This is a genomic window from Variovorax sp. GW823-FHT02B07, from assembly GCF_058797695.1.
Genome location: NZ_JBXAJX010000001.1, coordinates 110,200 through 218,805, shown reverse-complemented (window position 1 = coordinate 218,805; position 108,606 = coordinate 110,200). Strand labels below are relative to the sequence as shown.

The 108,606-nt window shown below is 68.7% G+C and carries 114 protein-coding genes and 1 pseudogene (2 of these 115 cut by a window edge); 55 read left to right on the top strand and 60 right to left on the bottom strand.

The genetic code is table 11. From position 1 onward, the window contains the following. From AC1RGU_RS01125 to AC1RGU_RS01105, 5 genes are all read left to right on the top strand, one after another. On the top strand, positions 1-302 hold the end of the coding sequence (locus AC1RGU_RS01125) for an ABC transporter substrate-binding protein (RefSeq protein WP_062469113.1). Its footprint begins 526 nt before the window's first position; the window shows 302 of its 828 coding nt (coding positions 527-828); the start codon falls outside the window, past its left edge; its stop codon occupies positions 300-302. Between the two features lie 121 nt (positions 303-423). After that, complete coding sequence (locus tag AC1RGU_RS01120; protein ID WP_492694171.1) at positions 424-1,119, top strand: amino acid ABC transporter permease; 696 nt, start codon at positions 424-426, stop codon at positions 1,117-1,119. 13 nt (positions 1,120-1,132) lie between these two features. After that, positions 1,133-1,843, top strand: a complete 711-nt coding sequence (locus AC1RGU_RS01115) for an amino acid ABC transporter permease (RefSeq protein ID WP_492694169.1) — start codon at positions 1,133-1,135, stop codon at positions 1,841-1,843. Further along, a complete protein-coding gene (locus AC1RGU_RS01110; RefSeq protein WP_492694167.1) occupies positions 1,840-2,583 on the top strand; it encodes an amino acid ABC transporter ATP-binding protein in 744 nt (247 codons plus the stop codon). The genes AC1RGU_RS01115 and AC1RGU_RS01110 overlap by 4 nt, the downstream gene beginning before the upstream one ends. Then, positions 2,580-3,581, top strand: a complete 1,002-nt coding sequence (locus tag AC1RGU_RS01105) for an isopenicillin N synthase family dioxygenase (RefSeq protein ID WP_492694165.1) — start codon at positions 2,580-2,582, stop codon at positions 3,579-3,581. Before AC1RGU_RS01110 ends, AC1RGU_RS01105 begins: the two co-directional genes overlap by 4 nt. 23 nt (positions 3,582-3,604) lie before the next feature. On the opposite strand, the gene AC1RGU_RS01100 is transcribed toward AC1RGU_RS01105, so the two are convergent. Then, complete coding sequence (locus tag AC1RGU_RS01100) at positions 3,605-4,273, bottom strand: HAD family hydrolase (RefSeq protein WP_492694163.1); 669 nt, start codon at positions 4,271-4,273, stop codon at positions 3,605-3,607. Positions 4,274-4,899: 626 nt separating this feature from the next. Between AC1RGU_RS01100 and AC1RGU_RS01095 the strand changes: the two genes are divergently transcribed. Continuing rightward, positions 4,900-5,151, top strand: coding sequence for a hypothetical protein (locus tag AC1RGU_RS01095; RefSeq protein WP_492694161.1), 252 nt, complete (start codon positions 4,900-4,902; stop codon positions 5,149-5,151). 22 nt (positions 5,152-5,173) lie between these two features. Here the strand turns inward: AC1RGU_RS01095 and AC1RGU_RS01090 are convergent, their stop codons facing one another. Further along, on the bottom strand, positions 5,174-5,491 hold the full coding sequence (locus tag AC1RGU_RS01090; protein ID WP_492694159.1) for a hypothetical protein: 318 nt from the start codon (positions 5,489-5,491) through the stop codon (positions 5,174-5,176). A 488-nt stretch (positions 5,492-5,979) separates the two neighbouring features. On the opposite strand from AC1RGU_RS01090, the gene AC1RGU_RS01085 reads away from it, so the two are divergent. Together AC1RGU_RS01085 and AC1RGU_RS01080 are read left to right on the top strand one after the other, a co-directional pair. Then, positions 5,980-6,753: a hypothetical protein gene (locus AC1RGU_RS01085; protein ID WP_492694157.1), complete on the top strand. Its 774-nt coding sequence runs from the start codon at positions 5,980-5,982 to the stop codon at positions 6,751-6,753. A 4-nt stretch (positions 6,754-6,757) separates the two neighbouring features. Further along, complete coding sequence (locus tag AC1RGU_RS01080; RefSeq protein WP_492694155.1) at positions 6,758-7,384, top strand: hypothetical protein; 627 nt, start codon at positions 6,758-6,760, stop codon at positions 7,382-7,384. 185 nt (positions 7,385-7,569) lie between these two features. Here the strand turns inward: AC1RGU_RS01080 and AC1RGU_RS01075 are convergent, their stop codons facing one another. Continuing rightward, entirely contained in the window at positions 7,570-8,910 is a 1,341-nt protein-coding gene (locus AC1RGU_RS01075; protein WP_095743978.1) for an MFS transporter, read from the bottom strand. Positions 8,911-9,100: 190 nt separating this feature from the next. On the opposite strand from AC1RGU_RS01075, the gene cyoA reads away from it, so the two are divergent. The 8 genes from cyoA to trhA all read left to right on the top strand — a co-directional run bounded on the left by cyoA (position 9,101) and on the right by trhA (position 16,720). After that, a complete protein-coding gene (gene cyoA, locus AC1RGU_RS01070) occupies positions 9,101-10,126 on the top strand; it encodes a ubiquinol oxidase subunit II (RefSeq protein ID WP_062469097.1) in 1,026 nt (341 codons plus the stop codon). 1 nt (position 10,127) lies between these two features. Next, positions 10,128-12,134: a cytochrome o ubiquinol oxidase subunit I gene (cyoB, locus tag AC1RGU_RS01065; protein WP_492694153.1), complete on the top strand. Its 2,007-nt coding sequence runs from the start codon at positions 10,128-10,130 to the stop codon at positions 12,132-12,134. Continuing rightward, a complete protein-coding gene (gene cyoC, locus AC1RGU_RS01060) occupies positions 12,127-12,768 on the top strand; it encodes a cytochrome o ubiquinol oxidase subunit III (protein WP_492694151.1) in 642 nt (213 codons plus the stop codon). The genes cyoB and cyoC overlap by 8 nt, the downstream gene beginning before the upstream one ends. Further along, positions 12,765-13,187, top strand: coding sequence for a cytochrome o ubiquinol oxidase subunit IV (gene cyoD / locus AC1RGU_RS01055; RefSeq protein WP_062469089.1), 423 nt, complete (start codon positions 12,765-12,767; stop codon positions 13,185-13,187). The genes cyoC and cyoD overlap by 4 nt, the downstream gene beginning before the upstream one ends. Then, positions 13,187-14,011: an SURF1 family protein gene (locus AC1RGU_RS01050; protein WP_492694149.1), complete on the top strand. Its 825-nt coding sequence runs from the start codon at positions 13,187-13,189 to the stop codon at positions 14,009-14,011. The genes cyoD and AC1RGU_RS01050 overlap by 1 nt, the downstream gene beginning before the upstream one ends. Beyond that, entirely contained in the window at positions 13,995-15,389 is a 1,395-nt protein-coding gene (locus AC1RGU_RS01045) for an ATP-binding protein (RefSeq protein WP_492685820.1), read from the top strand. The genes AC1RGU_RS01050 and AC1RGU_RS01045 overlap by 17 nt, the downstream gene beginning before the upstream one ends. Continuing rightward, the gene (locus AC1RGU_RS01040) at positions 15,386-15,949 is read left to right on the top strand and encodes a response regulator transcription factor (RefSeq protein ID WP_159274905.1); all 564 of its coding nucleotides are present in this window, start codon (positions 15,386-15,388) and stop codon (positions 15,947-15,949) included. The genes AC1RGU_RS01045 and AC1RGU_RS01040 overlap by 4 nt, the downstream gene beginning before the upstream one ends. A 63-nt stretch (positions 15,950-16,012) precedes the next feature. After that, positions 16,013-16,720 (top strand): PAQR family membrane homeostasis protein TrhA, encoded by a 708-nt coding sequence (gene trhA / locus AC1RGU_RS01035; protein WP_082817912.1) that lies wholly within the window; start codon positions 16,013-16,015, stop codon positions 16,718-16,720. A 10-nt stretch (positions 16,721-16,730) separates the two neighbouring features. Here trhA and AC1RGU_RS01030 read toward each other — a convergent pair whose 3' ends face one another. The 4 genes from AC1RGU_RS01030 to AC1RGU_RS01015 are packed head-to-tail and all read right to left on the bottom strand — an operon-like array spanning position 16,731 to position 19,253. Next, positions 16,731-16,955, bottom strand: coding sequence for a SlyX family protein (locus AC1RGU_RS01030; protein WP_062469081.1), 225 nt, complete (start codon positions 16,953-16,955; stop codon positions 16,731-16,733). Between the two features lie 49 nt (positions 16,956-17,004). Beyond that, positions 17,005-17,898, bottom strand: a complete 894-nt coding sequence (locus AC1RGU_RS01025; RefSeq protein ID WP_492694146.1) for an SDR family NAD(P)-dependent oxidoreductase — start codon at positions 17,896-17,898, stop codon at positions 17,005-17,007. Positions 17,899-17,957: 59 nt separating this feature from the next. Further along, the gene (locus AC1RGU_RS01020; protein ID WP_492694144.1) at positions 17,958-18,458 is read right to left on the bottom strand and encodes a DUF1097 domain-containing protein; all 501 of its coding nucleotides are present in this window, start codon (positions 18,456-18,458) and stop codon (positions 17,958-17,960) included. Between the two features lie 36 nt (positions 18,459-18,494). Beyond that, positions 18,495-19,253, bottom strand: a complete 759-nt coding sequence (locus AC1RGU_RS01015) for an SDR family oxidoreductase (RefSeq protein ID WP_492694142.1) — start codon at positions 19,251-19,253, stop codon at positions 18,495-18,497. Between the two features lie 125 nt (positions 19,254-19,378). Between AC1RGU_RS01015 and AC1RGU_RS01010 the strand changes: the two genes are divergently transcribed. Then, entirely contained in the window at positions 19,379-20,278 is a 900-nt protein-coding gene (locus AC1RGU_RS01010) for a LysR family transcriptional regulator (protein WP_492694140.1), read from the top strand. A 19-nt stretch (positions 20,279-20,297) separates the two neighbouring features. Here the strand turns inward: AC1RGU_RS01010 and AC1RGU_RS01005 are convergent, their stop codons facing one another. Further along, a complete protein-coding gene (locus AC1RGU_RS01005) occupies positions 20,298-21,824 on the bottom strand; it encodes an MFS transporter (RefSeq protein ID WP_492694138.1) in 1,527 nt (508 codons plus the stop codon). A gap of 125 nt (positions 21,825-21,949) precedes the next feature. Between AC1RGU_RS01005 and AC1RGU_RS01000 the strand changes: the two genes are divergently transcribed. After that, complete coding sequence (locus tag AC1RGU_RS01000) at positions 21,950-22,870, top strand: LysR family transcriptional regulator (RefSeq protein WP_492694136.1); 921 nt, start codon at positions 21,950-21,952, stop codon at positions 22,868-22,870. A gap of 21 nt (positions 22,871-22,891) precedes the next feature. Here the strand turns inward: AC1RGU_RS01000 and AC1RGU_RS00995 are convergent, their stop codons facing one another. The 3 genes from AC1RGU_RS00995 to selD all read right to left on the bottom strand — a co-directional run bounded on the left by AC1RGU_RS00995 (position 22,892) and on the right by selD (position 28,236). Continuing rightward, a complete protein-coding gene (locus AC1RGU_RS00995) occupies positions 22,892-24,376 on the bottom strand; it encodes an AAA family ATPase (protein ID WP_492694134.1) in 1,485 nt (494 codons plus the stop codon). A gap of 106 nt (positions 24,377-24,482) precedes the next feature. Further along, entirely contained in the window at positions 24,483-26,999 is a 2,517-nt protein-coding gene (locus tag AC1RGU_RS00990) for an ABC transporter permease (RefSeq protein ID WP_492694132.1), read from the bottom strand. Positions 27,000-27,156: 157 nt separating this feature from the next. Further along, a complete protein-coding gene (selD, locus tag AC1RGU_RS00985; RefSeq protein ID WP_062469051.1) occupies positions 27,157-28,236 on the bottom strand; it encodes a selenide, water dikinase SelD in 1,080 nt (359 codons plus the stop codon). A 111-nt stretch (positions 28,237-28,347) separates the two neighbouring features. Between selD and AC1RGU_RS00980 the strand changes: the two genes are divergently transcribed. Genes AC1RGU_RS00980 through mnmH form a run of 5 tightly spaced genes read left to right on the top strand, consistent with a single transcriptional unit; the run spans position 28,348 to position 32,773 of the window. After that, on the top strand, positions 28,348-29,211 hold the full coding sequence (locus tag AC1RGU_RS00980; RefSeq protein ID WP_492694130.1) for a putative selenate ABC transporter substrate-binding protein: 864 nt from the start codon (positions 28,348-28,350) through the stop codon (positions 29,209-29,211). A 13-nt stretch (positions 29,212-29,224) separates the two neighbouring features. Continuing rightward, positions 29,225-30,043: a phosphonate ABC transporter ATP-binding protein gene (locus AC1RGU_RS00975; RefSeq protein ID WP_492685807.1), complete on the top strand. Its 819-nt coding sequence runs from the start codon at positions 29,225-29,227 to the stop codon at positions 30,041-30,043. Continuing rightward, complete coding sequence (locus tag AC1RGU_RS00970; RefSeq protein WP_492694128.1) at positions 30,040-30,876, top strand: PhnE/PtxC family ABC transporter permease; 837 nt, start codon at positions 30,040-30,042, stop codon at positions 30,874-30,876. The genes AC1RGU_RS00975 and AC1RGU_RS00970 overlap by 4 nt, the downstream gene beginning before the upstream one ends. Further along, a complete protein-coding gene (gene phnE / locus AC1RGU_RS00965) occupies positions 30,873-31,670 on the top strand; it encodes a phosphonate ABC transporter, permease protein PhnE (RefSeq protein ID WP_492694126.1) in 798 nt (265 codons plus the stop codon). Before AC1RGU_RS00970 ends, phnE begins: the two co-directional genes overlap by 4 nt. A 35-nt stretch (positions 31,671-31,705) precedes the next feature. Continuing rightward, positions 31,706-32,773: a tRNA 2-selenouridine(34) synthase MnmH gene (mnmH, locus tag AC1RGU_RS00960; protein ID WP_492694124.1), complete on the top strand. Its 1,068-nt coding sequence runs from the start codon at positions 31,706-31,708 to the stop codon at positions 32,771-32,773. Here mnmH and fdhD read toward each other — a convergent pair. From fdhD to modB, 7 genes are all read right to left on the bottom strand, one after another. After that, entirely contained in the window at positions 32,710-33,615 is a 906-nt protein-coding gene (gene fdhD, locus AC1RGU_RS00955; RefSeq protein WP_492694122.1) for a formate dehydrogenase accessory sulfurtransferase FdhD, read from the bottom strand. The two genes, mnmH and fdhD, sit on opposite strands and share 64 nt — an antisense overlap. A gap of 19 nt (positions 33,616-33,634) precedes the next feature. Continuing rightward, positions 33,635-33,925, bottom strand: a complete 291-nt coding sequence (locus AC1RGU_RS00950) for a hypothetical protein (protein WP_139700239.1) — start codon at positions 33,923-33,925, stop codon at positions 33,635-33,637. Then, positions 33,922-36,264 (bottom strand): FdhF/YdeP family oxidoreductase, encoded by a 2,343-nt coding sequence (locus AC1RGU_RS00945; protein WP_492694120.1) that lies wholly within the window; start codon positions 36,262-36,264, stop codon positions 33,922-33,924. The genes AC1RGU_RS00950 and AC1RGU_RS00945 overlap by 4 nt, the downstream gene beginning before the upstream one ends. Before the next feature lie 78 nt (positions 36,265-36,342). Then, positions 36,343-36,519: a hypothetical protein gene (locus AC1RGU_RS00940; protein WP_492694118.1), complete on the bottom strand. Its 177-nt coding sequence runs from the start codon at positions 36,517-36,519 to the stop codon at positions 36,343-36,345. Positions 36,520-36,553: 34 nt separating this feature from the next. Further along, entirely contained in the window at positions 36,554-37,342 is a 789-nt protein-coding gene (locus tag AC1RGU_RS00935; RefSeq protein ID WP_369644450.1) for an ABC transporter ATP-binding protein, read from the bottom strand. Further along, entirely contained in the window at positions 37,339-38,088 is a 750-nt protein-coding gene (gene modA, locus AC1RGU_RS00930) for a molybdate ABC transporter substrate-binding protein (protein ID WP_492694116.1), read from the bottom strand. The genes AC1RGU_RS00935 and modA overlap by 4 nt, the downstream gene beginning before the upstream one ends. 28 nt (positions 38,089-38,116) lie before the next feature. Further along, positions 38,117-38,806, bottom strand: a complete 690-nt coding sequence (modB, locus tag AC1RGU_RS00925) for a molybdate ABC transporter permease subunit (protein ID WP_062479002.1) — start codon at positions 38,804-38,806, stop codon at positions 38,117-38,119. A gap of 115 nt (positions 38,807-38,921) precedes the next feature. Between modB and AC1RGU_RS00920 the strand changes: the two genes are divergently transcribed. Together AC1RGU_RS00920 and AC1RGU_RS00915 are read left to right on the top strand one after the other, a co-directional pair. Next, the gene (locus AC1RGU_RS00920) at positions 38,922-39,161 is read left to right on the top strand and encodes a hypothetical protein (protein ID WP_062478998.1); all 240 of its coding nucleotides are present in this window, start codon (positions 38,922-38,924) and stop codon (positions 39,159-39,161) included. Continuing rightward, the gene (locus tag AC1RGU_RS00915) at positions 39,158-39,838 is read left to right on the top strand and encodes a nitroreductase family protein (protein ID WP_492694114.1); all 681 of its coding nucleotides are present in this window, start codon (positions 39,158-39,160) and stop codon (positions 39,836-39,838) included. The genes AC1RGU_RS00920 and AC1RGU_RS00915 overlap by 4 nt, the downstream gene beginning before the upstream one ends. Here the strand turns inward: AC1RGU_RS00915 and tsaA are convergent. From tsaA to apbC, 4 genes are all read right to left on the bottom strand, one after another. Continuing rightward, the gene (gene tsaA / locus AC1RGU_RS00910; RefSeq protein WP_492694112.1) at positions 39,799-40,296 is read right to left on the bottom strand and encodes a tRNA (N6-threonylcarbamoyladenosine(37)-N6)-methyltransferase TrmO; all 498 of its coding nucleotides are present in this window, start codon (positions 40,294-40,296) and stop codon (positions 39,799-39,801) included. The genes AC1RGU_RS00915 and tsaA overlap by 40 nt on opposite strands. Further along, positions 40,293-40,640 (bottom strand): winged helix-turn-helix domain-containing protein, encoded by a 348-nt coding sequence (locus AC1RGU_RS00905; RefSeq protein WP_062478989.1) that lies wholly within the window; start codon positions 40,638-40,640, stop codon positions 40,293-40,295. The genes tsaA and AC1RGU_RS00905 overlap by 4 nt, the downstream gene beginning before the upstream one ends. Before the next feature lie 52 nt (positions 40,641-40,692). Next, a complete protein-coding gene (locus AC1RGU_RS00900) occupies positions 40,693-41,643 on the bottom strand; it encodes a LysR family transcriptional regulator (RefSeq protein WP_492694110.1) in 951 nt (316 codons plus the stop codon). A 73-nt stretch (positions 41,644-41,716) separates the two neighbouring features. Continuing rightward, positions 41,717-42,808 carry an iron-sulfur cluster carrier protein ApbC gene (apbC, locus tag AC1RGU_RS00895; RefSeq protein WP_062478984.1) on the bottom strand — a complete coding sequence of 364 codons (1,092 nt, stop codon included), beginning with the start codon at positions 42,806-42,808 and terminating at the stop codon, positions 41,717-41,719. 107 nt (positions 42,809-42,915) lie between these two features. Here apbC and AC1RGU_RS00890 point away from each other — a divergent pair, with 107 nt between their 5' ends. Beyond that, positions 42,916-44,121, top strand: a complete 1,206-nt coding sequence (locus AC1RGU_RS00890; protein WP_492694108.1) for a patatin-like phospholipase family protein — start codon at positions 42,916-42,918, stop codon at positions 44,119-44,121. Between the two features lie 31 nt (positions 44,122-44,152). Here the strand turns inward: AC1RGU_RS00890 and AC1RGU_RS00885 are convergent, their stop codons facing one another. The 3 genes and pseudogenes from AC1RGU_RS00885 to AC1RGU_RS00875 form a co-directional block, all read right to left on the bottom strand. Further along, positions 44,153-45,412 (bottom strand): M20 family metallo-hydrolase, encoded by a 1,260-nt coding sequence (locus AC1RGU_RS00885; protein WP_492696431.1) that lies wholly within the window; start codon positions 45,410-45,412, stop codon positions 44,153-44,155. Beyond that, a pseudogene (locus AC1RGU_RS00880) lies at positions 45,398-46,597 on the bottom strand (diaminopropionate ammonia-lyase); the annotation flags it as partial. The pseudogene AC1RGU_RS00880 and the gene AC1RGU_RS00885, both read right to left, overlap by 15 nt. Positions 46,598-46,625: 28 nt before the next feature. Continuing rightward, on the bottom strand, positions 46,626-47,807 hold the full coding sequence (locus AC1RGU_RS00875; RefSeq protein ID WP_492694106.1) for a M20 aminoacylase family protein: 1,182 nt from the start codon (positions 47,805-47,807) through the stop codon (positions 46,626-46,628). Positions 47,808-47,895: 88 nt separating this feature from the next. Between AC1RGU_RS00875 and AC1RGU_RS00870 the strand changes: the two genes are divergently transcribed. Then, positions 47,896-48,369 (top strand): Lrp/AsnC family transcriptional regulator, encoded by a 474-nt coding sequence (locus AC1RGU_RS00870; protein WP_095743953.1) that lies wholly within the window; start codon positions 47,896-47,898, stop codon positions 48,367-48,369. A gap of 6 nt (positions 48,370-48,375) precedes the next feature. On the opposite strand, the gene AC1RGU_RS00865 is transcribed toward AC1RGU_RS00870, so the two are convergent. The 4 genes from AC1RGU_RS00865 to AC1RGU_RS00850 form a co-directional block, all read right to left on the bottom strand. After that, positions 48,376-48,831, bottom strand: a complete 456-nt coding sequence (locus tag AC1RGU_RS00865) for a hypothetical protein (RefSeq protein ID WP_492694104.1) — start codon at positions 48,829-48,831, stop codon at positions 48,376-48,378. 85 nt (positions 48,832-48,916) lie between these two features. Continuing rightward, positions 48,917-49,618, bottom strand: coding sequence for a YceH family protein (locus AC1RGU_RS00860; RefSeq protein ID WP_095949333.1), 702 nt, complete (start codon positions 49,616-49,618; stop codon positions 48,917-48,919). Between the two features lie 41 nt (positions 49,619-49,659). Further along, entirely contained in the window at positions 49,660-50,385 is a 726-nt protein-coding gene (locus AC1RGU_RS00855; RefSeq protein ID WP_492694102.1) for a phosphodiester glycosidase family protein, read from the bottom strand. 28 nt (positions 50,386-50,413) lie between these two features. Next, positions 50,414-51,445 carry an isocitrate/isopropylmalate dehydrogenase family protein gene (locus AC1RGU_RS00850; RefSeq protein WP_062478955.1) on the bottom strand — a complete coding sequence of 344 codons (1,032 nt, stop codon included), beginning with the start codon at positions 51,443-51,445 and terminating at the stop codon, positions 50,414-50,416. Positions 51,446-51,671: 226 nt separating this feature from the next. On the opposite strand from AC1RGU_RS00850, the gene metG reads away from it, so the two are divergent. Beyond that, a complete protein-coding gene (gene metG / locus AC1RGU_RS00845; protein WP_492694100.1) occupies positions 51,672-53,768 on the top strand; it encodes a methionine--tRNA ligase in 2,097 nt (698 codons plus the stop codon). A gap of 12 nt (positions 53,769-53,780) precedes the next feature. Here metG and AC1RGU_RS00840 read toward each other — a convergent pair whose 3' ends face one another. Further along, the gene (locus AC1RGU_RS00840; RefSeq protein ID WP_062478945.1) at positions 53,781-54,452 is read right to left on the bottom strand and encodes a GntR family transcriptional regulator; all 672 of its coding nucleotides are present in this window, start codon (positions 54,450-54,452) and stop codon (positions 53,781-53,783) included. A gap of 58 nt (positions 54,453-54,510) precedes the next feature. On the opposite strand from AC1RGU_RS00840, the gene AC1RGU_RS00835 reads away from it, so the two are divergent. From AC1RGU_RS00835 to AC1RGU_RS00820, 4 genes are read left to right on the top strand one after another with little or no spacing between them, the layout of a single operon-like run. Beyond that, positions 54,511-55,266: an enoyl-CoA hydratase/isomerase family protein gene (locus tag AC1RGU_RS00835; RefSeq protein WP_390346097.1), complete on the top strand. Its 756-nt coding sequence runs from the start codon at positions 54,511-54,513 to the stop codon at positions 55,264-55,266. Positions 55,267-55,308: 42 nt separating this feature from the next. Continuing rightward, positions 55,309-56,283, top strand: a complete 975-nt coding sequence (locus AC1RGU_RS00830) for a Bug family tripartite tricarboxylate transporter substrate binding protein (protein WP_062478940.1) — start codon at positions 55,309-55,311, stop codon at positions 56,281-56,283. Then, the gene (locus AC1RGU_RS00825) at positions 56,280-57,479 is read left to right on the top strand and encodes a CaiB/BaiF CoA transferase family protein (RefSeq protein ID WP_492694098.1); all 1,200 of its coding nucleotides are present in this window, start codon (positions 56,280-56,282) and stop codon (positions 57,477-57,479) included. The genes AC1RGU_RS00830 and AC1RGU_RS00825 overlap by 4 nt, the downstream gene beginning before the upstream one ends. Further along, positions 57,466-57,690 (top strand): hypothetical protein, encoded by a 225-nt coding sequence (locus tag AC1RGU_RS00820; protein ID WP_354343033.1) that lies wholly within the window; start codon positions 57,466-57,468, stop codon positions 57,688-57,690. Before AC1RGU_RS00825 ends, AC1RGU_RS00820 begins: the two co-directional genes overlap by 14 nt. Before the next feature lie 7 nt (positions 57,691-57,697). Here AC1RGU_RS00820 and AC1RGU_RS00815 read toward each other — a convergent pair whose 3' ends face one another. Next, positions 57,698-59,410: a hydrogenase maturation protein gene (locus AC1RGU_RS00815; RefSeq protein WP_492694096.1), complete on the bottom strand. Its 1,713-nt coding sequence runs from the start codon at positions 59,408-59,410 to the stop codon at positions 57,698-57,700. Positions 59,411-59,544: 134 nt separating this feature from the next. Between AC1RGU_RS00815 and AC1RGU_RS00810 the strand changes: the two genes are divergently transcribed. Then, positions 59,545-61,218 carry a SulP family inorganic anion transporter gene (locus AC1RGU_RS00810; RefSeq protein ID WP_492694095.1) on the top strand — a complete coding sequence of 558 codons (1,674 nt, stop codon included), beginning with the start codon at positions 59,545-59,547 and terminating at the stop codon, positions 61,216-61,218. Positions 61,219-61,228: 10 nt separating this feature from the next. On the opposite strand, the gene AC1RGU_RS00805 is transcribed toward AC1RGU_RS00810, so the two are convergent. Continuing rightward, positions 61,229-61,987, bottom strand: coding sequence for a helix-turn-helix transcriptional regulator (locus AC1RGU_RS00805; protein ID WP_492694094.1), 759 nt, complete (start codon positions 61,985-61,987; stop codon positions 61,229-61,231). A 141-nt stretch (positions 61,988-62,128) separates the two neighbouring features. On the opposite strand from AC1RGU_RS00805, the gene AC1RGU_RS00800 reads away from it, so the two are divergent. After that, positions 62,129-63,565, top strand: a complete 1,437-nt coding sequence (locus tag AC1RGU_RS00800) for an amidase (RefSeq protein WP_492694092.1) — start codon at positions 62,129-62,131, stop codon at positions 63,563-63,565. An 8-nt stretch (positions 63,566-63,573) separates the two neighbouring features. Here AC1RGU_RS00800 and AC1RGU_RS00795 read toward each other — a convergent pair whose 3' ends face one another. Next, the gene (locus tag AC1RGU_RS00795) at positions 63,574-64,077 is read right to left on the bottom strand and encodes a hypothetical protein (RefSeq protein WP_062477116.1); all 504 of its coding nucleotides are present in this window, start codon (positions 64,075-64,077) and stop codon (positions 63,574-63,576) included. Between the two features lie 39 nt (positions 64,078-64,116). Between AC1RGU_RS00795 and AC1RGU_RS00790 the strand changes: the two genes are divergently transcribed. The 7 genes from AC1RGU_RS00790 (at position 64,117) to AC1RGU_RS00760 (ending at position 69,710) form a co-directional block, all read left to right on the top strand. Then, positions 64,117-64,323 carry a DUF3460 family protein gene (locus tag AC1RGU_RS00790; protein ID WP_062477114.1) on the top strand — a complete coding sequence of 69 codons (207 nt, stop codon included), beginning with the start codon at positions 64,117-64,119 and terminating at the stop codon, positions 64,321-64,323. Positions 64,324-64,391: 68 nt separating this feature from the next. Beyond that, a complete protein-coding gene (locus tag AC1RGU_RS00785; protein ID WP_056578351.1) occupies positions 64,392-65,228 on the top strand; it encodes a segregation and condensation protein A in 837 nt (278 codons plus the stop codon). Between the two features lie 20 nt (positions 65,229-65,248). Next, a complete protein-coding gene (gene nadB, locus AC1RGU_RS00780; RefSeq protein ID WP_492694090.1) occupies positions 65,249-66,832 on the top strand; it encodes an L-aspartate oxidase in 1,584 nt (527 codons plus the stop codon). Between the two features lie 72 nt (positions 66,833-66,904). After that, on the top strand, positions 66,905-67,810 hold the full coding sequence (gene panB / locus AC1RGU_RS00775) for a 3-methyl-2-oxobutanoate hydroxymethyltransferase (protein WP_159278152.1): 906 nt from the start codon (positions 66,905-66,907) through the stop codon (positions 67,808-67,810). A gap of 19 nt (positions 67,811-67,829) precedes the next feature. Then, positions 67,830-68,672, top strand: a complete 843-nt coding sequence (gene panC / locus AC1RGU_RS00770) for a pantoate--beta-alanine ligase (RefSeq protein WP_492694088.1) — start codon at positions 67,830-67,832, stop codon at positions 68,670-68,672. Continuing rightward, complete coding sequence (queE, locus tag AC1RGU_RS00765; RefSeq protein ID WP_492694086.1) at positions 68,669-69,307, top strand: 7-carboxy-7-deazaguanine synthase; 639 nt, start codon at positions 68,669-68,671, stop codon at positions 69,305-69,307. The genes panC and queE overlap by 4 nt, the downstream gene beginning before the upstream one ends. 40 nt (positions 69,308-69,347) lie before the next feature. Next, positions 69,348-69,710: a 6-carboxytetrahydropterin synthase gene (locus AC1RGU_RS00760; protein ID WP_492694084.1), complete on the top strand. Its 363-nt coding sequence runs from the start codon at positions 69,348-69,350 to the stop codon at positions 69,708-69,710. Between the two features lie 7 nt (positions 69,711-69,717). Here the strand turns inward: AC1RGU_RS00760 and nadA are convergent, their stop codons facing one another. From nadA to AC1RGU_RS00730, 6 genes are all read right to left on the bottom strand, one after another. Next, positions 69,718-70,833 carry a quinolinate synthase NadA gene (gene nadA, locus AC1RGU_RS00755; protein WP_492694083.1) on the bottom strand — a complete coding sequence of 372 codons (1,116 nt, stop codon included), beginning with the start codon at positions 70,831-70,833 and terminating at the stop codon, positions 69,718-69,720. A 6-nt stretch (positions 70,834-70,839) separates the two neighbouring features. Next, a complete protein-coding gene (nadC, locus tag AC1RGU_RS00750) occupies positions 70,840-71,718 on the bottom strand; it encodes a carboxylating nicotinate-nucleotide diphosphorylase (RefSeq protein WP_487847817.1) in 879 nt (292 codons plus the stop codon). Positions 71,719-71,739: 21 nt separating this feature from the next. Beyond that, entirely contained in the window at positions 71,740-72,777 is a 1,038-nt protein-coding gene (locus AC1RGU_RS00745) for an NAD(P)H-dependent glycerol-3-phosphate dehydrogenase (protein WP_492694081.1), read from the bottom strand. A gap of 28 nt (positions 72,778-72,805) precedes the next feature. Beyond that, positions 72,806-73,270 carry a protein-export chaperone SecB gene (gene secB, locus AC1RGU_RS00740; protein WP_056578332.1) on the bottom strand — a complete coding sequence of 155 codons (465 nt, stop codon included), beginning with the start codon at positions 73,268-73,270 and terminating at the stop codon, positions 72,806-72,808. Positions 73,271-73,398: 128 nt separating this feature from the next. Continuing rightward, a complete protein-coding gene (gene grxC / locus AC1RGU_RS00735) occupies positions 73,399-73,659 on the bottom strand; it encodes a glutaredoxin 3 (RefSeq protein WP_062477087.1) in 261 nt (86 codons plus the stop codon). 20 nt (positions 73,660-73,679) lie between these two features. Beyond that, a complete protein-coding gene (locus AC1RGU_RS00730; protein ID WP_370681259.1) occupies positions 73,680-74,063 on the bottom strand; it encodes a rhodanese-like domain-containing protein in 384 nt (127 codons plus the stop codon). 105 nt (positions 74,064-74,168) lie between these two features. Here AC1RGU_RS00730 and gpmA point away from each other — a divergent pair, with 105 nt between their 5' ends. The 3 genes from gpmA (at position 74,169) to AC1RGU_RS00715 (ending at position 77,325) form a co-directional block, all read left to right on the top strand. After that, positions 74,169-74,912, top strand: coding sequence for a 2,3-diphosphoglycerate-dependent phosphoglycerate mutase (gpmA, locus tag AC1RGU_RS00725; RefSeq protein WP_013543140.1), 744 nt, complete (start codon positions 74,169-74,171; stop codon positions 74,910-74,912). A gap of 123 nt (positions 74,913-75,035) precedes the next feature. Beyond that, complete coding sequence (locus AC1RGU_RS00720) at positions 75,036-76,478, top strand: S41 family peptidase (protein ID WP_062477129.1); 1,443 nt, start codon at positions 75,036-75,038, stop codon at positions 76,476-76,478. 82 nt (positions 76,479-76,560) lie between these two features. Continuing rightward, positions 76,561-77,325 carry a HesA/MoeB/ThiF family protein gene (locus AC1RGU_RS00715; protein WP_492694079.1) on the top strand — a complete coding sequence of 255 codons (765 nt, stop codon included), beginning with the start codon at positions 76,561-76,563 and terminating at the stop codon, positions 77,323-77,325. Positions 77,326-77,353: 28 nt separating this feature from the next. Here AC1RGU_RS00715 and AC1RGU_RS00710 read toward each other — a convergent pair whose 3' ends face one another. Continuing rightward, entirely contained in the window at positions 77,354-79,375 is a 2,022-nt protein-coding gene (locus AC1RGU_RS00710; protein ID WP_492694077.1) for an AsmA family protein, read from the bottom strand. Between the two features lie 257 nt (positions 79,376-79,632). On the opposite strand from AC1RGU_RS00710, the gene AC1RGU_RS00705 reads away from it, so the two are divergent. Further along, positions 79,633-80,037, top strand: coding sequence for a response regulator (locus AC1RGU_RS00705; RefSeq protein ID WP_095743933.1), 405 nt, complete (start codon positions 79,633-79,635; stop codon positions 80,035-80,037). Positions 80,038-80,044: 7 nt separating this feature from the next. Here the strand turns inward: AC1RGU_RS00705 and AC1RGU_RS00700 are convergent, their stop codons facing one another. Beyond that, on the bottom strand, positions 80,045-80,677 hold the full coding sequence (locus AC1RGU_RS00700; protein ID WP_007837167.1) for a response regulator: 633 nt from the start codon (positions 80,675-80,677) through the stop codon (positions 80,045-80,047). Positions 80,678-80,807: 130 nt separating this feature from the next. Between AC1RGU_RS00700 and AC1RGU_RS00695 the strand changes: the two genes are divergently transcribed. The 5 genes from AC1RGU_RS00695 to AC1RGU_RS00675 all read left to right on the top strand — a co-directional run bounded on the left by AC1RGU_RS00695 (position 80,808) and on the right by AC1RGU_RS00675 (position 83,908). Then, on the top strand, positions 80,808-82,178 hold the full coding sequence (locus AC1RGU_RS00695) for a CHASE3 domain-containing protein (RefSeq protein ID WP_070063585.1): 1,371 nt from the start codon (positions 80,808-80,810) through the stop codon (positions 82,176-82,178). 204 nt (positions 82,179-82,382) lie between these two features. Then, entirely contained in the window at positions 82,383-82,547 is a 165-nt protein-coding gene (locus AC1RGU_RS00690) for a DUF1328 domain-containing protein (RefSeq protein ID WP_070063586.1), read from the top strand. A gap of 54 nt (positions 82,548-82,601) precedes the next feature. Continuing rightward, positions 82,602-82,976, top strand: coding sequence for a hypothetical protein (locus tag AC1RGU_RS00685; RefSeq protein ID WP_062477074.1), 375 nt, complete (start codon positions 82,602-82,604; stop codon positions 82,974-82,976). A 145-nt stretch (positions 82,977-83,121) separates the two neighbouring features. Next, positions 83,122-83,409 (top strand): hypothetical protein, encoded by a 288-nt coding sequence (locus AC1RGU_RS00680; RefSeq protein WP_492694075.1) that lies wholly within the window; start codon positions 83,122-83,124, stop codon positions 83,407-83,409. Beyond that, complete coding sequence (locus AC1RGU_RS00675) at positions 83,396-83,908, top strand: hypothetical protein (RefSeq protein WP_492694073.1); 513 nt, start codon at positions 83,396-83,398, stop codon at positions 83,906-83,908. The genes AC1RGU_RS00680 and AC1RGU_RS00675 overlap by 14 nt, the downstream gene beginning before the upstream one ends. An 80-nt stretch (positions 83,909-83,988) precedes the next feature. Here AC1RGU_RS00675 and AC1RGU_RS00670 read toward each other — a convergent pair whose 3' ends face one another. The 16 genes from AC1RGU_RS00670 to AC1RGU_RS00595 form a co-directional block, all read right to left on the bottom strand. Continuing rightward, on the bottom strand, positions 83,989-84,483 hold the full coding sequence (locus AC1RGU_RS00670) for a BON domain-containing protein (RefSeq protein ID WP_062477068.1): 495 nt from the start codon (positions 84,481-84,483) through the stop codon (positions 83,989-83,991). Between the two features lie 136 nt (positions 84,484-84,619). Beyond that, positions 84,620-85,477, bottom strand: a complete 858-nt coding sequence (locus AC1RGU_RS00665; RefSeq protein ID WP_492694071.1) for a DUF429 domain-containing protein — start codon at positions 85,475-85,477, stop codon at positions 84,620-84,622. A gap of 13 nt (positions 85,478-85,490) precedes the next feature. After that, positions 85,491-86,372 (bottom strand): EamA family transporter, encoded by an 882-nt coding sequence (locus AC1RGU_RS00660; RefSeq protein ID WP_492694069.1) that lies wholly within the window; start codon positions 86,370-86,372, stop codon positions 85,491-85,493. A 16-nt stretch (positions 86,373-86,388) separates the two neighbouring features. Then, positions 86,389-86,811 (bottom strand): BLUF domain-containing protein, encoded by a 423-nt coding sequence (locus AC1RGU_RS00655; RefSeq protein WP_062477059.1) that lies wholly within the window; start codon positions 86,809-86,811, stop codon positions 86,389-86,391. Positions 86,812-86,814: 3 nt separating this feature from the next. Continuing rightward, positions 86,815-87,546, bottom strand: coding sequence for a GTP cyclohydrolase I (gene folE / locus AC1RGU_RS00650; protein WP_062477056.1), 732 nt, complete (start codon positions 87,544-87,546; stop codon positions 86,815-86,817). Between the two features lie 73 nt (positions 87,547-87,619). Continuing rightward, complete coding sequence (locus AC1RGU_RS00645; protein ID WP_487847824.1) at positions 87,620-88,393, bottom strand: endonuclease/exonuclease/phosphatase family protein; 774 nt, start codon at positions 88,391-88,393, stop codon at positions 87,620-87,622. Beyond that, entirely contained in the window at positions 88,390-88,866 is a 477-nt protein-coding gene (nudB, locus tag AC1RGU_RS00640) for a dihydroneopterin triphosphate diphosphatase (protein WP_095743927.1), read from the bottom strand. Before nudB ends, AC1RGU_RS00645 begins: the two co-directional genes overlap by 4 nt. Before the next feature lie 7 nt (positions 88,867-88,873). Beyond that, positions 88,874-90,679 carry an aspartate--tRNA ligase gene (gene aspS, locus AC1RGU_RS00635; RefSeq protein ID WP_492694067.1) on the bottom strand — a complete coding sequence of 602 codons (1,806 nt, stop codon included), beginning with the start codon at positions 90,677-90,679 and terminating at the stop codon, positions 88,874-88,876. Positions 90,680-90,716: 37 nt separating this feature from the next. After that, on the bottom strand, positions 90,717-91,349 hold the full coding sequence (locus AC1RGU_RS00630; RefSeq protein WP_062477045.1) for a DUF502 domain-containing protein: 633 nt from the start codon (positions 91,347-91,349) through the stop codon (positions 90,717-90,719). Positions 91,350-91,363: 14 nt separating this feature from the next. Next, complete coding sequence (locus tag AC1RGU_RS00625) at positions 91,364-91,705, bottom strand: FmdB family zinc ribbon protein (protein WP_062477042.1); 342 nt, start codon at positions 91,703-91,705, stop codon at positions 91,364-91,366. A gap of 105 nt (positions 91,706-91,810) precedes the next feature. Beyond that, a complete protein-coding gene (locus tag AC1RGU_RS00620; protein WP_062477039.1) occupies positions 91,811-93,259 on the bottom strand; it encodes a high affinity choline transporter 1 in 1,449 nt (482 codons plus the stop codon). 19 nt (positions 93,260-93,278) lie between these two features. Continuing rightward, a complete protein-coding gene (gene ubiB, locus AC1RGU_RS00615) occupies positions 93,279-94,844 on the bottom strand; it encodes a ubiquinone biosynthesis regulatory protein kinase UbiB (RefSeq protein ID WP_062477035.1) in 1,566 nt (521 codons plus the stop codon). Beyond that, complete coding sequence (locus tag AC1RGU_RS00610; protein WP_062477123.1) at positions 94,841-95,398, bottom strand: ubiquinone biosynthesis accessory factor UbiJ; 558 nt, start codon at positions 95,396-95,398, stop codon at positions 94,841-94,843. The genes ubiB and AC1RGU_RS00610 overlap by 4 nt, the downstream gene beginning before the upstream one ends. Before the next feature lie 57 nt (positions 95,399-95,455). After that, on the bottom strand, positions 95,456-96,460 hold the full coding sequence (locus AC1RGU_RS00605) for a Tim44 domain-containing protein (RefSeq protein ID WP_062477032.1): 1,005 nt from the start codon (positions 96,458-96,460) through the stop codon (positions 95,456-95,458). A gap of 41 nt (positions 96,461-96,501) precedes the next feature. After that, positions 96,502-97,233, bottom strand: a complete 732-nt coding sequence (gene ubiE / locus AC1RGU_RS00600) for a bifunctional demethylmenaquinone methyltransferase/2-methoxy-6-polyprenyl-1,4-benzoquinol methylase UbiE (RefSeq protein WP_056578284.1) — start codon at positions 97,231-97,233, stop codon at positions 96,502-96,504. Positions 97,234-97,404: 171 nt separating this feature from the next. Beyond that, positions 97,405-97,818, bottom strand: coding sequence for a gamma-butyrobetaine hydroxylase family protein (locus AC1RGU_RS00595; RefSeq protein ID WP_062477026.1), 414 nt, complete (start codon positions 97,816-97,818; stop codon positions 97,405-97,407). A gap of 106 nt (positions 97,819-97,924) precedes the next feature. Between AC1RGU_RS00595 and AC1RGU_RS00590 the strand changes: the two genes are divergently transcribed. Then, positions 97,925-98,710 (top strand): hypothetical protein, encoded by a 786-nt coding sequence (locus AC1RGU_RS00590; RefSeq protein ID WP_492694064.1) that lies wholly within the window; start codon positions 97,925-97,927, stop codon positions 98,708-98,710. 15 nt (positions 98,711-98,725) lie between these two features. Here AC1RGU_RS00590 and AC1RGU_RS00585 read toward each other — a convergent pair whose 3' ends face one another. From AC1RGU_RS00585 to serA, 3 genes are all read right to left on the bottom strand, one after another. Further along, positions 98,726-99,163 carry an HIT family protein gene (locus AC1RGU_RS00585; RefSeq protein ID WP_492694062.1) on the bottom strand — a complete coding sequence of 146 codons (438 nt, stop codon included), beginning with the start codon at positions 99,161-99,163 and terminating at the stop codon, positions 98,726-98,728. Next, entirely contained in the window at positions 99,160-103,038 is a 3,879-nt protein-coding gene (locus AC1RGU_RS00580) for a DUF3683 domain-containing protein (protein WP_492694060.1), read from the bottom strand. Before AC1RGU_RS00580 ends, AC1RGU_RS00585 begins: the two co-directional genes overlap by 4 nt. Before the next feature lie 140 nt (positions 103,039-103,178). After that, on the bottom strand, positions 103,179-104,411 hold the full coding sequence (serA, locus tag AC1RGU_RS00575) for a phosphoglycerate dehydrogenase (protein WP_070063599.1): 1,233 nt from the start codon (positions 104,409-104,411) through the stop codon (positions 103,179-103,181). Positions 104,412-104,638: 227 nt separating this feature from the next. Here serA and ugpB point away from each other — a divergent pair, with 227 nt between their 5' ends. From ugpB to ugpC, 4 genes are all read left to right on the top strand, one after another. Continuing rightward, entirely contained in the window at positions 104,639-105,949 is a 1,311-nt protein-coding gene (ugpB, locus tag AC1RGU_RS00570) for a sn-glycerol-3-phosphate ABC transporter substrate-binding protein UgpB (protein ID WP_492694058.1), read from the top strand. A gap of 98 nt (positions 105,950-106,047) precedes the next feature. Beyond that, positions 106,048-106,929, top strand: a complete 882-nt coding sequence (gene ugpA, locus AC1RGU_RS00565; RefSeq protein ID WP_159274956.1) for a sn-glycerol-3-phosphate ABC transporter permease UgpA — start codon at positions 106,048-106,050, stop codon at positions 106,927-106,929. Positions 106,930-106,968: 39 nt separating this feature from the next. Beyond that, complete coding sequence (gene ugpE / locus AC1RGU_RS00560) at positions 106,969-107,820, top strand: sn-glycerol-3-phosphate ABC transporter permease UgpE (RefSeq protein ID WP_062474482.1); 852 nt, start codon at positions 106,969-106,971, stop codon at positions 107,818-107,820. Positions 107,821-107,823: 3 nt separating this feature from the next. Continuing rightward, positions 107,824-108,606, top strand: the 5' portion of a protein-coding gene (ugpC, locus tag AC1RGU_RS00555) for a sn-glycerol-3-phosphate ABC transporter ATP-binding protein UgpC (protein WP_062474484.1). The gene runs 225 nt beyond the window's last position; the window shows 783 of its 1,008 coding nt (coding positions 1-783); the start codon lies at positions 107,824-107,826; its stop codon lies off the right edge, out of view.

Sequence of the window (108,606 nt, the reverse complement as noted above, 5' to 3'; positions counted from 1 at the left end):
CGCTGCAGCAGGGCAAGGGCGTGGGCTACGTGGACGACGAGGCCGCGCTGCTGCGCAGCTACGCCAAGCTGGGCCCGCAGAAGGCGCAGTACGTGGTGCTCAAGCAGAACCTGAGCACCGAGTCGCTGGCCATCGGCATCAAGAAGGGCGAGAGCGGCCTGAAGACGGTGGTGGACGACACGCTGCGCGAGCTCGAGAAATCGGGCGAGGCGCAGAAGATCTTCCTGAAGTGGTACGGCCCGAACACGGCATCGGGCTTCCAGACCCGCGACTTCAAGCTCGAGACCGACAAGATCGACTGAGCCCGCGCGCTCGGCACACCAGGGGCGGGCCGCCATGCGACCCGCCCTTCGCTTTTGAGCGGCACGGCGCGCATGCGTACCATGTGCGCCCCGGCGCCTTTCGCCGTGCCTCCCGTTTCCCATGCCCCTGTTCGACTATTCGCTGCTGCTCACCGGCCAGTACCACGACATGCTGGTCGCGGGCCTGTGGCTGTCGCTGCAGCTGCTCGCGGTCTCGCTCGTCTTCGCGCTGCTGCTGGCGCTGGTGGTGGCGCTGCTGCGGCTCTCGCCGCTGGCGCCGCTGCGCTGGCTCGGCTTTGCGTACGTGGAATCGATCCGCAACATCCCGCTGCTGGCCCACATGCTGTTCTGGTATTTCGGCGCGCCCGAGCTGCTGCCCGAAGGTATCAAGACCTGGCTCTATGAAGGCCACATCGAGGCCTACAGCGCGATCGTGGCGCTGTCGCTGTACACGGCGGCCTTCATGGCCGAGGACATCCGCAGCGGCATCCGCTCGATCCCGGCCGTGCAGTTCGAGGCCGGCCGCGCACTGGGCTTCAGCTTCCTGGCCACCATGCGCCGCGTGGTGCTGCCGCAGGCGCTGCGCGTGACCGTGCCGCCGCTCATCTCGCAGACGCTGAGCCTGTGGAAGAACACCTCGATCGCCACGGTGATCGGCGTGGCCGAGCTGATGTACCAGGCCGGGCAGGTCGAGAGTGCGACCTTCCGCAGCTTCGAGTCGTTCGCGTTCGCGAGCGCGGCTTATCTGACGGTGTCGCTGGCCATCACCGGGCTCGCCACCTGGTACCACCACCGGTTCCCGGTGCGGACCATCTGAAGGCGGCGCGCTGATGCTTGAAATCATCCACGACTACTGGGTCTACTTCCTCATCGGCCAGTACCCGAACGGCCCGCTCGGTGGCCTGGTGCTCACGCTGCTGCTGGCCTCGTGCGGGCTGGTGCTGGCGCTACCGCTGGGTATCGTGCTCGGCCTGGCGCGCGTGAGCCCGTGGCGCTGCGTGCGCTGGCCCGTCACGACGCTGGTGTTCGTGGTGCGCGGCCTGCCGCTGTTGATGGTGATCTTCTGGGCCTACTTCTTCCTGCCCAGCGTCACGGGCGTGAAGACCGACCAGTTCACCACCATGCTGATCGCGCTGGTGATCTTCGATGCCGCCTACCTCGCCGAGATCGTGCGCGCCGGCATCCAGGGCCTGCCACGCGGGCAGATGGAAACCGCGCGCGCGCTCGGCCTGAGCTACTTCGGCGCGATGCGCCTCGTGGTGCTGCCGCAGGCGCTGCGCAGCATGCTGCCCTCGCTGGTGAACCAGTTCGTCTCGACCATCAAGGAGACCTCGCTGGGCTACATCATCGGGCTGGCCGAGGTGTCGTTCATCGCCACGCAGATCAACACGCAGGTGTTCACCAAACCGGCGCAGATCTACCTGATCCTGGGCCTGACCTACTTCATCCTGTGCTTCGGCCTCTCGCGCTTCGCCTACTGGCTGGAGCGCCGGCTCGCCCGCCGCGGCCTTCCCGCCGCGCCTATCAAGGTGCCCGCATGATCGAACTCCAACAAGTCAACAAGTGGTACGGCAGCTACCACGCGCTGGTCAACGTGACCGAGACCATCCACAAGGGCGAGGTGGTCGTGGTGTGCGGGCCTTCGGGGTCGGGCAAGTCGACGCTGATCCGCACCTTCAACCGGCTGGAGCCGATCCAGTCGGGCCGCATCACGCTCGACGGGCAGGACATCCACGCGCCGGGCCTGGACGTGAACGCGTTCCGCTCGCGCATCGGCTTCGTGTTCCAGCAGTTCAACCTGTTCCCGCACCTGAGCGTGCTGCAGAACTGCACCATGGCGCCGATGCAGCTGCACGGCCTGTCGCGCAAGGAGGCCGACGCGGGCGCGATGGCGCTGCTGGAGCGCGTGGGCCTCGCGAACAAGGCCAACGCCTGGCCCGGCGAGCTGTCGGGCGGCCAGCAGCAGCGCGTGGCCATTGCGCGCGCGCTCGCCATGAAGCCGCCGCTGATGCTGTTCGACGAGCCCACCAGCGCGCTCGACCCCGAGATGGTCGGCGAGGTGCTGCTGGTGATGCGCGACCTCACGCGCGACGGCATGACCATGGTGTGCGTGACGCACGAGATGGGCTTCGCGCGCGAGGTGGCCGACCGCGTGCTCTTCATGGACCAGGGCCAGGTGCTCGAACGCGCCACGCCCGACGATTTCTTCAACCGCCCGCAGCACCCGCGTGCGCAGCAGTTCCTGTCCGACATCCGTTCGCCTTTTTCGAGAGACGCATGACCGACCAATCTCTTCCCCTCATCGACGTCGCCCCGCTGGTGGCCGGCACGCCCGAACGCGAACGCGTGGCGGCGCAGATCGGCGACGCCTGCCGCGCGCACGGCTTCTTCTACGTCACGGGCCACGGCGTCGACGCCGCACTGATCCAGCGGCTCGAAGACCTGAGCCACCAGTTCTTCGACCTGCCCGAGGAAACCAAGATGCAATGGCGCATGGCCCTCGGCGGCCGTGCCTGGCGTGGCTTCTTCCCGCGCGGCGGCGAGCTGACCTCGGGCCGCCCCGACTGGAAGGAAGGCCTGTACCTGGGCACCGAGCTGCCCGCCGACCACCCGCTGGTGCTGGCGAAGACGCCGGTGCACGGGCCGAATCTCTTTCCCGACGTGCCGGACTTTCGCGAGACCATCCTCGCGTACATGGACGCCGTCACGCAGCTGGGCCACCGGCTGATGGAAGGCATCGCGCTGAGCCTCGGCCTGCCCGCGAGCTACTTTGCCGAGCGCTACACGGCCGACCCGCTGATCCTGTTCCGCCTCTTCAACTACCCGACGCAGGCCGTGCCCGAGGGCTTGGACGTGCAATGGGGCGTGGGCGAACACACCGACTACGGCCTGCTCACGATCCTGCACCAGGACACCGTGGGCGGCCTCGCGGTGCACACGCCGGGCGGCTGGATCGACGCGCCGCCGGTGCCCGGCGCCTTCGTCTGCAACATCGGCGACATGCTCGACCGCATGACCGGCGGGCTCTACAAATCGACGCCGCACCGCGTGAAGCGCAACACCTCGGGCCGCGACCGGCTCTCGTTTCCGCTGTTCTTCGATCCGAACTTCGAGGCCCGCGTGCAGCGCATCGAGGGCCTGGCCGGCGCCGACGCGCTGGACGACAGCGCCGAGCGCTGGGACCGCGCCAACGTGCACGCCTTCAGCGGCCGCTACGGCGACTACCTGCTGGCCAAGGTGTCGAAGGTGTTCCCGCAGCTGCGCGACGAGGTGCTCTGAACTGAACCCGGGCCCTGACTTCCTCAGGGAAACCAGCGCGGCACGTGCGGCATCGCATCGTGCAGCGAATCGAGCACCTGGAAGGCCTGCGCGACGATCGCCTCGGGCGGGTGCTTGAGGTCGGGCACCACCACCACGCGCATGCCGGCGGCCAGCGCGGCCTTGGCGCCGTTCTCGCTGTCCTCGAAGGCGACGCAATCGGCAGGGTCCACGCCCAGGCGCTCGGCCGCGAGGCGGTACAGCGCCGGGTCGGGCTTGGCGCGCGCGACTTCGTCGCCGCCCGCGAAGGCCTCGAAGTGGTGGAGCACGTCGAGGCTGCCCAGGCAGGCCGCGATCTGGCCGCGCGTGGACGACGAGGCGACCGCGCAGCGCGTGCCGCGTCCGCGCAAGGCGGCAAGCAGCTCGGCCGCGCCGGGCTTGATGGGAAAGAGCGGTCGGACATCGCCTGCCACACGTTCCAGCTGCAATGCGGCGGTCACCTGCGCCGCCGCATGCTGGTAGGCGGCTGAGCCGCCGAGCAGCGCCGCAAGGATCTGCTTCGATTCGCTCATGGCCAGCCCCACGCATTGCAGGTACTGGGCGTGCGAAAGCTCGACATCGAGCGTGCGGGCCGCGGCGATCCAGGCGGCCATGATGGGGCGCTCCGAATCGATCAGCAGCCCATCCATGTCAAAAATGGCGGCGGTGAACATGGGGTCGATCCTAAGCTAGGGCGCACCGTCACTTAGACATGGACACTCATCCGTCAAGCGCTCCGGCGGAAGCTGGAAAATAAGACTGACATTTCCGGAGAAATCATCTTCGGCTTAAGGCTTTCAAGCGTAGGAATCGGCTCCTGCTCGATGTCTGCGTCATGCATTTCAGCTTGATGGTTGTCGACAGTCCACTTCGAGCCAAGGACGCTGATGCCCGTCTCGCAGGAGCACGCCCGCAAGAGCTCGACGCAACGATTGCACAGAACCGCGGGGCGATCACGATGCTACAGGCCGTGGGTCCCGTGGTCACTGAGCACCGAGGAGGGCGGGGAGCGCTCATTGCTGCCGAGCGCGCTGAAGAGCGCGCAAAACTGGAGCGCGTACAAGTCTTGATCACGCAGTGCGCTTGCCGACGTGGAAAGTCATGCATGCGTAAGGCTCGCGCCCGCCGGGACGCAAATGCCGGTCAAAAAAAGCCACCCGAAGGTGGCTTGGCGGTGACAGTATCAACCAGCCTTCTGAGCTTGACCAAACAGCTAGGCGGCTGAGGCGTGTTGACCAGCGTCGACCTGCACCAACATCCGGGCGAGAATCGAACCGCTATTTAGATTTCTGAGGAACAGATGTCATTCCAAGATCGACTGATCCTGCCCGATGGCCAGACCTTGAAGCACGTGAGCTCTAGAGAGAAGGGCTTCATGGGCGAGACAGATGTGGACACCTATGACGTAGTGAACGCCGCTGGCACTGTCGTAGGGCGCGTGGTTTACGAAAAACACATCGCGGTCAAAGGCTTCAAGGTTACGGAGAGCGTCGAGCAGCGCGATGCGACAGGCAAGGTTATCGTCGAAGCGAGCTGGCACCCCAAGGACTAGCTGCCCCTCGGTTTTGTGAGTATCAGCTGGGGTCAAACTGCCACGACTGTCCTCGCTTGCGCTTATAGATTTCGCGCTCGCCGCCCGCGACAGGGAGTGATACCGCTGTCTCAGGATCCTCGTAGACGAGCTTCGGGCCCCAGTCTCCGAAGACATCGTATTCGCCGTTTGTCATACGCTTATAAATCTCTTCGACCTGATCGGATTTGTAGCTAGCCAAGCTGGCTCCAAGTGCTCCTGTAATTCCCCCCTGAAACTCGAAAAATACTGGAACGCCTTTGGTGCCAGATGGAGTCAAACGCGACTCGGCGCGTGCTATCTGCGATACATCAATCGCCAACCCTCAGGCAGCCGGTTAGCTGAAGCCAACCGACTTTTCCGTTTCGGGATCTCCCTCCTGGCAGCGGGCCATATGCAATGAAGGTCCTCATGCTGGCTTGCTCGACGCACATGGGCCTGGATTTCCTGTTCGCTCATTGATTCGCGCGCACAGGCCCACGACCAAGGATCGTGAGCGTCGAAACCCCATGCTCGTAGCCCGAAACTGAATCATGCACACAAGCCTCAGGAAATTTCAGATTTGCTGCAATTGGTATGAAGCTGGCCGGACTCTGAAGAAGGGGTCGCGCCCGTATAGTCGGATCGAAACCAAGGGGGTAGGAAATGGAGATTACGGAGCAACAGCTGGAGCGCGTGGCCGAGGTGATGCTGCCAATTGGGCACGCAAGGTTTCGCAGAAACTGGGGGAGCCCCTCTAGACCACGCTTGGTCAAGGGTATTGAACTAGTCAACCCCCATAGCAAATGGGCAATGTCTCTCTTTCGGAATGTGAACAACAAGGAAAACGACGTCGAAATCGCCATCGCGCCGGCGCGTATCGTCGACGACAGCAGTCATGCGGCTGCGGCAATGGAGTGGCTCAAAGTCCTTCGCAGTCAGTTTCGACACATCGACCACGCACCGCATCCCGGGAGCTATAAGGGGGAAGTCTTTCGCATTGGCTTGAAGCAGGCAAAAGCACGAGCATTTCTCGCGCAAGTCATGTCAGAAGTTCTAAAGCCGCCTTCGAAGAAGCCATGGACCATTCCTGAGGTCCAGATAGCCGCATGCTGGCCGTTTACTGCCACAGTCGGACCGACAGCACAGGCATCCCCGCCGCCTAGCGCAGCCGTTGAAGAACGCGCCAATGCAATTGCACACATGGTAGCGATGGCGTTGGGAGCTCGCGACCAATCCGGCCTGGAGCGCACCGGTATTGCCAAGGACAAGCAGGTGCGCTTCGCCTCGGCAACAGAGCTGCAGACGCATCTAGAGGCGCTTTGGAAATCCGACCACTGCGCCCTCTCGGGCTTGAAGATGGACATGAGCAGAGACGATCTGGATCTGGCGCCCTCGCTGGATCGAATCGACTCCAGCAAACATTACGAGCCTGGAAACTTACAGGTCGTCGCACGTTTCATCAATCGATGGAAGAGCGATGACGACGAGAGCAACTTCCTGCGGCTGCTGGATCTCGTGAGGAGCGCCGGGCCGGTGATGTTCTCACCGAGGATGATTGAGGTGGCTCAGGGCCAGCAGTCCCCCTCACACCCGCATGACTAGTTCTATGGACTTTGACCCCGAATTCGACCCTCCCCTAAATGCCGATGAGTGCGAGCTGGCGAGGCGCGTCGCCAGGCATGAAGCAGGTCACTACATTGCAGGGCGCGTGCTCGGATTCCGAATGAACGGACTTGAAGTCAAGTTACGTGCCCACGGCGGCTACTCTGGTGGGGCGGAGATCCACCTGTGTGAGGACCTTTCGGGCGACGCTTCCGTGCTCGACTATCTGGAGCGCCGCGTGATGGTCTTGTATGCCGGGGCCTTGGCTGAAGCTCTGAGCGTGGAAGACGGGGTCATCGACTATGGCAAGGCTGTTGAATACTCAAGGGACGGCAGCTTCGGTGATGCGGTGAAGGTGGCTGAGCTCTTGAACCTGATTCGCAATATCCGCCTCGGCCTTGAACAGACCGACGCCGCGTACAACGAGCAGCTCTCTGCCATTAACACCGAGATGTGGAGGAAGGCAGCCAGCCTCGTCACGGCAAACTACCAGCTCATTGAGGGCCTCGCCGGCCGTTTGGCTGCGCTGGTGTTGACTGTGGGGGTGACGTTCGGCCTCGATGAACGCACGATCAATGCGATGCCCGCCATCAAGAAGCGCTTTCCGCCCGTCGAGGGCGACTCCATCTAAGAAAAGCAATCGTTGAATCCGTTGGTCTGAGGCGCTCCAGACTGCGCCGATTCAACCAAGCTGTAACGATGCCCAATCCTTTCGAGTGTTGACTTCATTAGTTTTTTGCATCATCTAGACAAATCCGCGCATCAAAGGAAAAGGGGCCATCGGCCCCTTCTTTGAAGACACGGCGGCAACGCCGGTCAGTCCCGCGCCAGCGCCCGGTTCAGCCCCAGCGCCGCCAGCGTGCCGAGCGCGCCCGACAGCAGGTAGATGCTCACGAAGGCCAGGCCGAAGTGGGCCGACAGGCCCAGGGCGACCAGCGGGGCAAAGGCCGCGCCGATGAGCCAGGCCAGGTCGGCCGTGAGGGCCGCGCCCACGTAGCGGTACTTGGGCGCGAAGTTGGAGGTCACGGCGCCGGCCGCCTGGCCGTACGACAGGCCCAGGAGCGCAAAGCCCAGCACGATGAAGATGTCCTGGCCGATGCGTCCGCCGTCGAGCAGCGTGGGCGCAAAGCCGCTGAACACGGCGATCATCGCGGCCAGGCCGCCGAGCGTGAAGCGACGGCCGATGCGGTCGGCGATCAGGCCCGAGGCCACGATGCCGATGGCGCCGAACACCGCGCCGACCATCTGCACGATCAGGAATTCGGTGATCGACTGGTCGGAATACAGCGAAATCCACGACAGCGGGAACACCGTGATCAGGTGGAACAGCGCGTAGCTGGCCAGCGCGGCGAACGCGCCGATCAGCAGGTTGGCGCCCTGCGAACGGGTCAGCTCGACCACGCTGGTGGGCTGCAGCTCGCGCTCTTCGAGCAGGCGCGCGTACTCGTCGGTGGCCACCAGACGCAGGCGCGCGAACAGCGCCACGACGTTGATGGCGAAGGCCACGTAGAAGGTGTAGCGCCAGCCCCAGTCGAGGAAGTCGGCCAGCGGCAGGCTGGAATACAGGTACGCGAACAGCGCGCTGGCCAGGAAGAAGCCCAGCGGTGCGCCCAGCTGGCCCAGCATGGCGTACCAGCCGCGCTTGTTGGGCGGTGCGTTCAGCGCCAGCAGCGACGGCAGGCCGTCCCACGAGCCGCCCAATGCCAGGCCCTGGGCAAAGCGGAAGATCGACAGCAGCACGATGGCCGTGAAGCCGATGCTCGCGTAGCCCGGCAGGAAGGCGATGCCGGCGGTGGAGGTGCCCAGCAGGAACAGCGCGATCGTCAGCTTGGTCTCGCGCCCGAAGCGCCGCTGGATCGCCATCGAGATCACGGTGCCGAAGGGGCGCGCGATGAAAGCGAACGAGAAGATCACGAAGGCCCAGAGCACGCCTTCCAGGCGCTGCTCGAAGGGGAAGAACACCGCCGGGAACACCAGCACCGAGGCGATGCCGTAGACGAAGAAGTCGAAATACTCGGAGGCGCGGCCGATGACCACGCCGACCGCGATCTCGCCCGGGGCGATGTGCGAATGGTCGGCGTCTGCGGCGCGGGCGCCGCCTTCGGTCGGGTGCGACACAGGCTGGGCGCCTGGTGGACTGATGCTGGACGTCGTCATCTTGCTAGCTGGCTGGCTGTAATTCGGGTGTCATGCCGGGGCACGACACAGGGGAAATTCTGGACACCCTGTAGCGTCTCACCGAATTGCGTTTACCGCCATAGGACAAAACGTCCAATAGGCGGAATCCCTTGGGCGGCGTAGATTGCAGGGTCATTTTTGCGCGGCCTTCGCACTTTCCTCTCCCGGCATGCACATCCTCAAGACCCTTCGCCGAGCACTTCTGCTGCTTTCCGCCATTTTCCTGGCGGGCTGCAACACGGTGCTGTTGAACCCCTCCGGCGACATCGCCAACCAGCAGGGACGCCTGATCGTCGTCTCCACGGTGCTGATGCTGATCATCATCATTCCGGTGATCGCCCTGACCATCTTCTTTGCCTGGCGCTATCGCCAGTCGAACAAGGAGGCCACCTACAGCCCCGACTGGGACCACTCCACGCAGCTCGAGCTGGCGATCTGGGCCGCGCCGCTCCTGATCATCATCGCGCTGGGCGCGATCACCTGGATCAGCACCCACACGCTGGACCCGTACCGCCCGCTGAGCCGCCTGGACGCGCAGCGCCCGATTCCCGCCGAAACCAAGCCGCTGGTGGTCGAGGTGGTGGCGCTGGACTGGAAGTGGCTCTTCATCTACCCCGAGCAGGGCATCGCCACGGTGAACGAGCTGGCCGCCCCGGTGGACCGCCCGATCAGCTTCAAGATCACGGCCTCGTCGGTCATGAACTCCTTCTTCATCCCCGCGCTGGCCGGCCAGATCTATGCCATGCCGGGCATGGAGACCAAGCTGCACGCGGTGATCAACAAGCCGGGCGAGTTCGACGGCTTCTCCGCCAACTACAGCGGCGCGGGCTTCTCGGGCATGCGCTTCAAGTTCCACGGCCTGAGCCACGACGGCTTCGACCAGTGGGTGGCCAAGGTCAAGACCGGCAAAGAGGGCGAGCTGACCCGCGAGCAATACAAGAAGCTCGAAGTGCCGAGCGAGCGCGAGCCCGTGCGCCACTACGCCGCGGTCGACCCCGCCCTGTACGACGCCATCCTGAACCTGTGCGTCGACCGCAACAAGATGTGCATGAAGGAAATGATGGCCATCGACGCCGACGGCGGCCTGGGCAAGCCCGGCGCCTTCAACGTCGCCACCAAGCAGGCCTGGCAGGCCGACTCCCTCGACACGCCCAAGCGCAAGTACGTCACCGCGATGTGCACCACCGAAGACTAAGATGTTGCAGAACCTAGACCTGACGAAGCTCGTCTTCGGCCGCCTCTCCTGGGAGGCGATTCCCCTTCACGAGCCCATCCTGCTCGTGACCTTCGCGGCCGTGATCCTGGGCGGCCTGGCGCTGCTGGGCGCCGTGACCTATTTCAAGCTGTGGGGTACCTTGTGGAATGACTGGATCACCAGCATCGACCACAAGAAGATCGGCATCATGTACATCATCCTGGGCCTGGTGATGCTGCTGCGCGGCTTCGCCGACGCGCTGATGATGCGGGCCCAGCAGGCCGTCGCCTTCGGCGACAACGCGGGCTTTTTGCCGCCGCACCACTACGACCAGATCTTCACCGCCCACGGCGTGATCATGATCTTCTTCGTGGCGATGCCGCTGGTCACGGGCCTCATGAACTTCGTGGTGCCGCTGCAGATCGGCGCGCGCGACGTGGCCTTCCCGTTCCTGAACAACTTCAGCTTCTGGATGACCACCTTCGGCGCCGGCCTCGTGATGGCGTCGCTGTTCGTGGGCGAGTTCGCCAAGACCGGCTGGCTGGCGTACCCGCCGCTGTCGGGCATCCTGTTCAGTCCTGACGTGGGGGTCGATTACTACATCTGGTCCTTGCAGATCGCGGGGGTCGGCACACTGCTCTCGGGCGTGAACCTGCTGGCCACCATCGTGAAGATGCGCGCGCCCGGCATGACCATGATGAAGATGCCCGTCTTCACCTGGACCGCCCTGTGCACCAACGTGCTGATCGTGGCCGCCTTCCCGGTGCTCACGGCCGTGCTGGCCCTGCTGTCGCTCGACCGTTATGTCGGCACCAACTTCTTCACGAACGACATGGGCGGCAACGCCATGATGTACGTGAACCTGATCTGGATCTGGGGCCACCCCGAGGTGTACATCCTGATCCTGCCGGCCTTCGGCATCTTCTCGGAAGTGGTCTCCACCTTCTCGGGCAAGCGCCTGTTCGGCTACGCCTCGATGGTGTACGCCACGGTCGTGATCACGATCCTGTCGTACCTCGTGTGGCTGCACCACTTCTTCACCATGGGCTCCGGCGCCAGCGTGAACTCGTTCTTCGGCATCACGACGATGATCATCTCGATCCCCACGGGCGCGAAGATCTTCAACTGGCTGTTCACCATGTACCGCGGCCGCATCCGTTTCGAGCTGCCCATGATGTGGACCATCGGCTTCATGATCACCTTCGTGATCGGCGGCATGACCGGCGTGCTGCTTGCCGTGCCCCCGGCCGACTTCGTGCTGCACAACAGCCTGTTCCTGATTGCCCACTTCCACAATGTGATCATCGGCGGCGTGCTGTTCGGCATGCTGGCGGGCATCACCTACTGGTTCCCGAAGGCCTTCGGCTACAAGCTCGATCCGTTCTGGGGCAAGTGCTCGTTCTGGTTCTGGATCGTCGGCTTCTGGATGGCCTTCATGCCGCTGTACATCCTGGGCCTGATGGGCGTCACGCGCCGCATGAGCCACTTCCAGGACATGTCGCTGCAGATCTGGTTCCAGGTCGCCGCCTTCGGCGCGGTGCTGATCGCCCTGGGCATCGCCTCGTTCCTGATCCAGCTGGTGGTGAGCTTCATCCGCCGCGACTCGCTGCGCGACACCACGGGCGACCCGTGGAACGGCCGCACGCTGGAGTGGTCGACCTCGTCGCCGCCGCCGGCCTACAACTTCGCGTTCACGCCGCGCGTGCATGACAACGACGCCTGGACCGACATGAAGGCCCGCGGCTACCAGCGTCCGCTGGACGGCTTCAGCCCCGTGCACATGCCCAAGAACACGGCCGCCGGCTTCGTCATCGCGGCGCTGAGCGCGGTGTGCGGCTTCGCCCTGATCTGGCAGATGTGGCTCGTGGCCGGCATCGGCTTCGTGGCCATGATGGTCGCGATCATCGCCCACACCTTCAACTACAAGCGCGACTACTACATCCCCGCGGAAGAAGTCGTTCGCACCGAAGAAGCACGCACGCGCCTCCTGGCCACCGCCCATGTCTGATACCACCGCCCTCCCCTCCCGGAACGCGAACGCACCGGCGTTCGACCTGTTCCACGTCCGCAACGAGGACCACCACCCCGAGAACGGCACGCTGCTGGGCTTCTGGCTCTACCTGATGAGCGACTGCCTCATCTTCGCCTGCCTGTTCGCGGTGTACGGCGTGCTGGGCCGCAGCTACGCGGCCGGCCCCTCGGGCGCCGACCTGTTCGACCTGCCGCTGGTGGCGATGAACACCTCGCTGCTGCTGCTGTCGTCGATCACCTACGGCTTCGCCATGCTCGAGATGCAGCGCAAGCGCATGGGTGGCGTGCTGCTGTGGCTGGGCATCACGGGCCTCCTGGGCCTGGGCTTCATCGGCCTGGAGCTGTACGAGTTCGCGCACCTGCTGCACGAAGGCGCCGGCCCGCAGCGCAGCGCCTTCCTGTCGTCGTTCTTCGCACTGGTTGGCACGCACGGCCTGCACGTGAGCTTCGGCATCATCTGGCTCGTCGTGCTGATGGTCCAGCTGCCCAAGCACGGCTTCACCCCCGCCAACCGCCGCCGCCTGATGTGCCTGTCGATGTTCTGGCACTTCCTGGACGTCGTGTGGATCGGCGTCTTCACCTTTGTCTACCTCATGGGATCGATGGCATGAGCGCCCCCGCACACACCGCCACCGCCGCACACGGCCACGGCGCACACGACAGCCACGGTCACGGCGACCACCACGACGACGGCCCCGTGAGCCACAGCACCTTCAAGGGCTACATGACCGGCTTCGTGCTGGCCGTGATCCTGACCGCGATCCCGTTCTGGCTCGTGATGGGCAAGGTGATCGCCAACCCGAGCACCACCGCCCTCGTCATCCTCGGCTTCGCCGTGGTGCAGATCGTGGTCCACATGGTGTACTTCCTGCACATGGACGCCAAGTCCGAAGGCGGCTGGAACATGCTGGCGCTGATCTTCACGTTGGTGCTCGTGGTCATCACGTTGGCCGGCTCGCTGTGGGTCATGTATCACATGAACACCAACATGATGCCGGCCATGGTCCACGACATGAAGAACATGCCCTGATGGCCCCGGCCGCCCGCCCGCGCTCCGTTGTCACGCGTGCGGCGCTGGCGGTCTGCGCCCTCCTGGCCTTTGCCGGCTTTCTTGCGCTCGGCACCTGGCAGGTCGAGCGCAGGGCCTGGAAGCTCGATCTCATCGCCCGCGTCGACCAGCGCGTGCACGCCCCGGCCACCGACGCGCCGGCGCGACCCGAATGGCCCACGGTCAACGCGGCCAACGACGAATACCGGCACGTGCGCCTTCGCGGCACGTTCCTCCATGACAAGGAAGCGCTGGTGCAGGCCAGCACCCGGCTCGGCGCCGGCTTCTGGGTGCTGACCCCGCTGCGCACCACCGACGGCAGCGTCGTGCTCGTCAACCGCGGCTTCGTGCCGCCTGAAGCGCGTGAACGCGCGGCGCGCACTGCCCCCGAGCCCCAGGGCGACACCACCGTGGCCGGCCTGCTGCGCCTGACCGAACCCAAGGGCGGCTTCCTGCGCACGAACGACCCCGCGGCCGAACGCTGGTTCTCGCGCGACGTGCAGGCCATTGCCGCCGCGCGCGGCCTGGCCGACGTGGCGCCGTACTTCGTCGATGCCGAGGCGGGGCCCGCGCCCGCACAGGCCGCGCCCACGTGGCCGGCGGGCGGCCTGACGGTCATCGCCTTCCCCAACAGCCACCTCGTCTACGCCCTCACCTGGTACGGGCTGGCGCTGATGGTGCTCGGCGCCTACGGGTTCGTGTGGCGCGACGACCGGCGCCGACGGGCATCGCAAGACGGTAGCGGCGAAAATGCACCGCATGCCGACGCCGCACGCCCCGACCCCGCCGATGCCCGCCGCGACTGACAAGCTCGTCGCGGTCGCCGGCGAGCTGCACGCCCCGCGCGCGGGCGTGGCGAGCCTGGACAACGCCATCGGCCACCAGAACATGCAGCAGCTGATCCAGCTGCGCTGGTTCGCCGTGGTCGGGCAGGTGGCCACCATCCTCGTGGTGCACTACGGCTTCGGCATCCGCCTGCCGCTGAACCACATGCTGCAGGTGCTCACCTGCCTGGCGCTGTTCAACATGGTGAGCCTGTTGCGCCTGCGCATCCATGGCCGCGTGACCAACGAAGAGCTGTTCGTCGCGCTGCTGGTCGACGTGGCCACGCTCACGGCCCAGCTGTACCTCAGCGGCGGCGCCACCAACCCCTTCGTCTTTCTGTACCTGCTGCAGGTGATCCTGGGCGCGGTGCTGCTCAAGGCCTGGTCGACCTGGACCATCGTGGTCATCACCGGCCTGTGCTTCGCGGGCCTGGCGCTGTTCTCGCGCCCGCTGCCCTTGCCGCTGGACCACGACCGCGGCCTGTGGAGCCCCTACGTGCAGGGCATGCTGGTGTGCTTCGCGCTCAATGCGGCGCTGCTGGTGGTCTTCATCACCCGCATCAGCCGCAACCTGCGCGTGCGCGACGCGCGGCTGGCCGACCTGCGCCAGCGCGCCTCCGAAGAAGAACACATCGTGCGCATGGGCCTGCTGGCCTCGGGCGCGGCGCACGAGCTGGGCACGCCGCTGGCCACGCTGGCCGTGATCCTGGGCGACTGGCGCCGGCTGCCGCACTTCAGCTCCGACCCCGAGCTGCTGCAGGAAGTGGCCGAGATGGAAGTGCAGATCCAGCGCTGCAAGAGCATCGTGAGCGGCATCCTGCTGTCGGCCGGCGAGACGCGCGGCGAGTCGTCCGAAGAGACCACCGTGCGCACCTTCCTGGACGACCTCGTCGAAGAATGGCGCACCACGCGCCCGGTCGAGGAGTTCGACTACGAGAACCTGTTCGGGCAGGACCTGCCCATGGTGTCCGACTCGGCGATCAAGCAGATGGTGTGCAACGTGCTGGACAACGCGCTCGAGGCCTCGCCGCACTGGCTGCGCCTGGAAGCCACGCACGACGCCGACGCGCTCACCATCACCGTCACCGACGCGGGCCCCGGCTTCATGCCGGCCATCCTCGCGGAGTTCGGCAAGCCCTACCAGTCGAGCAAGGGACGTCCCGGCGGCGGGCTGGGCCTGTTCCTGGTCGTGAACGTGGCGCGCACCCTGGGCGGGCGCGTCGCCGTGCGCAACCGCCCCGAGGGCGGCGCCATCGTGACCATCACGCTGCCGCTGGCGGCGATCGTGCTCGAAGAGGACGACGAAGCAGCCGCCCCCCTCGCGGACAACGCCGCCCCCCAAGCCCCGAGCAGCCCATGACCCACACACCCGACACCGCCGAAGTCCGCCAGCTGCTGATCGTCGAGGACGACGAGGCCTTCGCACGCACGCTCGCGCGTTCCTTCGAGCGGCGCGGCTACGTGGTGCTGCATGCGCGCAACCTCGAGGAGGTGGAAGCGCTGCTCGAGGAAGGCGACGGGCCCTCGCCCGGCTACGCGGTGGTCGACCTGAAGCTCAACGGCGAGGCCTCGGGCCTGGCCTGCGTGCAGATGCTGCACCGGCACGATGCCGAAATGCTGATCGTGGTGCTCACCGGCTTCGCGAGCATCGCCACCGCCGTCGAGGCCATCAAGCTCGGCGCCTGCCACTACCTGGCCAAGCCCTCGAACACCGACGACATCGAGGCCGCCTTCGGCCGCGCCGCCGGCACCACCGAGGTCGAACTGACCAACCGCTCCACCTCGATCAAGACGCTGGAGTGGGAGCGCATCCACGAGATGCTGGCCGAAACCGGCTTCAACATCTCGGAAACCGCGCGCCGGCTCGGCATGCATCGGCGCACATTGGCACGCAAACTCGGCAAACAGCAGGTCAAGTAACATGATCTGCCGGTTTCGCGAATTCTTGCGGAACCAACACCGATCCCGGAGGCTCTGTTCCTGATGACGAATAGCCCGCCGCTGCAGCTGCAGCCCGCCCGTTCCACCGATCTGCAGAAAAAGCAGGCGTCCGCCGCGCGCGACCAGACCGCGATGGAAGAGCTCTTCAACGCCCTGAGCCACGGCCTGGGCCTGCTGCTGGCGATTGCCTCGCTGCCGATCCTGGTCTACAGCGCCGCCCAGAAGGGCCAGGCCGCGGCCGTGGTGGGCGCCTCGCTCTTCGCGGGCACGGCCATCGTGCTGTACCTGATCTCCACGCTGTACCACGCGCTGCCGATCGGCCGCGCCAAGGCCTGGTTCAACCGGCTCGACCACGCGGCCATCTACCTGTTCATTGCGGGCAGCTACATGCCCTTTCTGTTCGGCGTGCTGCGCGGCCCCTGGGGCTGGACGCTGTTCGGCGCCATCACCGCCGCCGCCGTGCTGGGCGTGGGCGCCAAGCTGTTCAACCGCCTGCAACACCCGCTGTGGTCGACCGGCCTGTACGTGGCGATGGGCTGGATGGCGCTGATGGCGGCGGTGCCACTGTACGAGCGCATGTCATCGGCGGGGCTGGCCTGGCTGGTGGCCGGCGGGCTGTTCTACACGGCCGGGGCCGTGGTGTTCCTGTTCGACAACAAGGTGCGCTACGCGCATTCGGTGTGGCACCTCTTCGTGCTGGCCGGCAGCACCTGCCACTTCTTCGCCGTGCTGTGGCACGCGCACGGCTGAGCGCTCTTCTTCAATAGTGGGGAGGGAGTTCGTCGCGCAGGTTGCGCGCGCCCCCGTCCTGCCCTGCGTTCTGGCTTTGCAGCCTGAGTTGCGCGACCTGCAGGATCAGGCTGTCGATCTGTTGCTGTTGCCGATAGATCGTCATGTTCAGCTGCTCGAGCAGGTCTTCGGCATAGCTCGACTTGATCTCGAGATCGTTCAGGCGCTCTGTCACGTCGTTCGGTGAATGTTCCATGCCGCTATTGGACAGGAAGATCCACCGCTTCTTGTTGACAGCGCCCCGCTCAGCGCCGGACCTTCGCCTCGAGCAGGTCGCCCATGCCGATGCGCCGGGCGAAGTCGATGCGCACGCGCTCTGACACCTCGAAGACCTCCGCCGCACCGTCGCCCACGAAGTCGATCAGCGAACGCATCGGCCGCGTGCCCGCCGGCAGGCCCACGATGCGCACGATGTCGTCGGCCACGGCCTGCGGGTCGGCGTGCTCCGGCGTGAGAGCGGACAGGCGCTCGCCGATGCGGTCCATCACGCCGTCGTAGCGGCCGTAGGCGGCGGCAATGGCCGCATCGGAGGGCTTGCCCGCACTCGGAAAGTGATCGGTGCCCCGCGTGAACGCGCCCGGCACGACGATCGAGGTCTCGATGCCGAAGCGCGCGATCTCGTAGGCCAGCGTCACGGCCAGCGAATCCATGGCCGCCTTGGCCGCACCGTACGGGCCCATGAACGGCGGAAAGCCGCCCTTGGTGGTCGTGCTGCTGATCCACAGCATCAGCCCCGACTCCTGCTGGCGCAGGTACGGCAGCACCGCGCGGTTCACGCGCTGGGCACCGAGCACGTTGGTGTCGAACACCTGGGTGATGTCTTCCGGCGTGAAGGCCTCGGTCGGCCCGACCACGAGATGGCCCGCGTTCTGCATCACCACGTCGAGGCGGCCCTGCGCCTGGACGATGGTCGCCGCGGCGGCATCGGCGGAGGCCTGCGACAGCACATCGAGTTCAAGCGGATGCAGCTGAAGCCCCTGGGCCACGGCCAGCGCGCGCAGCTCGGCCGCGCGCGCCTTGTTGCGGCCTGCGATGTCGCGCATGGAGGCATAGACGATGTGGCCCGCTTCGGCGAGCGCCTGTGCGCTGAGCCTGCCGATGCCGGAGCCGGCGCCAGTGACGAGGATGACGGATTGCATGATGGAACGCCTTGGATGAAGGTGAGAGGGAAGAAAGGAAAGACGGGAGCGCCCGGTGGTCAGTGCACGCGACGCTGCAGCAGGTGGGCCACCCAAGCCGCCATCGATCCGAGTGCCGCCGCGCCGGTCAGCGTTGCGAACAGCGACAGCGATAGGGGCTGGTGGACCGCGAAGAACGCGATCAGCCCGAGGAAGTAGCACAGCAGGTTGTTCAGTCGCGGCACGCTGCGCATCGACACCACGAGGAGCGCCACGAACAGCACCACCACCGGCAGCGCCGCGGCGCCCGCGATCGGGGCCAGCGCGGCGATCGCCAGGGCCGCGCCCTTGCCGATCAGCAGGCCCAGGCTCACGCAGACGAGGTTGAACACGCCGTCGCGTGCGGTGGCGCCGCGGGTGTAGAACGCCACCCAGCCGACGAACATCGCCCACACGGGCAGTTCGAGCACGAGCGCCATCGCCGAAGCGGCAGCCGCCACCACCGCAGCGGCGGCCGTGAACGCCGTGTAGGCGAGGCTGAAGAAGCGCGGGGTGGCCGCGCGGGGTGAAGGCGGGTGCATGGTGCGTGCTCCGTGGATGTCGTGGGAAGCCACCGCTCAGGCCACGCCGCCATTGGCCCGCAGCACCTGCCCGTTGACCCATCCCGCGTCCGGCCCCGCCAGGAACGACACCACCGAGGCGATGTCTTCCGGCTGGCCCAGGCGCTGCAGCGGCGGCATCTGGGCGAAGGCCTGGATCTGCTCGTCGGTCTTGCCGTCCAGGAACAGCGAGGTCGCGACCGGCCCCGGCGCCACGGCGTTCACCGTGATGCGTCGGCCGCGCAGCTCCTTGGCGAAGACGTGCGTGAAGGCCTCGACCGCCGCCTTGGTGGCGTTGTAGATCGCGTAGCCCGGCATGTGCAGGGCGAGCGTGGTGCTCGAGAAGTTGACGATGCGCCCGCCCTCGGCGAGGCGGGTCGCGGCCTCGCGCAGGGTGTTGAAGGTGCCGCGCACGTTGATGTCGAAGGTCTGGTCGTACAGCGCGTCGCTGTGCGCGGCCAGCGGCGCGGTCTGGAGCACGCCAGCGTTGTTGACCAGCACGTCGACCGGGCCGAGCTGCGCTTCGACGGTGTCGAACATCGCGCGCACCGCGTCGGCGCTCGCCACGTCGGCCTGCACCGCGAGGGCGCGCGCGCCCGCGGCCTTCAGTTCGGCGACCAGCGCTTCGGCCGGCGCGGCGCCCGCGGCGTAGTTGACGGCAATGGCGAAACCGTCGGCGGCGAGCCGGCGGGCGATGGCGGCGCCGATGCCGCGCGAGGCGCCGGTGACGAGGGCGACGCGGGTGGGCAGCGAAGCAGAAGTGGCGGTGGTGTTCATGGCGCGAATCCTTGGGGTGGTGAGTGGATGAAGCGAATGGTCGGTCATTCCACCCAAAAGATAATCAGCACCCATTCGTCAATAAAATTCCATTTACTTAAACAATAGGCACGAAGGGCAACCCCATGGACCGCTTCCAGGAAATGCAGGCCTTCGTGCGGATCGCCGAGCGCCAGAGCTTCACGCAGGCCTCGGACGACCTGCAGATTCCGCGCGCCACCCTCACCACGCTGATCCAGCGGCTCGAATCGCGCCTGGGCGCCCGGCTGCTCGAGCGCACCACGCGCACCGTGCGCCTCACGCAGGACGGCGAGGCCCACTACCAGCGCTGCGTGCGGCTGCTGGCGGACGTGGAAGAGGCCGAGGGCGCCTTCACCCACGCAGCGCCCCAGGGCCTGTTGCGCGTGAACCTGCAGGGCACGCTGGCGCGGCATTTCGTGGTGCCGGCGCTGCCCGCCTTCCTCGCCCGCCATCCGGGCCTGCAGCTGCACATCGGCGAGGACGACCGGCTGGTCGACCTGGTGCGCGAAGGCGTCGACTGCGTGCTGCGCGCCGGCCCGCTGCAGGACTCGTCGCTGGTCGCGCAGCGCGTGGCGCTGCTGCCGCAGGTGACGGTGGCGAGCCCCGGCTACCTCGCGGCGCACGGCGAGCCCGTCGACCTGGCCGCGCTGGCCTCGCACCGCGCGGTGCACTACGTGTCGAGCAGCACGGGCAAGGCGCTGCCGCTCGAGTTCACGGTCGACGGTCAGGTCCGGCCCGTGCAACTGGCCGCCACCGTGTCAGTCACAGGCGCCGACCTGTACACGGGCGCCGCCGTCATGGGCCTCGGGCTGGTGCAGGTGCCGCGCTACCGCGTGGCGGCCGAGCTGGCGGACGGGCGCCTGCAGGCGGTGCTGCCGGGCTTTGCGCCGCCGCCGATGCCGGTCTCGGTGCTGTATCCGCAGAACCGGCAGCTGTCGTCGCGCGTGCGGGTGTTCACGCAGTGGCTGCGCGGTCTCTTCGCAGAAGACACCGCGCAGGGCTGAGCACCGCGCCCGACATGCTTCAGGAAACCGGGCACTCCAACGTCGCCTCCGGGTGATGTGACGGCGCATCGCCGCGCAGGAATGCAAACACCACCACCGCCGTCAGCACCGTCACCCCAGCCAGCACGCACAACAGCGTCCCGAACGCCGCGCCATACGCGTGCAGCAGCCCCGCGCGATCCATGCCCGGCAACAAAGCCAGCGCCTGCGCCAGGTCACCCGTCGCCACGCGCTGCGCCGCCTGCGACACCGCCACGGACGAAGGCGACGACGACGCCTTCAGCTGCAGCGCGACGAGTGCCGTGAGCCCCGCCCCCACCAGCGCCAGCGCAATGCCCTCCCCCGCGACGCGCACGGTGTTGAAGATGCCCGACGCCATGCCCGCCCGCTCGCGCGGCACCACGCTCACGGCCAGGCCGTCCATCAGCCCCCACGGCAAGCCGATGCCCGCACCGATCAGCAGCAGCGGGCCCACGAGGCCGTGCAAGGGCGTGCCCGGCGCGCAGCGGGCGAGCCACACGAGCCCCGCCGCGCACACCAGCAGCCCCACCGCCGAGATCACGCCCGCAGAGAACCGGTGCGCGAGCCACGCCGCCAGCGTCGGCACCACGAGGATCGGCCCCGACAGCGCGAACATGAAGCCGCCCGCCTCCAGCGCGCTGCGCCCCTCGAGCCCGATGAAGCGGATCGGCAGCAGCACCAGCAGCACGACAAAGCCGTAGGCCGGCGCCGCGGCCAGCAGTTGCACGCCGACGAAGCGCGGAAAGCGGAACAGCGACAGGTCGAGCATCGGATGCGCCACGCGCTGTTCAATGGCGATGAAGGCCGCGCCCATGGCCAGCGCACCGGCCAGCGCCGCGAGCACCCACGGGCTGCCCCAGCCGCTGTCGGGCGCCTGCAGCACGCCCAGCGTGAGCAGGCTCAGCGCGGCCGTGAAGCTCAGCGTGCCCGGCACGTCCAGCCCCATCGCCTGCGGGTTGCGCGACTCGCGCATGCGCGGCGCGGCCAGGCCCAGCGCGACGAGGCTCACGGCACCGGGGCTCAGCATCACGGCGTGCCAGCCGACAGTGTCGGCCAGCCAGCCCGAGAGGATCGATCCGCACGACAGCCCCACGCCGAACGAGGTACCGATGAGGCTGAACGCCCGCAGCCGCGCGGGCCCGTCGAACACCTGCGCCAGCGCCGCCGTGCCCGCCGCGAAGGCCGCCGCCGAGCCCAGCCCTTGCACGGCGCGTGCGAGGTCGAAGGCGACGATGCCCGGCGCCAGCGTCAGCAGCGCGCTGCTCAACGCCACCACCGCCAGGCCCAGCAAAAAGACGCGCTTGCGCCCGTAGGCATCGGCCAGCGCGCCGGCCGCCATCAGCGTGGCGCCGAAGCTCAGCATGAAGGCGTTGGTGACCCAGTTGAGTTGCACCGGCGTGCCGCCCAGCGTGTCGCGGATCGCGGGCAGCACCACGGCCGGGCCGGTGAAGCTCAGCGGCATGCCGAGCGCGGCCAGGCAGACGGCGGCGAGCAGCCAAGCCTTGTTGGAATCGGGGGAAGACATCGGGAGGGCTTTCACGCGGGAGAAGGAAAAGGGAAATGCGTGAAGCGAAGATAAAAAGGATTCAATGAAACGAAAATGGGCCCTCAGCTCCTCACATTGCCAACCAAAGGTTGCCAATCAAGCCCATGGACAGCTTCAGCGGACTCGAATCCTTCGTGCGGGCGGCCGACCTGCAGAGCTTTGCGCGGGCGGGCCGCGACCTGGGCATCTCGGCCTCGGCCGTGGGCAAGAACGTCGCGCGGCTCGAGGCGCAGATGGGCGTGCGCCTGTTCCACCGCACCACGCGGCAGGTGCGGCTCACGGCCGAGGGCGCGATGTTCCACGAGCGCTGCCGCCGCATCCTCGACGAACTCGGCGATGCGCGCGCCATGCTGCAGGACGCCGTCGCCACCCCGCGCGGCCGCCTGCGCGTGAGCCTGCCGACCATCGGCTACCGCTTTCTGCTGCCGATCCTGCCGGCGTTCAAGGCGCGCTTTCCCGAGATCGAACTCGACCTCGACTTCAACGACCGGCTGGTCGACGTGGTGGCCGAGGGTGTCGACGTGGCGATCCGCAGCGGCGAGCTGGTCGATTCGCAGCTCGTGGCGCGCCGGCTCGGCCCGTTCAGCTTCGTGCTCGCGGCCTCGCCGGCGTACCTGGCACAACACGGCGTGCCGCAGGTGCCGGCCGACCTCGCCCGCCACAGCTGCCTGCGCTACAAGCTCGTGACCGGCGGAAAGATCGAGGACTGGGACCTGCCCAGCCTGCCGCCACAGCTGCCGCCGGGCCTGGTCTGCAACAACATGGAAGCCATGCTGGGCGCCGCCGTCGCGGGCCTGGGCATTGCGTACATGCCCGACTTCCTGGCGCGTGATGCACTGCGCCGTGGCGAGCTGCAGCGCGTGCTGGCCGCGCACCTCGTGCGGCAGGGACAGTTCTCGGCGCTGTGGCCGTCGAGCCGGCAGCTGTCGCCGAAGGTGCGGGCGTTTGTCGACTTTGCGAGCGAACACATGTTCACTGCGACTGCCGACGAGGAAGAGAAAGACAACCGCCCGCCGCGCCGCTGAACGGCGGGCGGGGCGGGTGCGTCAGGCCGCGACCGCGAGGGCGGGCGCTTCGACCGGTTGCGGGGCTGGCGCAGCCGCCACGGGGGCCGGCTGCGGTTGCACCGGCGCAGCCGTGCGGCCCCACAGTGCCGCCAGCGCGTCCAGCGGGAACAGCGTGCGCGCATCCTCCGGCGTCGCCGCTCGCACCGTGGTGCCCGTCACGTCGTCGATGTGGGCCGCGCGCACGGCATCGGGCCGGTGCGCCGGCACCATGAACGGCGAGTGCGTGGTGTAGAGGATCTGGTGGCCGAAGTCGTTCTCCAGGTGCGCGAGCAGGTCGGCCTGCGAGCGCGCGTGCAGGTGCAGCCCGGGCTCGTCGAGCAGCAGCACGACCTCACCGGCGGCCACGCCCCGGGTGCCGGCGAAGAACGCGATGTAGAACGAGAAGAACCACTGGAAGCCACGGCTGCGCTCGTCCAGATTCACCTCGACTTCGTAGGCCCCGTTCGGGTCCGACACCAGCGTCTCCAGGTGCTGCCCGTCGAGGTTGAAGCGGATCTTGAGCGGGCGGTCCTTCCACAGCCGGCGGATCTCGGCGGTCACGACGGCACCGGCCCGGTTCACCAACTGATTGCGCGTCGCCAGGTCGTTCTTCGCCAGCAGGTCCTGCAGCTGCTGCGGGTCGAGCCCCGCCACCTGGCACAGCTTCTCGAAATTGCGCTCGCCCGCCGTGCGCTCGCCCCAGCCCTTACGCGTGAGGTACTCGGCGATGTTCTGGCGGCCGGGCAGCGAGGCGTAGTCTTCGACGTAGATGAAGCGCGGCAGTTTCTCCAGCACCCAGGCGCGGGCGCGGGCCAGCGCGGGCTGGTCGTTGTCGATCGTGCGCGCCAGCTCCTCGAGCTCGGTCAGCATCTGCGCCTGCTTGTCGGCGATCTCGGCGCCGGCCGTGGCCAATGCCTGGCGCAGCGCCTGCAGCGCCAGCAGTGCGCCGGCCGACCACTTGACGAAGTCGGGGCTCGGGATCATGGCGGCGTCGAAGGCGTCGGCTTCCTGTTCGAGCGGCGCCTTCAACTCGTCGGCGACCTTTTCGGCCGCGGCCTTCACGGCGGGCACGATCTTGCGCACCTTGGCCTTGATGTCGCTCACGTCGATCGACAGCGGGCCCAGGCCCTCGAAGCCGGTCGTGCGCGTGGCGCCGTAGCCGCGCCCGGCCGTGACCTGACGCACGCCGGCCGCGCGCGGCAGGATGGCGGCGAGCGCCAGCTGTTCGGAGGCATCGAGGTCCCAGCGCGTGTGCACCACCGGGGTGTCGTCGGTGCATTCGTCCAGGCGGCGGTGCCGCGGAAAGTCCTTGATGGGGCTGAGTGCCGTGAGCCCGTCGGTCGGGTTCAGGCTGTGCAACGCGCGCAGCAGGTTCGACTTGCCGCTGTCATTTCGGCCGAGGATCGCTGTGATCTGGGAGGAATCGATGGAGCCGCTGTCGTGGATCGAGCGATAGTTGGTGATCTGGAATGACGCCAAGCGCATGCAGGAATTTCTCTTCTGAATTGAATACGGGGCCGGGGAATGTATTGCATCCCCGGCCCCGTCCTGCCGATCGCGAAAGAAAAAAACTGTACGGGCCTGCGCTGCCCTACTCGGCCGCGCGGCGCAGCGTGTCGACCACCGGCCGGCGCAGCACATCGCGCAGGCCCCACCACCCCGCCGCCAGCGCGAGCACCGCACCGGCCAGCGCGCCGGCCACCGGCACGAGCGGCGACGCGGTCCAGGTGAACTCGAACACGTAGCGCGCCAGCCCCCAACCGATCACCGAGGCCACGATGCTCGCGAGGAAGCCCGCGAGCAGGCCGACGCCGATCAGCTCGGCGCGCTGCACCTGACGCAGCAGGCTGGCGCGGGCGCCCACGGCGCGCATCACGGCGAACTCGCGCGCACGCTCCTCGCGGGTGGCGGTGACGGCGGCGAACAGCACCACGAGCCCGGCCGCCAGCGTGAAGCCGAACAAAAATTCGACCGCGCGCACCACCTGGTCGAGCACGCGCTGCACCTGGTTGATGGTGGCGCTCATGTCGACGTTGGTCACGTTGGGAAAGCTGCGCACCAGCGCGTTGTCGAAGCCGCGCGTCTCGGGCGCGCGGAAGGCGCCCATGTAGGTCACGGGCACGTCGGCCAGCGAGGCCACGGTGTACATCACGAAGAAGTTGGCGTGCAGCGAGCCCCAGTCGACCTTGCGCAGCGAGGTGATGCGCGCGTCGTTCTGCATGCCGCCGATGTCGAAGCGCAGGGTGTCGCCCAGCTTCAGGCCCAGCGTCTCGGCCAGGCCTTCTTCCACGCTCACCTCGTTCTTCGCCTCGGGCGTCCAGGCGCCGGTGGTGACGCTGTTGTGCGCAGGCGCCTCGGTGCTGTTGCTCAGGTTGAACTCGCGGTCCACCAGGCGCTTGGCGCGGTCCTCGGTGTAGTCATCGGGTGTCACGGGCTTGTCGTTGATCGCCACCAGCCGGCCGCGGATCATCGGGTACCAGTCGAACTTGGCGACGCCCGCGTCGCGCAGCGTCTTCTGGAACGCCTCGCTCTGCTCGGGCATCACGTTGATGACGAAGCGGTTGGGCGCGTCGGGCGGCGTGGCCTTGCGCCAGCTCGCCACGAGGTCGGTGCGCAGCAGCACGAGCAGCACCAGCGCCAGCAGGCCCACGGCCAGCGCGCTGACCTGCACCACGGCGTAGGCCGGGCGCGCCGAGATCTGCCGCGTGGCCAGCACCAGCCAGCGCGGCGCGGTGGTCTCGCTGACGCTGCGGCGCAGCACCTTCACGGCGAGCCAGCTCAGCAGCGCGAACACGGCCACGGCACCGGCAAAGCCGCCGACCGCAATGAGGCCCAGCTTGAGGTCGCTGCTGGCCGCCATCAGCAAGGCCGCGAAGCCCGCCACGCCGATGCCGAGCACGGCGAGCGATGCGGGCTTGAGCCCGCCCACGTCGCGGCGGATCACGCGCAGCGGCGGCACGCGCGCCAGCTGCAGCACCGGCGGCAGGCCGAAGGCGAACAGCAGCGTGAGCCCCATGCCCAGGCCGAAGGCCACGGGCCACAGTGTGGCGGCGGGCAAGGCGGTCTCGACCAGCCCGGCCAGCAGCAGCACGAACACGTAGTGCACGGCGAAGCCGATGGCCACGCCGATCGCGCTGGCCACGATGCCGATCACGGCGAACTCGAAGGCGTAGGCCGCGGCGATGGTGCGCTGGCTCTGGCCCAGCACACGCAGCATGGCGCAGTCATCGAGGTGGCTGGCCGCGAAGCCGCGCGCGGCCAGCGCCACGGCCACGGCCGACAGCAGCGCCGCGAGCAGCGCGACCAGGCTCAGGAATTTCTCGGCGCGGTCCAGCGTCTGGCGCATCTCGGGCCGACCGCCTTCGAAGGAGTCGAGCCGCACGCCGCGCAGCTCGCCCTTCTTGATGGTGGCGTCGGCCCATTCGGTGAAACGCTTCACGGCGGCGTCGTCGCCGGCCACGGCGTAGCGGTAGCCCACGCGGCTGGCCGGCTGCACGAGGCCGGTGCGCGCCACGTCGGCCTGGTTGAGCATCACGCGCGGCGAAAAGCTCATGAAGCCCGCGCCCCGGTCGGGCTCCAGCGTGATCACGCGGCCCACGCGCAGGCCGGTGTCGCCCAGCAGCAGCGTGTCGCCGACCTTCAGGCCCAGCGAGTCGAGCAGCGAGGCATCGACCCAGACCTCGCCCGACGCCGGCACGTCGCGCGTCACCGTGCCTGCGCCCTCGGCCGTGGTGGCCGTCTGCAGGTTGCCGCGCAGCGGGTAGCCCGGCGTCACGGCCTTCAGGGCCACGAGCTTGCTGGCGCCGCCCTGGGCGTCTTCCGCTCGCGCCATGGTGGGAAAGCCGAAGGTGCCGGTGCCCGCGAGGCCGAGCGACTTCGCCTGTGCGATGAAGGTCTCGGGCGTCGGGTTGTCGCTCACGATCACCGCGTCGCCGCCCAGCAGCTGGCGCGCGTCGCGCTGCAGCCCGCCCTGCAATCGGTCGGCGAAGAAGCCGACCGCCGTGAGCGCGGCCACGGCCAGCACCACGGCCACGATCAAGAGGCGCAGCTCGCCGGCGCGCAGGTCGCGCCAGAGCGTGCGCCAGCCAAGGCGAAGGGAAGCGTTCATGGCGCGAACGATAGCCGACGCCTACCGGCACCGACGGACTCAAGGGTTATTGGAAAGGGCCGCGAGGTGTTGCCCGCTGCGCGGACCTGTCGCACGATGCGAAAAAACGAAGGAGCGCGTGTCGATGGCGACCCCACCCGCCCGGCGGCGCCCCGGCTCAGGGCAACACGACGAGGCCCGGCGCGCCAGCTTCCACGCGGCCGATGACCGCCGCCTGCCCGAAGCCTTCGTTGCGGAAGATCTCCAGCACCGCCTCGACCGCCTCGGGCGCGCAGCTCACGAGCAGGCCGCCCGAGGTCTGCGGATCGGTCATGAGCGCCTGCGCGGTGGCCGGCAGGCCCTCGTGCAGTTGCACGTCGGCGCCGTAGCCCGCCCAGTTGCGGCCCGACGCGCCGGTGACCAGCCCGCCGCCGGCCATGGCGATCACGTTGTCCAGCAGCGGCACGCGCGACCACTCGACCACCGCCGCGAGCCCCGCGCCGCGCGCGAGTTCGAGCGCATGGCCGGCCAGGCCGAAGCCGGTGACGTCGGTCAGCGCATGCACGCCGTCGAGCGCCGACAGCGCGATGCCGGGCGTGTTGAGCTTGGTCGTGTTCTCGATCAGCTGGCGGTAGCCGGCCTCGGACAGCTGCTGCTTCTTGAGCGCCGCCGACAGCACGCCCACGCCCAGCGGCTTGCCCAGCACCAGCACGTCGCCCGCCTGCGCGTCGGCATTGCGCCGCACGCGCTTGGGGTGCACCAGCCCCATCGCGACCAGCCCGTAGATGGGCTCGACCGAGTCGATGGTGTGGCCGCCCGCAATCGGGATGCCGGCCGCGCGGCACACGTCCTGCCCACCGCGCACGATCTCGGCGATGACTTCCACCGGCAGCTGGTTGATCGGCATGGCGACCAGCGCCAGCGCCATGATCGGGCGCCCGCCCATCGCGTAGACGTCGCTGATCGCGTTGGTCGCGGCGATGCGGCCGAACTCGTAGGGGTCGTCCACGATGGGCATGAAGAAATCGGTGGTGGCGATCAGCGCCTGCTCGTCGTTGAGCCGGTAGACTGCCGCGTCGTCGGCGGTCTCGATGCCGACCATGAGCTCGGGCGGAATCAGCCCGCCCGCATGGTTCTTGAGGATCTGCGACAGCACGCCCGGCGCGATCTTGCAGCCGCAGCCGCCCCCATGCGAGAAGCTGGTGAGCCGCAGCGGCGCCAACGGATTCAGGAGCTTGGAAGGTGCGGCTTCGATCATGGCGGCAGGTCGGTCGAATGGAACAAGCCGCGATTATCGAAGCCTGCACCGCCGTCTGCCCGAGTGCCCCGACACACCCTTTTCTTTTTCCACTGAACGCGTCATCACACCATGCAAACGAAACAAACCGTGTCCCGGCTCGCGCTCGCGCTGGCCCTGTCCCTCACCGCCGTGGGCGTCTTCGCCCAGGGCGTGCTGCGCGTGTCGGCCATTCCCGACGAGGCGCCCACCGAGCTGCAGCGCAAGTTCACGCCGCTGGGCGACTACCTGAAGAAGGAAACCGGCATGGACGTGCAGTTCACGCCCGTGACCGACTACGCCGCCGTGGTCGAGGGCCTGGCCACCAACAAGATCGACCTGGCCTGGCTGGGCGGCTTCACCTTCGTGCAGGCGCGCATCCGCACCAACGGCGGCGCGGTGCCGATCGTGCAGCGCGCGGAAGACGAGGTGTTCACCAGCAAGTTCATCGTGCCGATCGACAGCCCCACCAAGACGCTGGCCGACCTGAAGGGCAAGACCTTCGCCTTCGGTGCGCCCTCGTCCACCTCGGGCAGCCTGATGCCGCGCTACTTCCTGCTGCAGGCCGGCATCAACCCCGAGAAGGACTTCAAGACCGTCGCGTTCTCGGGCGCGCACGACGCCACCGTGGCCTTCGTGGCCGCCTCGCGCGCCGAAGCGGGCGTGCTCAACGCCTCGGTGTGGGACAAGCTGGTCGAGGCCAAGAACCCCAACGCCGCCAAGGTGCGCGTGCTGGCCACCACGCCGACCTACTACGACTACAACTGGACCGTGCGCCCGGGCCTGGACGCCGCCGTGACGAAGAAGCTGACCGACGCCTTCCTCAAACTGGACCCGGCCAACCCCGCGCACAAGGAGATCATGGCGCTGCAGCGCGCGAGCAAGTTCATCCCCACCAAGTCGTCGAACTACGACGGCATCGAGACGGCGGGCAAGTCGGCCGGCCTCATCAAGTGAGCGGACTGCGCGGATGAGTTTTTCGCTCGACAGCGCGGGCGTGGTGCACCCCAACGGCCAGCGCGCGCTGGCCGGGGTGACGCTGGCCGCGCGCGACGGCGAGCGCATCGCCGTCATCGGGCCCTCGGGCGCGGGCAAGACCACGCTGCTGCGCGTGCTCGGCGCGGCGCTGCGGCCCGGCGAAGGCCAGGTGCAGGCGCTGGGCCAGCACCCGTGGCGGCTGCCGGCGCGTGCGCTCAAGCAGCTGCGCGCGCGCATCGGCACCGTGCACCAGGCGCCGCCGATCGCGCCGCGCCTGCGCGTGGTCACGGCCGTGCTCGCGGGCCGGCTCGGCCAGTGGTCGACGGCGCGCGCGCTGGGTTCGCTGTTCTATCCGTCCGACATCGCGGGCGCGCATGCGGCGCTGGCCCGGCTCGCGCTCGAAGACCGGCTGTTCGACCGTTGCGACCGCCTCTCGGGCGGCCAGCTGCAGCGCGTGGGCATCGCGCGCGTGCTGTACCAGCGCCCCGCGCTGCTGCTGGCGGACGAGCCGGTGTCGGCGCTCGACCCCACGCTCGCGCATGCGGCCGTGGGCCAGCTGGTCGCGCAGAGCGAATCGACCGGTGCCACGCTGGTCGCGTCGCTGCATGCGGTCGATCTGGCACTGCGCTGGTTTCCGCGCATCGTGGGCATGCGCGACGGACAGGTCGCCTTCGACCTGCCGGCCGCCGAGGTGACGCCGGCGCTGCTTGAGGCGCTCTATGCGAGCGAAGGCGGCGTGGCGACGCAAGGGCCGGTCGCCCTCACGGCCGGCACGGTCGAGCCGGCCTTCCATCGGCCGGACTGCCCGTGACGGCGACACTCGCCCGCCCCGCCCTGCGCGATCCGCACACGGTCCGCCGGCTGGCCGGCTGGCTCGCCGCGCTGGCCGTCGCCTGGCCGGTGCTCGCGCTCTCCGAATTCAAGCCCTGGGCGCTGTTCGGCAGCGGCAACCTCACGGTCATCGGCGGCTTTCTTGCGGGCTTCTTTCCGCCCGACAGCTCGCCGGCCTTTCTCGCGCTGCTCGCCAAGGCCACGCTAGAGACCCTGGCCATGGCCACGGCCGGCACCGCCATGGCGCTGCTGATCGGCGCGCCGCTGGGCTTCGTGACGACGCGCGCGCTCTCCATCTCTCGCATCGGACCCGGCCCTGGCCGGCTGCAGGCCGGCGTCGTCCGGCAGGCGGCGCGCTGGCTGCTGATGGTGCTGCGCGCCATTCCCGAGATCGTGTGGGCGCTGCTGTTCGTGCGCGCGCTCGGGCTCGGCCCCGCGGCCGGCGTGCTGGCGCTGGCCATCACCTATGGCGGCATGCTGGGCAAGGTCTACGCCGAGATCCTCGAATCGACCGACACGCGCCCCGCGCGCGCCCTGCTCGAAAGCGGCAGCGGCCGGCTCGCGGCGCTGTGCTACGGCCTGCTGCCGCACACGGCGCAGGAGCTGGCCTCGTACACCGTGTACCGCTGGGAATGCGCGGTGCGCGCCTCGGTGGTGATGGGCTTCGTGGGCGCGGGCGGCCTCGGGCAGCTGATGGACCAGTCGATGAAGATGCTCAACGGCGGCGAGGCCAGCAGCATCCTGCTCGTGTTCCTCGCGCTCGTGCTGCTGGCCGACATGCTCAGCAACGCGCTGCGAAAGCTCCTGGCATGACGACGCTGCCGCCACGCCCTCCCCTGTGCCTGCGCTGCTGGCTCGCCGTCGCGTTGATCGCCGCAGCGGTGATCGCGAGCTTCGTCTACCTGGGCATCGACTACGGCGCGCTGGGCTCGGCCGAATCGCTCAGGCTCATGGGCAAGTTCATCGCCGAGTTCTTCCCGCCCGACGTGTCGCCCGAGTTCCTGGCCAAGGTCGGCCACGGCGCGCTGCAGACGCTGGCCGTGTCGGCGCTGGGCACTGTGCTGGCCGCCGTGGCGGGCGCCGTGCTCGCGCTGCCGGCCTCGGGGCGCATCGGCGGGCCGCTGCGCCACGGCGCGCGCTTCGTGCTCAACTTCTTGCGCAGCGTGCCCGAGCTGGTGTGGGCCGCGCTGATGGTTCTGGCCGCTGGCATCGGGCCGTTCGCGGGCGCGCTGGCGCTGTCGCTGCACACGACCGGCGTGCTCGGGCGCCTCTTCGCCGAAGCGCTGGAGAACGCGCCGCGCGAGCCCGAGCAGGCGCTGGCGCTCTCGGGCGCGGGCCCGGTCGCCGCCTTCAGCTACGCCAGCCTGCCGATCGTGCTGCCGCAGTGGGTGGCCTACACGCTCTACCGCTGGGAAATGAACATCCGCATGGCGGCCGTGCTGGGCTTCGTGGGCGGCGGCGGGCTGGGCCAACTGCTGTACTTCCACCTGTCGATCTTCCAGCAGCAGCAGGCGATGACGGTGCTGATCGCGATGTTCGTGCTGGTCACCTTTGTCGACTTCGCGAGTGCTCGCTTGCGAAAAGGCCTAGGTCCCGCCTACGCCTGAGTGGCCGACAATGGCGGCATGAGGTCCCTTCAGCCATGAGTCATCGCCAGCCCGTCCGGGTGGCGGACCGCCACGCCTTCGATTCGATCATCGACGCCCGCTCGCCCGCCGAGTTCGCGCTCGACCACATCCCCGGCGCCATCAACTGCCCCGTGCTCAACGACGAGGAGCGCCACATCGTCGGCACGGTCTACGTGCAGACCGGCGCCTTCGAGGCGCGCCGCATCGGCGGTGCCATGGTCGCGGCCAACATCGCGACGCACCTGCGCGACACGCTGGCCGACCGGCCCGAGAAGTGGAAGCCTCTGGTCTACTGCTGGCGCGGCGGCATGCGCAGCGGCTCGATGGTCACCTGGCTGCGGCTCGTGGGCTGGGACGCGCAGCAGCTCGCAGGCGGCTACAAGAGCTTTCGCCGGCACGTGATCTCGCAGCTCGACGCGCTGACGCCGCAGCTCGACCTGCGCGTGGTGTGCGGCGCCACCGGCAGCGCCAAGACGCGCGTGCTGCACGCGCTGGCCGAACGCGGCGCGCAGGTGCTCGACCTGGAAGCCTTCGCCAACCACAAGGGCTCGCTGCTCGGCGCGCTGCCGGGCGTGCCGCAGCCTTCGCAAAAGCACTTCGAGACGCGCATCGCGACCGTGCTCGAAGCCATCGACCTCTCGCGCCCGCTGTATGTCGAGGGCGAGAGCGTGCGCATCGGGCGGCTGTCACTGCCGCTGTCGCTCGTGGCGCAGATGCGCGCCGCGCCGTGCATCGAGGTGGAGGCCACGCCCGAGGCGCGGCTGGCCTACCTGCTGCGCGACTACGCCTACCTGGGCGACGACCGCGCGGCGCTCGCCGAGAAGATGGGCGTGCTCAAGGAACTGCAGGGCAAGGAAACGGTGACGCGCTGGCAGCAGTGGGCCCACGAGGCCGACCTGCCGCACCTGTTCGCCGAACTCATGTCGTTGCACTACGACCCGCACTACCAGAAGTCGCAGGAAACGCACTTTCGCGCGTGGACGAGGCGCCAGCGCGTGGGGGCGACCGACCTCTCGGATCAGGGCATCGAGGCCGTGGCCGACGCGGTGCTGGCGCTCGGTGACCCAAGCCCGTCGGCATAAAGCACGCCGCGCGGCGCGCGGCACAGCCCCCAGAACCGCAGGCCGCTGAGCTCGGCCATGCGCACGCCCATCGCGGTCGGCGCCGAGATGGTCGCCATCGCCGCGATGCCCAGGCGCGCGCACTTGCGCACCAGCTCGTGGCTGCCGCGGCTGGACATCAGCACGAAGCCTGGCTCCTGCAGTCGATTCGCACGGGCCAGCGCGCCGAGCAGCTTGTCGAGCGCGTTGTGGCGGCCCACGTCTTCCATGACGTCGGTGAGTTCGCCGTCGACCGTGGCCCAGGCCGCCGCATGGATCGCACCGGCCTCGGCATTGAGCACCTGGCGCGGCGGCATGGCGGCGAAGGCGCGCAGCACGGTGGCGAGGTCGATGCGTTCGATCCAGTCGCGCGGCGGCACGCGCTGCGGCGACAGGTCGAGCCCCGCGAAACTTTCGACGCCACACACACCGCAGCCGGTGCGGCCTGCGAGGCTGCGGCGCCGGTCCTTCAGGCGTTCGAAGCTGCGCGTGGACACTTCGAGCTGCACCTCGATGCCGGGCATGCCCTCGGGCAGGCCCGCATCGAGGGCCTCGACCGTTCGCACGTCGATGCCGCGGCAATCGGCGGCGCTGTCGAGGATGCCTTCGCTCAGCGCAAAGCCCAGCGCGAAGGCCTCGAGGTCCTGCGGCGTGGCCATCATCACCGCGTGCGAGACGCCGTTGAACACCAGCGCCACCGGCACCTCGGCGGCCAGCGTGTCGTCGCGCACCACGCCCTCGGGCGCGAGGCCGCGCTCGCCGAAGACGTGCACGGCATGCCGCGCGAGGGGCGGCAGGGCGTCGGGTTCGGGGGTGTCTGTCATGGCCGCGGCCATTGTCCGCTCAGCCGCGGTTTTCGTCAGCCGGCAGGCTGTCGACCACCGCACGTCCGGCGTCGGTGAGGTGCGCGACCCAGCGATCGTCCAGCTGCACCACGCGCACCCAGCCCGGTCCGCGCACGCCGCCGAGCGCGGCATCGCCCATCAGCGTGAGCTGGCGCATGACCACGCTCGCACCCTGCCCCAGCCGCTTGCCCAGGCGCGGCAGCGACATGCCGCCCTCGCCCGGGGCTTCGGCGAGTGCGCGCAGGATCGCGATGGAAAAGGCGTCGGCGTCGAACCCGGAATCGCTCATGCCGCCACGGCGTCGGCCTCCGCCGCGACCGGCGCCACATGCAGCGACAGCACCACGGGGATCGACTTGGAGGTCGGCGTGCCCGCGTTCTCGGCCACCGACGACAGCGGCACCAGCGGGTTCGTCTCGGGGTAGTAGGCCGCGAGGTTGCCGCGCGGGATGTCGTAGGCCACCAGCTTGAAGCGGTCGGCGCGGCGCTCCTGGCCGTCGCTCCACACGGTCTGGATGTCGACCCAGTCGCCGTCCTTCATGCCGAGCTGGCGGATGTCGTCGGCGTGGATGAACACCACGCGGCGCTGACCGAACACGCCGCGGTAGCGGTCGTCCATGCCGTAGATGGTGGTGTTGTACTGGTCGTGCGAGCGCGTGGTGAGCAGCGTGAACACCAGCGTGTCGCGCTGCGACGCAAAGCGCGCGCGGGCCCGATGCGCGTGCGTGTCCAGCGGCACGGCGTGCGTGAAGAACACGGCCTTCTTCGACACGGTGGCCCACACGCGCTCGCTCGCCGTGTTGCGCAGGCGGAAGCCGCCGGGGTGCGCCACGCGCGCGTTGAAGTCCTTGAAGTCGTCGAACACGGCTTCGATCTTGTCGCGGATGCGGGCGTAGTCTTCCACCAGCCAGAGCCACGGCGTCCTGCTGCGCGCGCCGATGGTGGCTGCAGCAAGGCGCGCCACGATGGCCGGCTCGGACAGCAGGTGCTCCGACGCGGGCGGGTTGATGCCCATCGAGATGTGGACCATGCTCATCGAGTCTTCCACCGTCACGCCCTGCGGGCCGTTGGCCTGCATGTCGATCTCGGTGCGGCCCAGGCACGGCAGGATGAGCGCCTCGCGCCCGTGGATGATGTGGCTGCGGTTGAGCTTGGTGGTCACGTGCACCGTGAGGTCGCACTGCTGCAGCGCCTTCCAGGTCTGGTAGGTGTCGGGCGTGGCGGCCGCGAAGTTGCCGCCCAGCGCGAAGAACACCTTGCCCTTGCCGTCGAGCATGAGCTGGATCGCCTCGACCGTGTCCACGCCGTTCTGGCGCGGCGGCTCGAAGCCGAACACCTGCTGCAGCCGGTCGAGCAGCGCGGCCGGCGGCTTCTCCCAGATGCCCATGGTGCGGTCGCCCTGCACGTTGCTGTGGCCGCGCACCGGGCAGGCGCCCGCGCCTTCGCGGCCCATCTGGCCGCACAGCATGAGCCAGTTGCCGATCATCTGGATCGTGGCCACCGAATGCTGGTGCTGCGTGATGCCCATGCCCCAGCAGGCGATGACGCGCTTCGCGCCCAGGTACACGTCGGCCGCCGCGCGGATCTGCGCTTCGCTCAGGCCCGACTCCTGCACCAGCAGCGGCCACGATTCGGCGCGCAGGTCGTCGGCCAGCGCCTCGAAACCCTGGGTGTGCTCGGCGATGAACGCGTGGTCGAGCACCGAGGGCTCGCCGCGCGCCGCCGCCGCGTCTTCGCGCTCGATGACGTGCTTCATCATCCCCTTCACCGCCGCGAAGTCGCCGCCCACGCGCAACTGGAAGTAGTGCGTGCTGATCGGCGTGGAGCCCAGCGTGGCCATCTCCAGCTTGTCCTGCGGGTCGGCAAAGCGCTCCAGCCCGCGCTCGCGCAGCGGGTTGAAGCTCACGATGCGCGCGCCGCGCTTGGAGGCCGCACGCAGCTCGCCGAGCATGCGCGGGTGGTTGGTGCCCGGGTTCTGGCCGAAGATGAAGATCGCGTCGGCCTTCTCGAAGTCTTCCAGCGTGACCGTGCCCTTGCCCACGCCCAGCTGCGGGCGCATGCCGCTGCCGCTGGGCTCGTGGCACATGTTCGAGCAGTCGGGAAAGTTGTTGGTGCCGTACTCGCGCACGAACAGCTGGTACAGGAAGGCTGCCTCGTTGCTCGCGCGGCCCGAGGTGTAGAAGATGGCCTGGTTCGGGTCGGGCAGCGCGTTCAGGTGCTGCGCAATGCGCGCGAAGGCGTCGTCCCAGTCGATGGGCACGTACCTGTCGCTGGCCGCGTCGTAGGCCATGGGGTGCGTGAGGCGGCCCTGGTCTTCGAGCCAGAAATCGCTCTGCTGCGCCAGCTCGGCCACGGTGTGCTTCGCGAACAGCTCCGGGCCTGCGCGCCGCGCGGTGGCCTCGGCGGCCACGGCCTTCACGCCGTTCTCGCAGAACTCGAAGGTCGAGGCATGGTTGCGGTCGGGCCAGGCGCAGCCGGGGCAGTCGAAGCCGTCGGGCTGATTGGCCGAGAGCAGCGTCTTCGCGCCCTTGACCGGAATGTCCTGCCGCAGCAGCGCATTCGTCACGCTGCGCAACGCGCCCCAGCCACCGGCGGGGCCCTTGTAAAACTCGATCTTCTGCTCGCTCATGGCGGCAGTGTTGGCCTGCGGGGGCGTGGCGTCAAATTGAATCGCGACATGCGGCGATTCAAAATGGAAATGACGGGCTCAGCGATGCGTCGGCTTCTGTCGCTTCGCCGCCAGATCGAGCTTCGCCGTGAGGCGTCGCATCAGCTCGTTCGCGTCGACGTACCCACCGCTGCGACGAGCTTCAGCCAAGGACGCCAGGCCTCGCACCAGAAATGCAGGTTTCGAACGCGCGGAAGAGACGTTGACTGATTTCATCGCCCGACTGTAGCGTCGATGCCGTGCACAGCCATCAGCCGCGCGCGCCACCCATCAGCAAGCCCCGCAGCTTGCTGCGCAGCGGCGTCTCCTCCACCTCCTGCACCCCGGCAATCTCCCGCAGCGCGAAGTCGCGGCTGTCGGCGTTGTGCAGGTCGATCTCGCGCACCACCTGCCCGTCCTTGTAGACAAAGGCCACGTCGGCCAGCGCCAGCACGTCCTCGATGTCGTGCGTGATCATCAAAACCGGGATGCCCCATTGCTTGCGCACCTGCGCGAGCTCGTTGCGCAGCTCGGCGCGCAGCATGGGGTTGAGCGCGGCAAAGGGTTCGTCGAGCAGCAGCACCTGCGGCTCACAGGCCAGCGCGCGCGCCAGGGCCACGCGCTGCTGCTGGCCGCCCGAGAGCTTCTGCGGCCGGCTGTCGGCCAGCGCGGCGAGGCCGAAGCTGGCCAGCAGCGCCTGCACGCGCTCGGCATCGCGCGCCGGCAGCGTGCGGCGGTGCCACGCGGTAAGCCCGAAGGCCACGTTCTCGCGCACCGTGAGGTGCGGGAACAGCGCGTAGTTCTGGAACAGGTAGCCGATGCGGCGCGCCGGCGCGGGCACGTCGATGCGCTGCGCGGCGTCGTACAGCGTGCGGCCGTCGAGCCGCACATGGCCCGCCGACGGATGCAGCAGGCCGGCGATGGCCTGCAGGGTGAGCGACTTGCCGGCCCCCGAAGGGCCGTAGAGCGCGGCGAAGGGAACGTCGGTCTGGAAGCGCACGGCGAGGTCGAAGCGCCGGGCCCCGTCCTTCACCGTGAGCTGCAGATCGACATCGATCATGGCTTGCCGAAACCGTAGCGCGTGAGCACTTCCTGGGCCGCGGGCGTCGACAGGAAGGCGATGAAGTCGCCGGCCAGCGCCTTCTGCTTGCTCTCGGCCACCACGGCGATAGGGTACGTCACGGGCGTGTGGCCGGTGGGCGTGAAGGCGACCTTGACCTTGTCGCCGGCCACGGCCGCGTCGGTGCGGTACACGAAGCCAGCCTCGACCTCGCCGCGGCTCACGTAGTCGAGCACCTGGCGCACGCTGTCGGCCTGCACGAACTTGGGTTCGAGCACGGTCCAGAGCTTGGCGTTGTCCAGCACCTGCTTGGTGTAGCGGCCGACCGGAACGGTGGCGGTCTTGCCGACGGCGATCTTCTTCACGTTCGCACCGCTCAGGTCCTGCAGCGACTTCAGGCCGACGGCGCCCTGCGCGGGCTCGACCAGCACGAGGCTGTTGGTGACGAAGTCCTTGCGGGTGGCGGTGTCGATGAGCTTCTGGTCGTTGCCGCGGTTCATGGTTTCCTGGTCGGCGCTGGCGAACACGTCGACCGGCGCGCCCTGCCCGATCTGCTGCAGCAGCACGCCCGAGGCGGCGAAGTTGAAGCGCACGGTGCTGCCCGCCTTGGCGGCTTCGAACTTGGGACCGATTTCCTTGAACGCGTCGGTCAGGCTCGCGGCGGCAGACACGGTGATCTGCTGCGCGGCGACCGCAAGCGGCAGGGCCAGGGCAAGCACGACGGACAAAAGACGCAACGGACGCATGGGCACAGTCTCCTGGAAAAAGGGGGGGTCAACGAAGCGAGAAAAAGCGGTTCGACACGACCAGCACGGCAATCGACAGCACCGACGTGACGACCACCAGCAGCAGCGCCAGGTCGTCGTGGCCGGCCTGCACGGCGTCGTAGATGGCCATCGACAGGGTCTGGGTCTGCTTGGGAATGGAGCCGGCCACCATCAGCGAGGCGCCGAACTCGCCCATGGCGCGCGCGAACGCGAGCAACGTGCCGGCCAGGATGCCGGGCCAGGCCAGCGGCAGCGTGACGCGCAGGAACACCGAGAACGGCGACTGGCGCAGGGTGCTGGCGGCGGCTTCGAGTGAGCGGTCGACGTTCGAGAACGCCGCGCTGGCCGACTTGAGCACCAGCGGCAGCGCCACCACGGCGGACGCCACCACGGCGCCGTGCCAGCTGAAGATGATGGTGTAGTCGAAGTGCTCGCGCAGCCAGGCGCCGAGCGGGCTGCGGCGCCCCGCCGCCACCAGGATGGCGTAGCCGATCACCGTGGGCGGCAGCACCAGCGGCAGCATGAACACGGCCTCGAGCACGCCCGAGCCGACGAACTGCTTGCGCGCGAACACCCAGCCCAGCGCCACGCCCGCGACCAGCGCCAGCAAGGTCGCGACCGCCGCGACCTGCAGCGACAGGACCAGCGGCGACCAGTCGGTGGTGGCGATGAGCGAAGAGGTGGTCGTCGTGTTCATTGAGATACGGCGCAATTGTTACATGAGCGGCCTTCTGGTTCCCACGAGGATGCACGGATGCGCCGGTCTTCATATACTGGCGAATACAGCGTTGGAGACTTTGTCCATCCGCCCCATGCGCCTTTCCCCTCATGACACCGTTGTCCGCTCGACCTCCGGCAGGCCCGAGCTTCGCCATGTGACGCAGGTGCACGAATGGCGCATCGAGCGCACGCTGGACGCCGGCGGCTTCGTGCTGTCGATCATCGCGCCGGGCGGCGAGAGCCAGTCGTTCCTGGTGGCGCCGGGCGACGCGCAGGACATCGGCGAGGTGCTGCGCCGCAGCGCCGCGTGGACCGACCGGCGCGGGCCATGACAACGATGTGGCGCCACATGACGGGTGCGGAACGCATCCTCGAAGTCCTGCTGACGCGGCGCTCGGTGTCGCCGCGGCGGCTGCAATCGCCCGGCCCGAACCCCGACGAACTCGACGCCATCATTCAGGCTGGCCTGCGCGCGCCCGACCACGGCGGGCTGCATCCGTGGCGCGTGATCGAGTTTCGCCCGCAGAACCGCGAGGCACTGGCCTGGTGCTTCGAACAGGAAAAGCTGCGCCGCGATCCGCTCGCCAGCCCCATCGACCTGCGGCGCGCCCGCGAGCACGCCACGCGCCCGCCGCTGCTGCTGGGCTTCGTGGTGTCGCCGCGCGAGCGCAGCAAGATCCCGGCGCGCGAGCAGTGGCTGGGCGCCGGCGCGGCGCTGGGCAACCTGCTGGCCGCCGCGCACCAGTTGGGCTACGGCGCCATCGTGCTCAGCGGCGAGCGCTGCTTCGACGAGACGCTAGTGCGCCAGGTCGGCGTGCAGCCGGGCGAGTACCTGGCGGGCTTCATCAGCATGGGCACGATCCGCGAGGCGCCGCCGCAGGCGCGCGAGACGCTGTCGCAGGACGTGTGGTCGTGCTGGCAGGGCGACCTGCTGCCGGGCGCGGCCGGCGAGGCGTCAGGCGACGGCGATCAGTCCATCCGGCCGTCGGAGCGCGTGCGCGGCAGCTGATCGAGCCGCGCTCCGAACCAGCCCACGCGCTCGGTCTCGCGCACGTCGAAGCGCGGCACGTAGGGCTTGATGTCGAGCACGGGCGTGCCGTCGATCATGTCGTTGCCGCTGAAGTGCAGCGTCGTGCCGTCCACCGCCGTGAGCCGCACGATCGACAGGCCCAGCCGGTTGGGCCGCGCGGGCGCGCGCGTGGCGAACACGCCGTGCGTGGCGTCGTCGAGAAAGGGCACCACCTCGAGCCGCTCGTGCGCGCAGCGGTGCAGGTGCGTCACGAGGATCAGGTAGTCGAAGCCTTCGATGTCGCGCAGCCCCGGCGCGAACTCGGCGAACACCTCCAGGCGCCCCACTTCGTCGGGTGCGCCGGCCGTCTGGATGGGCATGCCCGAGGTCTCGGTGAAGCGGCTGCGCACGATGCCGACCGGGCGGCTGACGACAGGGTCGATGTCGGCGGCGTTCACGGCGCCAGCAGCCGCGTGAGCGCGCGAACGTCGGCCGCCGTCGCCAGGCGCGCGGCATTCTCGATGGCGCGGTAGCGCTTCACGATGTCTTCGCCCACGGGCGTGAGCGCCGTGCCGCCGCCGCGCGAGCCGCCGGCGGCGGTGTTCACGGCCGGCGAGGCCAGCGTCTGGTTCATCTCGTCGATCAGCATCCACGCGCGGCGGTACGACATGCCGAGCAGGCGGGCCGCCGCCGAGATCGAGCCGGTCTCGGCCACGGCTTCGAGCACGGCGATCTTGCCGGGGCCGATGGCGATGGTGTCGTCCCGGTAGATGCGCAGGCGGAACTGGGCTTTGGATTTCATGGTGGCGCGAAGGGTAAACCATCCGGGTGCCGTCGGCACCCGTGGGCCGGGGCTACGCGGCGTCGAGCGCGCCGCTGTGCTGGCGCGCCTGCGCCTGCCACTCGGGCGTCTGCAAGAAGGCCAGCGCCGCATCGAGCGCCCGCGCCGGCCGCACGCCCTCCTGCGTCATGAAGCCGATGGGCGTGCGCACCTCGGGCGCCACCAGCGGCAGCGCCTCCAGTTCGCGGTGGCTGCGCACGGCCGCCACCATGGCGCCGGGCAGCACGCTGCTGACGGTGCCCGCGCTCACGGCCAGCGCGAGCGTGAGCACCGAGTTGGTCTCGATGGCCGGGGCCACCGCGGCCACGCCGGCCTCGCGCAGGGCCTGGTCGATGATGGCGCGGTTGTGCATGTCGGGCGTGAGCAGGCACAGCGGCAGCGTGCCGGCTTCGGCCCATGTGATGGGGCGGCCGATGCGCAGCCGGTCGGCGGAGGGCTTCTTGGCGCGCCGCAGCAGGAAGTAGTGTTCGATGCTCTGCGGCCAGGCCTTGAGCTTGACGCCCGGCAGGTGCATGCGCTCGGTGTAGCCCAGCGCGAGGTCGACCGAGAGGTTTTCCAGGCCCGTCTCCAGCTCCTGCGAGCTCATGGAGAGCACGGCCGGCACGATGCCCGGATGGCGCTGCTGCAGCATCGCGGCAAAGCGCGACAGCATCGGGATCGCGGTGGGCACGGCGGCCATGCGCAGCCGTCCGCGCGGGTCGCCGGCCTCGCTGCGCAGCTCCTGCAGCAGCACCTCGTTGTCGCGCAGCATGCGCTGCGCCGTGGCCAGCACGCGCTCGCCTTCGTGCGTGAGACCCACGTACACACGGGAGCGCTTGACGATGACGACGCCGAACTCGCCTTCCAGCGCGCGCAGCGCGTTGGACAAGGCCGGCTGCGTGATGTGGCAGGCCTGCGCGGCGCGGCCGAAATGCTTGTGCTCGCTGAGTGCGACGAGGTAGCGCATCGAGGCGAGCAGGTTCATTGCGTGCGTCCTTCTTCTTGGGGGCTCTCGTTCGGGGCGCCTGCGCAGGCCCTCGCCCTGCCCCGCCGCGGCCTCAGGTGTTCTTGCTGATCGAGATCGTCGGGAACTTCGCGGAAAAGTCCTTCGCCTTCTCCGCGATCCCCACCGCCACGCTGCGCGCCACGGCCTTGTAGAGCCCGGCCACCTCGCCGTCGGGGTCGGACACCACCGTGGGCGCCCCGCTGTCCGCCTGCAGGCGGATGTTGATGTCCAGCGGCAGCGCGCCCAGGTAGGCCATCTGGTACTCGGCCGCCATCTTCTTGCCGCCGTCGGCGCCGAAGATGTGCTCGGCATGGCCGCAGTTGGAGCAGATGTGCACCGCCATGTTCTCCACGATGCCCAGGATCGGCACGCCGACCTTCTCGAACATCTGGATGCCCTTGCGCGCGTCGAGCAGCGCAATGTCCTGCGGCGTGGTGACGATCACCGCGCCCGTCATCGGCACGCGCTGGCTCAGCGTGAGCTGGATGTCGCCGGTGCCCGGCGGCATGTCGACGATCAGGTAGTCGAGGTCTTTCCAGTTGGTCTGGCGCAGCAGCTGCTCGAGCGCCTGCGTGGCCATGGGGCCGCGCCAGATCATGGCCTGGTCGGCGTCGACCAGGAAGCCGATCGACATCACCTGCACGCCATGGCGCTCCTTGGGCTCCATGTTCTTGCCGTCGATGCTCTCGGGGCGCCCGTCCAGGCCCATCATCATGGGCTGGCTCGGGCCGTAGATGTCGGCGTCGAGCAGGCCCACGCTGGCACCCTCGGCGGCCAGCGCCAGCGCCAGGTTGGCGGCCGTGGTGCTCTTGCCCACGCCGCCCTTGCCCGAGGCCACGGCCACGATGTTGCGCACGTTGGGCATCAGCTGCACGCCGCGCTGCACCGCATGGCTGATGACCTTGGTGACGATGTTGACCGACACGTTCTCCACGCCCGGCACGGCCTTGGCCGCGGCCACCAGCGACTTGCGGATGGCCGCGTGCTGGCTCTTGGCGGGGTAGCCGAGTTCGAGGTCGAACGAGACATCGCCCTCGGCGATCTGCAGGTTTTTGAGCGAGCGGGTCGCTGCGAATTCTTTGCCGGTGTTAGGGTCCGTGACGCTCTTGAGTGCGTCCATGAGCCCGTCGGGGGTGAGTGCCATTGATCAAACTCCTGAATGGCGGGTAGTCTATTCCGCCCGCCAAGCCCGTACCGGGACGCGCTCATTTCCCGTCCGAAAAACGCCGAAGAAGAAAAGACACCGACGCAATGCCCGAGACAAGCCCCGCCACCGGCCTGCTGCTGACAGGCGGCGGCGCCCGCGCCGCCTACCAGGTCGGCGTGCTCGAAGCCATCGCCGAGATCCGGCGCGACGCCCTGGCGGCGGGTGCGGTCATCGGCACCGGCAACCCGTTCCAGATCATCACCGGCACCTCGGCCGGCGCCATCAACGCCGCGGCGCTGGCCTGCGGCGCCGACGACTTCGACCGCGTGGTCGCGCACATCGCGCAGGTGTGGGGCGAGTTCCGTGCCGAGCAGATCTACCGCGCCGACTCGCTCTCGGTGCTCGGCAGCGGTGCGCGCTGGCGCATGCTGCTCGGGCTGGGGCGCTTCGCGGCCAACTGGATGCGCATCAAGCCGAAGTCGCTGCTCGACAACTCCCCGCTGGCCCGCCTGCTACAACGCCTGGTGCCGCTGGACCGCCTGCCGCAGCTCATGCAGCAGGGCCACGTGCAGGCGCTGGCGGTCACGGCCTCGAGCTACAGCTCGGGCGAGCACGTGACCTTCTTCGAGGCGGCCGTGCCGATGGAACCCTGGGTGCGCTCGCAGCGCCTGTCGGTGCGCGACCGCATCACGCACGCGCACCTGATGGCCTCGTCGGCCATTCCCTTCGTGTTCCCGGCCACCGCGCTGCCGATGCCGCCGGGCCACACCGAGTACTTCGGCGACGGCTCGATGCGCCAGTCGGCGCCCATCGCGGCGGCGATCCATCTGGGTGCGCAGCGCATCGTGGTGATCGGCGCGGGCCGCATGCACGAGCCGCGCGACGAGGACGCGCCCAACACCCACAGCGGCTATCCGACCATGGCGCAGATCGCCGGCCATGCGCTGTCGAGCATCTTTCTGGATGCGCTGGCGGTCGACATCGAGCGCCTGCGCCGCATCAACCACACGCTGGGCCTGATCCCCGAAGAGGCGCGCGCCGCGAGCACGCTGCGCCCGCTCGACCTGCTGGTGATCTCGCCGTCGGAGCGCATCGACATGATCGCGGCGCGCCACGTCGACGCGCTGCCGGGCGCCGTACGGCACCTGCTGGGCGGCTCGAAGGTCGCGGCCGACGTGAAGGGCGGCGCGCTCGCCAGCTACCTGCTGTTCGAGTCGGCCTACACGCGCGAGCTCATGGCGCTGGGGCGCGCGGACGCGATGCGCCAGCGCGACGAGGTGCTGCGGTTCTTCGGGTGGGTGCCGACGTGACGGCGCACGCGGCCGGCTGAGTTCGCGCCGCTCAGTCCGCCTCGTCCAGCAGCCCCAGCACCACGTCCAGCAGCACGTTCGCGCCCTGCGCCAGGTCGGCGCTCGCCGTGTGCTCCTTCGGGTTGTGGCTGATGCCGCGCACGCTCGGCACGAAGACCATGGCGGCGGGCGCGATGCGCGCCATCATCTGCGCGTCGTGGCCCGCGCCCGAGGTCATGCGGCGGTGGCTCAGGCCGCGGGCGTGCGCGCTGGCCTCGACGAGGCGCACCAGCCGTTCATCGAACTGCACCGGTTCGAAGCGCGCCAGCGTGCGGGCTTCGATGGTCACGCCTTCGGTTGTTTCGAGCTGCCGCAGGTAGTCGGCCAACTCGCCTTCGGCGTCCTTCAGCGTCGCCTCGTCGGTGTGGCGCAGGTCGACCGTGAGCGTGGCGCGCGCCGCGATCACGTTGATGAGGTTGGGATGCAGGTCGATCGCACCGACGGTCGCGACCTGGCTGCCGCCGTAGCGGCGTGCCAGCTCGCGCACGAACACCGCGATAGCCGCGGCGCAGTAGCCGGCGTCGTGGCGCAGTTGCATGGGCGTCGTGCCCGCATGGTTCGACTGGCCGGTGACGACGATCTCCTGCCACGAGATGCCCTGCAGGTCGGCCACCGCGCCGATGGTCACACCCTCGGCCTCCAGCACCGGCCCCTGCTCGATGTGCAGTTCGACGAACGCGTGCGGCACCAGCGCGCCGCAGGCCATGTCGCCCGCGTAGCCGATGCGCGCGAGTTCGTCGCCCAGCCGCGCGCCGTCGGTGGCGACGGTGTCGAGCGCCGCATCGAGCGCCAGGCCGCCCGCGTGCGCCAGCGAGCCCATCATGTCGGGCATGAAACGCACGCCCTCCTCGTTGGTGAACGCGGCGACCACGAAGGGGCGCAGCGTCTGGCGCTGGCGTTCGTTGAGCCAACGCACCACCTCCAGGCCCGCCAGCACGCCGTAGTTGCCGTCGTAGCGACCGCCCGTGGCGACGGTGTCGATGTGGGAGCCGGTCATCACGGGCTTCGCATCGGGCAGCTGGCCGGGGCGGATGCCGAAGATGCTGCCGATGCGGTCGATGCGCACGGTGAGGCCCAGGTCGCGCATCCATTGCACGAGCCGGTCGCGGCCCGCGCGGTCGGCGTCGGTGAGCGCGATGCGGCAGACGCCGCCTTGCGCGGTCGCGCCGATGGCAGCGTGGTCGTCGATGCGCGCCATCAGCGCCGCTTCGGCGATGCCTTCGCGTTGCAGCCATTGCGCCTGCGCCGCCACGACTTCTTCGCCTGTGCGGCCGGTCAGCGCGCGGTACACGCCGGGCGCGGTCGCGCCTTCGGTGCTGAACAGCAGCACGCGCGAGCTGGCGTCGAGGCCGGCGGCGCGCGCCAGTTCGGGATCGGCCGCGAGCACCTGCAGCGCGGCCAGGCCGGCCGCGCCGGATTCGCCGACCAGCACCGGCACGTCGCCCGCCTCGCCGGTGGCGAAGGTGCGCATGGCGTGCTCGGCGTCGGCATCGGTGACGGTCATGAAGAGGTCGACCGAGGGTTGCAGGAAGCGCCACGCGAGCGGCGAGGTTTCGCCGCAGGCCAGCCCCGCCATCACCGAATCGACGCTGCCGGTGGCGCGGTCGGGCCGGCCACTGCGTGCGCTCTGCAGCAGGCAGTCGGCCTGCTCGGGCTCGACGACGATCAGCGTCGGCCGCGCGGCGCCGTAGCGTTCCCAGAAATGGCTCGCCACGCCGGCCGCGAGCCCGCCGACGCCGCCCTGCACGATGACGTGGGTGAAGGGGCACGGCGCGCCGGGCGCGGTGTTCTCGAGCAGCTCGTCGACGAGGATGCCGTAGCCCTGCATCACGTCGCGCGGAATCTCTTCGTAGCCTTCGTAGGAGGTGTCGGAGACGACCTCCCAGCCGTTCGCCTGGGCCAGGCGCGCGGCCTCTTCGACCGAAGCATCGTAGTTGCCGGTGATGCGCACGATCTCGGCGCCGAGCGCGGCGATGGGCGCCTCGCGCTCCTCGCTGACCTGCGCGTGCAGCACGATCACGCAGCGGCAGCCCATGCTCTGCGCGGCCGCGGCCAGTGCGCGTCCATGGTTGCCGTCGGTCGCGCTGATGACGACGAAGTCGCGCAGCGCCTCGGCGTGCCGGCCCGCGAACAGGGCGGCGGGCGTCCAACCCCGTTCGGGCCAGCGGCGCAGCACCAGGCGCAGCAAGGCCACGGGCGCGCCGAGCACCTTGAAGCTGCCGAGCGCGGAGCGGCGCGATTCGTCCTTCACGACCACCTGCGCGATGCCCAGTTGTGCGGCGAGCCGGGGCAGCGCCCATGCCGGCGTCGGCTGCGGCGAGAGCCGGTCCCAGGTGGACAGCCACTGGCGGCTCTCGCGGCCGCGTGCGATGTTCATGACGGCCTGCAGGGCCGCGTCGTAGCCGCGCCGTTGCGCGTGAGGGTTGGCGAAGAGCATGGGAAGAAAAACGGAAAGGAAGAATGGATCAGGCGGCGGCGCGCACGGGAAGCCGCTGGCGCACGATCTGCGCGAAGTAGCGCGCGCCCGTGGTCAGCACCGCGTCGTTGAAGTCGTAGCGGCCGTTGTGCAGCGGCGTGCCGCCGGGCTCGCCCTCGGCGCCGTTGCCCAGGAAGACGAAAGCGCCCGGCACGGCGCGCAGGAAGGCACCGAAGTCTTCCGAGATCATCATCGGCGCGACGTTCGCATCGACCTTCTCGGCGCCCACTACCGCCGTGGCGGCGGCCACCGCGGTCGGCACGCATTCGGCCCAGTTCACGGTGGGCGCGAACTCGTGCGTGTAGCTGAACGTGCACTCCGCGCCGTGCATGCGGCAGATGCCTTCGCTGATCTCGCGCATGCGCGCCTCGAGCATGCGCTGCACGGCCGGGTCGTAGCTGCGCGTGTCGCCCTTGATGACCACGTTCGACGGAATCGCGTTGCGGATGCCGTCGGTGATGAACTCGGTGCACGACACCACGGCCTGCGCGCCGGGGTCGAGCGTGCGCGAGACGATGGTCTGCAGCGCCAGCACGACCTGCGCGCCGATCACGATCGGGTCGATGCCCATGTGCGGCCGTGCGGCGTGCGTGCCCCGGCCGTGGATGTGGATGACGAAGTTGTCCTCGCTCGCCATCAGGCCGCCCGTGCGCGTGGCGAAGGTGCCGGCGGGCAGGCCGGGCATGTTGTGCAGGCCGTAGATCTCGTCGACCGGGAAGCGTTCGAACAGGCCGTCGTCCATCATGGCCCGGGCGCCGCGGCCATGCTCTTCGGCGGGCTGGAAGATGAAGCGCACGGTGCCGTCGAAATCGCGCCGCTCGCGCAGCAGCTGCGCGGCGCCAAGCACCATCGCCATGTGGCCGTCGTGGCCGCAGGCGTGCATGCGCCCGGGCGTGCCGGAAGCGTACGGCCGCTCGGTCGCCAGTTCGGTGATGGCGAGCGCGTCCATCTCGGCGCGCAGGCCGATCACGCCCGGCCCGCTGCCCACCGTGAGGCTGGCGACCAGCCCGGTGCCGCCGATGCCGGTGTGCACCTCGAGCCCCAGCGCCCGCAGCGCGTTGGCAATGAAGGCCGAGGTCTTCGCCTCCTCGAAGCCGGTCTCGGGCATCGCATGCAACTGGTGCCGCCAGCCGGCCAGCTGGTCGCGCAGGGGTGCGTCTGGAAACTTCATGGCGAGATGCTATTGACAACGCAGCGGGACAGGTGCGCAAAATGAGCCGCCATCACGCAACGTTTTTGCGCGAAGCCCGCCCTTTCTCATGACACCCCTCGACGCCCTCGACCTGCACCTGCTCGAACTGATCCAGGCCGACAGCCGCCTCTCGCAGGGCGAGCTGGGCGAGCGCATCCACCTGTCGACGGCGGCGGTGAACCGCCGGCTCAAGCGCCTGCGCGACGAGGGCGTGATCCAGCGCCACGGCGCCGTGCTGTCGCCCGCCGCGCTCGGGCACCCGCTCACCATCGTGGTCGAGGTCGAGGCCGAGAGCGAGCAGATCGAACGGCTCGACGCCATGAAGCAGAGCTTTCGCGACTGCCCGCAGGTGCAGCAGTGCTACTACGTGACGGGCGAGTGGGATTTCATCCTCGTGTGCGTGGTGCGCGACATGGCGCAGTACACCGCGCTCACCCGCCAGCTGTTTTTCCAGAGCAACAACGTCAAGCGCTTTCGCACGCTGGTGACGATGGACCCGGTGAAGGTGAGCCTGGATGTGCCGGTGTCGGCGGGGGCGTGAGCCTGCTCAGCGCGCCGACAACATCGACCGCAGCATCAGCAGCACCGCGCCGACGATCGGTGCCAGCGCCAGCAACCGACCGGGTTCGAAGGCCAGCCCGGCGATGGCGCCGATGAAGCAGCCAACCTTGATCCACATCGCCACTGCGCCCCAGCCGCGCCCATGGGTCACGGCGAGCGCAACCAGCGCGACCCAGCCGATCGCGCCGCCGAGGACCGACAGCGTCCAGCTCAGCAGGTAGAGCGCCGAGTCCGCGTCGCGGAACGCGAGGGCCGTGCCCAGGCCGCGCCAGGTGTGCCACCAGCCGTCGAACAGCAGGAAACCGGTGGCCGAGGCGGCCCACCAGAAGAAGGCGTAGAGGCTGGCAACGCCAGCGAGTGCTGCCAGCCCGCCCAGCAGGCGGCGGGTGATGTCGTCGAAGGGCGCGGGGTCGCGCCAGGTGGCCGTTTGTCCGTGGTCCATGGTCGGAGCTCCATTGGGTTCGCAATGGGTCCGACGGTAGGCGGCGAATGTGCGGGCTGGATGAAGCCTTTGTGAAGCGGGGGGATCAGGCCTCGGGTACGTCCGGCGCGTCAGGAGAAATACCCAGCTCCGAGCACACGCGCCCCAGCAGCGCTTTCAGCGACGTCACCTCGGTCTCGAGCCGCGCCACGTTGGCCTTGAGCGCCGCAACTTCACCGAGCGAGTCGCCGTGCGTGGCAAACGCGCCGTCGCCCGAGGCGCCCGGCCCCGCCACCTCTTCTGCCGGCGGCCCGCTCAGCAGGTGCGCCCAGCGGCTTTCGCGCGCGCCGGGCAGGCGCGCCAGCTTCACCACGAGTGCGCCGGCCGGCCGTTCAGCGAGTTCGTTGAGGAAACCCTCGACCGACGAGATGTCGGCGAAGTTGTGCATGCGGTCACAGGCGATGCGCAGCTCGCCGGCGGTCTGCGGGCCGCGCAGCATCAGCACGGTGAGCAGGATGACCGATTGCGACGGAATGCGCAGCACGCGGTCGGTGTTGTGCTCGTAGCGGAAGGCGCGCCCGCCGCTGGTTTCGGCCACGAGGCTGTAGCCCTTCAGGCTGTCGATGGCGGCCTGCACCTGCGACTCGCTGAGTTCGAGCACCGGGTTGCGGCTGGTCTTCTGGTTGCAGCCCGACACCAGCGAGTTGAGCGTGAGCGGGTAGCTGTCGGGCACGGTGCGCTGCTTTTCGGCCAGCACGCCGAGCACACGGGTTTCAAGGAGGGACAGGACGGGCAGCGGTGTGGACATGGCTCTGGGAGAAAGGGCAGAAGTGAAAAGGCAACCGGGCCTCAGGGCGCCACCACGGCCAGCATCGGCCCGAGGTCGCGCACGAAGTCGTTGCGCTGCAGTGTCTTCGAATAGATCGCCGACACGGTGCCGTCGAGGTACAACGCGTCGCGGCAATGCAGCACGTCGCGAAAGTACAGCGCGACGTCGTAAAAATTCACCGGCGTCTCGGAAAGGACGAAGACCGCGGTGGTGCCCGACACGCACACGCCGTTGCGGGTCTTGCGCGAATCCGAATTCGGAATGAGCGCCGGGTGCACCGCGCCGTGGCGCAGCAGCAGCGGGCCCGACTGGGTCGCCAGCTGCACGCCGCCCTTCGCGGCGATCGCCGGGTACTCCGACGCCTCGACGATGCGCGGCCCCTGGGCCGTCACCAGGAACACGCCGTTGGGCTTGCGAAAGAAATTGCCGACGCCGTCGGCCAGATTCAAAGGTGCTTCCTCGCGGCCTTCGCGCACCAGCAGGCCGACGGGCGCGAAGTCGGCGTGGTACATGCCGGCGTTCGCCGCGAACAGCAGTTGTTTGTTGCGCGCCTTCAGCCAGGCCTCGAGCCGGTCGAAGCGCTTGAAGGCGGCGCCGGTGTCGTCGTTCAGGAACAGCGCGAGCTTGTCGGTGCGCAGGTCGACCTTGACGACGGTGTAGCGCGGCGGCGCGTCCACGGCCCCGGCAGCGGACCATGCCAGGCCGGCGAGCAGGAAGACCAGCGCAGGCAGCAACAGTTTCTTCATGCGACGACCTGCGCTGCCCTTTTCTTGCTCAACCGCCGTTGATGCGCGCGACCAGCGCCTTCGTGAAGGCCGCCGTGCCGGCGCTGCCGCCGAGGTCGCCGGTGCGCACGTTGTCCAGGTTGAGCGTCTGGTCGATGGCGGTGCGCAGGCGCGTGGCCAATTCGGGCCGCTTGACGTGGTCGAGCATGAGCGCGGCGGCCAGCAGCAGCGCGGTCGGGTTGGCGATGCCCTTGCCGGCGATGTCGGGGGCCGAGCCGTGCACGGCCTCGAAGATCGCGGCGTTGGTGCCGATGTTGGCGCCGGGCGCCATGCCCAGGCCGCCGACCAGGCCGGCCACGAGGTCCGAGAGGATGTCGCCGAACAGGTTGGTGGTCACCAGCATGTCGAACTGCCAGGGGTTGAGCACCAGCTTCATCGCGCAGGCGTCGATGATCACGGTGTCGAGCTCGAACTGGCCCTTGTACTTCTCTTCGTACAGGTCCAGGCCGGTCTCCAGGAAGATGCCGGTGAGCGCCTTCATGATGTTGGCCTTGTGCACCAGCGTGACCTTCTTGCGGCCGGTGGCCACGGCGGTGTCGAACGCGTATTCGAGGATGCGGCGGCTGCCCTTGCGGGTGTTGACGCCGGTGGCCATGGCCACGGCGTGCGGGTCGCCGTCGATGGGCACGTAGTGCTCGTGGCCGATGTACAGGCCCTCGAGGTTCTCGCGCACCACGGTCAGGTCGATGTTGTCGTAGCGCCCGCCCGGGATGATGGTGCGTGCGGGACGCAGGTTGGCGTACAGCTGGAACTCCTCGCGCAGGCGCACGTTCGACGAGCGGTAGCCGCCGCCCGAAGGGGTTTCGAGCGGGCCCTTGAGCGCCAGGCGGGTGCTGCGGATGCTGTCCAGCGTGGCCTTGGGCAGCGGGTCGCCCGAGGCCTTGACGCCGCCCAGGCCGGCGATCTGGGTGTCCCACACGAAAGGCGCCTTCAGCGCGTCGAGCGCCGCCAGGGTCGCGTCGACGATCTCGGGGCCGATGCCGTCGCCGGGGATGAGGGTTGCGGGGATCGAGGTGGTCATCGGCGGCGGCTCACTTTCAGTAAAGAGGCTGCGAGCATACGTCGCACGGGCGACACCCCCGCGGCCTTCGGGGTCACTCCGGGTACCCCGCCGACGGGGTGAGCAGCCCCATGGCGGCGGCTGCGGGACGGGCCGCCTAAAATGCCCGGTTCCCGGACGCGGCCCCTGGCCGCCTCCACGGGCCCCGCGCCCCTTCCGTTCGTCACTCCCGAAAGCGCCCTCCCCGATGTCCGCCCCGCGCAAGCTCTTCGTCACCACCGCCCTGCCGTATGCCAACGGCAAGTTCCACATCGGCCACATGATGGAATACATCCAGGCCGACATCTGGGTGCGGAACCAGCGAATGAATGGCGCCGACGTCAACTTCGTGTGCGCCGACGACGCGCACGGCGCGGCCATCACCATCGCGGCCGACAAGGCCGGCGTGACGCCCCAGGCCTTCGTGGCCGAGATCGCCGCGGGTCGCAAGCCCTACCTCGACGGCTACCACATCGCCTTCGACAACTGGCACTCGACCGACGCGCCCGAAAACCACCAGCTGGCGCAGGACATCTACCGCGACCTGCGCGCCAACGGCCTCATCGAGACCAAGAGCGTCGAGCAGTTCTACGACCCGGCCAAGGGCATGTTCCTGGCCGACCGCTTCATCAAGGGCGAGTGCCCCAACTGCCACTCGAAGGACCAGTACGGCGACAACTGCGAGGTGTGCGGCGCCGTGTACGCGCCCACCGAGCTGATCAACCCGTACTCGGCGCTGTCGGGCGCCAAGCCCGAGCTGCGCAGCTCGGAGCACTTCTTCTTCAAGCTGTCGGACCCGCGCTGCGAGGCCTACCTGAAGGAATGGACCGCCGCCCCCGGCCACGTGCAGCCCGAGGTACAGAACAAGATCCGCGAGTGGCTCTACAAGGACGACGAAGGCAAGGGCGGCCTGGGCGACTGGGACATCAGCCGCGACGCGCCCTACTTCGGCATCGAGATCCCCGATGCGCCGGGCAAGTACTTCTACGTGTGGCTCGACGCGCCCGTGGGCTACCTGGCCTCGCTGAAGAACCTGCTGGACAAGCGCTGCATCGAACTGGGCGGCGACGGCATCTCGTACACCGAGTACATGGCCGACCCCGAGCTGGAGCAGGTGCACTTCATCGGCAAGGACATCATCACCTTCCACACGCTGTTCTGGCCCGCGATGCTGCATTTCAGCGGTCGCAAGGCGCCCAACGCCGTGTATGTGCACGGCCACCTGACGGTGAGCGGCGAGAAGATGAGCAAGAGCCGCGGCACCGGCATCGACCCGCTCAAGTACCTGTCGATCGGGCTCGACCCGGAGTGGCTGCGCTACTACATCGCCGCCAAGCTCAACGGCCGCAACGAGGACATCGACTTCAACCCCGACGACTTCGTGGCGCGCGTGAACAGCGACCTCGTGGGCAAGTACATCAACATCGCCAGCCGCGCGGCCGGCTTCATCGGCAAGCGCTTCGGCGGCCAGCTGGGTGCGGTGTCGGCCGACGGCGAAACGCTGCTGTCCACGCTGCGTGCTGCGGCCGCGCAGGTGCAGTCGCTGTACGACGGCCGCGACTACGCCCGCGCGCTGCGCGAGGTGATGGCGCTGGCCGACAAGGTGAACGAGTACGTCGACCAGAACAAGCCCTGGGAACTGGCCAAGAAGGAAGGCGCCGAGGCGCGCCTGCACGACGTGTGCACTGTGTGCATCGAGGCCTTCCGCCTGCTCACGCTGTACCTGAAGCCCGTGCTGCCGGCGCTGGCTGTGAACGTCGAGGCCTTCCTGAAGATTTCGCCGCTCGTCTGGTCGGACGCCGCACAGGTGCTGCCCGCCGGCCACGCCATCGGCGACTACAAGCACCTGATGCAGCGCGCCGACCCCAAGCAGGTCGACAAGCTGTTCGACGCGCCCGAAGCTGCCGCAGCCGCGCCGGCCGCCGTGGAAGCACAAGAACTGCCAGGCGGCGAAGCCATCGCGCCCACCATCACCATCGACGACTTCGCGAAGATCGACCTGCGCATCGCGAAGATCGTGGCCTGCGAGAAGGTCGAGGGCTCGACCAAGCTGCTGCGCCTGACGCTCGACGCGGGCGAAGGCAAGACGCGCAACGTGTTCAGCGGCATCGCCTCGGCCTACCAGCCGGAACAGCTCGTGGGCAAGCTCACGGTGCTGGTCGCCAACCTCGCGCCGCGCAAGATGAAGTTCGGCGTCAGCGAAGGCATGGTGCTGGCCGCGAGCCACGGCGACGAAAAGGCCCACCCGGGCATCCACGTGCTCGAGCCCTGGACGGGCGCGACGCCGGGCATGCGCGTGCGCTGACCTGAAGCAGAACTAGCCGAACTTGTTGTTCAATACGAGGTCGGCGAACACCTTGCCGCCCACCGAGATGTGGTCGCGCATCGCTTCCGCGGCGTTGTCCGCGTGGCCTTTCAGAATCCACTCGACCACCCGTTCATGCTCCCGCTGTGAAGCGGCGAGCCGGCCGGGCTTCTCGAACATCCGCCCACGGTAGGCCGAGATGCGCAGCCGCACGGTCTGCGCCTGCTCCACGATGAAGGGGTTGCCGCTGGCGCGGTAGATCACGTCGTGCAGCGCGGCGTTGGCCTGCTGGTAGGCCTCGGCGTCGTCCGCCTGCGCCTGCGCGGCGGTGCCGGCCAGGGCGCGCAGCAACTCCTCGCGCAGCGCCGGGCCGATGCGCAGCGCGGCCAGCCGCGCCAGCACGCCTTCGAGCTCGCCGAGCGCTTCCATCATCGCCACCAGTTCGTTCGCCCGCAGCTGGCGCACGTAGATGCCGGTGCGCGGAACGATGTCGACCAGCCCGCGCGCACTGAGCAGCAGCAGCGCCTCGCGCACCGGCGTGCGCGAGGTGTTGAAGCTCAGGGCCAGGGCCTTTTCGTCGATGGCCATGCCGGGCGACAGCACGCCGCCCAGGATGTCTTGTTCGAGCCGGGCGCGGATGCGGTCCTGCAGGCTGTGGGTGTCGAGGGTTTTCGCGGGTTGCATGGCGATCTGGATATTAGCTAACCTTACAGATATATCAATTCATTTGTTTGGTACATCAATGTCTCCCACCCTTGCGATCGACGGCCACGTGGCCTATCTGACGCTCCACCGTCCCCAGGCCGCCAACAAGCTCACGCCGGACGATCTTCCCGTGCTGATCCAGCATGTGGACACAGTGAACCGCACGCCCGAGGTGCTGGTGCTGGTCCTGCGCGCCGAGGGCAAGTACTTCTGCAGCGGATTTGATATATCAGAGGTGGCCACCCAGAGCCAGACCGAGGGCCGCAGCTTCGGCGAGATGGTCGATGTGTTCGAAAACTGCCGCGCCGTCACCATCGCGGCGGTGCACGGCGGCGTCTACGGCGGCGCGACCGACCTCGTGCTGGCCTGCGACTTCCGCGTGGGCGCGCGCAGCGCCGAGATGTTCATGCCGGCCGCCCGGCTCGGCCTGCACTACTACCAGAGCGGCATGGAACGCTACGTGTCGCGGCTGGGGCTGGACACGGCCAAGCGCCTGTTCCTCACCGCCGAGAAGCTCGACGGCGCCGCCATGCGCGACTGCGGCTTTCTCACGCAGCTGGTCGACGATGCCGCCGCGCTCGACACCGAGGTGCAGCGCCTGCGCACCGTGCTCGCCGGCATGGCGCCGCTGGCGCTGCTGGGCATGAAGAAGCACCTGAACCAGATCGCGCGCGGCACCGCCGACGCCGCCGCGATCTCGCGCGAGGTGCAGCGCACCGTCGCCTCCGAAGACCTCGCCGAGGGCGGCCGGGCCTGGCGCGAGAAGCGCACGCCGGTGTTCCAGGGCCGCTGAGCGCGCCCGCCCTTCCCTACACAAGACCCAGGAGACAAACCCATGAAGCAAGAACTGCGAGCCCTCTCGTTCGCCGCCGCCGCGCTGCTGGCCTCGGCCGGCGCACTGGCCGACACCTATCCCTCGCGCCCGATCACGCTGCTGGTGGGCTTCCCCGCCGGCGGCGGCGCCGACACCGTGGCGCGCATCGTCGGCGACAAGCTGGGCAAGCTGCTCGGCCAACCGATCGTCATCGACAACAAGCCGGGCGCGGGCACCACCATCGCGTCCGACCAGGTCGCGCGCGCCGCGCCCGACGGCTACACGCTGCTGCTGGGCAGCGCCAACCTCTACGGCAGCGACAAGCTGCTCTACAAGAGCGTGAAGTACGACGGCGCCAAAAGCTTCGTGCCGATCTCGCGCTGGAGCTCGGCGCCGATGCTGCTGGCGGTGAACAAGGACGTGAGCGCCAAGACCGTGCAGGCGCTGATCGCCGAGGCGCGGCAGAACCCCGGCAAGCTGGCGTACTCGTCCTCGGGCGCCGGCGTGGTGACGCACCTGGCGGGTCTGTCGTTCGAGAAGGCGGCCGGCGTGCAGATGCTGCATGTGCCGTACAAGGGCGGCGCACCGTCGATCCAGGCCGTGGCCGCGGGCGACGTGCAGCTCACCTTCGGCACGCCGCCCTCGGTGCTGCCGATGGCGCAGGGCCAGAAGCTGCGCGTGCTGGCCGTCACCTCGGGCCAGCGCTCGCCGCTCTTTCCCGACGTGCCCAGCGTGGCCGAGGCCGGCGTGAAGGGCTACGACTACACCTTCTGGTTCGGTCTCTTCGGCCCGGCCGGCCTGCCGCCGGAGGTGGCGCAGAAGCTGTTCGACGCCAGCGTGGCGGCGCTGAACGACCCCGAGGTCAAGGCGCGAATGGAGAAGTCGGGCAACGAGTCGGCGCCCTCGAAGTCGCTGGCCGAATTCCGCGCCTGGGCCTTGGCCGAAGGCGCGAAGTCGAAGGAACTCACCGAGCGCTCGGGCGCGAGCGTCGAATGACCGCGCACGCACCCAAGGCAGGCCCGCTGCAGGGCTTCACCGTCATCGACCTCACGCGCGTGCTCGCGGGCCCGTACTGCACGCTGCTGCTCGCCGACCTGGGCGCACGCGTCATCAAGGTGGAACAACCCGGCCTGGGCGACGACGCGCGGCAGATCGGCCCCTTCGTCGAAGGCGACTCGGCCTACTTCATGTCGGTCAACCGCAACAAGGAGTCGATCGCACTCGACCTGAAGGCGCCGGCCGACCGCGCGGTCTTCGAGCAGCTGCTGGCTACGGCCGACGTGCTGGTCGAGAACTTCCGGCCCGGCACGATGGAAAAGCTGGGCTACGACTGGCCGACGCTGCACGCGCGCTTTCCGAAACTGGTGTTCACCTCGGTCTCGGGTTTCGGCCAGACCGGCCCGTACAGCAGGCGCCCCGCCTACGACATGGTGGTGCAGGCGATGGGCGGCATCATGAGCCTCACCGGCCACCCGGGCGCACCGCCGACGCGCGTGGGCGTGTCGATCGGCGACCTCGGCGCCGGCCTGTACGCGGCCGTCGGCACGCAGGCCGCGCTGCTGCAGCGCGAGCGTACGGGCGTGGGGGATCGGGTCGACGTGGCCATGCTCGACTGCCAGGTCGCGCTGCTCGAGAACGCGATCTCGCGCATGGAGGCCGAGGGCCGCGCGCCGGGGCCGATCGGCTCGCGGCACCCGTCGATCACGCCCTTCGACGTGTTCCGCGCGGCCGACGGCTGGTTCGTGATCGCGGCGGGCAACGACGCGCTGTTCCAGCGCCTGTGCACGGCCCTCGAGCTGCCCGCGCTCGCCGGAGACGCCCGCTTTGCCACCAACCCGGCGCGCTGCCAGCACCACGAGGCGCTCAAGCAGTTGCTCGAAGAGCGCCTGTCGACCGCGCCCTGCGCGCACTGGCAGGCGCTGCTGATGCAGCACAACATTCCCACGGGCGACTACAACGACGTGGCCGCGGTGGTGAACGACCCGCAGGTGCAGGCGCGCGAGATGCTGGTGCAGGTGCGCACGCAGGGCGGCCAGCCGCTCACGGTGGCGGGCAACCCGGTGCACGTCGGCGGGCTGCGCACGCAGGTGCGGCGGCAGCCGCCGCGGCTGGACCAAGACCGCGAGGCGATCCTGGCGTCGCTCGCCCGATCAAGCGCTGCGGGTGCAGAATCCGCCCATGCAACGCAGTGACCGCCTCCGCCCCCTCGTCCTTTCCGCGCTCGGCCTCGCGAGTGCGCTGCTGCTGAGCGGCTGCGCGGTGGTCAGCGTCGCGAGCACCGCCGTGAGCGTGGGGGCCGGCGCGGTCGGCCTCGCGGCCGATGCCGCCATCGGCACCGCGCGCATCACCGGCAAGGTGGTGGGCGCGACGGCCGACGCGGTGATTCCCGACAGCAAGGACTGACGGCCGTTCAGCGCGGCAGGCCGAGCGCCGCGAGGTGCGCGGGCGTGTGCTGCGCCTTCTCCTTGCGCACGAAGGCCGAGCGCAACGCCGCGTGCGGCTCGGCCGGATCGAAGAAATTGCGCCGCATGTGCGCCAGCTCCTCATCGCGATAGGCCTGCAGCGGCTTGGCCGCTTCATCGCGCACACGCGCCGCCTGCTTGTCCGCCAGGCGCGCGGCCAGGTCCGGCGATGCCGCCAGTTGCGCGGCCAGCCGGCCGACCTCGTCACCCAGCTCTTCCGGCGCGGCCTGCAGCACGCGCTGCGCCAGGCCCAGCGCCACCGCGCGCTTGGCGCTCACGGGCAGCGCCGATTGCGTGAGCCGCGCGGCCTCGTCGGCGCCCACGCGACGCGGCAGGCTGTAGGTCCAGTATTCGGAGCCGTGCAAGCCCATGAGCTTGTAGTGCGGGTTGAGCACCACGCCGTCGCGGCACCACACCTCGTCGGCCGCGAGCGCGAGCATCACGCCGCCGGCCGCGGCATTGCCGCCCAGCGCGGCCACGGTGAGGCGGTCGGTGGTCGTGAGCACGGCCTCGACCAGGTCGTTCATCGCATGGATGTTGGCCCACGACTCCTCGGCCGGATCGGCCGCCGCCTCGATCACGTTCAGGTGGATGCCGTTGGAGAAGAAGTCGCGCAGCCCGCCCAGCACCAGCACCGAGGTCGGGCGGGTGCAGGCGAAGCGGTAAGCCGCCAGCAGACGCCGGCATTGCGCGGTGCTCATGGCCCCGCCCGCGAACGAGAAGTTCAGCACGCCGACCGGCCCATGCTCGCGGTAGCGGATGTCGGTCCAGGTGCGGCGGCCAGCGGGCAACTCGAGCGGCGCGGCCACCTCGGGCAGGCCGGCAGGCAATCGCGCGCCCAGCGCCTCGACGGCCGGCAGCTTGTAGCTCGGCAAACCGGAGCCCGGCTCGCGCCAGGGCCGCAGCTGAGTGAGCCAGACCGCGCCGTCGACGGTGGCGCGGCAGACGACGCCGGCGCGGGTGGCGATCAGTTCGCCGGGCGTGCCGCGCAACTCGTCCTCGGCATGGCCGCCGTGCAGGTACCACGGCGCACCCAGCAACTCGTCGAGCACGCCGGGCTGCGAATCGGCCGCGCGCAACTGCCGCAGCACCGATTCGGTGGTCTGCGTGGCCCAGTCGATGCGGCGCTCGGCCTGCTTCATGAAGGGCCGCCAGCCGGCGGCGAGGTCGGCCGCCTTCTGCCGCTTCGGCTTGTAGGTGCCCGAGGCAAAACGCTCGACGGCCAGCAGCACGGCGTCGACGGCGGCGTCGGCCACCTCGCCGCGGTAGAGGTCGCTCTTGCCGGCCTGCGGCGGCACCTTCAGCGGCGACCAGGCCCAGACATCGCCCGCGTCCATCTCGGCCACAGCCTCGAGCACGGTGACGCCCCAGCTGTCGACGCCGCCCTGCAGCGTCCGGTCGAGCGAGGACGGGCCCCGGTCGCCGGGCGGGCCCGGGTGCACGATGAGGCAGGGGTGGGCGCGCCAGACGTCCTCAGGGATCGCCGTGGTCAGCATCGGCGCGACGATCAATGCCGGCGCGTGCTGGCGCACTGCTTCACGCAGCGCCTCGTCGTCGCCGAGCGCCAGCACGATGCCTGCGGTGTGGCCCCGGTCCTGGAGCTCGGCCAGCACGCGCTGCGTGAGGCTGTTGAACGCGCTCGCGACGAGCAGGATGTGCATGGGCGACCTCATTGACGTTTGTTTCAAAACGTCAAAAATGTATCTGTCAGCCTCGCCGCCGATAAGCTGACTGAAAGTACTCACCGCCGGGACATCGCGGGGCCGCCGCGATGGCCGGGCCACAATGACCGCACATGTCGTCGCCGCTGAACCTCACCCGCTTTCGCCCCCGCCTGCTGGACACGATGGCCGGCTACGACCGGGGGCGGTTCCTGGGGGACCTGGGCGCGGGCGCCACGGTGGGCATCGTCGCGCTGCCGCTGGCCATGGCCTTTGCCATCGCCTCAGGGCTCAAGCCCGAGGCCGGCATCTGGACGGCGATCATCGCGGGCTTCCTGATCTCGCTGCTGGGCGGCTCGGCCGTGCAGATCGGCGGGCCGGCAGGCGCGTTCATCGTGATCGTCTACGGCATCGTCGAGCGCTACGGCGTGGCCAACCTGCTGATCGCTACCGCCTGCGCGGGCGTGCTGCTGTTCATGGCGGGGCTGTTCGGGCTCGGGCGGCTGGTGCGCTTCGTGCCGCTGTCGATCGTGGTGGGCTTCACCAACGGCATCGCGGTGCTGATCCTGCTGTCGCAGCTCAAGGACTTGCTCGGCCTCACGGTGGAGCGCATGCCGGCCGACGTGTTCTCGCAGCTGCACGCGATGGCGCTGCGGCTGGACACCTTCAACCCGCACGCCTTCGCACTCGGGCTGGCCTGCGTGATCGGGCTGCTGGCGTGGTCGCGGCTGTTTCGCGGCGACTCGGCGCTGGCGCGCGCGGTGCAGCGCGTGGGCGGACGCTGGGTGCAGACGCGCCCGGTGCAGATCGTCGGGCGCATCCCGGGGCCGATCGTCGCGCTGGTGTCGCTCACGCTGGTGTCGTGGGGCTTCGCGCTGCCCGTGGAGACCATCGGCACGCGCTTCGGCGGCATTCCCGAGGGCGTGCCGGCCTTCGCGTTGCCCGATTTCTCGTGGGAGACCGTCAAGCAGCTGGTGACGCCGACGCTGACCATCGCGCTGCTCGGCGCCATCGAATCGCTGCTGTGCGCGCGCGTGGCCGACCAGGTCAGCGGCCAGCCGCGCCACGACCCCAACCAGGAGCTGATGGCGCAGGGCATCGCCAACCTGGTCACGCCCTTCTTCGGCGGCATGCCGGCCACGGGCACCATCGCGCGCACCGTGACCAACATCCGCTCCGGCGGCAGCTCGCCCATCGCGGGCATCGTGCATGCGGTCACGCTGCTGGTCGTGGTGCTGCTGGCGGCGCCGCTGGCGCGCCATGTGCCGCTCGCGGTGCTGGCGGGCATCCTGGTGTTCGTGGGGCTGAACATGGGCGAGTGGCGCGAGTTCACGCCCGGCCAGCTGCGCCACTTCAGCCGCCACTACCGGCTGCTGATGCTCGGCACCTTCTTCCTCACGGTGGTGTTCGACCTCACGGTGGCGGTGCAGGTGGGCATCGTGCTGGCGTGCGCGCTCTTCATCCGGCGCATGAGCGGGCTGTTCAGCGTCGAGCTGGTGACGCTGCAGCCGCCGGTGCTCACCTACCGGCTGTACGGCGCCATGTTCTTCGGCGCGGCGGCCAAGCTCGACGAAGCAGTGAACGCCGCGGAGCGCGCGCCGCGCGGCATGACGGTGGTGCTGGACGCCACGCACCTGATCTACATCGATGCCACCGGCGTCGATGCGCTGCGGCAGTTGCACCGGGCGGTGCTGGCGCGCGACGGGCTGCTGCGCATCGAGTCGCTGCAGCCGCAGCCGCTCGAGGTGCTGGAGCGCTCGGGCTTCGCCGAGGAGCTGACCTCGGGCCGGCCCGCAACGACCTCCTAGGCGGGGCTCGTCAGGCCTGCGCGGCCTCGCCGCACACCAGCCGCGCCATCTGCACCTTGCTCGTGACGCCGAGCTTGGCGTACACCTGCCGCAGGTGGTGACGCACCGTCGCCGGGGAACTGTCGAGCCTGCGGGCCACCATCTTGTAGCTGTGGCCCTCGCCGAACAGGCGGGCCACCTCGGCCTCGCGACGGCTCAGCACCGCCAGGGCCGATATGCCGGGCGCCGGCGTCTCCCGCAGCCGCAGCGCCTGCGCCGAGACCAGGTGAGGCATCAGCAACTCCAGCAGCGCGTGTTCGCGCGCGCCGAAGCTCGCGGCTTCGCGGCCGTACAGCGACAGGTGCGTCCACCACGGCGAATCGGGCGCATGCAGCATCACGCTGAGCACCCGGTCGAGGCGATGGTCCGAAGCGAAGGCGCGCAGCGACCCCACCGGTGGCAGCTCGTGCGACGCCATCGCCATGCCATGGCCCGGTCGTGCCATCACCGCGGCCACCATCGGATCGAGGTGGCGCACACGGCACCAGTCGGACACGAAATCCGGCGCCAGCCCGCGCGTGTGGCCGTCTCGCGGCTCGAGCCGTCCGGCGGCGAACACCGAGCGGCCGAACCAGGCGGCATCGAACGCAATGTGGCCGGCCAGCCAGTCCAGCAGCCCGCCGGCGGCCGATGCCTCGGGCGCAGCGGCCCGCGGATACAGATCGAGCAACAGCGCGCCGAGCTGTGCGGCCGGAATGCAAGACCCCGAAGAAGAACTGCTGTGCGCCATGCGGCGCGATCTTAGGGGCCGCCCGATCGCGAGCGGTTGCGGAGATTCCCGCATCGTTCATCTGAACGACTGCCGTTGCCGGACACCCCACCCTACGCTGCACGGCGTTCCCACATCACACACGAACAGGACACCGTTGCCATGAACCTCGCCGACTACAGCCGCCTCGACGCCACCGGGCTGGCCGAATGCATCCGCCGCAAGGACATCAGCGCCGCCGAAGCGCAGCAGTGCGCGCGCCAGGCGGCGACCGCGCTCAACCCGCGCATCAACGCCATGGCCGAGCTTTTCGACGCCCCTCTGTCGCACGACACGCAGGGTCCGCTGGGCGGCGTGCCCTTCCTCATCAAGGACCTGGTGCTGCAGGCCGAGGGCGTGCGCTGCCAGGCCGGCAGCCGGCTGTTCGGCGACGGGCTGCCGGCTGCCGCAGACAGCGCGTTGATGGCGCGCTTTCGCCGCGCCGGCCTGGCCACGCTGGGGCGCACCTGGACCCCGGAACTCGGCTTCAACGCCACCACCGAGAGCGCCCTCGGCGGCGCGACGCGCAACCCGTGGAACCTGGCGCACAGCGCGGGCGGCTCCAGCGGGGGCTCGGCCGCGGCGGTGGCCGCCGGCATCGTGCCCATGGCGCACGCCAACGACGGCGGCGGTTCGATCCGCGTGCCCGCCGCCGCCTGTGGCCTGATCGGGCTGAAGTCCAGCCGCGGCCGCATCAGCGCCGGCCCGGGCTACGGCCAGCCGCTGATGGGCCTGGGCATGGAGGGCGTGGTCTGCCGCACCGTGCGCGACGCCGCCGCCGCGCTCGACCTCATGCACGGCCCCGAGCTGGGCGATCCGTTCCTGATGGCTGCGCCCGCGCAGCCCTACGCACAGGCCATCCGGTCGGCGCCGCGCCGGCTGCGCATCGCGGTGAGCACGCAGTTCCCGGGCACGCAGCCGGCGGCGCAACCCTGCGTCGACGCGGTGGAGGCGACGGCGCGCACGCTCGCCGGTCTCGGGCATGCCGTGGAATGGGCGACGCCGTCGTATGCGCACGAGGCCTTCTTCTCGGCCACGCGCACCTTCTGGTCCTCGTTGCTGGCGGCCGGCGTGGCGGGCGCGGCGCAGGCGCTGCAGATGCCGCTGGAGAAAGCGCTGGGCCAGGTGCAGGCCTGCACCCGCGCCACCGCCGAGCACGGGCTGCGCCTGAGCGCGCTCGACCTGGAACTGGCGCTCGCGCAGATGAATGCGGTCTCGCGCGAGGTGGCGCCCTTCTTCGCGCAGCACGACATCCTGCTCACGCCGACGATGCGCACCCCGCCCGTGGCGCTGGGCTACCTCGACCAGGACGACCCCGCGCGCGATGCGCAGGGTTTCTTCGACCACCTGTTCGACTACGCGACCTTCACGCCGCTGGCCAACCTCACCGGCCAGCCGGCGATCTCGCTGCCCCTGGGGATGGCCGGCGACCTGCCGATCGGCGTGCAATGCATGGCGCCCATGGGCGACGAGGCCACGCTGCTGCAGCTCGCCGCGCAGCTCGAGCAGGCCATGCCCTGGGCCGCGCGGCGCCCGGCGCTGCACGCGTCGGCGCTGTAGGCCCGCGCTCAGGGCGCCTCGGTGCCCCGATCAGGCGACGACCCGCTGCGCACCACGCGCTGGTCGTCGTTCAGCGTGGCGGTGAAGACCATCGACGAATTCGGTGGCTGCACCCAGCGCCATTCCCATTCGGTCTCGCGCTTGAGCGCATAGGGCGTGACCTTGGCCGGCTTGCCCAGCAGCTTGCGCAGGTCTTCCATCATCATGCCGGGCTGCACCTTGGCGAAGTTCTCGGGCGTGAGCACCTGGCGCAGCGCGCTCATCTTGCCGTCGGCACCGATGGTGATCATGTAGTTCTTCTGGCCCTGCGGCTGGCGGTTGAACTCCAGCACGCGGCCGTTGGGCACGTCCCAGACGTTCTCGGGTTCGCCGAAACGCGCGCGCACGTCAGCCTCGGTCGAGACGCCCTCTTCGAGCTCGCTGATGCGCTGCGGATCGCAGCCCGCGAGCCCGATCAGCGCCGCCAGCAGTCCTGCCACGAGGCCGATCCGGCCCTTCTGAAATCGTTGCATGCCGTCCCCGGTAAAATTCGAGCGATAAAGGTCCAGTCTATGTCCATCTTCCGCCGCCCCCACTACACCTCCGAGATCACGAACTTCATCGAGGAGATGAAGCAAAAGAAGCCGACGCTCGAGGCCGAACAGCGCGCCGGCCGCGCCCTGCTGTGGGACAAGCACCTCGACCGCAGCCTGCTCGAGGAGTACAGCGAAGCGCGCGTGCCGATGCAGCCGTACGTCTACCAGACCCAACCCAAGTGAATGGTGCCCACCCGGCATCCCGCCGCCCAGCCTGCGCGCACAGCTATTAAGTTGATAGCAACCTCCTCATGAGCGCAGACGAGGACAACGGCACGATCGTGGCCAGCATGCCCGAGGTCGTCGACCAGGTCGCCCTGGCCCGGCTCTACGGCGAGCCGCTGTTCGCGATGCCGAAGGACCTGTACATCCCGCCCGAGGCGCTGCAGGTCTTCCTGGAGGCCTTCGAGGGCCCGCTGGACCTGTTGCTGTACCTGATCCGCAAGCAGAACTTCAACATCCTCGACATCCCGATGGCGGGCCTGACGCGGCAGTACCTGAGCTACGTCGACGAGATTCGCCAGACCAACCTCGAACTCGCGGCCGAATACCTGCTGATGGCCGCGATGCTGATCGAGATCAAGTCGCGCATGCTGCTGCCGCCCAAGAAGGTGGCCGACGGCGAAGAGGCCGAAGACCCGCGCGCCGAGCTGGTTCGCCGGCTCATGGAGTACGAGCAGACCAAGCTGCAGGCCGCCGCCATCAGCGCGCTGCCGACCTACGGGCGCGACTTCTGGAAGGCGCAGGTCTACATCGAGCAGTCGATCAAGCCGCGCTTCCCCGACGTCGACGTGGTCGAGCTGCGCGACGCCTGGGCCGACATCATGAAGCGCGCCAAGCTCGTGCAGCACCACAAGATCTCGCGCGAAGAGCTCAACGTGCGCGAGCACATGAGCATCGTGCTGCGCCACCTGCAGGGCCAGCGCTTCGTCGAGTTCGAGAAGCTCTTCGACGTCTCGCGCGGCGTGCCGGTGCTGATCGTCACCTTCATCGCGATGCTCGAGCTCGCGAAGGAGACGCTGATCGACATCACGCAGGCCGAGGCCTTCGCCCCCATCTACGTCCGACTGGCCTACTCGCCGGCCTGACCCAACCGGTTCCCACGCCTGTGACTTCCGCCGTTCGCGACTTCGACGTCCTCATTGTCGGCAGCGGCCTCGCAGGCCTCTCCGCCGCATTGCACCTGGCCCCCACCCACCGCGTGGCCGTGCTCACCAAGCGCGCGCTGAACGACGGCTCCAGCGCCTGGGCGCAGGGCGGCATCGCGGCCGTGCTGGCGGCGGGCGACAGCTTCGACGCCCACGTGGAAGACACGCTGGTCGCCGGCGCCGGCCTGTGCGATCCCGAGGCCACGCGCTTCGTGGTCGAGGGCGCGCCGCAGGCCATCGGCTGGCTGCGCGAACTCGGCGTGCCCTTCTCGGAAGAAGGCGGCGACCTGCACCTGACGCGCGAAGGCGGCCACAGCCAGCGCCGCATCGTGCACGTGACCGACGCCACCGGCGCGGCCGTGCAGCAGGTGCTGATCGAGTGCGTGCGCCGCACGCCCAACATCACGCTGTTCGAGCACCACACCCTGGTCGACCTGGTCACCGGCACCAAGCTCGGGCTGGCCGATCCGTCCTGCCAGGGCCTGTACGCGCTGGACGACGAGACCGACGAGGTGCTGCCCTTCCGCGCGCCGCACACCATCCTGGCCACGGGCGGCGCTGGCAAGGTGTACCTGTACACCACCAACCCCGACACCGCCACTGGCGACGGCATTGCCGCCGCCTGGCGCGCGGGCTGTCGGGTGTCGAACCTGGAGTTCATCCAGTTCCACCCGACCTGCCTGTACCACCCGCATGCCAAGTCGTTCCTGATCAGCGAGGCGGTGCGCGGCGAAGGCGGCCTGCTCAAATTGCCCGACGGCACGCGCTTCATGCCGAAGCACGACGAGCGCGCCGAACTCGCGCCGCGCGACGTGGTGGCCCGCGCCATCGACTTCGAGATGAAGAAGCACGGCCTGGACTGCGTGTACCTCGACATCTCGCACCAGCCGCCCGCGTTCCTGAAGGAACACTTCCCCAACATCCTGGCGCGCTGCCTGGAGCTGGGCATCGACATCACGCGCGAGCCGATTCCCGTGGTGCCCGCTGCGCACTACACCTGCGGCGGCGTGCTCAGCGACCTGGCCGGTCGCACCGACATCCCGGGCCTGTACGCCATCGGCGAAACCGCCTGCACCGGCCTTCACGGCGCCAACCGGCTGGCCAGCAACTCGCTGGTCGAGTGCATGGTGTTCGCGCGCGCCGCGGCCGACGCCATTGCGCAGGCGCCGTCGCGCGAACGCGCCGCGCTGCCCGCCTGGGACGAAAGCCGCGTCACCGACGCCGACGAAGCCGTGGTCATCTCCCACAACTGGGACGAACTGCGCCGCTTCATGTGGGACTACGTCGGCATCGTGCGCACCAACAAGCGCCTGGAGCGTGCGAGCCACCGCATCGCGCTGCTGCAGGCCGAGATCCAGGAGTTCTACGCGAACTTCCACGTCACGCGCGACCTGCTCGAACTGCGCAACCTGGTGCAGGTGGCCGAGCTGATCGTGCGTTCCGCGCAGGCCCGCCACGAGAGCCGTGGCCTGCATTTCAGTCGCGATTACCCTTCGCTGGCCGAGCCCACCGCACCCACCGTGCTGGTGCCGCCGGTCGACTGAGCCCACCCTTCGTCACCTTTCGATCACCCTCAGGATGCCCGGCCACCGACGCCCGCAGGGAGAAAGCCAACCATGTCGAACACCCCTACCCCACCCACCCCACCGTCCGAAGCCCCGCCCGCCTCGCCCTACGGCACGCTGCCGCCCGCCTCGCCCCTGGCGCAGCGCAAGCCCGTGAGCCTGCCGCGGCTGGCCGACATGCATGCGCGCGGCGAGAAGATCGCCATGCTCACCGCCTACGACGCCACCTTCGCAGCCATGGCCGACGCGGCCGGCATCGACTGCCTGCTGGTCGGCGACTCGCTCGGCATGGTCTGCCAGGGCCTGAACAGCACCGTGGGCGTGAGCCTGGAGGCCATGCGCTATCACACCGACAGCGTCTCGCGCGGCCTGCGCCGCGTGCAGGGCACGACCTGGCTCATCGCCGACCTGCCCTTCGGCAGTTATCAGGAATCGCGCGAGCAGGCCCTGGCCAGCGCCACCGTGCTGATGCAGGCCGGTGCGCACATGGTCAAGCTCGAAGGCGGCGGCTGGACCACCGAAACGGTGCGCTTCCTGGTCGAGCGCGGCATTCCCGTGTGCGCCCACCTCGGCCTGACGCCGCAGACCGTGCATGCGCTCGGCGGCTACCGCGTGCAGGGCAAGGGCGACACCGCCGGCGCGCTGCTCAAGCAGCAGGCCCACGCGCTGCAGGACGCGGGCGCGGCCATGCTGGTGCTCGAGATGGTGCCGGCCGCGCTGGCCGCCGAACTCACCACGGAGCTGAAACACTGCGCCACCATCGGCATCGGCGCCGGCAAGGCCACCGCGGGCCAGGTGCTCGTGCTGCACGACATGCTGGGCATCAACCTCGGGAAGATGCCGAAGTTCGTGCGCAACTTCATGGCCGACGCGCCGGGCGTGCTGCCCGCGCTGCAGGCCTACGTGCAGGCCGTGAAGAACGGCAGCTTCCCCGACGACCGCCTCCACGCCTGGTAAGCACAGAAGGACACCGACCATGTACATCGCCAAGACCATCGACGAACTGCGCCAGCACCTGTCTTCCAGCCAGCGCCCCGCCTTCGTGCCCACCATGGGCAACCTGCACGAGGGCCACCTCGCGCTCGTGCGCCAGGCCAAGCCGCTGGGCGACGCCACGGTGGCCAGCATCTTCGTGAACCGCCTGCAGTTCCTGCCGCACGAAGACTTCGACACCTACCCGCGCACCTGGGACAGCGACTGCGAGAAGCTGCGCGCCGCCGGTTGCGACGTGCTGTTCGCACCCGACGAGAAGGCGCTCTACCCCGAGCCCCAGACCTGCAAGGTGCACCCCGACCCGGCGCTGGCCGACCTGCTCGAAGGGCACTTCCGCCCCGGCTTCTTCATCGGCGTGTGCACGGTGGTGATGAAGCTGTTCCAGTGCGTGCAGCCGCGCGTGGCCGTGTTCGGCAAGAAGGACTACCAGCAGCTCATGATGATCCGCCACATGGTGCGGCAGTTCGCGCTGCCGATCGAGATCGTGGGCGGCGAGACCTTCCGCGCCGACGACGGCCTGGCGCTCTCCTCGCGCAACGGCTACCTGAGCGCCACCGAGCGCGCCGAGGCCGTGCAGCTGTCGAAGGCGCTGCGGGCCATGGCCGAGGCCGTGCGCGCCGGCGAGCGCGACGTGGCCGCCCTCGAGGCGCGCGCCATGCAGTCGCTCGCGCAGCGCGGCTGGCAGCCCGACTACCTGGTGCTGCGCCGCCGCGCCGACCTGCAGGCGCCGCAGCCCGGCGATGCGCTCGTGGCCCTGGCCGCCGCGCGGCTGGGCAGCACGCGGCTCATCGACAACCTCGAAATCGACACGCCGCTCGCCGCATGACCTACAGCGTCAAGGAAATCTTCTATACCTTGCAGGGCGAAGGCGGCCAGGCCGGCATGCCGGCCGTGTTCTGCCGCTTCGCCGGCTGCAACCTCTGGACCGGCCGCGAGGAAGACCGCGACACGGCCGTCTGCCGTTTCTGCGACACCGACTTCGTCGGCACCGACGGCACGCTGGGCGGAAAGTTCAAAAGCGCCGACCAGCTCGCCGACACCATCGCCGCGCAATGGCCCGCCGGTGACACCGCGCACCGGCTGGTCGTGCTCACGGGCGGCGAGCCGCTGCTGCAGGTCGATGCGGCGCTGGTCGACGCGCTGCACGCGCGGCACTTCCGCATCGCGGTCGAGAGCAACGGCACGGTCGCCGCGCCCGCGGGCATCGACTGGTTGTGCATCAGCCCCAAGGCCGGCGCGCCGTGGGTGCAGCAGCGCGGCCAGGAGCTGAAGCTGGTGTGGCCGCAGGTCGGCATCGACCTCGATGCGATGGCACGCACGGGCGAATTCACGCACCGCTTCCTGCAGCCAATGGACGGGCCCGACCGGCTCGCCAACACCGAGCTGTGCATTGCCGAATGCATGAAGCAGCCGGTGTGGCGCCTGAGCGTGCAGACCCACAAGATCACGGGCATCCGCTGACGCGCGGCCCCTTTTTAGTTTCGAGTTTCTTTTTCTGACGATGCGCTTCACCATCAGCCAACGCTTCTTCTTCGACGCCGCCCACACGCTCAAACGCGAGATCGAGGTCGAAGGCAGCCGCCGTATTCACGGCCACACGTATTACGCGGAGGTGTGGCTGGCGGGCGAGCGCGACCCGGTGACGGGCATGGTGATCGACCTGGGCCTGCTGCGCCGCCGGCTCGAGGACGTGCGCGAACAGCTCGACCACCACCTGCTGGACGACGTGCCGGGGCTGCATCCGCCGACGCTGGAGAACCTGTGCGTGTTCATCGCCGACGCGCTGCCCGACCTGCGGCCGTCGCTGGCGCGCGTGCGCGTGTGGCGCGAGGCGCTCGGCGACAGCTGTACGGTGGAGTTCTAGCCGCCGGTCAGGCGGCGCCGATGCCAGCGACCAGGCTGCCCGGCGCCTGGCCGTTCTTCAGCCCGGCGGTGAACGCCAGCATGCGGTCGATCGGCACGCGCGCGCGCACGCCCAGCGCCGGATCGACGTGGATCTCGCCCGCGCCGGTCTCCAGCGCGTTCGCCAGTTCGACCAGCCCGTTCATCGCCATCCACGGACAGTGCGCGCAGCTCTTGCAGGTGCCGCCGTTGCCCGCCGTAGGCGCTTCGATGAAGGTCTTGCCGGGGTTCAGCGTGCGCAGCTTGTGCAGCATGCCGGTGTCGGTCGCGACGATGAACTCGGTCGCGTCGAAGCGCTGCGCCGCGTTCAGGATGGCCGAGGTGGAACCCACCGCATGCGCCAGCGCGATCACGTCCGAGGGCGACTCGGGGTGCACCAGCACCTTGGCCTTCGGGTGTTCCTTCATGAGCAGCTCGAGTTCGAGCGCCTTGAATTCGTCGTGCACGATGCACGCGCCATTCCAGCTGACCATGTCGGCGCCGGTCTGGCGGCGGATGTAGTCGCCCAGGTGGCGGTCGGGGCCCCAGAGGATCTTCTGGCCGGCCGCATGCAATGCGTTCACCACGTCGAGCGCGCAGCTGGAGGTGACGAGCCAGTCGGCGCGCGCCTTCACGGCCGCGCTGGTGTTGGCGTAGACCACCACGGTGCGGTCGGGATGCTCGTCGCAGAAGGCGCTGAATTCGTCGACCGGGCAGCCCAGGTCGAGCGAGCAGTTGGCGTCCAGGTCGGGCATCAGCACGCGCTTCTCGGGCGAGAGGATCTTCGAGGTCTCGCCCATGAAGCGCACGCCCGACACCACCAGCGTGGTGGCGGCGTGGTCGCGGCCGAAGCGCGCCATCTCGAGCGAATCGCTCACGATGCCGCCGGTTTCCTCGGCCAAATCTTGCAGGTCGGGGTGCACGTAGAAGTGCGACACCATCACCGCGTTGCGTTCGCGCAGCAGACGGCGGATGCGGTCCTTCAGCGCGACGCGCTCGTCGGGCGAAGGCTCGGGGGGCACGCGGGCCCAGGCGTGGCGCGTGTCGCAGACCGCGCCTTGCGCGGGCTGTTCGTAGTCGACATCGATGACGGAAGCGGTCGTCATGGCGGTTCAGTGGGTCAGGAAGCGCATCGAGTAGTCGATGGCCTTCACGTCCTTGGTCAACGCGCCGATCGAGATCCGGTCGACACCGGTCTCGGCCAGGGCGCGCAGGCCGTCGAGCGTGACGCCGCCCGAGATCTCGAGCACGGCCTTGCGGCCCTCGCCCACGGCGTCGTTCAGGCGCACGGCCTCGCGCAGCGTGGGCAGGTCCATGTTGTCGAGCAGCACCATGCGGGCGCCGGCGTCCAGCGCTTCCTGCAGCTGGGCCAGGGTCTCGACCTCGACCTCGACAAAGGCGGCCTGCGCGGCCACGGGCGCCACCGCGCGCAGTGCGGCGGCCACGCCACCGGCCGCGGCGATGTGGTTTTCCTTGATGAGCACCGCGTCGTACAGGCCGATGCGGTGGTTCAGCCCGCCGCCGGTGCGCACGGCGTACTTCTGCGCCAGGCGCAGGCCCGGCAGGGTCTTGCGGGTGTCGACGATGCGGGCACGGGTGCCCTTCACGGCGTCGGCATACAGCGCGGTCTTTGTGGCGACGGCGCTCAGCAGCTGCAGGAAGTTGAGCGCGGTGCGCTCGGCCGTCAGCAGCGCGCGGGCGCCGCCTTCGATTTCAAGCACGGGCTGGTCGGCGGCGCAGCGCTGGCCCTCGCCGCACAGCCAGGTGATGCGCGCCTGCGGATCGAGCCGCCGCACGGTGGCCTCGACCCAGGGCGCGCCGCACACCACGGCGGTTTCGCGCGCGAGCACGCGGGCATGGGCGGTGCGGGAGGCGTCGACCAGCGAGGCGGTCAGGTCGCCGTCGGCGACGTCTTCCTGCAGGGCGCGGGCGACGTCGGACTCGGCCAGCGCGGCGACGGCCGACGCCGAGAAATCAAAGCGAGGGCTCATGTCTCTGGAATCTCTAATTTTTCAGGAGGAGTGGCGGGGAGCCGAACCGGCTTGCACCGATTCCGGCACCGGGTCGCGCCCGGTCAGCGCCGCGACGGCGTCGCGCGGGCTCACCTGGCCGTCGAGCAGCGCGACCACGCCTTCGGCGATGGGCATCTCGATGCCCAGGCCGCGCGCGCGCTGCACCACGGTGCGGGCGCAGTACACGCCCTCGGCCACGTGGCCCAGCGAATCGACGGCCTGCGCCAGCGTGCGGCCCTGGGCCAGCAGCAGCCCGACCTTGCGGTTGCGCGACAGGTCGCCGGTGGCGGTCAGCACGAGGTCGCCCAGGCCCGACAGGCCCATGAAGGTGTCGGCGCGGGCGCCGAGCGCCAAGCCGAAGCGGGTCATTTCGGCCAGGCCGCGGGTGATCAACGCCGCGCGGGCGTTGAGCCCGAGCGCGAGGCCGTCGCACAGCCCGGTGGCGATGGCGAGCACGTTCTTCACGGCGCCGCCGACTTCGACACCGACGATGTCGTCGTTGGCGTACACGCGCAGGGCCGGGCCGTGGAAGGCATCGACCAGCGCATCGCGCACGCTGGCGTGCGGGCTGGCGGCCACCAGCGCGGTCGGGCGCCCTTCGGCGACCTCCTGCGCAAAGCTGGGGCCGCTGAGCACGCCCGCCTTCAGTTCGGGAGCGACCTGGGCCCAGATCTCGTGGGCGAGCAGGCCGTAGGCGGTGGGAGAGGTGCTGTCGAGCGCGGGCTCGACGCCCTTGCACAGCCACGCCACCTGGGCGCTGGTGCCGCGCAAGGCGATCAGCTGTTCGCGCAGGGCGGCCATGGGCGTGGCCACGATGACGAGGTCGGCCCCGGCCTGCGCCTGGGCGATGTCGCCCGCGCGCACGGCCAGCGAGGCCGGCAGGGCCAGCCCGGGAAGGTAGCGGGTGTTTTCACGCGCGGCCGACATGGCGTCGGCCTGGGCAGCGTCGCGCGCCCACAGCGTGACCTCGTGGCGGGCCGCCGCGTTGACTGCGACGGCCGTGCCCCAGGCACCGGCGCCATGAACGCAGATCTTCATCGTGCGCTGGCGGCGTCGTGCGGCCGGTTTACTGGGCCAGGGTGGGGGCAGCCTGGCCGGCGGCCTGGGCTTGCTGCTGCTCGTACATGGCCTGGAAGTTGATTTCGGCCAGGTGCACGGGCGGGAAGCCGCCACGCTGGATCACGTCGGCCACGTTGCCGCGCAGGTAGGGGTAGACGATCTGCGGGCAGGCGATGCCCAGGATCGGGCCCATCTGGTCTTCCGGCAGGTTGCGGATCTCGAAGATGCCGGCTTGCTTGGCTTCGACCAGGAACACGGTGCGGTCTTCGATCTTGGTCTGCACGGTGGCCGACACGGTGATCTCGAAGATGCCGTCGGCCACGGGCTGGGCGTCCACGCCGAGCTGGATGTCGACGGTGGGCTGCGTCTGCTCCAGCAGGATCGCGGGCGAGTTGGGTTGTTCGAGCGACAGGTCCTTGAGGTAGACGCGCTGGATCTGGAACACGGGATCTTGGGCTTGCTGGTCGGCCATGGCTGAACTTTCGAGGATCAAAACAATGCCCGCCGGGGAGAGGGTCCCGCAGCGGGCTGCAGATGAGGGAACAAACGATTATCGCCCGACGGCCCGCGCACTTTCGTGACGCCCGGCCGCGCGGAGCTTCAGGCGCCTTGCAGCAGCGGGACCAGGCCGCCGCGGCTGTCCAGGGCCATGAGGTCGTCGCAGCCGCCCACGTGGGTATCGCCGATGAAGATCTGCGGCACCGTGCGGCGCTGGGTGATCTCCATCATGGTGGTGCGGGCTTGCGGATCGGTGTCGATGCGGATCTCTTCGATCTGCTCGACGCCCTTGGCCTTGAGGATCTGCTTTGCACGCGTGCAGTACGGGCAGACGGCGGTGGTGTACATCTTGACGGCTTGCATGCGCTCTACCTTGGGAACAATCAGGCTTTTTCAACCGGCAGGTTAGCCTCTTTCCAGGCCTTCAGCCCGCCGGCCACCGCTTGGGCCTGCTCGTAGCCGAGCTTCTTGGCCGTGGCCACGGCGCGCTGGGCGCGGGCGCCGGTGGCGCACACCAGCAGCAGCGGCACGTTCTTGTTCTTGACCGTGCTGGCCAGCTTCTCGTCCAGCAGGTTCAGGGGCACGTTCTTGGCGCCGATCATGTGGCCGGTCGCGAATTCTTCGGGTTCGCGCACGTCGACCAGCACCGCGCGTTCGCGGTTGATGAGCTGCACGGCGCCCTGGGCCGTGAGCGTGCCGCCGCCCGCACCCCGGAGCATCGGCCAGGCCAGCATGCCGCCCGAGGTGAGCGCCATCAGGATCAGCATCCAGTTCGCGGTGACGAATTCGATCAATTTCACGGGGGTTCCTTGGATGGCAAACCCGGGATTTTAGAATGCTGGTTTTCCCACGCGCTGCCAAAGGCCTCCGACATGCACAAACTGGTACTGATCCGCCACGGCGAATCGACCTGGAACCTCGAAAACCGCTTCACCGGCTGGACCGACGTCGACCTGACCGAAACCGGCGTCGAGCAGGCCAAGCAGGCCGGCCGGCTGCTCAAGGCCGAGGGCTACGACTTCGACGTGGCCTACACCAGCGTGCTCAAGCGCGCCACCCGCACCCTCTGGCACACGCTCGACGAACTCGACCGCACCTGGCTGCCCGTGGTGCACTCCTGGCGCCTCAACGAACGCCACTACGGCGGCCTGCAGGGCCTGAACAAGGCCGAAACGGCCAAGAAGTACGGCGACGAGCAGGTGCTGGTCTGGCGCCGCAGCTACAGCACCCCGCCGCCGCCGCTGGAAGCCGACGACCCGCGCAGCGAGCGCTCCGACGTGCGCTACGCCAAGCTGTCGCCCGAGCAGATCCCGCTGACCGAATGCCTGAAGGACACGGTGGCGCGCGTGCTGCCGTTCTGGAACGAATCGATGGCCCCGGCCATCCGCACCGGTCGCCGCCTGGTCGTGGCCGCGCACGGCAACTCGATCCGCGCGCTGGTGAAGTACCTGGACGGCATCTCGGACGACGCCATCGTCGGCCTGAACATCCCGAACGGCATCCCGCTCGTGTACGAGCTGGACGACGACCTCAAGCCCCTGCGCCACTACTACCTGGGCGATGCCGCGGCCGCCGAAAAGGCCGCCGCCGCGGTGGCTTCGCAGGGCAAGGGCTGAAGACGTAAGCAAAAGAAGAAAACCCCGCCTGCCGGTTCCTCCGTGGAACCCCGGCAGGCAATTTGCTTCCAAGCTGTGTATATTGGTTCGACAGCCGTCGACATACAGGACATTTCACTCATGATGGGCCAGAAACTGAAGATCACCGGCTGGGTCGCCGCCGGCGCCGTTGCTGGCGTCCTGACCACCGTCTCGCTGCAGACGGTCGCGCGGGGTTCGCTCGCGCCGCTCCCGCTCGAGGAGTTGCAGCAGCTCGCGGCCGTCTTCGGGATGGTCAAGAGCGACTATGTCGAGGCGGTCGACGAGAAGAAACTCATCTCGGACGCCATCTCGGGCATGGTCGCCGGGCTCGATCCGCACTCGCAGTACTTCGACAAGAAGTCCTTCAAGGAATTCCGCGAGGGCACCACGGGCCGCTTCGTCGGCGTGGGCATCGAGATCTCGCAGGAAGACGGCCTCATCAAGGTCGTCTCGCCCATCGAGGGCTCGCCGGCCTTCCGCGCCGGCCTGAAGCCGAACGACCTGATCACCAAGATCGACGACACCGCCGTGCGCGGCCTGTCGCTGAACGAAGCCGTCAAGCGCATGCGCGGCGAGGCCAACACCAAGGTGCTGCTGACCATCTTCCGCAAGGACGAGAGCCGCACCTTCCCGGTCACGATCACGCGCGAGGAAATCCGTACCCAGTCGGTGCGCGGCAAGATGATCGAGCCGGGCTACGGCTGGATCCGCCTGTCGCAATTCCAGGAGCGCACGGTCGACGACTTCGTCAAGAAGATCGAGGAGCTCTACAAGGAAGACCCGAACCTCAAGGGCCTGGTGCTCGACCTGCGCAACGACCCGGGCGGCCTGCTCGACGCGGCGGTGGCGGTGTCGGCGGCCTTCCTGCCCGAGAACGTCACGGTGGTCACCACCGACGGCCAGCTGGCCGAAAGCAAGTCGATCTACAAGGCGGCGCCCGAGTACTACCAGCGCCGTTCGGGCAGCGACCCGCTGCGCAACCTGCCGGCCGCGCTCAAGAACGTGCCGCTGGTGGTGCTGGTGAACGAAGGCTCGGCCTCGGCCAGTGAGATCGTGGCCGGCGCGCTGCAGGACCACAAGCGCGCCACCATCATGGGCAGCCAGACCTTCGGCAAGGGCTCGGTGCAGACCGTGCGCCCGCTCGGACCGGACACCGGCCTGAAGATCACCACCGCGCGCTACTACACGCCCAGCGGCACCTCGATCCAGGCCAAGGGCATCGTGCCCAACGTGCTGGTCGACGAAAGCGCCGAGGGCAGCCCCTTCGCCGCCCTGCGCATGCGCGAGGCCGACCTCGAGAAGCACCTGGCCAGCGGCCAGGGCCCCGAGGTGAAGGACCCCGAACGTGAAAAGGCCCGCGACGAAGCCCGCAAGCGCCTCGAGGAAGAAGCCAAGAAGCCGCCGCAGGACCGCAAGGTGCCCGAGTTCGGCACCGACAAGGACTTCCCGCTGGTGCAGGCGCTCAACCGCCTGAAGGGCCAACCGGTGCTCGTCAGCAAGACGCAGGTCATCGTCGACAACAAGGACGAGAAGAAGGAAAACTGATCCCGGCGAGCGAGCCGCACGCACCGTGCGGTTCGCGCCACCGGCGTTTTCCCCTCCCCCGCACAGGCCCAGGCAGGCGCGCATGGACGATCACGACCTGCTGCGCTATTCGCGGCACATCCTCCTCGAAGAATTCGGCATCGACGGCCAGGAACGCGTCAGTGCCGGGCGGGTGCTCGTCATCGGCGCCGGCGGGCTGGGCTCGCCGGTGGCCCTGTACCTCGCGGCAGCGGGGGTCGGCCACATCGTGCTGGTCGACGACGACGAGGTCGACCTCACCAACCTGCAGCGGCAGGTGGCCCACACCCAGGCGCGGGTGGGCCAGCCCAAGGTCGCATCGGCCGCGCAGGCCATGCGCGACATCAACCCCGACATCGCCATCGAGACCCACGCCGTGCGCGCCGACGAGGCGCTGCTGTCGCGGCTCGTGGCTGAGGCCGACGTGGTGGTCGACTGCTGCGACAACTTCGCCACCCGGCAGGCCGTGAACCGCGCCTGCGTGGCGCACGCCAAGCCGCTGGTGGCGGGCGCGGCGATCCGCTTCGACGGCCAGCTGAGCGTGTACGACACGCGCGACGCCGCCTGCCCCTGCTACGCCTGCCTGTTCCCGCCCGAGGCCAGCTTCGAGGAAACCCGCTGCGCGGTGCTCGGCGTGTTCGGCCCGGTGGTCGGCACCATCGGCACGCTGCAGGCCAGCGAGGCGCTCAAGCTGCTGGCCGGCATCGGGCCGTCGCTGGCGGGCAAGCTGCTGATGTTCGACGGGCGCAGCACCGACTTCGACACGCTGCGCGTCTCGCGCGACCCGCACTGCAGCGTCTGCGCGCAGCGGCCCCAGGCCGGCGCCTGAGCGCCCGCCTGCCCTCTTCTTTCTTTCGTTAAGGCTGGCGAGCCCCCTTGGCCCGCGCGGCACCGCGCGCGGCGGCCCCGGCCGTGGGCCGGTTCGCCAGCGCCAGCACGCCCGTGCAGTCGGCGTTCTCGCCGGGGCCGGTCTCGATGGTCGCGGCCAGTGCCAGCAGCGGGTTGATGGCGCCCAGCGCCAGCGCCGCCAGGCCGCGGCCGGCCAGCGGCCCGATCTCGACGCCGCCCTTGGGCGCGCCGAAGGTGCCGCTCACGACCAGCGGCGTGCGAAGCGACAGGAAGCTCGCGCTCTTGGGCTCGGGCCGGATCACGAAGTCCAGCGACTCGGTCGCGAGGTTGGCCTGGCCGGTGGCGGTGAAGACGGCGTTGGTGGTATCCAGCACCAGCGTGCGCCCGTTCATCACGCCCTTGTTCACGTCGAAGGCCAGCGCGGCGCAGCGCAACTCGACGTCGCGGTCGCCGCGCAGCAGGAACTTGAGGATGTCGCCGCCCACCAGCGTCGCGAACACGGGCATCAGGTTGCCGAACTGGCCGCGCCCCGACAGCACCGCCATGTCGCCCGACGCGCCGCCGAGCCAGCTGGCCACCGAATTGCCGGCGCCCGACAGGTTGATGCGCCCGTCGAGCCGGCCGACGCTGTTGCCCGAGTTCTCCAGCTTGGGAATGAGCCGCGCCAGCCGCAGGCCGCGCACGTCGAGCGAGGCGCGGATGTCGGCCGGCGTCTTCGTGGCGTCGATGCGGATCGCGCCCACGAGCTTGCCGTTGGCCACGCCCAGGTCGAGCGGGTCGAGCGACAGCACGCCGTCGCTGAGCTTGATCTTGGCGCTGCCGCGGTCCAGCGGCACCTCGCGCACGTTGCGGATGCGCTCGGCCGTGTAGGCCACATCGGCATTCATGGCGTGCAGCCGCCCGAAGTCGAACGGCGTGGTCGGCAGCACCTTGCCGCCGGGCGGGCGCTTGGGCTGGGCCGAGGCGACGGGCGCCACACCCTCCACCGCGTTGGCGGAACGCGCCGTGGGCGGCAGGCCGATCAGCGGGCCGAGGTCGTCCATGTCCATCACGCGCGAGCGCAGCGTGCCCGACAGGCGCGGCACCTTGCCGGCCTGGTCGAAGGCCATGTCGCCGCCGATGTCCGACAGGCCCAGCCGGCCGTTGAGCCCCGCGGCCTCCCAGAGCTTGCCGCGCTTGCGCAGGCCGCCGCTCAGCGCATAGGGCGGGGTCTGCGGCAGCACGATGCCCAGCAGCGGGTACAGCGCGCTCAGCGTCTGGCCCTTGATCTGGAACGTGGCGTCGATGCCGTCGAAGCCCGCGAGCTGGGCCACCGTGCCATTGGCCTTGAGCCGGGTCTGGCCGGCGGCGGCATTGATCTCGAGCGGGAACGGCGGCGCGCCCGCGGCGTTGATCTGCAGCACGTTGCCGGTGCGCCCGTCGGCCGTGAGCGGCTGGCCCTTGTAGCGGCCCTTGATGCGGTAGTGCAGCGGCAGCTCGCCGCGGTTGCTGTCGTAGTCCAGGTCGGCGTGCACGTCGACGCCCAGGTGCGTGGCCAGGAAGTCGACGGCGCCCTTGTCGACCTGGATCAGGCCGATGGTGGGCACGGTGCCGGTGTCGGAGGTGTCCTTGCCGAAGGCCCAGGTGCGGCGCCCGTCGGGCTCCATCTGCAGGCCGACGGTGGGCGCGGTCAGCGCCAGGCTCGGAATGACCACCCGCTTGTCGATCAGCGGCCACAGGCGGATCTCGAAGCTCGCGCGCTCGGCCTTCACCAGGTAGGGGTCGCGCGCCCAGTCGGGGTTGGCGAATTCGATGCCGTCGAAGTGGATGGTGGCGGCTTTCCAGCCCAGGTCCACGTCGAGCCGGCGGGTGATCTCGAACTTGCGCCCGGTCTTCTCGCTCACGAAGCGGTTGAGCGGCTCGCGCAGTGTGTCCCACGGGAAGAAGGCCACGAGGAGCGCGAACGCGGTCAGCAGGACGGCGACCAGCAGCACGAAGACCGCCAGCAGCTTCTGCCAGCGCGGCCGGGTGCGAAGGGATTGGGTTGCCATGGTCGATTCTTACCCGGATGCGCGCCCGAACCGGGTCGGCGGCGGGCCGCAGACCCCGTGCGGCTTGGCCTACGGGCGGGCGCGAGGCGGCGTGGAGACAGCCGCCTGCACATGCGTCAGAACCCGCCTACAACGCGCGGCCCTTGAACCCTGCATGATCCGCTGCGGGAAAGCCTCAATCTCCATGGGCAGGCTCTCTCCTCCGCAGGGCGCTTGGACACGAGCACCTGCCCACCTCAGAGGAAGCGCGGTTCGGCATGGATTCCAGATTGCAGACCTACGTTGTCGAAGACAACCCCACGATCCGTGAAAACCTCATCGGCACTCTGGAAGAGCTCACCTGCACCACGGTCGTGGGCTTTGCGGAAACCGAGCAGCACGCTCGCGACTGGCTGCGCGACCATGCCGACGAGTGGCACCTGGCCATCGTCGATCTCTTTCTCAAGCAGGGGAGTGGCCTGGGCATCCTTCAGGCCTGCCAGTCGCGCAAGCCCGGCCAGAAGGTGGTGGTGCTCAGCAACTATGCGACGCCCGACATCCGGCGCCGCTGCGCCGAGTTCGGGGTCGACGCGGTGTTCGACAAGTCGAACGAGATCGACGCACTGGTCGACTTCTGCATCCGCCAGGCCGCCGCGCTGCGGTCCGCACCCGGCGATGCCTAGGCGCGGCTCAATCGATGAGCTTGTTCTTCAGCGCGTAGTAGGTCAGGTCGCTGTTGGAGGACAGGTTCATCTTCTCCATCAGCCGCGTGCGGTAGGTGCTCACCGTCTTCACCGACAGCGACAGCGTCTTGGCGATGTCGCCGGCGGTCTCGCCCTTGGCCAGCTTCAGGAACACCTGGAACTCGCGCTCCGAGAGCTGCTCGTGCGGCGCGGCGTCGTCCTTGCGGTCGAGCTGGCGGGCCAGCAGTTCGGCCACGGCGGGGGTGATGTAGCGCCGGCCCAGCGAAATGGTGCGAATGGCGTTCACGATCTCGATCGGATCGCATTCCTTGTTGAGGTAGCCGCTGGCGCCCTGACGGATCAGGTTCATCGCGTAGTGCTCCTCGGGGTAGCCGCTGAGGATCAGGATGCCCACGTCCGGCGCCTTGGCGCGGATCATGGCGAGTGCATCGATACCGCTTTGTCCCGGCATGGAGAGATCCATCACCAGCACGTCCAGTTCGGTGGTGCGTACCAGCTCGATGGCTTCACGGCCGCTCGCTGCCTCGCCCGCCACGCGCAGGTCCACGTGCTCGGAGAAGAACTGCCGGAGGCCCGATCGCACGATGGCGTGGTCGTCCACAATTCCAATTTTGATCATCTGTTACTTTCGTCGTTGTGCCGCAGCTTTGGAAGCCGCAGCATGCCGGTCCCTGATTGTTATCAATTATTCACGAAGTTGCATTGAATGCGACCCTAAGGGTGTCATGCACTGGTTAGCCCCCCAAAAAATGGCCGTGAGCCTGTTGCTCGCGGCGCTGGCCGCACTGGCCCTCGTGGGCATCAACGAGGCAGGATACCGGCAATCGAGCCGCGCCCTGGCGGACATCGACGAGGCGCAGCAGATCCGCGGCACGCTCAACCAGATCCTGCAGAACATGCTGGACGCCGAAACCGGCCAGCGCGGCTTCCTGCTCACGGGTGAAGCCGCCTACCGCCAGCCCTACGACATCGCGGTCAAGCAGGTGGACGGCAACCTGGCCACGCTGCGCCAGCTGTACGCCGAACGCCCGGCCGAGCGCACCCAGCTGTCCGAGCTGTCCAAGCACGTGCTGCGCAAGATCGCCGAGATGGACATGAGCGTGCGGCTGCGCCACGAGGGCAACGAGGACGCCTGGAAGTTCGTCATGACCACCGACGTCGGCCGCGAGGAGATGGAAGCCATCCGCGCCACCGCCAACGAGCTGGTGAAGACCAGCAACGCGACGCTGCAGGCCGGCCAGCTGCAGGTGATGAAGTCGCTGCAGCTGGCGCGCGTCGGCACCGGCATCGTGGCGCTCGCGGCGCTGATCGCCTTCTTCCTGTACCTGCGCCAGACGCACGCGCTGCGCTCGGTAGGCGAGCGCCAGCAGGAGGCGCTGCAACGCGAACGCAACGCCTTAGAAGACGAGGTGCGCGAGCGCACCGCCTCGCTGGCCGAGCTCGCCACCCACCTGCAGGACGTGCGCGAGACCGAGCGCGGCTACCTGGCGCGCGAACTGCACGACGAGTTGGGCTCGCTGCTCACGGCCGCCAAGCTCGACGTGGCGCGGCTGAAGTCGCGCCTGGCCGACTCGCCCGACGCGATCCAGCGGCTGCAGCATCTGACCGAGCTGCTCAACAGCGGCATCGCGCTGAAGCGCCGCATCATCGAGGACCTGCGGCCTTCGTCGCTCTCCAACCTCGGGCTGGTCGCCTCGCTGGAAATCCTGGGGCGCGAGTTCGGGGAGCGCTCGGGGCTGGAGATCGAGATGGCGCTGGAACCGGTGACCATGGACGAGTCGCGCCAGCTCACGATCTACCGCATGGTGCAGGAGAGCCTGACCAACATCGGCAAGTACGCCGAGGCCAGCGAAGCCACCATCGTGCTGAAGAACTACGCCAACCACGTGATCGTGGAGGTGGCCGACAACGGCAAGGGCTTCGACGCGCAGCGCATGCGCCCGTCGACGCACGGCCTGGCGGGCATGCGCCACCGGGTCGAGGCAGCGCGCGGCAAGCTCACCATCACCTCGGCGCCCGGCCAGGGCACGCGGCTCACCGCGATGCTGCCGGTGGTGAAGCCGGCACCGCAGGCCGGCACGCCGGCGAGCCCCGACACCCCCGCGCCGCGCGGTGCCTGACGCAGGCGCTGGCATTTCTTCACGCCCCGGGCCTGCGGCGACTCGGTCGCCTCCTACGCACCCCCGCCCCGGTCGCTGACAGGGCCGATGCGGCCCTGCCCTTAAGGTGGGTCCTGTGTCATCCGGCACCGGGCCGCGTCTTCAGCGATGCGCCTGGATGCATGGTTTCAAACCACAAAGAGGGAAGCCTCGAAGGAGTTCCGCATGCTGCACTACGCCGTGGTATTTCTGGTCATCGCACTCATCGCTGCCGTGTTCGGCTTCGGTGGCATTGCCGCCAGCGCGGTGGGGATCGCCAAGGTCCTTTTCATCATCTTTGCCGTGCTCGCCATCGCCAGCTTCCTGGCCGGCTTGCTACGACGCAAGTAGCGTAGTTACGATCCATAGGCTCCCGCATTTCATCTTCCCGGAAAGGACTCTCCCATGAACACGACCAAGACCCCTTCGCAACTCGCCGACGACGTGCGCCAGACCGCCCAGGAAGCAGCCGAAACCACCCGCGCCTACGCTCAGAACGCGGTGAATGCGGCGGGCGAAAAGGTCCGCGAACTGCGCCGCGACGCCGAACCGGGTGTCGAGCAGTTGGCCGCACGCGTGCAGCAAGCCGTGCAGCGCGGCCTCGACGCCGCCTCGACCACCAGCGCCCGCGCGCACCGCCGCATCGAACAGGCCGCCGACGTGACCGGCCGCTACATCTCCGACCAGCCCGTGCGCTCGGTGCTGCTGGCCGCCGCTGCCGGCGCCGCCATCACGGCGCTGATCGTGCTGGCCAGCCGCCGCAACCGCGACGACTACTGATCCGTTGCATCGCCACTGACCGACCGACCCCGCCCGACCACCCTCGCACATGCTTCATCCGATCTTCTCGACGGTGCTCGGGCACCCGGAGCTCATTGCCGATCACATCGCCAACTACGCAGCCCTTGTCCGGCAGGAGAGTGCCGTGGCAGGACGCGGCCTGGTTGCCCGACTGGTCGCGGGCGTCCTGGCCGTGGCCACCGCCGTGCTCGCCCTCGGGCTGATCGGCGTGGCCGTGCTGCTCGGCGTGCTGCACGGCAGCTTCCACTGGGTGCTGGTGGCCGTGCCTGCCGTGGCGGTGGTGATCGCGGCGATCTGCACCTGGATCGCCACCCGCCCGAGTCCGAACTACGGCTTCGACGATCTGCGTGCCCAGCTGGCCGCGGACCTCGATGCGCTGCACGCCGCCGGAGCCCGCCATGAACAGCCATGACCCCCGCCGCCCTGCCGCACCGCAACTCACGCCGCAACAGCGGCTGGCCCTGTCGCGCCGCGCGCTCGTGCGGCAACTGAACGGCGGCGAGCCGGACGCACCGGCGCCCCATCGCGCCTTGGCTGCCGGTGACACCGACGACGATCTCGAATACGCACACACCGACGCGGGTGATGCGCCGCCCGCCTCGCCGGGGCGCCGCCACAACGTCTGGAGCGCGATGGCGCGCGGCGTGGTGCAGCGCTGGTGGCGCCGCCATCCCGCGCACGCGGCCGGCCAGCTGGCCCGCCCCCTGCTCGAACACTACGCCCGCACCGAGCCCGTCAAGCTCATGGCCGCCGCGGCCGCCACGGGCTCGCTGCTGGTGCTCGTGCGGCCCTGGCGGCTGCTCTCGGCCACGGCCGTGATCGCGGCGGTGCTCAAGACCTCCGACGTGGCCGATCTGGTCAACACGCTGCTGCAGAAGCCCGCGCGGCCATCGCGGCAAGACCCGCCCTGACGTCACGCCAACGCGTGGCATGCAGACAAGAAAAAGCCCGGACGAACCGGGCTTTTTGCTGGGCGCGGCGCAAGGGCCGGTCAGCCCTTCACTTCGAGCTGGTTGTTCACCGACTTCACGCCCTGCACGGCCTTGGCGATCTCCTCGGCACGCGACTTGGCGGCGGCCGTCGGTGCCGGGCCCTTGAGGCTCACGGCGCCGCCCTTGGTGTCGACGTCGATCTTGATCGCGCTCAGGTCCGGGTCCTTGGCCAGGCCGGCCGAGACCGAGGCGGTGATCGCGGCGTCGTCGACCGTGGCGGTCACGGCGGCGGTGGCGTCCTTGGCGGCTTCCTTCACATCGGCGGTGGCGCCGGCCATGCCGGTCTTGGCGTCGGCCGCGGCCTGTTCGGTCTTGGCCTTGGCATCGGAGGCCGCCTGCTCGGTCTTGGCGACGGCGCTGTCGAGCTTCTCACCGGCGGTCTGGTTGCCCGGCTTGTCGCAGGCGGCCAGGGTCAGCGCGGCGCCGGCGGCGAGCACGGCGAGCCAGGTGCGCGAGGTGGCAAAGGGAGCGAGGGAACGGTTCGACGTTGTCATGGGAAATCCTCCTGCGGTCGGAAATGGGTGCATGGACCGGCTTGGTCCACGCCAGTCAATCTAGTCCCCACCGCCCGCGCCCGGGTGTCGCCACAGGCCCGAAGCGCTGTAGGACAAGCAAGCGACGGCAGGCGGCTCAGGCGCTGACGATCCAGCCTTCGAGCGGGTCCACGGACGACGGCAATCCATAGCCCGGCCCCGGGCTGCCGGCGCGCTGGCGGGCCCAGGCGGCCTGCAGCAGGCACAGCACGGCATCGAGTTCATCGCCCTTGGCGTCGGCGCGCAGCCCGTCGCGCTGCGCGGCCGTGAGCTGGAGGCGCAGGCCGAGCCGCGTGCGCCCGGCTTCCAGCGCGGCCAGCAGGTCGGTGCGCGCGGCTTCCAGCGCGGCCAGCAGGTCGGTGCGCGCGGCTTCGCGCTCGGGCGACTGGCGCGCGAGGTCGTCGCTCTTGTAGCTGCGCCGGCCGATCAGCTCGCGGGCCAGCAGGCCGGGATACGCCTCCAGCGCGATGCGCTCCTTGTGGGTGCCTGTGTGCAGGCCCGGCAAGGTGGCGCCGGCGGCGAGCAGGCGCGGCACGCCGGCGTGCAGCATGTAGGCGACGGGCGGGTTCACCCACTTCATCGACGGGCTCGAGCCGGCCGGCGCATCGGTCGCACGGTGCGCGAACTTGCCGCCGACCGGACGCGCCGCGCAGAAGGCGGCGAAGGTGTCGCGGATCTCGGCGCGGCTCAGGCCGGCGTAGTGGGCGATCAGCGCGTCCCACGCGGTCGGCCACTGCAAGTGCTCGATCAATTCGCGCGGCAGGCCGAAGGGAAAGTCGAAACCGCCGACCCAGGCGGGCGTGCTGCTGTCGAGCCATTGGCCCCAGGCGTCGAGCGTGGCGAAACGGTGCAGGCCGGTCAGCGTGACGGCGTCCGGGCCGGCCATCTCACCGACGGCCACGACGATGGGCTTGCGGGCGGTCGGTGCGCTCGAGAAATCGCAGCCGAAGAGCATCGCCCGCCTTCGGTCAACCCAGTGCGAGCGCGATCACGCCGGCCGCGATGAACAGCGCACCCAGCAGCCGCAGCATGCGGTCGCCTTCGCGCAGCAGGTGCCCGCCGATCAGCGCGGCGAACAGCATCGACACCTCGCGCGCCGGCGCGACGTGCGAGATGGGCGCCTGCTGCACCGCGTACAGCACCAGCACGTACGAGACGGGGCTGATCGCCGCCACCAGCAGCGCGTACTTCCACTGGTCGCGCCACATGCGCGCGGTGGTCGCGCGGTCCTGCAGCGCGGCGGGCAGCAGCAGCACGAGGCGCACGAAGTTGCTCATGTAGTCGAGCAGGATCGGCGACATCGCGAGGAACTTGACGGCGTAGCTGTCGGTGACCGTGTAGGCCGCGATGAAGGCGCCGGTCAGCACGCCGTAGCGCATGCCCTTCTGTACGCGCTCGCGCTGCACCGGGTCATGCTTCTTGTGAAAGAGGCGCGGGCCGCCGGCCACCAGGAACACGCCGAGCACCACGCCGAAGATGCCGGCCACGCCGACGAGGCTGATCTTCTCGCCCAGGAACAGGATCGCGACCAGCGACGACAGCAGCGGCCCCGAGCCGCGCGCCAGCGGGTAGACCACCGTGAGGTCCGACTTGCGGTAGCCGCGCAGCAGCACGACGTAATAGAAGACGTGCAGCACGCCGCTCAGCACGATGAAGGCCCACTCCTTCGTGCCCCAGGTCGGCACGACGCTCCAGCCGAGCGTGATGCCCACGGGCGCCCACACCACGGCCATGAACACGCCGCTCTGGAACGCGAAGCGTGAATCGCCGTTCGCCTTCTTGGCGGCGATGTTCCAGCTGGCGTGGATGACGCCAGCCAGCAGGATCAGTGCGAACGCGGAAAGGGGCACCCCGGTCGAACCGGGATCAGTGGCGGCCGACGATGGCCGCGGTGGCCATCAGTTCTTCGAGCAGCGCGAGCGAGACCTTGCCCGAGACCTTGTAGGGGTCGAGTTCGGGCTTCTCGGAGTACTTCAGCAGCGTCGAGGCGTTGAGCTTGGAGAGGTTGACCTGCCCCATCGTCCAGCCGCCGAAGCGGCGCTCGGAGATTTCCTCGTAGTGCAGCAACACCACGTCCTTGTGGCGCGGATCGCGCTGGATGTGGCCGTAGAGATCGCTGATGGCGTCGCGCCCGCCCTCGATGGCCTGCAAGAAGGTGCCGGCGCCGTAGCAGAGGATGCCCGTGATGCCGCAGGCCGGGTTGTGCGTGCGCGATTTCGCGAGGATCGCCTCGATGGCCTCGGGGCTGGTATCGACGGCGCGACTGGCATAGAGAAGTCGGACCAGCATGGCTCAGCTCTTTCGTGGCAGGAGGGAGAGGAATTCGCGACGCAGGCTCGGGTCTTTCAGGAACACGCCGCGCATGACGGAGTTGATCATCTTGCTGTCCATTTCCTTCACGCCGCGCCAGGCCATGCAGAAGTGCTCGGCCTCCATGACCAGCGCCAGGCCGTCGGGCTGCGTCTTTTCCTGGATCAGGTCGGCCAGCTGCACCACGGCTTCTTCCTGGATCTGCGGACGGCCCATGACCCATTCGGCCAGGCGTGCGTACTTGGACAGGCCGATCACGTTGGTGTGCTCGTTGGGCATCACGCCGATCCAGAGCTTGCCGATGATCGGGCAGAAGTGGTGCGAGCAGGCGCTGCGCACGGTGATCGGGCCGACGATCATCAGCTCGTTCAGGTGCTCGGCGTTGGGGAACTCGGTGAGCGGAGGTGCCGGCACGTAGCGGCCGCGAAACACCTCGTTGAGGTACATCTTGGCCACGCGGCGCGCGGTGTTGTCGGTGTTGTGGTCGTTCTCGACGTCGATGACCAGGCTCTCGAGCACGCCCTTCATCTTGACCTCGACCTCGTCGAGCAGCGACTCCAGTTCGCCCGGCTGGATGAACTCGGCGATGTTGTCGTTGGCGTTGAAACGCTTGCGCGCTGCATTCAGTCGCTCGCGGATCTTGACGGAGACGGGGGTGCCCTCGTCATCGTCTTTTCGATCGGGAAGCGGTTCGACGTCGGTTTTCCTCAGCATGGCGGGGATCGTACCAGTGAATGGCTCCAGGGGATTCGGGCTGCAACGCCCGCCCCTTCTCGGAGCAATGCTATCAATTAGGTAGCGCGAAGTCGGCTACCAGTGGAAGGTGGTCGGACATGCGGGCCCAGATCGGGCCGCGCGGCACATTGCAGGCCAGCGGTTCGAGCTGGCGGCCGTAGACGAAATCGAGCTGCGTCACGGGCAGGCGCGAGGGGTACGTGAGCGTGCGGGGGCCGCGCAGGTCGCTGGTATCGCGCAGGCCCATGGCGTTCATGGCGTAGCGCATGCGCGCGCCCCAGTCGTTGAAGTCGCCGGCCACCACCACGGCCTCGTCGGCCGGCACCTCGCGCTCGATGAACTCGCGCAGCCGGGCCACCTGCCGCACGCGGCTGCCCTTGATGAGCCCCAGGTGCACCACGATGGCGTGCACCCGGCGCCCTTCGACGTCGATCACGGCATGCAGCAGGCCGCGCTGTTCGAAGCGGTGGTCGGAGATGTCCTGGTGGCCGGTGCGGATCACCGGCCAGCGCGTGAGCAACGCGTTGCCGTGCTCGCCGTGGCGCGTGACGGCGTTGGTCTCGTAGACGGCCGTGTAGCCCTCGGGCGCCAGAAAGTCGGCCTGCGGCAGCTCGGGCCAGCGCGGAAAGCGGGCGGCGGCCTGGCGGTTCATCTTGCGCACTTCCTGCAGGCAGACGATGTCGGCATCGAGCTGCTCGATGGCGTGGCCCAGGTTGTGGATCTCGAGCCGACGCGCCGGCCCGATCCCCTGCACACCCTTGTGGATGTTGTAGGTCGCGACCCGGAGGTTCTGCGTTGCTGCTGCTGCGGCGGCCGGTGGGTTCATCGCGCAAATTCTGGCAGCAACAGAATGGCTTCGGCGTTCGACGGGGAAAAGCAGGCGTCCGCCGCCTCGTGGTACGGCAGCCATTGCCAGTCGGTGTGCTCGCGCGGATCGAGCACGGGCGTCAGGCGCTCGGGCACGCACAGGCCGAACAGGTGCTCGGTGTTGTGGGTGACGCCGGGTTCGTAGCGCGCGCGCCAACCCGGGTAGATCTCGTAGACGTTGCGCAGCTGCCAGTCAACCAGCTGCGAGGCGAGCGGCGTGCCTTCACTGCAATCGATGCCGGTTTCCTCGGCCACTTCGCGTGCGGCGGTGAGCGCGAGCGGCTCGTCGACTGCGTCCTTGCTTCCAGTGACCGACTGCCAGAAGTCGGACTCGGCATCCGCACGCCGGATGAGCAGCACATCGAGTGCCGGCGTGTGGATCACGACCAGCACCGACTCCGGGATCTTCCAGGGCCGGGTGCCGGTCGTCATGGCTGCATCAGGCCGCTTGCGGCGTGTTGCGCAGCTTGATGTGCAGTTCGCGCAGCTGCTTCTCGTCGACCGGGCTCGGCGCCTGCGTCAGCAGGTCTTGCGCGCGCTGGGTCTTGGGGAAGGCGATCACGTCGCGGATCGACTCAGCGCCGGTCATGAGCATGACCAGGCGGTCCAGGCCGATGGCGATGCCGCCGTGCGGCGGGGCGCCGTACTGCAGTGCGTCCAGCAGGAAGCCGAACTTGAGCTGTGCGTCTTCGGCACTGATCTTCAGCGCGCGGAACACCTTGCTCTGCACTTCCTCGCGGTGGATACGCACCGAGCCGCCGCCCATCTCGATGCCGTTGAGCACCATGTCGTAGGCCTTGGCGATGCACTTCTCGGGTGCGGTGTCCATGAGGTCTTCATGGCCGTCCTTCGGTGCGGTGAACGGGTGGTGCACGGCACTCCAGCGCTGGCCTTCCTCGTCGAACTCGAACATCGGGAAGTCGACCACCCACAGCGGTGCCCAGCGGTCGTCGAACAGGCCCGCCTTCTTGCCGAAGGCGCTGTGGCCGATCTTCACGCGCAGCGCGCCGATGGCGTCGTTGACGACCTTTTCCTTGTCGGCGCCGAAGAACAGGATGTCGCCGTTGCGGGCACCCGTGCGGGCGATGATCTCGGCCAGCGTGGCGTCGTCCAGGTTCTTGACGATCGGGCTCTGCAGGCCTTCGCGGCCGGCAGCAGCGTCGTTGACCTTGATGTAGGCCAGGCCCTTGGCGCCGTAGATCTTCACGAACTCCTGGTACGCGTCGATCTCGCCGCGCGACAGGCCGCCTTCGGCACCGCCGCCGGGCACGCGCAGTGCGACCACGCGACCGCCGGCCATGGTGGCGGCGTTGGAGAACACCTTGAACTCGACGCGCTTCATCAGCTCGGTGAGTTCGGTGAACTCGAGCTTCACGCGCAGGTCGGGCTTGTCCGAGCCGTACTTGAACATCGCGTCGGCATAGCTCATGGTCGGGAACACCGGCAGGTCGATGTCCGCGGCGTTGCGGAACACGTTGCGGATCATGCCTTCGAACATCTCGCGGATTTCTTCTTCGGCAAGGAACGAGGTCTCGATGTCGATCTGCGTGAATTCAGGCTGGCGGTCGGCGCGCAGGTCTTCGTCGCGGAAGCACTTCACGATCTGGTAGTAGCGGTCGTAGCCGGCCACCATCAGCAGCTGCTTGAACAGCTGGGGCGACTGCGGCAGCGCGAAGAAGCTGCCGTCGTGCACGCGGCTGGGCACGAGGTAGTCGCGCGCGCCTTCGGGCGTGGACTTGCCCAGCATCGGCGTCTCGATGTCGATGAAGCCGTTGGCATCGAGGAACTTGCGCGTTTCCATCGTCACCTTGTAGCGCAGCATCATGTTGCGCTGCATGGCCGGGCGGCGCAGGTCGAGCACGCGGTGCGTGAGGCGGGTGGTTTCCGACAGGTTGTCGTCGTCCAGCAGGAACGGGGGCGTGACCGAGGGGTTCAGCACCTTCAGTTCGTGGCACAGCACTTCGATCTTGCCGCTCTTGAGGCTGTCGTTGGTCGTGCCTTCGGGGCGCGCGCGCACGAGGCCGGTGATCTGCACGCAGAACTCGTTGCGCAGGTTCTCGGCCACGGCGAAGGTCGAGGCGCGGTCGGGGTCGCACACCACCTGCACGTAGCCTTCGCGGTCGCGCACGTCGATGAAGATCACGCCGCCGTGGTCGCGGCGACGGTTGACCCACCCGCACAGGGTGACGGTCTGGCCCAACAGGGCTTCGGTCACAAGACCGCAATAGTGAGTACGCATGGCCATAGAGATGACTTCCGGCGCCGTCGTGGCGCGTTCGTTTTTATGAGTTGGATGGCTTGATCGCCACCGAGGAGGGGCCGCCTGGAACGACCACGCCCATCGAGACGATGTACTTGAGCGCTTCGTCCACGCTCATCTTCAGTTCGACGCAGTCACTGCGCTTGAGCATGACGAAGTAGCCGCCCGTGGGGTTGGGCGTGGTCGGTACATAGACGCTGAGGAATTCCTCGCTGCCCAGGTACTCGGCCACCTCGTTGCCCGGCGCGCCGGTCACGAAGGCAATGGTCCACACGCTCTCGCGCGGCCACTGGATCAGCACTGCCGTGCGGAATGCGTTGCCGTTCTCGGAGAACAGCGTGTCCGACACCTGCTTGACGCTCGAGTAGATCGAGCGCACGACCGGAATGCGGCGCACCACGGCGTCGCCCCAGCCGAGCAGGCGCTTGCCGACGAAGTTGCTCGCAATGGCACCGACCACCAGCAGGATGGCCAGCGTGAGCAGCACACCGAGCCCGCGGATGTTGTTGTCGTAGAGCCAGCGCTGCCATGCGCCCGGCAGCACCCACAGCGTCTGGTCGAGCGTGTCGATGATCCACTTCAGCACCGCCAGGGTGATGAACAGCGGAACGATCACCAGCAAGCCGGAGAACAACCATTTGCGCAGGGCGGACATGGGAGAGGGTTCCGTCAGTCGCCGCTCTTGGCGGCAGCCGTTGCAGCGGGGGCCGGCGCGGGAGCGGGCGCCGGTGCGGGGCTGGAGGCGGGGGACGAAGAAGAAGCGTCGGCCGACTTGGCGCCGTCGCCGGACGCAGCGGGCGCGGTGGCGGCCTCGGACTTCTTGCCGCCGCCCTCGCGGAAGTCGGTCACGTACCAGCCCGAGCCCTTGAGCTGGAAGCCGGCGGCCGTGACCTGCTTTTCAAATGCGCTCGCACCGCATTCCGGGCACACCGAGAGCGGCGTGTCCGACATCTTCTGCAGAACGTCCTTGGCAAAGCCGCAGGAACTGCACTTGTAGGCGTAAATGGGCATGGAAAATCGGGGTGGGAATGAGCGACGCAGCTGCCGCTCGCAAAGCCCTCGATTATAGGGGCGCCCCCGCCCGCAGGGGTCGCACAGGCCCGGCCCGGCCCGCCGTCAGGCCGGCTCGGTCGCCAGGAGGCGGTGCGGCGTGTGAGTGTTCGCTATCCATTGCGGCAGCAGCGAGCCGATGACCATGCCCGCGAACGAGGACAGCACGCCCGCCAGCTGGGCCGGGAAGGCGGTGCCCCAGGGCATGGCCATGAATAGCAGCCAGACGCCGATGCCCCCCACGATCGAGGCGATGGCGCCCTGGGTGGTGGCGCGGCGCCAGTACAGGCCGCACACCAGCGGCACGAAAGCCCCGACCAGCGGCACTTGGTAGGCGCCCGAGACCAGTTCGTAGATCGGCGTGCCCTGCATGCGGATCGCGTAGGCCAGCACGGCGGCGCTGAACAGCAGCACCGTGATGCGCATGGTCATCAGGTTCTCGCGATCGGTGCCGGCGGGACGGAACTGGCGCCAGATGTTCTCGGTGAAGGTGACGCTGGGCGCCAGCAGGGTGGCCGAGGCGGTCGACTTGATGGCCGACAGCAGCGCGCCGAAGAACAGCACCTGCATCACGAAGGGCATCTTCTGCAGCACCAGCGTGGGCAGCACCTTCTGCGGATCTTCCTTCAGCAGCACGGCGACCTCCTCCGGCATGATCAGCAGCGCGCTGGCCACCAGGAACATCGGCACGAAGGCGAACAGGATGTAGGCCACGCCGCCGATCACCGGCCCGCGGGTCGCGGCCTTGACGCTGTTGGCCGACATCACGCGCTGGAACACGTCCTGCTGCGGAATGGAGCCCAGCATCATCGTGATGGCCGCGGCAAAGAAGAACACCATGTCGTGCCAGTTGGGCTCGGGCCAGAACTTGAAGAGGTCCTTGCTGACCGCGAAAGCCACCACCTTGTCGGCGCCGCCGGCCATGTCGCCCGCGAACATCGCGATGACCGCGAGGCCCACGACCAGGATGATCATCTGGATGAAGTCCGTCACGGCCACCGACCACATGCCGCCGAACAGCGTGTAGGCCAGGATCGAGACCACGCCGATCACCATGCCCAGCGGGATACTGATCGCGCCGGCCGACAGCACGTTGAATACCAGCCCCAGCGCCGTGACCTGCGCCGAGACCCAGCCCAGGTAGCTCAGCATGATGATCAGCGAACAGGCCACTTCCACGCTGCGGCCGTAGCGCTCGCGGTAGTAGTCGCTGATGGTCAAGAGCGTCATGCGGTACAGCTTGCCCGCGAAGAACAGGCCCACCAGGATCAGGCAGGTGCCCGCGCCGAACGGGTCTTCGACCACGCCGCTCAGGCCGCCCTCGATGAACTTGGCCGGAATGCCGAGCACCGTCTCGGACCCGAACCAGGTCGCGAAGGTGGTCGTGATGATCATGAACAGCGGCAGGTGCCGCCCCGCGATCGCGAAGTCGGTGGTGTTCTTCACCCGTTTGGCCGCATACAGGCCGATGGCGATGGTGACCAGCAGATAGACGATGACCAGCGTCAACAACACGGCGAAACTCCTCCAGCCTCTAGAACAAACGCACGCGCACCAGCACTTGCATGGCGAGCAACCCCAGGACGAATCCGATGCCGCCATAGAGGATGGCCTGCAGCAGCCGGTTGGTGCGCTTCTGCGCGGCCAGCAGCTCCTGCAACTCGCGGCGGTGATCGGGCGGCCGATTTTCCAGGAAATCGTGCAGCAAACGCGGCAATTGCGGCAGCAATTTCGCGTAGCGCGGCGCCTCGGCGCGCAGCTGCTGGAACAGCTTCTTCGGCCCGATCTGGTCGATCATCCACTTCTCGAGGAAGGGCTTGGCCGTGGCCCAGAGGTCGAGCTCGGGGTCGATGCTGCGGCCCAGGCCCTCGATGTTCAGCAGGGTCTTCTGCAGCAGCACCAGCTGCGGCTGGATCTCGACGTGGAAGCGGCGCGAGGTCTGGAACAGGCGCATCAGCACCATGCCCAGCGAGATTTCCTTCAGCGGCCGGTCGAAGTACGGCTCGCACACGGTGCGGATCGCCGCCTCGAGCTCGTCGATGCGCGTGCCCTGCGGCACCCAGCCGCTCTCCAGGTGCAGCTCGGCCACGCGCTTGTAGTCGCGCCGGAAGAAGGCCGCGAAGTTCTGCGCGAGGTACTCCTTGTCGGACTCGGTGAGCGTGCCGATGATGCCGAAGTCGAGCGAGATGTAGCGCCCGAAGGTCTCGGGCGCCAGGCTCACCTGGATGTTGCCCGGGTGCATGTCGGCGTGGAAGAAACCGTCGCGGAACACCTGCGTGAAGAAGATCGTCACGCCGTCGCGTGCGAGCTTGGGAATGTCGACGCCGGCAGCGCGCAGCTTGTCGATCTGGGCAATGGGCACACCGTTCATGCGCTCCATCACGATGACTTCGGGGTGGCAGAAGTCCCAGAACATCTCGGGGATCAGCACCAGGTCGAGCGAGGCCATGTTGCGGCGCAGCTGCGCGGCGTTGGCGGCCTCGCGCACGAGGTCGAGCTCGTCGTGCAGGTACTTGTCGAACTCGCCGACCACCTCGCGCGGCTTCAGGCGCTTGCCGTCGGGCGAGAGCTTCTCGATCCAGCCGGCCATCATGGCCATCAGGGCCAGGTCCTTCTCGATCACGCCGCGCATGTTGGGGCGCAGCACCTTCACCGCCACGTCGCGGATCTCGCCCTGGTTGGTGCGGATGGTCGCGAAGTGCACCTGCGCGATCGAGGCGCTGGCGATGGGCGTTTCGTCGAACTGCACGAACACGTCGCTCACCGGGCGGCGGAAGGCGCGCTCGATGGTCGCGACCGCCACTGCCGAGGGGAACGGCGGCACGCGGTCCTGCAGGAAGGCGAGCTCGTCGGCGATGTCGGGCGGCAGCAGGTCGCGCCGCGTGGACAGCACCTGGCCGAACTTCACGAAGATGGGGCCCAGCCGCTCCAGCGCCTCGCGCAAGCGCTGGCCGCGCGGCGCGTCGAGGTTGCGTCCGATGGAGACGATGCGCGCCACCACGCGCAGCCAGGGTTTCTGGAAGCTCGTGAGCACGAGCTCGTCCAGGCCATAGCGCAGTGCGACCCAGACGATGAACAGGCCGCGATAGAAGCGACTCATTCGGCGTGGCCCGCCGCACCGCCGGCACGGGCCGAGCGGTCGCCGACGAACTGGCGCAGCGCGCCCACCACGCGCCGCACGCCGTTGCCCAGCGTGTGCGCGGGCACGTCGCCGATCACGCGGGCCAGGTCGTCCTCGACGTCCCAGCGCACGTGGTCGACCAGCCAATTGACCTCGGCCGCGAGCTGCACGTCGCCGACGATCTGCACGGAAGGCTTGTCGCCGCGCAGCGTGGCGCGGGCGATGTCGAAGGGGGAGTCATCGATCACGGTGAGCGTGAGTTCGGGCGTGGAGCCGGCAGGTGCCAGGTCGAGCAGGCCGGCCGGCGTGGCCACCAGCTCCATCGTCACGAAGCGCCACTGGAAGCGCACCACCCTGCCTTGCTGGCGCAGCAGCCGCTGCTGCGCTTCGGGCTCCTGCTGCAGCACGTGGTTCAGGAACAGCACCGCGCGGTGCTGGATCTCGTGGACGGCCCAGGCCGGCGGTTGCAGGCGTTCGCCGATGCGGTTGAACAGGTCGCCGAGCAAAGAAAAAGGGGACGATGGTGTAGCCATGGTCCCCATTATCCCGTCAGTGCTACGGCCGGGTGACGGCCGTGGCTCAGGTTTTTGTCACTGCAGCGCTTGCACGCCTGCGACGAGCCAGCCGGCGCTGCCGGTCTTGGTCATGTTCCAGACTTCGCGGAACGGGGCCGGGCCCGCCGAGGCGTCTTCGCGGATCATGCCGGAGAACTCCACGCTCGCCATGTAGGCGTCGGGCAGCTCTTCGATGCCCAGCAGCTTGGCGTCGAGCATCACGACCTCGGTCTTGTTGAGCGCACCGCCCGTGTGGCTGGCGCGATCGGCCAGCTGCGTGCGGATCTCTTCGACCATGCTGTCGGTCATCATGGAACGCAGCATCGACACGTCGGCGCGGTCCCAGGCGTCTTGCAGCGTCACGAAGTTGCGCTTGGCGGCGGTGAGGAAACCGTCGGCATCGAAGCCTGCGGGGATGCCCCAGGACTGCGAACCGGCCAGTGCCGAACCGATCATGCTGCCACCGGCTGCGGCACCCGCGGCCGAGAGGCTGCTGCCGTGCGATGCCGGTGCGGCGTCGAACGCCGCGGCGTTGCGCTCCCACGGCCGTGCCGAGGCGTCGTTGCCGACGTTGGCCGGGCTGTACTGTGCCGGTGCGCGTGCATCGGCGGGGCTGCCGGCGCCCTGGAAGGCGAAAGCGCCCTGGCGGTTGGCGTTGCCCGACGACGCGGCCGAGCGCGCCTTGAAGATCCGCCACACCGCGAGCGCAGCGAAAGCCAGCAGCGCGATCAGCAAGATGTTGGCGAAGCCGGCACCCAGGCCCAGCGAATTCGCGAGCCATGCCAGGCCCAGGCCGGCGGCGAGACCGCCGAGCATCGCGCCCCACGGACGCTTCGGTGCAGCGGCGGCGGGCGTTGCGGGCTTGGGCGCCGCATTGGTCGCGTTCTGCTGCGCGGGGGCCGCGGGCTGCGTGGCCTGGCGCTGCGTCACGTTGGACGACTGGCGACCGACGGACTTGCCGCCACCCATGCGAGCAGCTTCCGCCTGAACGCTCACCAGCACCAGTGCTGCTGCCAAGAACAAAGAACCCAAACTCTTCATGCCGTCTCCTCTTGAGCGAAAAATTCGCGTCGTCATCGTGATCAACACTTGATTCCAACATGGAGGGCAGCAATTCCCCCCGTCATGTTGTGATAGTCCACATGTCCGAAACCGCCCTCTTTCATGAGGGTCTTGAGCTCCTCTTGCGAGGGATGCATCCGGATCGATTCGGCCAGGTAGCGGTAGCTCGCATCGTCGCCGGCCACGAGCTTGCCCAAGCGCGGCAGCACGTTGAACGAATACCAGTCGTAGGCCTTCGTGAGCGGCTTGGCGACCTTCGAGAACTCGAGCACCAGCAGCTTGCCGCGCGGCTTGAGCACGCGGTTCATCTCCTTGAGGGCAACGTCCTTGTGCGTCATGTTGCGCAGGCCGAAGGCCACGGTGACCACGTCGAAGTGGTCGTCGGGAAAGGGCAGCTTCTCGGCGTCGCAGACCGTGGTGGGCAGCACCACGCCGGCGTCGAGCAGGCGGTTGCGGCCGGTGCGCAGCATGGCTTCGTTGATGTCGGTATGGACCACCTGGCCGGTGGCGCCGACCTTCTTGGAGAAGGCGAGCGCGAGGTCGCCGGTGCCGCCCGCGATGTCGAGCACGCGCGAGCCTTCGCCCACGTTCGCGACCATCACGGTGTAGGCCTTCCAGGCCCGGTGCAGTCCGGCCGACATCAGGTCGTTCATGATGTCGTAGCGCGAGGCCACCGAGTCGAAGACGCCGCGAACGCGTTGCGCCTTCTCGCTTTCGTCGACTTTCTCGAAGCCGAAGTGGGTTGTACTCATGCGCTGGATGTTAGGCCGGAAGGCATTCCTTCAAGGCGACGACCCCGCGGGCACGGCGGACATTTGTTGCTTTTTCCTCCAACGGAGGGCCGCCGCAACGCGCGTCTTTGCTGTGTGTAAGGCTATCTTTTCAATAGCAACAGGGTATGTTTACCCTCGGTTCCTCGACGCTCAGTGGCTGCTGCAGGCGTGGCCGCCCTTGTCGGCCATCGGGGCGTCGCGGTCCACGCCCGCCGCGGCCAGGCGCCGCTCGTAATCGGCCCACAGCTCGGCCTGCCGCGCGCCCAGGTCATAGAGCAGGCTCCAGGTGTAGATGCCGGAGTTGTGGCCATCGCTGAAGGCCGGCTGCACCGCGTAGTTGCCCACCGGCTCGAGCCCGACCAGGTCGACGTCGCGCTTGCCGGTCTGCAGCACCTCCTGCCCCGGGCCGTGGCCCTGCACCTCGGCCGACGGCGAGTAGATGCGCATCAGCTCGAAGGGGATGCGGAAGGTGGCGCCGTCCGAGAAGCCGACCTCGAGCACGCGCGATTGGCCATGCACGGTGATCGATTGGGGTGTCGGCGCGCCGGCTTGCAAACCTGCCATGGGGAATCCGTTCGGAAGAAGAGAAAAAGAGAAAAGGGAGAGGACTCGCGCAGTATGCCGCGCGCTCCGCTGCGGCGTGCGGGCGGCCTGCGCTTAGCATTGCCGCATGCCGTCACGCACACGCTTTCCCCTCCTCCTGTCACGCTCGAACCAGGCCGCCCTCGTCCTCTGCGCCGCGCTCGCGGGCACCGCCCTCGCCCCACCGGCCCATGCCTTCTGGGGCCTGATCGGCAAGGCGGCAGGCAAGGCTGCGACCGCCGGCAAGGCGGCCGGCGTCGCGGGCAAGGGCGCGGCGGTCGGCGCCGGCGCGGTGGCAGCCGAAGGTGCAACCGGCGTGGCCGCCAAGGGCGCGATGGCGCTGGGCGACGACGCCGCGCATGCCGCCCAGGCCGGCTCGCGCGGCTTCGGCGGCGCGCATGAACTGAGCACCGTGAACGCCGCGCTGCCACCCGAGGTCGCGGCCTACCTTGCCAAGCCGGCGAAGGAGCTCACGCCCAAGGACACGTCGTTCATGATGGACAGCTACCGGCAGATGGTCGAGCGCGCCGGCAAGAGCGGCGACTTCACCGCCGTCGAGCGCATGCCGACCTCGGCGGGCACGGCACGCACGCTGCCTGCCGAACCCGTCAAGGCCGCAGCAACACCACAGCCAGCAACCACCACCGCGTCGTCCGGCAGCTCGGGCGCGCTGCCTTTCCACGCCGTGCGCCTGCTGGCCCATGCCGCGCATGCGGGCAACAAGAGCGCGCAGGCCGAGCTCGATCGCGTGTGCAGGGATGGCAGCGTGGCCTCGAAGCGCTTCTCGAAGGAAACGCGCGCCACGCCGGAATTCAAGCAGGCCTGTGCGGACCGCAAGGCAGGCAGCGCGACGCGCACCGCCGCGGCCAGCTAGGAAAAAGCGACGGCCTCAGGCCAGCGACGCGAGCCGGCGGACCATGTCGGCTTCCGCCTGCGGCAGCAGCGCCTGAACGGCGGCCAGCCGCTCGGCCGGCGCGGTGCGCTGCACGGCAGCCCAGACCGAACCGGGGAAACGGCTGTCCCAGTCGAAGCGCGCGATCACATGCCAGTGCAGGTGCGCCACCATGTTGCCGAGCGCGGCGATGTTGAGCTTGGTGGGCGCCAGCGCGTCGCGCAGGCATTGCTCCACGCGCACCACGGCCTCCATACACAGCACGCGGTCGGCCGCGTCGAGGTCGGAGAACTCCGCCGCATGGTCGCGCCACACCACGCGGTAGAAGGCCGGAAAGCCTTCTTCCTGCGCATGGATGACGCGCAGCTTCGCGCCTTCGAACACGACACGCCCGCCGGGCGCGTCGCACAGCGGGCAACCCGCCACTGCCGTCATACGAGCACCCGCTCGATGCCGCCCTGGTTGGCGGCCGCCACGTAGTTCGGCATCCAGTCGTCGCCGAGCAGCTTGTTCGCCATCTCGACCACGATGTAGTCGGCTTCGAGCAGGCCGTTGTTCAGGTCGTTGCCGTAGCGCGAGAGGCCTTGCAGGCAGCTCGGGCAGCTGGTGAGGATCTTCACGTTGCCGGTCGCGCCGACATTGCCGCTCTCGCGCAGCGCGGCCTCGCCCTTCTTCAGCTCTTCTTCCTTGCGGAAGCGGATCTGCGTCGAGATGTCCGGTCGCGAAACGCCCAGCGTGCCCGACTCACCGCAGCAGCGGTCGTTCTTGAGCACGTTGTCGCCGACCAGCGCCTTCACGGTCTTCATCGGGTCCTGCTGCTTCATCGGCGAGTGGCAGGGGTCGTGGTACAGGTAGCCCCCACCGCCCGCATCGGCCAGGGTGATGCCTTTTTCGAGCAGGTACTCGTGGATGTCGATGATCCGGCAGCCCGGGAAGATCTTGTCGAACTGGTAGCCCTGCAGCTGGTCGTAGCAGGTGCCGCAGCTCACCACCACGGTCTTGATGTCCAGGTAGTTGAGCGTGTTGGCCACGCGGTGGAAGAGCACGCGGTTGTCCGTGATCATCTTCTCGGCCTTGTCGAACTGGCCGCTGCCGCGTTGCGGATAACCGCAGCACAGGTAGCCCGGCGGCAGCACGGTCTGCACGCCCGCATGCCAGAGCATCGCCTGCGTGGCCAGGCCCACCTGCGAGAACAGCCGCTCCGAGCCGCAGCCCGGGAAGTAGAAGACCGCCTCGGTTTCCGAGCTGGTCGTCTTCGGGTTGCGGATGATCGGCACGTAGTCCGCATCTTCGATGTCGAGCAGCGCGCGCGCCGTCTTCTTCGGCAGGTTGCCAGGCATCTTCTTGTTGATGAAGTGGATCACCTGCTCCTTGATGGGCGCAGGCCCCAGCGTGGCCGGCGGCGCGCCGGTCTGCTTCTTCGCGAGGCCGCGCAGCAGGTCGTTGGCCATGCGCTGCGCCTTGAAGCCGATGCCCACCATGCCCGCGCGCACCGCCTTGATGGTCTGTGGGTTGGTCGCGTTCAGGAAGAACATCGCGGCCGCGTTGCCGGGGCGGAAGCTCTTCTGGCCCATCTTGCGCAGCAGGTTGCGCATGTTCATCGACACGTCGCCGAAGTCGATCTTCACGGGGCACGGCGTGAGGCACTTGTGGCACACGGTGCAGTGGTCGGCCACGTCCTCGAACTCTTCCCAGTGCTTGATGCTGATGCCGCGCCGCGTCTGCTCCTCGTAGAGGAAGGCCTCGACCAGCAGCGAGGTCGCGAGGATCTTGTTGCGCGGGCTGTACAGCAGGTTGGCGCGCGGCACGTGCGTGGCGCACACCGGCTTGCACTTGCCGCAGCGCAGGCAGTCCTTCACGCTGTCGGCGATGGCGCCGATGTCGCTCTGCTGCATGATCAGCGACTCGTGCCCCATGAGGCCGAAGCTCGGCGTGTAGGCATTGGTCAGGTCGGCGTGCAGCGTTTGTGCCTGCCCCGCGGGCGCGCGCAGCAGCTTGCCCTTGTTGAAGCGGCCCTCGGGGTCGACCCGGGCCTTGTACTCGGTGAACGGACGCAGCTCTTCGTCGGTGAGGAACTCGAGCTTGGTGATGCCGATGCCGTGCTCGCCCGAGATCACGCCGTCCAGGCTGCGTGCCAGCGCCATGATGCGCACCACCGCGGCATGCGCGGTCTGCAGCATCTCGTAGTTGTCGCTGTTGACGGGCAGGTTGGTGTGCACGTTGCCGTCGCCCGCGTGCATGTGCAGCGCGACCCACACGCGGCCCTTGAGCACCTGCTTGTGGATGGCGGTGCACTCGGCCAGGATCGGCCCGAACTCGGCGCCCGAAAAAATCTCCTGCAGCGGCTGGCGCAGCTGGGTCTTCCAGCTGGCGCGCAAGGTGTGGTCCTGCAGCTGCGGGAACAGCGTGTCGACGTTCTCGAGCCAGCCAGCCCACAGCGCGCGCACCTCGTGCACCAGCGCCACGGCCTGCGCCACGCGGTCTTCCAGCAGCTCGGCCGCCGGGATCTCGTGCGCGTCGTCGGTCTTGCCCAGCGGCAGGTTGCCGCGCGTGAGGAAGGCTTCGAGCGCATCGGTGAGCGCGAGCTTGTTCTGTAGCGACAGCTCGATGTTGATGCGCTCGATGCCGTCGCTGTACTCGGCCATGCGCGGCAGCGGGATCACCACGTCTTCGTTGATCTTGAAGGCGTTGGTGTGCTTGCTGATGGCGGCCGTGCGCTTGCGGTCGAGCCAGAATTTCTTGCGCGCCTCGGGGCTGATGGCAATGAAGCCTTCGCCGCTGCGCGAGTTGGCGATGCGCACCACTTCCGAGGTGACACGCGCCACCGCGTCGGCGTCGTCGCCGGCGATGTCGCCGAACAGCACCATCTTCGGCAGGCCGCCATGCTTCTTCGACTTGGTGGCGTAACCCACGGCCTTCAGGTAGCGGTCGTCCAGGTGCTCCAGGCCGGCCAGCAGCACGCCCGAGCGCTTCTGCTCGGCGAACATGAAGTCCTTGATCTCGACGATGCTGGGCACCGCGTCCTTGGCGTTGCCGAAGAACTCGAGGCACACGGTGCGCGTGTGCGCCGGCATCTTGTGCACCACCCAGCGGCAGCTGGTGATGAGGCCGTCGCAGCCCTCTTTCTGGATGCCCGGCAGGCCGGAGAGGAACTTGTCGGTCACGTCCTTGCCCAGGCCTTCCTTGCGGAAGGTCTTGCCGGGAATGTCGAGGCGCTCGGTGCGCAGCGGGGTCTTGCCGTCGGCGGCGTAGTACTGCAGTTCGAACACGGCGCTCTCGGCGTCGTGGATCTTGCCCAGGTTATGGCCAACGCGCGTGACTTCAAGCCATTCGGCCTGCGGCGTGACCATGCGCCACGAGGCGAGGTTGTCCAGCGCCGTGCCCCACAGCACGGCCTTCTTGCCGCCGGCGTTCATGGCGACGTTGCCGCCGACGCACGAGGCCTCGGCGGAGGTGGGATCGACCGCGAACACGAAGCCCGCGCGCTCGGCCGCGTCGGCCACGCGCTGCGTGACCACGCCGGCCTCGGTCCAGATGGTGGGCACGGGCGCGGCCAGGCCGGGCAGCGCGACGTGCTCGACCTCGGTCATGGCCTCGAGCTTCTCGGTATTGATGACCACGCTCTTCCAGGTCAGCGGGATCGCGCCGCCGGTGTAGCCGGTGCCGCCGCCGCGCGGAATGATGGTCAGGCCCAGCTCGATGCAGCCCTTGACCAGCAGCGCCATCTCGGCCTCGGTGTCGGGGCACAGAACGACGAAGGGGTACTCGACGCGCCAGTCGGTGGCGTCGGTCACGTGCGACACGCGCGAGAGGCCGTCGAACTTGATGTTGTCCTTGGCCGTGAGCCGGCCCAGCACGCGGGTGGCCTTGCGGCGCAGCGCGGCGACGTCGCGGAAGGTGTCGTCGAAGGCGGCGACGGCCTGGCTGACGAGCCCGGTGAGCTCGCCCACCAGCTGGTCGCGCGGCAGGTCGCTGTCGGGGGTGCGGCGCTTCTGCACCTCGCCCAGGCGGTGGCGCAGGGCGTCGACCAGCTGGCCGCGGCGGCGCGGGTTGTCGAGCAGGTCGTCGACGAGGTAGGGGTTGCGCTGCACCACCCAGATGTCGCCCAGCACCTCGTAGAGCATGCGCGCCGATCGGCCGGTGCGGCGCTCGGCGCGCAGGGTCTGCAGCAGGTCCCAGCCGCGCTCGCCCAGGAGGCGAATCACGATCTCCCGGTCGGAGAAGCTGGTGTAGTTGTAGGGGATCTCGCGCAGTCGTACAGGCTCTGCGGCCTGTGACAACAGCGTATTCAACGCGGTCGGAGCATTCATCGGGTGGGGCCCTTGGCCAGGCGCTGCGCGCCCATGTAGCCGGGGGGTCGATTTTAGGGCAGGCCCCGGGGGCTTTGCCGTGCCCGGCCGCTATTCCCTATCGCGGCCCTATTGCGGGGCCCGCAGGGGCCCCGTCGGGCTCAGAACAGCACGCGGCTGCGGATCGTCCCGCCTACCTTCGCCAGCTTTTCCAGCGCCAGGTCGGACGAGGCGGCGTCGATGTCCATCACGACGTAGCCGATCTTCTCGTTGGTCTGCAGGAACTGGGACGAGATGTTGATGTTGTTGTCCGAGAAGATCTTGTTGATCTCGGACAGCACGCCCGGCACGTTGCGGTGGATGTGCAGCAGGCGGTGCTTGCCGGGGTGCGCCGGCAGCGCCACCTCGGGGAAGTTGACCGACGAGGTCGAGGTGCCGTTGTCGCTGTACTTGACCAGCTTCTCGGCCACTTCGAGCCCGATGTTGGCCTGCGCCTCCATGGTCGAGCCGCCGATGTGCGGCGTGAGGATCACGTTGTCCAGCCCGCGCAGCGGCGACTGGAACTCGTCCTTGTTGGTGCGCGGCTCGACCGGGAACACGTCGATGGCGGCGCCCAGCAGCTTCTTGCTCTTGAGGGCCTCGGCCAGTGGCTCGATCTCGACCACGGTGCCGCGCGAGGCGTTCAGCAAAATGGCGCCCGGCTTCATGGCGGCGATCTCGGCCGCGCCGATCATCCATTGCGTGGCCTGGGTCTCGGGCACGTGCAGGGTCACGATGTCGCTCTGGCCCAGCAGCTGGTGCAGCTCGCGCACCTGGCGGGCGTTGCCCAGCGGCAGCTTGGTGACCACGTCGTAGAAGGCCACGTGCATGCCCAGCGCCTCGGCCAGCACCGACAGCTGCGCGCCGATGGAGCCGTAGCCCACGATGCCCAGCGTCTTGCCGCGGATCTCGAAGGCATTCTCGGCCGACTTGAGCCAGCCGCCGCGGTGCGCCACGGCGCTTTTCTCGGGCACGCCGCGCAGCAGCAGGATGGCTTCGGCCAGCACCAGCTCGGCCACCGAACGGGTGTTGGAATACGGCGCGTTGAACACGGCCACGCCATGCTCGCGGGCGGCTTCGAGGTCGACCTGGTTGGTGCCGATGCAGAAGCACCCGGCGGCCACCAGCTTGTGGGCGGCGGCGAACACCTCGGCCGTCAGCTGGGTGCGCGAGCGGATGCCCACGAAGTGCACGTCGGCGATCTTGGCCTTGAGTTCGGCGTCGGGCAGCGCACCCGGCAGCGACTCGATGTTGGTGTAGCCGGCGGCGCGCAGCACCTCCACGGCCGAGGGGTGGATGCCTTCGAGCAAAAGGAACTTGATCCTGCTTTTGTCGAGGGAGGTTTTGCTGCTCATGACGTACTCAAGGAAGCCCCGGCCATGGCGACAAGCTAGGCCAAAAAAGGGAGGGCGATGCTAGCATGGTGCAGCGCAGCATGAGGCCCGCAACCCGCGCCGGGCTTGACGCCAAAGGGGTTTCCCCGATTGGAGGAACCCTTCGGTCCGTGCCCCAATGTGACGCGGCTGTGTCACGCACATGCCCTAGCATTCGCGCTTTCCATTTTTCCCCTTCAGGAGTCTTCATGCGATTCAAGACGCTCGCGTTGGCATCGGCGCTGGCCGCCACGCTGTTCAATGCAGCCCAGGCCCAGACCGAGATCCAGTGGTGGCATTCCATGACCGCCGTCAACAACGAGTGGGTCAACGACCTGGCCAAGCAGTTCAACGAGAGCCAGAAGGAATACAAGATCGTCCCGACCTTCAAGGGCACGTACGACGAATCGATGACGGCCTCCATCGCGGCCTTCCGCGCCGGCAACGCACCGCACATCCTGCAGGTGTTCGAAGTGGGCACCGCCACCATGATGGCCAGCAAGGGCGCCGTCATTCCGGTCGGCCAGGTCATGAAGGACGCGGGCGAGAAGTTCGACCCGGCCGCCTACATCCCCGCCGTGGCCGGTTACTACACCGCCCCCAACGGCCAGATGCTGAGCTTCCCGTTCAACAGCTCGACCACGATCTTCTATTTCAACAAGGACGCCTTCAAGGCCGCCGGCCTGCCCACCGACAAGGCACCCGCCACCTGGCCCGAAGTGGTCGCGGCAGCCGCCAAGCTCAAGGCCAGTGGCCACAAGTGCCCGTTCACCACGGCCTGGCAGAACTGGACGCAGGTCGAGAGCTTCTCGGCCTGGCACAACGTCGAGTTCGCCAGCAAGGCCAACGGCCTGCAGGGCCTGGACGCGCGCCTGAAGGTGAATTCGCCGCTGCACCAGCGCCACATCGAGAACCTGGCCAGCATGTCCAAGCAGGGCCTGTTCATCTACAAGGGCCGCGGCAACGTGCCCGAGGCCTCGTTCGTGTCGGGCGAGTGCGCCATGATCAACACGTCGTCGGGCTTCTACGGCAACGTGGCCAAGAACGCCAAGTTCGCCTACGGCCTGGCACCCCTGCCCTACTACCCGGACGTGCCGGGCGCACCGCAGAACACCGTGATCGGCGGCGCCAGCCTGTGGGTCATGTCGGGCAAGAAGGCCGCCGAGTACAAGGGCGTGGCCAAGTTCTTCAGCTTCATCTCGACGCCTGAAGTGCAGTCCGCCAGCCACAAGCGCACCGGCTACCTGCCGGTGACCACCGCCTCGTACAAGCTCACCGAAGAGTCGGGCTTCTACAAGCAGAACCCCGGCACCGACGTGGCCGTGACGCAGATGATCCGCAAGGTCACCGACAAGAGCCGCGGCATCCGCCTGGGCAACTACGTGCAGATCCGCGCCATCGAGGACGAAGAGCTCGAACAGGTCTGGGGCGGCAAGAAGACGGCCAAGGAAGCCCTCGACGCCATCGTGACCCGCGGCAACGAGCAGCTGGAACGCTTCCAAAAGGCGAACAAAAGCTAACGATTAAAGATCCGGGCTCCGTGTCCGGCTAATATCGCCCGCCCCCGCACGCCCTTCTTCCAGGGCGCGCCGGGCGGGATTTTTTATGTAGGGGCTTCATGGAAAAACGCGTTTTCTTTCGCTCGGGCTGGTTGCCCTGGCTGCTGCTGACACCGCAGATGGCGGTGATCCTCGTGTTTTTCTTCTGGCCGGCCGGCCAGGCGCTGTTGCAGTCGCTGCAGCAGCAGGACGCGTTCGGCACGTCGGTCGAGTTCGTCGGGTTCGACAACTTCCGCCAGCTCTTCGACGACCCGGCCTATGCCGAGTCGTTCAAGACCACCGCGCTGTTCTCGGTGCTGGTGGCCGGCATCGGCATCAGCCTGTCGCTGATGCTGGCCGTGTTCGCCGACCGCATCGTGCGCGGCGGCATGTTCTACAAGACCATGCTGATCCTGCCGTACGCCGTGGCGCCCGCCGTGGCGGCCGTGCTGTGGGTCTTCATGTTCTCGCCCTCGCTGGGCGTGGTGGCCTATGCCCTGGGCAAGATCGGCATCAACTGGAACCACCTGCTCGACTCGGGCCACGCCATGACGCTGATCGTGATGGCCTCGGTGTGGAAGCAGATCTCCTACAACTTCCTGTTCTTCCTGGCCGGGCTGCAGTCCATTCCGAAGTCGCTGATCGAGGCCGCGGCCATCGACGGCGCGCGCCCGTGGCGCCGCTTCTGGACCGTGCAGTTCCCGCTGCTGTCGCCCACCACCTTCTTCCTGCTGGTGATCAACGTGGTCTACGCCTTCTTCGACACCTTCGCGATCGTCGATGCGGCCACGCAGGGCGGCCCGGGCAAGGACACGACCATCCTGGTCTACAAGGTCTACCACGACGGTTTCAAGGGCCTCGACCTCGGCGGCTCGGCCGCGCAGTCGGTGGTGCTGATGGTGATCGTGGTGGCGCTGACCGTCATCCAGTTCCGCTACGTCGAGAAGAAAGTGCAGTACTGATGAAGCAACAAGAACAAATCGAATTCGGCGGAGCGCAGCATGGTTGAGAAACGCGGCACGCAGGGCATCCTGGCCCACGTCATCATGATCCTGGGCGTGTTCATCGTCGCCTTCCCGCTCTACCTGGCGTTCGTGGCGTCCACGCACACGGCGCAGGAGATCGTGCAGGCGCCGATGCCCCTGACACCCGGCTCGAACATCGTCGACAGCTACAAGGGCGCCCTGTTCGGACGCGAGAGCAGCGCGGGCTCCAACGCCCCGGTGGCGCACATGATGTGGGTGAGCTTCGTGACGGCCATGGTCATCGCCATCGGCAAGATCACCATCTCGCTGCTGTCGGCCTTCGCCATCGTGTACTTCCGCTTTCCGTTCAAGAAGATCTGCTTTTGGGCCATCTTCGTGACGCTGATGCTGCCGGTGGAGGTGCGCATCCTGCCCACCTACAAGGTGCTGTCCGACCTGAACATGCTGAACACCTACGCGGGCCTGACGGTGCCGCTGATCGCGTCGGCCACGGCGACCTTCCTGTTCCGCCAGTTCTTCCTTACCGTACCCGACGAGCTCACCGAAGCGTCGCGCATGGACGGCGCGAGCCCCATGCGCTTCTTCTTCGACGTGCTGCTGCCGCTGTCCAAGACCTCGATCGCGGCGCTGTTCGTGATCCAGTTCATCTACGGCTGGAACCAGTACCTGTGGCCGCTGCTGGCGACCACGAGCGAAGACATGTACCCCGTGGTGGTCGGCATCAAGCGAATGATTGCCGGCGGCGACGGACAGAACGAATGGAACGTCGTGATGGCCACCGCCATCCTGGCGATGCTGCCGCCCGCGCTGGTGGTGATCCTGATGCAGAAATGGTTCGTCAAGGGCCTTGTAGATACCGAGAAATAAAAAATGGCAGCTCTTTCCCTACGCAACGTCATCAAGCGCTACGGCCACGGGCCGAAAGCCAACCAGGTCATCCACGGCGTGAGCGCCGAGATCGCCGACCACGAATTCATCGTCATCGTCGGCCCTTCGGGCTGCGGCAAGTCGACGCTGCTGCGCATGGTCGCGGGCCTGGAGGAAATCTCGGCCGGCGAAATCTGCATCGGCGGCAAGGTCGTGAACCAGCTCGAGCCCTCCGAGCGCGACATCGCCATGGTGTTCCAGAACTACGCGCTGTACCCGCACATGAGCGTGTTCGCGAACATGGCCTACGGCCTGAAGATCGCCAAGGTGCCGACGGCCGAGATCAAGGTGCGCGTCGACAAGGCCGCCAAGATCCTCGAGCTGGGCCACCTGCTCGAGCGCAAGCCGCGCGAACTCTCGGGCGGCCAGCGCCAGCGCGTGGCCATGGGCCGCGCCATCGTGCGCCAGCCGCAGGTGTTCCTGTTCGACGAACCGCTGTCGAACCTGGACGCCAAGCTGCGCGCCCAGACCCGCCTCGAGATCCAGAAGCTGCACCGCGAGCTCGGCATCACCTCGCTGTTCGTCACGCACGACCAGGTCGAGGCCATGACGCTGGCGCAGCGCATCATCGTGATGAACGGCGGCGTGATGGACCAGTTCGCCACGCCCGAAGAGGTGTACTCCAGGCCCGCCACCACCTTCGTGGCGAGCTTCATCGGCTCGCCGCCGATGAACCTGCTCAAGCACGCACCGGGCGTGCGCCCGGGCCAGATCCTGGGCATCCGC

Excerpts from the sequence above, each read along its gene's own strand:
- AC1RGU_RS00590 (WP_492694064.1), top strand. The coding sequence starts at position 97,925 with ATGCCGTCACGCACACGCTTTCCCCTCCTCCTGTCACGCTCGAACCAG.
- AC1RGU_RS00900 (WP_492694110.1), bottom strand. The coding sequence starts at position 41,643 with ATGAACCTGCTCGCCTCGATGCGCTACCTCGTCGCACTCAGCGAGCAC.
- ugpE (WP_062474482.1), top strand. The coding sequence starts at position 106,969 with ATGGTTGAGAAACGCGGCACGCAGGGCATCCTGGCCCACGTCATCATG.
- AC1RGU_RS00655 (WP_062477059.1), bottom strand. The coding sequence starts at position 86,811 with ATGCTGGTCCGACTTCTCTATGCCAGTCGCGCCGTCGATACCAGCCCC.
- AC1RGU_RS00855 (WP_492694102.1), bottom strand. The coding sequence starts at position 50,385 with ATGAAGAAACTGTTGCTGCCTGCGCTGGTCTTCCTGCTCGCCGGCCTG.
- AC1RGU_RS00610 (WP_062477123.1), bottom strand. The coding sequence starts at position 95,398 with ATGGCTACACCATCGTCCCCTTTTTCTTTGCTCGGCGACCTGTTCAAC.
- AC1RGU_RS00730 (WP_370681259.1), bottom strand. The coding sequence starts at position 74,063 with ATGCTGATCCTGATGGCGCTCACCTCGGGCGGCATGCTGGCCTGGCCG.
- AC1RGU_RS01030 (WP_062469081.1), bottom strand. The coding sequence starts at position 16,955 with ATGGAACATTCACCGAACGACGTGACAGAGCGCCTGAACGATCTCGAG.
- AC1RGU_RS00705 (WP_095743933.1), top strand. The coding sequence starts at position 79,633 with ATGGATTCCAGATTGCAGACCTACGTTGTCGAAGACAACCCCACGATC.
- AC1RGU_RS01045 (WP_492685820.1), top strand. The coding sequence starts at position 13,995 with ATGCCCGCCGCGACTGACAAGCTCGTCGCGGTCGCCGGCGAGCTGCAC.
- AC1RGU_RS00675 (WP_492694073.1), top strand. The coding sequence starts at position 83,396 with ATGAACAGCCATGACCCCCGCCGCCCTGCCGCACCGCAACTCACGCCG.
- AC1RGU_RS00690 (WP_070063586.1), top strand. The coding sequence starts at position 82,383 with ATGCTGCACTACGCCGTGGTATTTCTGGTCATCGCACTCATCGCTGCC.
- AC1RGU_RS00785 (WP_056578351.1), top strand. The coding sequence starts at position 64,392 with ATGAGCGCAGACGAGGACAACGGCACGATCGTGGCCAGCATGCCCGAG.
- AC1RGU_RS00630 (WP_062477045.1), bottom strand. The coding sequence starts at position 91,349 with ATGTCCGCCCTGCGCAAATGGTTGTTCTCCGGCTTGCTGGTGATCGTT.
- AC1RGU_RS00820 (WP_354343033.1), top strand. The coding sequence starts at position 57,466 with ATGCAACGCAGTGACCGCCTCCGCCCCCTCGTCCTTTCCGCGCTCGGC.
- AC1RGU_RS00990 (WP_492694132.1), bottom strand. The coding sequence starts at position 26,999 with ATGAACGCTTCCCTTCGCCTTGGCTGGCGCACGCTCTGGCGCGACCTG.
- AC1RGU_RS00805 (WP_492694094.1), bottom strand. The coding sequence starts at position 61,987 with ATGGCGCACAGCAGTTCTTCTTCGGGGTCTTGCATTCCGGCCGCACAG.
- AC1RGU_RS00815 (WP_492694096.1), bottom strand. The coding sequence starts at position 59,410 with ATGCACATCCTGCTCGTCGCGAGCGCGTTCAACAGCCTCACGCAGCGC.
- folE (WP_062477056.1), bottom strand. The coding sequence starts at position 87,546 with ATGCTGAGGAAAACCGACGTCGAACCGCTTCCCGATCGAAAAGACGAT.
- AC1RGU_RS00950 (WP_139700239.1), bottom strand. The coding sequence starts at position 33,925 with ATGAGCGATTCCGGGTTCGACGCCGACGCCTTTTCCATCGCGATCCTG.
- selD (WP_062469051.1), bottom strand. The coding sequence starts at position 28,236 with ATGATCGAAGCCGCACCTTCCAAGCTCCTGAATCCGTTGGCGCCGCTG.
- AC1RGU_RS00790 (WP_062477114.1), top strand. The coding sequence starts at position 64,117 with ATGTCCATCTTCCGCCGCCCCCACTACACCTCCGAGATCACGAACTTC.
- AC1RGU_RS01005 (WP_492694138.1), bottom strand. The coding sequence starts at position 21,824 with ATGTCTTCCCCCGATTCCAACAAGGCTTGGCTGCTCGCCGCCGTCTGC.
- gpmA (WP_013543140.1), top strand. The coding sequence starts at position 74,169 with ATGCACAAACTGGTACTGATCCGCCACGGCGAATCGACCTGGAACCTC.
- cyoC (WP_492694151.1), top strand. The coding sequence starts at position 12,127 with ATGTCTGATACCACCGCCCTCCCCTCCCGGAACGCGAACGCACCGGCG.
- AC1RGU_RS00830 (WP_062478940.1), top strand. The coding sequence starts at position 55,309 with ATGAAGCAAGAACTGCGAGCCCTCTCGTTCGCCGCCGCCGCGCTGCTG.
- fdhD (WP_492694122.1), bottom strand. The coding sequence starts at position 33,615 with ATGACAGACACCCCCGAACCCGACGCCCTGCCGCCCCTCGCGCGGCAT.
- AC1RGU_RS00890 (WP_492694108.1), top strand. The coding sequence starts at position 42,916 with ATGCCCGAGACAAGCCCCGCCACCGGCCTGCTGCTGACAGGCGGCGGC.
- AC1RGU_RS01040 (WP_159274905.1), top strand. The coding sequence starts at position 15,386 with ATGACCCACACACCCGACACCGCCGAAGTCCGCCAGCTGCTGATCGTC.
- AC1RGU_RS00905 (WP_062478989.1), bottom strand. The coding sequence starts at position 40,640 with ATGAAATCCAAAGCCCAGTTCCGCCTGCGCATCTACCGGGACGACACC.
- queE (WP_492694086.1), top strand. The coding sequence starts at position 68,669 with ATGACCTACAGCGTCAAGGAAATCTTCTATACCTTGCAGGGCGAAGGC.
- AC1RGU_RS00595 (WP_062477026.1), bottom strand. The coding sequence starts at position 97,818 with ATGGCAGGTTTGCAAGCCGGCGCGCCGACACCCCAATCGATCACCGTG.
- apbC (WP_062478984.1), bottom strand. The coding sequence starts at position 42,808 with ATGGCACTCACCCCCGACGGGCTCATGGACGCACTCAAGAGCGTCACG.
- phnE (WP_492694126.1), top strand. The coding sequence starts at position 30,873 with ATGACGACGCTGCCGCCACGCCCTCCCCTGTGCCTGCGCTGCTGGCTC.
- AC1RGU_RS00760 (WP_492694084.1), top strand. The coding sequence starts at position 69,348 with ATGCGCTTCACCATCAGCCAACGCTTCTTCTTCGACGCCGCCCACACG.
- AC1RGU_RS00940 (WP_492694118.1), bottom strand. The coding sequence starts at position 36,519 with ATGAAATCAGTCAACGTCTCTTCCGCGCGTTCGAAACCTGCATTTCTG.
- AC1RGU_RS00795 (WP_062477116.1), bottom strand. The coding sequence starts at position 64,077 with ATGCAACGATTTCAGAAGGGCCGGATCGGCCTCGTGGCAGGACTGCTG.
- AC1RGU_RS01110 (WP_492694167.1), top strand. The coding sequence starts at position 1,840 with ATGATCGAACTCCAACAAGTCAACAAGTGGTACGGCAGCTACCACGCG.
- AC1RGU_RS00580 (WP_492694060.1), bottom strand. The coding sequence starts at position 103,038 with ATGAATGCTCCGACCGCGTTGAATACGCTGTTGTCACAGGCCGCAGAG.
- nadC (WP_487847817.1), bottom strand. The coding sequence starts at position 71,718 with ATGAGCCCTCGCTTTGATTTCTCGGCGTCGGCCGTCGCCGCGCTGGCC.
- AC1RGU_RS00665 (WP_492694071.1), bottom strand. The coding sequence starts at position 85,477 with ATGCTCTTCGGCTGCGATTTCTCGAGCGCACCGACCGCCCGCAAGCCC.
- modB (WP_062479002.1), bottom strand. The coding sequence starts at position 38,806 with ATGAACACGACGACCACCTCTTCGCTCATCGCCACCACCGACTGGTCG.
- AC1RGU_RS00875 (WP_492694106.1), bottom strand. The coding sequence starts at position 47,807 with ATGAAGTTTCCAGACGCACCCCTGCGCGACCAGCTGGCCGGCTGGCGG.
- cyoA (WP_062469097.1), top strand. The coding sequence starts at position 9,101 with ATGCACATCCTCAAGACCCTTCGCCGAGCACTTCTGCTGCTTTCCGCC.
- AC1RGU_RS00915 (WP_492694114.1), top strand. The coding sequence starts at position 39,158 with ATGACAACGATGTGGCGCCACATGACGGGTGCGGAACGCATCCTCGAA.
- AC1RGU_RS00945 (WP_492694120.1), bottom strand. The coding sequence starts at position 36,264 with ATGAGCGAGCAGAAGATCGAGTTTTACAAGGGCCCCGCCGGTGGCTGG.
- AC1RGU_RS00670 (WP_062477068.1), bottom strand. The coding sequence starts at position 84,483 with ATGACAACGTCGAACCGTTCCCTCGCTCCCTTTGCCACCTCGCGCACC.
- modA (WP_492694116.1), bottom strand. The coding sequence starts at position 38,088 with ATGCGTCCGTTGCGTCTTTTGTCCGTCGTGCTTGCCCTGGCCCTGCCG.
- AC1RGU_RS00585 (WP_492694062.1), bottom strand. The coding sequence starts at position 99,163 with ATGACGGCAGTGGCGGGTTGCCCGCTGTGCGACGCGCCCGGCGGGCGT.
- AC1RGU_RS00715 (WP_492694079.1), top strand. The coding sequence starts at position 76,561 with ATGGACGATCACGACCTGCTGCGCTATTCGCGGCACATCCTCCTCGAA.
- aspS (WP_492694067.1), bottom strand. The coding sequence starts at position 90,679 with ATGGCCATGCGTACTCACTATTGCGGTCTTGTGACCGAAGCCCTGTTG.
- AC1RGU_RS00865 (WP_492694104.1), bottom strand. The coding sequence starts at position 48,831 with ATGGACCACGGACAAACGGCCACCTGGCGCGACCCCGCGCCCTTCGAC.
- AC1RGU_RS00800 (WP_492694092.1), top strand. The coding sequence starts at position 62,129 with ATGAACCTCGCCGACTACAGCCGCCTCGACGCCACCGGGCTGGCCGAA.
- AC1RGU_RS00745 (WP_492694081.1), bottom strand. The coding sequence starts at position 72,777 with ATGAAGATCTGCGTTCATGGCGCCGGTGCCTGGGGCACGGCCGTCGCA.
- AC1RGU_RS01015 (WP_492694142.1), bottom strand. The coding sequence starts at position 19,253 with ATGAACACCACCGCCACTTCTGCTTCGCTGCCCACCCGCGTCGCCCTC.
- mnmH (WP_492694124.1), top strand. The coding sequence starts at position 31,706 with ATGAGTCATCGCCAGCCCGTCCGGGTGGCGGACCGCCACGCCTTCGAT.
- ubiB (WP_062477035.1), bottom strand. The coding sequence starts at position 94,844 with ATGAGTCGCTTCTATCGCGGCCTGTTCATCGTCTGGGTCGCACTGCGC.
- secB (WP_056578332.1), bottom strand. The coding sequence starts at position 73,270 with ATGGCCGACCAGCAAGCCCAAGATCCCGTGTTCCAGATCCAGCGCGTC.
- AC1RGU_RS01010 (WP_492694140.1), top strand. The coding sequence starts at position 19,379 with ATGGACCGCTTCCAGGAAATGCAGGCCTTCGTGCGGATCGCCGAGCGC.
- serA (WP_070063599.1), bottom strand. The coding sequence starts at position 104,411 with ATGAGCAGCAAAACCTCCCTCGACAAAAGCAGGATCAAGTTCCTTTTG.
- AC1RGU_RS01105 (WP_492694165.1), top strand. The coding sequence starts at position 2,580 with ATGACCGACCAATCTCTTCCCCTCATCGACGTCGCCCCGCTGGTGGCC.
- ubiE (WP_056578284.1), bottom strand. The coding sequence starts at position 97,233 with ATGAGTACAACCCACTTCGGCTTCGAGAAAGTCGACGAAAGCGAGAAG.
- AC1RGU_RS00975 (WP_492685807.1), top strand. The coding sequence starts at position 29,225 with ATGAGTTTTTCGCTCGACAGCGCGGGCGTGGTGCACCCCAACGGCCAG.
- AC1RGU_RS00695 (WP_070063585.1), top strand. The coding sequence starts at position 80,808 with ATGGCCGTGAGCCTGTTGCTCGCGGCGCTGGCCGCACTGGCCCTCGTG.
- AC1RGU_RS01025 (WP_492694146.1), bottom strand. The coding sequence starts at position 17,898 with ATGCAATCCGTCATCCTCGTCACTGGCGCCGGCTCCGGCATCGGCAGG.
- nudB (WP_095743927.1), bottom strand. The coding sequence starts at position 88,866 with ATGACGACCGGCACCCGGCCCTGGAAGATCCCGGAGTCGGTGCTGGTC.
- metG (WP_492694100.1), top strand. The coding sequence starts at position 51,672 with ATGTCCGCCCCGCGCAAGCTCTTCGTCACCACCGCCCTGCCGTATGCC.
- AC1RGU_RS00685 (WP_062477074.1), top strand. The coding sequence starts at position 82,602 with ATGAACACGACCAAGACCCCTTCGCAACTCGCCGACGACGTGCGCCAG.
- AC1RGU_RS00720 (WP_062477129.1), top strand. The coding sequence starts at position 75,036 with ATGGGCCAGAAACTGAAGATCACCGGCTGGGTCGCCGCCGGCGCCGTT.
- AC1RGU_RS00605 (WP_062477032.1), bottom strand. The coding sequence starts at position 96,460 with ATGAAGAGTTTGGGTTCTTTGTTCTTGGCAGCAGCACTGGTGCTGGTG.
- AC1RGU_RS00810 (WP_492694095.1), top strand. The coding sequence starts at position 59,545 with ATGTCGTCGCCGCTGAACCTCACCCGCTTTCGCCCCCGCCTGCTGGAC.
- nadA (WP_492694083.1), bottom strand. The coding sequence starts at position 70,833 with ATGACGACCGCTTCCGTCATCGATGTCGACTACGAACAGCCCGCGCAA.
- AC1RGU_RS00835 (WP_390346097.1), top strand. The coding sequence starts at position 54,511 with ATGTCTCCCACCCTTGCGATCGACGGCCACGTGGCCTATCTGACGCTC.
- ugpA (WP_159274956.1), top strand. The coding sequence starts at position 106,048 with ATGGAAAAACGCGTTTTCTTTCGCTCGGGCTGGTTGCCCTGGCTGCTG.
- ugpB (WP_492694058.1), top strand. The coding sequence starts at position 104,639 with ATGCGATTCAAGACGCTCGCGTTGGCATCGGCGCTGGCCGCCACGCTG.
- AC1RGU_RS00935 (WP_369644450.1), bottom strand. The coding sequence starts at position 37,342 with ATGATCGATGTCGATCTGCAGCTCACGGTGAAGGACGGGGCCCGGCGC.
- grxC (WP_062477087.1), bottom strand. The coding sequence starts at position 73,659 with ATGCAAGCCGTCAAGATGTACACCACCGCCGTCTGCCCGTACTGCACG.
- AC1RGU_RS01075 (WP_095743978.1), bottom strand. The coding sequence starts at position 8,910 with ATGACGACGTCCAGCATCAGTCCACCAGGCGCCCAGCCTGTGTCGCAC.
- AC1RGU_RS00710 (WP_492694077.1), bottom strand. The coding sequence starts at position 79,375 with ATGGCAACCCAATCCCTTCGCACCCGGCCGCGCTGGCAGAAGCTGCTG.
- AC1RGU_RS00625 (WP_062477042.1), bottom strand. The coding sequence starts at position 91,705 with ATGCCCATTTACGCCTACAAGTGCAGTTCCTGCGGCTTTGCCAAGGAC.
- AC1RGU_RS00860 (WP_095949333.1), bottom strand. The coding sequence starts at position 49,618 with ATGTCCACACCGCTGCCCGTCCTGTCCCTCCTTGAAACCCGTGTGCTC.
- AC1RGU_RS00920 (WP_062478998.1), top strand. The coding sequence starts at position 38,922 with ATGCGCCTTTCCCCTCATGACACCGTTGTCCGCTCGACCTCCGGCAGG.
- AC1RGU_RS01000 (WP_492694136.1), top strand. The coding sequence starts at position 21,950 with ATGGACAGCTTCAGCGGACTCGAATCCTTCGTGCGGGCGGCCGACCTG.
- AC1RGU_RS01050 (WP_492694149.1), top strand. The coding sequence starts at position 13,187 with ATGGCCCCGGCCGCCCGCCCGCGCTCCGTTGTCACGCGTGCGGCGCTG.
- panC (WP_492694088.1), top strand. The coding sequence starts at position 67,830 with ATGTACATCGCCAAGACCATCGACGAACTGCGCCAGCACCTGTCTTCC.
- AC1RGU_RS01120 (WP_492694171.1), top strand. The coding sequence starts at position 424 with ATGCCCCTGTTCGACTATTCGCTGCTGCTCACCGGCCAGTACCACGAC.
- cyoB (WP_492694153.1), top strand. The coding sequence starts at position 10,128 with ATGTTGCAGAACCTAGACCTGACGAAGCTCGTCTTCGGCCGCCTCTCC.
- AC1RGU_RS00870 (WP_095743953.1), top strand. The coding sequence starts at position 47,896 with ATGACACCCCTCGACGCCCTCGACCTGCACCTGCTCGAACTGATCCAG.
- cyoD (WP_062469089.1), top strand. The coding sequence starts at position 12,765 with ATGAGCGCCCCCGCACACACCGCCACCGCCGCACACGGCCACGGCGCA.
- AC1RGU_RS00980 (WP_492694130.1), top strand. The coding sequence starts at position 28,348 with ATGCAAACGAAACAAACCGTGTCCCGGCTCGCGCTCGCGCTGGCCCTG.
- AC1RGU_RS00825 (WP_492694098.1), top strand. The coding sequence starts at position 56,280 with ATGACCGCGCACGCACCCAAGGCAGGCCCGCTGCAGGGCTTCACCGTC.
- trhA (WP_082817912.1), top strand. The coding sequence starts at position 16,013 with ATGACGAATAGCCCGCCGCTGCAGCTGCAGCCCGCCCGTTCCACCGAT.
- AC1RGU_RS00850 (WP_062478955.1), bottom strand. The coding sequence starts at position 51,445 with ATGACCACCTCGATCCCCGCAACCCTCATCCCCGGCGACGGCATCGGC.
- AC1RGU_RS01080 (WP_492694155.1), top strand. The coding sequence starts at position 6,758 with ATGGACTTTGACCCCGAATTCGACCCTCCCCTAAATGCCGATGAGTGC.
- AC1RGU_RS00700 (WP_007837167.1), bottom strand. The coding sequence starts at position 80,677 with ATGATCAAAATTGGAATTGTGGACGACCACGCCATCGTGCGATCGGGC.
- AC1RGU_RS00645 (WP_487847824.1), bottom strand. The coding sequence starts at position 88,393 with ATGAACCCACCGGCCGCCGCAGCAGCAGCAACGCAGAACCTCCGGGTC.
- AC1RGU_RS01115 (WP_492694169.1), top strand. The coding sequence starts at position 1,133 with ATGCTTGAAATCATCCACGACTACTGGGTCTACTTCCTCATCGGCCAG.
- AC1RGU_RS01020 (WP_492694144.1), bottom strand. The coding sequence starts at position 18,458 with ATGCACCCGCCTTCACCCCGCGCGGCCACCCCGCGCTTCTTCAGCCTC.
- panB (WP_159278152.1), top strand. The coding sequence starts at position 66,905 with ATGTCGAACACCCCTACCCCACCCACCCCACCGTCCGAAGCCCCGCCC.
- AC1RGU_RS01095 (WP_492694161.1), top strand. The coding sequence starts at position 4,900 with ATGTCATTCCAAGATCGACTGATCCTGCCCGATGGCCAGACCTTGAAG.
- AC1RGU_RS00840 (WP_062478945.1), bottom strand. The coding sequence starts at position 54,452 with ATGCAACCCGCGAAAACCCTCGACACCCACAGCCTGCAGGACCGCATC.
- AC1RGU_RS00995 (WP_492694134.1), bottom strand. The coding sequence starts at position 24,376 with ATGCGCTTGGCGTCATTCCAGATCACCAACTATCGCTCGATCCACGAC.
- AC1RGU_RS01100 (WP_492694163.1), bottom strand. The coding sequence starts at position 4,273 with ATGTTCACCGCCGCCATTTTTGACATGGATGGGCTGCTGATCGATTCG.